We start from the raw sequence: 113,362 nt of genomic DNA, 5'->3' as shown, positions 1-113,362 counted from the left end.
AGCGGCGGAAGATCGGATCGTCGAGGAAAGGATTGCGGTTCTGCACCACCTTGGCGGCGTAGACGTTGACCACCGCGGGCTGCACGCGCTGCACGATCGGCGCATAGGACAGCCGCAGCTCGGCCGCGGATTGCGGCACGCGCCGGTCCTGCGCCGCGAGCGGTGTGGCGGCCAGCAGCGACAGCAGCAGGACCACGGTGGAGCGAATCAACGTCATGCGAAGAATCCTGGAAAATGAGGCCCTGGATATAGGCGGAACGGCCGGCGCGGCCAAGCTCAGGCGGTCTGATGCGGCGTTTTGATGGTCTCTGCAACGGGGGCGCAGGACAGCCGTTCCTGGTGCCGCTCGCCCCACGTCCTGAGCACCTCGATGACCGGCCGCAGGCTCTCACCGACCTCGGACAGGCTGTACTCCACGCGCGGCGGCACCTCGGCGTAGACCTTGCGGACCACCAGCCCGTCCTCCTCCAGCGCGCGCAACTGCTTGGTCAGCATGCGCTGCGTCACGCTCGGCATCAGCCGGCGCAGCTCGCCAAAGCGCTGGCTGCCGCTCTGCAGGTGGTAGAGGATCACCCCCTTCCACTTGCCATCGATCAGGTCGAGCGTGGCTTCGACCGCGCAGCCGGGGCGGCGGGCGAAATTCTTCCGTTTCATCGCGTTTGAGCCCAATAGTATCCAAACGGGGACTAGTTCCCTGTTTTTACAGTACTTGTCGAAACGACGCCAGCAGGACAAGTAAATCCCATGGAGAAGCCAGCCAGGAGATTGTGATGAAGGCCGTCGGTTACCAGCAGTCGCTCGCCATCACCGAGGAGCGCGCGCTGTTCGATTTCGAAACCGCCAAGCCCGAGCCGAAAGGGCGCGACATCCGCGTTGCGGTGAAGGCGATCTCGGTCAATCCCGTCGACACCAAGGTGCGCAAGCGTGCCGCGCCGCCGGCCGGCGAGACCAAGATCCTCGGCTATGACGCCGCCGGCGTGGTCGAGGCGGTCGGCCCTGAGGTGACGCTGTTCAAGGCTGGCGACGAGGTCTTCTACGCCGGCTCGATCCTGCGCCAGGGCACCAATGCCGAATTCCATCTGGTCGACGAGCGCATCGTCGGACGCAAACCCAAGAGCCTGTCCTACGCCGAGGCCGCCGCCCTGCCCCTGACCTCGATCACCGCCTGGGAGCTGCTGTTCGACCGGCTCGGCGCTATCACTGGCAAGAGCCTCGACGATCGCACCTTGCTGATCACCGGCGCGGCTGGCGGCGTCGGCTCGATCCTGATCCAGCTCGCGCGACGTCTCACCGGCCTGACCGTGCTCGCGACCGCGACGCGGCCGGAATCGCGCGATTGGTGCCTGTCGCTCGGCGCCCACGCCGTCGTCGACCATGCCAAGCCGATGAAGGAGCAGATCGACGCGCTCAAGCTGCCGCCGGTCGCGCTCGTCGCGAGCCTCACCCATAGCGACCAGCACTACAAGGCGATCGCCGAGTTCATGGCGCCGCAAGGCAAGTTCGGCCTGATCGACGACCCCGCCGAGTTTTCGATCGCGGCATTCAAGGGCAAGGCGATCTCGATCCATTGGGAATCGATGTTCACGCGCTCCTCGTTCACCACGCCCGACATCATCGCCCAGCACAACCTGCTGAACGACGTGTCAGATCTCATCGACAAGGGCGTGATCCGCACCACCCTCGGCGACAACTACGGCACGATCAATGCGGCGAACCTCAAGCGCGCGCATGCGCTGATCGAGAGCAACACCTCACGCGGCAAGATCGTGCTGGAGGGGTGGGGCTAGCTCACCGACGTAGCAACCTCGTAGGTGGGCAAAGCCGTCACCGCTAGGCGGCAGCGTGCCCACCGTTGGTGCGCACGCCAAGCAATTCAGGACCGCGTGAGGAGTCCGGATTGCTTCGTCGCTGCGCTCCTCGCAATGACGAGTGCGGGGATGAGCAGGTCTGGCGAAATCGCCCCTCCGCGAACTGTGACCGATTTGGACTGGCCCGCCACGCCGTTTCCTTTTACCGAAGCTCGACAAGCGCGACCTTCGCATCTGGAACAGCATCCGTGAGCAGCCTCGAGCAAGAGACCCAATCGTCTGCCGATCACGGCCTGCGCAGCGGATCGCCGCTGGAGGTTTTCAGCATCTTCCTCAAGCTCGGCCTGACCTGCTTCGGCGGACCGATCGCCCATATCGGCTACTTCCGCGACGAGTTCGTCGTCCGGCGGAAATGGATCGACGAGCATGCCTATGCGGACCTGGTCGGGCTGTGCCAGTTCCTGCCGGGGCCCGCCAGCAGCCAGGTGGGGTTCTCCATCGGACTGATGCGCGCCGGGTATCTCGGCGCGCTCACCGCCTGGATCGGCTTCACCCTGCCGTCGGCGGCTGCTCTCATCCTCTTCGCCTATGGGGCGGGTTGGTTGAGCGGGCCTTTCGGCGCCGGCCTGTTGCATGGACTGAAGCTAACGGCAGTCGCCATCGTGGCCCAGGCGGTCTGGGGCATGGTGCGCAGCCTCTGCCCCGATCGCGCGCGCGCCTCGATTGCGGTCGCGGCAGCGATCATCATCCTGTTGAGCGCGACCTCGGTCGCGCAGATCGCCGCGATCATGCTCGGCGCGCTCGCCGGTCTCTGGCTGTGCCGCAGCGAGGCAGCCGCGCCATCGGGACACGTCGCGATCCCGGTATCGCGCCGTGTCGGCCTGATGGCGCTCGCGCTGTTCGTCATGCTGCTGGCCGGACTTCCGCTGCTGCGGGGCCTGACGGGATCGACCGGCCTCGCCCTGTTCGATGCCTTTTACCGCTCGGGCGCGCTCGTGTTCGGCGGCGGTCATGTCGTGCTGCCGCTGCTGCGCGAAGCTTTCGTCGGACCTGGCTGGCTGAGCGACGACGCCTTCCTCGCCGGCTATGGCGCGGCGCAGGCCGTCCCCGGTCCGCTGTTCACCTTCGCCGCCTATCTCGGCACCATCGTCGCTCCGCAGCCGCATGGCATCATCGGCGCGATCCTGGGGCTGCTCGGCATCTTCCTGCCCGGCATGCTGGTTCTGCTCGCGGCCCTGCCGCTCTGGGACTCGTTCCGCAAGCGTGCCGGCGCACAGGCCATGATGCGCGGCATCAATGCCGCCGTCGTCGGCGTGCTCGGTGCGGCGCTGTACGACCCGGTCTGGACCAGCACCGTCCACGGCCCGAAGGATTTCGCCGTCGCGCTGGTCGGCTTCCTCCTGCTCGTTGCCTGGCGCGCGCCGCCGCTCGTCGTGGTCGCCTTCAGCGCAGGGGCCGGCGTGGTGATGACGCTGCCCTGAGGCGCAGCGCGTTCGCACTTCGATCGTGAGCAGGCTACAATGCGCGCAGCTACGCTGCCTGACATCACCCGTGACCGGAGGCCGACATCATGATCCACCATGGCGGATGTTTCTGCGGCGCAGTGCGCTTCGCATGCGCGGGCGCGCCGATCAACGTCCGCATCTGCCATTGCCGCAACTGCCAAAAGGCGATGGGCTCGCCCTATTTCGCCCGCGCGCTGTTCTCCCATGAGGCGCTGACGATCCACGGCGAAACCGCGCNATGAGGCGCTGACGATCCACGGCGAAACCGCGCGCTTCCCCTCCTCCGACGCGCTCGACCGGATGTTCTGCCCGCGCTGCGGCACGCGGCTGTTCTCCTGGCGCAACACCCGCCCCGTCGTCGGCGTGGCGCTGGCCTGCTTCGACGATCCCAATGCGTTCAGGCCGACCGAGCACATCTGGACGTCGGCCAGAATCGGCTGGGTGAGCCTGGACGACGGCCTGCCGCAATTTCCAGAAAATCCCGCGTAGCATCGCGGAACCATCGTGCCTATGTAAGGCGTCAACGCGTCCGGAACCTCGCTCCTTGAACATCTCGCTCTACGGCATCTCGATCTGGATCCTGCCGGTCATCATCGCCATCACCTTCCACGAGGCCGCCCACGCCTTCGTCGCCTGGCGGTTCGGCGACGACACCGCGAAGCAGCTCGGTCGCGTCAGCTTCAACCCGCTCAAGCACATCGATCCGTTCGGCACGATTCTGCTGCCGGGGATGCTGCTGCTGTCGGGCTCGCCGTTCCTGTTCGGCTATGCCAAGCCGGTCCCGGTCAACTTCCGCAACCTGCAGCCACTACGGGCCGGCATGATCATGGTCGCCCTGGCGGGGCCGGCGACCAATATCGTGCTGGCGTTGGCTGCCGGGCTGGCATTCCACATCCTGCCACTGGTGCCGGCCGAGGGGGCGCAATGGGTTGCCCACAATCTGCTCAATGCCTTCTCGTTCAACATCCTGCTCGCGGTGTTCAACATGCTCCCGATACCGCCGCTCGATGGCGGCCGGGTGGCGGTCGGGCTGCTGCCATCCGTGCTGGCGCGGCCTTTTGCCCGGCTCGAGCCCTATGGCATGCTGATTCTGATCGGATTTTTGATCCTGCTGCCACTCGCGGGTTCCCAGTTCGGTCTTAATCTTGATTTTGTGTCGGGGCTGCTCCGCGCCATGACCGATTCTCTCAAGCAACTGCTTCTGTTATTGACGGGTAACGCATAGGTCTCCGTATCAGGGACGTAAACGAGCTCCGAGGCACTCTTGGTCAAAGCCGCTGACATGATGATCGCGCGCCGCGCCGATACGCGCGCCCGCGCCGATTTCGCGACCTGGAAGATGATCGCCAAGCTGAACGGCGCCTCCGGCCTGCCGCCGGCCGCGCAGGAGTTCCTGGCGAGCTACAAGACGCGGCTGGGCGAGATGTCCGAGCACGAGGCGACCGAGGCCACCATCCGCGAGATGTACAAGGCCTATTACGCCGAGATGGGCGGCGGTGGTGCGCCGCCAGAGGTCAAGCCGGCCGCGGCCGAGCCGGTCAGCGACAACGTCACCGCCTTCCGCAAGCTGCCGCCGAAGCCCAAAGCGGCGCAGTCGGGCCCCGCTGCGCAGCGCAAGCTGCCGGTGGCCCTGATCTTCGTCACGCTCTGCGTCGCCTATGTCGGGATCAGGCTGTACTGGCAGTGAGCCGTGCCCGCGGCCATGACGAGCAGACCTTCACGCTGTGGCGTCAGGTCTTGGTCGCTGGGAATTTCACGACGATGTTGAAGGGAATCTCGTCGTCCGAGATCTGCGCCGGCGGCTTGGGGAACGGATCCGAGCGCCGCACCATCGCCACCGCTTCGTGATCGTAATCCGGGTCGCCGGATGACTGGATCACGTCGACGGAGACCACGTTGCCCCGGCGGTTGAGCTTGAAGGAGATCCGGACGCTTCCGCCTTGGGTCTTGCCGGCCGGGTATTTCTGATTCTTCTTCACGATCAGGCTGAGCTTGCGTTGCCAGTTCGTCGTCTGCGGATCCCGGTCCTTGCCCGTGCCGCTGGGATCGGGCGCCTTCACGCGATCGGCTTCGGGGACCTTGGCATCGAGCGTCTTCCGCGAGCTGTCCACGGCCGCCTCCCGCGCCTCGGACGCGTTGGTCTCGACTGCGGCGACCTTTTCCTCCTCCGTGGGCTTCTTGGCCTCGGTCGGCGACACCTGCTGGTCGGCCTCCTCGGTGGTGGTGGGAATGCCCTTCTGCAGATCCGTCTGCTCGGTCTCGGCCTTCTGCTCCGGCGTGGCGGCCGAGGCCGTATCGGCGACGGAATCCACCCCCATCGGCAGATCCGAATCCTCGACCTTCGGCGCTGCGATCTCCGCGTCGATCACGTCGGCGGCGGTGCCGAGGCCGCCGTCGTCGTCATCACCATGCGCCGTGGTCAAGGCCACGGCCACGCCGCCGATGTGGAGCGCGACGGCCACCAGCGCCGCCGCGAACCAGGCGGCGCGGGAGGTCGAGTGCGAGGTGAGGAGATCGCTCATCTCAGACGGACCGATCAGGGTTGCGGGGCCGGAGCGGCGACCGCTCCGCCGGCAGCCCCGGCCGGCCGCTCCAGCGCCACCAGCTTGAACTTGAAGTGCGCATCGCGCAGCAGCTCCAGAACGTCCATGACCTCGCCATAGGGAGCCCCGCGGTCGCCACGCAGGAAGACCGTCCGATCGGTCTGGTCGGCCATCACCCTGTTCAGCTCGGCGACCAGATCAGCCCGCTTCACCGGATTCTCGCCGATTGCCAGCGACAGGTCGGGCTTGACCGACACATAGGTCGGCTTCTCCGGCTTCTTCTGCGGCGTCGCGCTCGATGACGGCAGGTCGATCGGCAGGTCGACGGTCGACAGCGGCGCGGCCACCATGAAGATGATCAACAGCACCAGGATGACGTCGATGAACGGCGTCACGTTGATGTCGTGGGTCTCGTCGAAATCGTCGTCGAGATCGCCTTCGGAGAGCGAGACGGCCATCGCCTGCTACTCCGCCGCGCGCGCGTGCAGGCCGATCTGGCTGCGATCGAGATCGCGCGACAACAGCCGCCCAGTGGCGCCGGAGGCGCGGTTGACCAGCTCGAGATAGCCCTTCGTGACGCGCGAGAAGTGATTGTAGATGATGACAGCAGGGATCGCGGCGGCCAGGCCGATCGCAGTCGCCAGCAGCGCCTCGGCGATGCCCGGCGCGACCACCGCGAGATTGGTGGTCTGCGATTTGGAGATGCCAATGAAGCTGTTCATGATGCCCCAGACGGTGCCGAACAGCCCGACAAAGGGCGAGATGGCGCCGACGGTGGCGAGCAAGCCCATGCCGACGCGCACGCGCCGCGCCTCGGCGCGGACGATCTCGGTGAAGCTCGACGCCGCGCGCTCCTTGATGCCCTCGTCGCTGCCGAGCCCGGCCGAGAGCCGCGCCTCCGCGATGGCTGCCTGAAGCAGCACCGTCGCGACGTTCTTGCCATTGCCGAGCGCCAGATGCGCCTCGGCGAGCGACTTCGCACCGCCGAGCTTGCGCAGCGCTGCGACCAACCGGCGGCGCAGCACGGAGAATTCGATGCTCTTGGCAATCAGGATCGTCCAGCTCGCGACCGAGGCCAGCGCCAGCGCGATCATGACCGATTTGACGATCATGTCGGCCTTGAGGAACATGCCGAGCGGCGACAGCTCGTCGAGCCCGGTGGTCACCGACTTTCCACCGCGCGCGGCGCTCTCGGCGCTTGTCGCGGCCGGCTGTCCCGCGGCCGGCTGTCCCGCGGCCGGAGGCTGAGCCGACAGGTCCGTCGAGATCGCCGGAGCAGCCGGCGCCTGTGGCACGACCTGCTGCGCGCCCGCAGGCGCCACGGCCGAAACGATCAGAAATGACAGGACGATTGCAAACCTTGCGAGGAACGATGTCATCATATCTCGGCCCACTAAACCTCGGCCCATTGCCGGATCAGATTGTGATAGATGCCGGTCAGCTTGACCGCATCGGGATCGTCCCTCCCGAGGCGTTCCGCCAAGCTCTGGATCGCCGTGTCCAGATCGAAGATCATGCTCCGGACATGGGCATCCCGTATCATGCTCTGCATCCAGAAAAAAGAGGCGACCCGGGCGCCGCGGGTCACCGGCGTGACCATGTGAAGGCTCGATGACGGATACAGCACCGCATGGCCTGCGGGCAACTTGACTTCGTGCGAGCCGTAGGTGTCCTCGATCACAAGCTCGCCACCGTCATACGTGTCCGGCTCGGCCAGGAACAGCGTCATCGACAGGTCGGTACGGATGCGAAGCCCTGTCAGCGCATCGCCGCGCACGGCATTGTCGACATGAATGCCGAAATGATCGCCGCGCGCGGCGGTATAGCGGTTGAACAGGGGCGGAAATATCTGCAGCGGGATCGCCGCCGACAGGAAGCGCGGGTTCTTCGTCAGCGCCGTGATGATGCGCTGGCCCAGCACCCGCGCCGCCTCACCCTCCGGTGGCAGCTGCTCGTTGCGCTTGACCATGGCCGACTGCGCCCCGGCCGTCGAACGGCCGTCCTCCCACTCCGCCGCATCCATGATGCGGCGGAAGTCGGCCACCTCGTCTTTCGACAGAACGTCCGGGATGCAGATCAGCATGATCAGAACTTCGCAGTTGTCACGATGTACAAGGCGCGGCCCGGGGCGACGGCGACGAATGGCACCGCGCTCCGATACAGCGTGTCGTAGTACAGCTTGTTGGTCAGGTTCTGCGCATACAGCTTCATGGTCCAATGCGCATCGAGCTTCTTCTCGACAAAGGCGTCGAAGCGCCAGTACGCCGGCAGTTCGTTGCCGGTGTTGGCCGCGAAGGTGCCGCCATAGACCTTGGAGCGGTAGACCGCCTGGCCGCCGATCTCCCAGCCATTGTCGAGCTTGTATTTCGACAGCATGCTGAACGACTGGTGCGCGATGTTGGCGAGCTGCAGGCCGATATTGGAGGCGACGCCGCTCTGCGTGACCTTGGACTGCATCAGCACCAGGCCGCCGAAGATGCTCCAGCGGTCCGTCAGCTTGCCCTCCGCCTCGATATCGATGCCCTGGATGCGGTAGGCCGCGCCCGAGGTGAGGATGCTGTTCACCGTCTCGCGCGCATTGTCCTTGGTGGTCTGAAACAGCGCAGCCGAGACCAGGAGGTGGCGGTCGACCAGCTCCCATTTGGTGCCGAGCTCGGCCGCCTTGTTGCGCTCCGGCCCGAGCAGCACCGTGGTGTTGGCGGGCACGCCGCCATAATCGGTACCGGTGGCGTCGAGCTCCGAGCCGAACGGATTGGCCGAGGTCGCGTAGGCGGCGTAGATGCTGCCGATCGGCATCGGCTTATAGACCAGGCCGACATTGTAGTTGACCAGATCGGCGTTCATCTTGAGGTATCTGGTGTTGTTCGACGAACCCATGATGTAGCCGTCATAGCGCACGCCGCCGTTCAAGATGATGGTGTCCCGCCAGTTCGCCGTATCCATCACGTAGACGCTGTTGGTGTTGACGCCATAACGGGTGGGATTGCCGACCAGCGACGGCGTCGTACTGAACGGGATGTTGGTGTATTGCGGCGAGTACAGATTGACGCCGGTGACTGCGCCCGAGCTGGTCGAGCCGCCGCCGAACAGCTCCGACGACAGACCGGTGTAGCGGTCGATCGATATCGTCTCGTTGGAGAACTCGGTGCCCACCACGGCGGTGTGCTTGACGCCCCAGGTGTCGAGCTTGAACGTGGCGTCGTTCTGGTTGGCCCAGACGTCGACGGTCTGGTAGCGGCTCTGCGCGCTGGCCGTGGTCGTCCACAGCAGCGGGTTGGAGCTGGTCGTGTTCGGGTTCTGCGGCAGCGTGCCGATGTAGTTCAGCTCCGAATGCTCGCCACGGAACTTGCTGGTGAGCGTAATCGCCTCGTTGACCTTGTACTCCATGGTGCCGGTGCCGAAGTCCTGCCGCGCGGCCTGGAAGTCACGGTTGAGGAAGCCGTACCAAGTGTTGCGCGGGATGCCGGCCGAAGTCACCGGCACGTTGCCCTGCTTGTAGTAGGGCACGCCGAAATCCGGATAGCCTGAGAGATCGGTGTGAACGTAGTTGGTCGTGAATTTGAGGTCTTCGGTCGGCGTCCATTTGGTCGAGAGGAAGGCGCCCCAGCGGTCGTCAGTGACGTAGTTGCGTCCCGCGACGTTGGAGTCCTGAAACACGCCGCCGGTGCGCACCGAGACGGATGGCGAGACCACCTGGTTGACATCGAGCGTCACGCGCTTCTGCTGGTCGGTGCCGAACTCGGTGTCCATCCGCTTGAAGTTGGTGTCGCCGGCCTGCTTGGTGACGATGTTGATCGCGCCGCCGGCGGTGCCGCGCCCTGCATAGGACGAAGCCGGGCCGCGCAGGATCTCGATCTGCTCCGTGAAGAAGTTCTCGCGGATCGACACCGCGGGGTCGCGGATGCCGTCGATGAAGACGTCGTTGCGGGCATCGAAGCCGCGGATGAAGAAGCGGTCGCCGAAGGCGTTGCCGCCTTCGCCCGAACCCAAGGTGACGCCCGCGGTCGAGCGGCCGATCTCCTTGAGCGCGGTGACGTGCTTGTCCTGCAGCACCTCCTTGCTCATCACCGTGATCGTCTTCGGCGTGTTCAGAAGCGGCTCGGGAAACTTGGCCGACGCCTGCACGCGGTTGACCTTGTACGGCTCGGCCGCGTCGGCATAGGGATTGGCGTCGGGCGCGGCCAGCCCGCCCGCGTTGGGGAAGGCCACCGCCCCCTGCTGCCCGGCCTGCTGGCGGGCCGCGCGTCGCAGGGCATTGCGGGCGCGGACCTGCTCGGCGGTCGGCTTGGAGGACGTTGGCTTGGCGCGCGCGACCGGCGCATCAACGTTCACGGGTGGCAGGTCGGAAGCGGGTTGCGCTTCGGCCGACGACACCGATGCCACGGCCATCAGTCCGGCGACCGCCGAAACCTTGGTGACGAGAGGCCCCTCTCCTCGTCCCTCGAAAAACTTCATCGCTGCGCCTGCCCGCAGCGAACGCGGTGCTCTCACCTGTCCCATTTAATTTCACGCGCCCCAGATTTTTCATTGCACATCGCTTCCGCGGATCATTCGCAGTGCGACGATGTGTCGTTCGTATCGGGCGTGTTCCAGAGGGTCAATTTGAGGAGCCCTAATTTGGCCTTGAATAGTTCCAGATCAAAACAATTCTAAAAACGCACAACTAATAGAGACAGTCGGAACTTGAAATCGTTCTAAACAGCGCGATTTGACTCGCGCTGTTGTCGAATCGCCGCGTGTCTCAGTTCGACGACCCGGCGGTCTCGTCACTGCTCGGCGGCTTCATCAGCGAGAACAGCTCATCGACGGTCTGCACCGCGATCCGGCGCACGCGCTCGGAATCGTCGATGCCCGCGATCCGCACGCCGTTGACGACGGCCCTGATCTCGTCGCGGAAATCGGTCAGGAAGCGCAACGGATCGCGCTGCTCGTTGGCGACGCGCGCGATCAGGCCGGTGACCAGGATCTGGCAGGCGAGCATCTTTCCGTTCAATTCTTCCATCGAAGGCTCCACATCTCGTTGTCGTCGCATGGCGCATCGTCGCTTGCCGGACGATGCAGCCCCGCTCAGGTTGAAAACTTGCCGAATGTCCGGGGCACCGCGGCAACCGCCGAAGTCATCCGCTTCTAATCAGCTCTCAACGGGCGCGACAAGACGGCGACAATAGGTCGGAGGACGACTTTTGCGCGATCGACCGCCGCGCGTTCGGCGCAGCGAGGACGGGCGGAGGCCGCGCCGCCGCGGCCACGCCGTTCAGCTCGCTCGCCGTCCAGGCCTGGTCGATCTGCGCGAGCAGTGACGACAGAAGCCACCCCTGTGCGCATTTTCGCACTCAGGATGCTTTTGTTAAACATCACAACTCAAGATCGGATCGAGGCATATCGAGGCACGGTTTCGATTATTTGACCGCAACGCCTGACTTGGTTTCGGACAGCGTCTTGATCCGCTCCTTCAGTTCCCGGAGCGTGGCGAGGCTGGCAGCCACCGCATCGTCCGGGATGTCGTGCAGCACATCGGCGGCGATGGCGTCACGCAGCTCGTCCAGTTCGTCCACGAGCTGCCGGCCGGCGGCCGTGAGGTAGACTCGGTTCGCCCGCCGATCCCTGGGATCATGCCGGCGCTCCAGCAGCCCCTGCTCCACCAGCCGGTCCAGCAGTCGAACCAGCGAGATCGGCTGCAATTCCAGCACTTCGGCGAGATCGACCTGCGACAACCCTTCCTGCGCGCGCAGCCGAAACAGCACCACCCATTGCGCGCGCGTCGTGCCGCGCTGCTTGGCACGATGATCAATATAGTTGCGCAGAATGCGCGAGCTTTCGACAAGCTGCGTAACGAGCTGCCGTCTTGCGTCCAGCGACATGGCCGTGCGGTCCTCGGAGTCCCCTCGAAAGCTTTCGAATTGTTTAGGTTTGTCCACGCCCTCGTGTGTTTACACATTAATTGCGTGCGTACTATATCTGGGCTGCTGGGATTGGTTTTAAAGACCGGTTATCCTGTTCGTCTCAGCATACGGGCCAGCATGAAGACATCACGAACCATTACATGGATCCTGCTGGTCGCGGCTCTCGGCGGCGCCGGCTATTACGGCTGGCAGCGTTATCAGGACGCTGAGGCTGCGAAGAAGACCGCCGCACAAAAATCGGCCCGGCCGCAGGCAGTTCGGGTCTCGGCCGTCCCGGTCGAGAAAGCGGACTTCCCGGTCTTCCTCACCGGCCTCGGCACCGTCCAAGGCTTCAATACCGTCCAGGTTCGCACCCGCGTCGACGGCCAGATCAACAAGATCGCGTTTACCGAGGGTCAGCTCGTCAACCAGGGCGACCTGCTGGTCGAGATCGATCCGCGGCCGTTTCAGGCAGCGCTCGACCAGGCCAAGGCCAAGCGGGCGCAGGACGAGGCCAATCTCAACAACGCCAATCTCGACCTGCAGCGCACCACCAAGCTCGGCGAGTTCGCGACGCGGCAGCAGCAGGACACCCAGCGCGCCACGGTCGCACAGCTCACGGCACAAATCGCCGCCGACGACGCCGCGATCGCCAATGCCCAGACCCAGCTCAGCTACACCCAGATCAAGGCGCCGATCTCGGGCGTCGCCGGCTTGCGCCAGGTGGACGTCGGCAACATCGTCAATGCCTCGACCCAGACCGGCATCGTGTCGATCGCGCAGATCGAGCCGATCGCGGTGATCTTCACCGCGCCCGAGGAGCAATTGCCCTACATTAACGAGGCGCAGAAGGCCGCAGCCCTGAAGGTGATCGCCTTCACCACCGACGGCAAGAAGCAGCTCGCCGAGGGCAAGCTGATGGTCGTGAACAACCAGGTCGACACGTCGAGTGGAACGATCCGCCTGAAGGCGGTGTTCGACAACAAGGACCACGTGCTGTGGCCGGGCCAGTCGGTGTCGACGCGTCTGCTGGTGCGGACGCTGAAGGACGCCACGGTGGTTCCGGACGACGCGGTCCAGCATTCGACCAGCGGGCTGTATTCCTACACGGTGAGCCCGGAGAACAAGGCCGAGTTGCGCAAGGTCAAAGTGGGCGCCTCGATCGACGGCCGGACCGTGATCGAGGAGGGTCTCACCCCCGGCCAGCAGGTGATCACCGGCGGCCAGTTCAAAGTGCAGCCCGGCTCGATCGTGACCACTGCAGTGGCCAGCTCGGATCAGGCGCCAGCGAAGGTCCGGCAGGAATGAACGGCGGCATCTCGGCACCCTTCATCAAATATCCCATCGGCACCTCGCTGCTGATGGCGGGCATCCTGTTCATCGGTCTCGTTGCCTATCCCTTGCTGCCTGTCGCGCCGCTGCCGCAGGTCGACTTCCCGACCATCCAGGTCACCGCCAATCTGCCGGGCGCCAGCCCCGAGACCATGGCGACCTCGGTCGCCCAGCCGCTGGAGCGGCAGTTCGCCCAGATTCCCGGCATCGCCCAGATGACCTCGACCAGCTATCTGGGCACCGCATCAGTCACGATCCAGTTCGATCTCAACCGGAGCATCGACGGCGCGGCCAACGACGTCCAGGGCGCGATCAACGCGGCCTCGGGCCAGCTGCCGAAGAGCCTGCCGTCGCCGCCGACCTATCGCAAGGTCAATCCGGCCGACTCCCCGATCCTGCTGCTGTCGGCCACCTCCGAGACGCTGCCGCTGACCACCGTCAGCGATGCCGTTGACGCCGGTCTCGCCCAGCAGATCAGCCAGATCTCCGGCGTTGCCCAGGTGATCATCGGCGGTCAGCAGAAGCCGTCGATCCGCATCCAGATCGACCCGGCCAAGCTCGTGGCCAAGGGTCTTTCGATGGAGGACGTCCGCAGCCAGATCGCCATCACCACCGTCGATGCGCCCAAGGGCAACATCGACGGCGAGCGCCGCGCCTACACGATCTACGCCAACGACCAGCTGACCGATTCGAAGGACTGGAACGACGTCATCATCGCCTACCGCAATGGTGGCCCGCTTCGCATCCGCGACATCGGCAAGGCGGTCACGGCTGCGGAAGACGCCAAGCAGGCGGCCTGGGCGAACGGCAAGCGTGGCGTGTTCCTGGTGATCTTCAAGCAGCCGGGCGCCAACGTCATCGAGACCGTCGACCGCATCAAGGGGCTGCTGCCGCGGCTGGTCGCGGCGATCCCGCCGGCGATCAAGATCGACGTCATCTCCGACCGCACCACCACCATCCGCGCTGCCGTCGAGGACGTCCAGTTCACGCTGATCCTGACGATCTTCCTGGTCGTCATGGTGATCTTCATCTTCCTGCGCAGCTTCTGGGCCACGGTGATCCCGACCATCACGGTGCCGCTGGCGCTGCTGGGGGCCTGCGCCATGATGTGGGGCGTCGGCTATACGCTCGACAATCTGTCGCTGATGGCGCTGACGATCGCCGTCGGCTTCGTGGTCGACGATGCCATCGTCATGCTCGAGAACATCTCGCGCTATGTCGAGGAAGGCGAATCACCGATGGCCGCCGCCTACAAGGGCGCCAAGGAAATCGGCTTCACCATCGTCTCGATCTCGATCTCGCTGGTCGCGGTGCTGATCCCGCTGCTGCTGATGGGCGGCATCATCGGCCGGCTGTTCCGCGAGTTCGCGGTCGTGCTGGCGATGACCATCTTCGTCTCGATGTTCGTGTCGCTGACGCTCACGCCGATGATGGCCTCGCGTTTCCTGCGCAACGAGCACGCCGCCCAGCACGGCAAGTTCTATCAGTGGAGCGAGGCGGCATTCGACGCGATGCTGCGCGCTTACGAGAAGGGCCTGGACCTCGCGCTGCGCTGGCGCTTCGCCACCCTGATGGTGTTCTTCGCCACGCTGGGCCTGTCGGTCTACCTGTTCATCCTGATCCCCAAGGGGTTCTTCCCGCAGCAGGACGTCGGCCTGATCACCGCGACCTCGGAAGCCTCGCAGGACATCTCGTTCAAGGCGATGCAGTCGCGCCAGGAGGCGCTCGCCAAGATCGTGATGGACGATCATGACGTCGCCAGCGTGGCGATGGCGATCGGCGGCTCCGGCCGTGCCGGCAACAACGGCAACATGTTCATCACCCTCAAGCCGCGCGACGAGCGCAGCGCGACGGCGCAGCAGATCATCGGCCGCCTGCGGCCGCAACTCGAGAAGGTCGAGGGCGCCCGACTCTACATGCAGGCGGCGCAGGACATTCGTCTGGGTGGCCGTCCCTCGCGCACTCAGTTCGAGTTCACACTGCAGGATCCGAACCTCACCGAGCTGAACGACTGGGCGCCGAAAATCCTGGAGAAGATGCGCTCGCTGCCGCAACTGCGCGACGTCGCCACCGACCAGCAGGCCGACGGCACCACCGTTCAGCTGACGATCAACCGCGACACCGCCTCGCGCTACGGCATCTCGCCGCAGCTGATCGACGACACGCTGTACGATGCGTTCGGCCAGCGCCAGGTTGCGCAGTACTTCACCCAGCTCAACTCCTACCGCGTGATCCTGGAGATCCTGCCGGAGTTGCAGGGCAATCTCGACACGCTCAACAAGCTCTACGTGAAGTCGCCGACGACCGGCGACCAGGTGCCGCTGTCGACCTTCGCCAGCTGGACCACCGTTCCCGTCAAGCCGCTGTCGATCAGCCACCAGGGCCAGTTCCCGTCGATCACGATCAGCTTCAACCTCGCCCAGGGCGTGGCGCTCGGCCAGGCCACCGACGCCGTCCAGCGCGCCATGGTCGAGCTCGGCGCACCCGCGACCCTGAACTCGAGCTTCCAGGGCACGGCGCAGGCATTCCAGCAATCGCTCTCGACCGTACCGCTGCTGATCCTTGCGGCCCTCGTCGTGGTCTATCTGATCCTCGGCATTCTCTACGAGAGCTACATCCATCCGATCACGATTCTCTCGACGCTGCCCTCGGCCGGCGTCGGCGCGCTCGCGATCCTGATGGCGTTCGGCTACGATTTCAGCCTCATCGCGCTGATCGGCGTCATTCTGCTGATCGGCATCGTGAAGAAGAACGGCATCATGATGGTCGACTTCGCCATCGCCGCCGAGCGCGACCAGCACCTGCCGCCGGAGCAGTCGATCCGTCAGGCCGCCCTGCTCCGCTTCCGTCCGATCATGATGACGACGATGGCCGCGCTGCTCGGCGGCGTGCCCTTGATGCTCGGCAACGGTACCGGCTCGGAGATCCGCCAGCCGCTCGGCTACGCGATGGTCGGCGGCCTGATCGTCAGCCAGATGCTGACGCTTTTCACCACACCGGTGATCTATCTCTACCTCGACAAGGTCAACAACGCCTTCGCGCGCTGGGGTCGCACCCATATCGACCACGAGACGGAGACCGCCGCGGCAGGCCCGGTCAAGGAAGCGGCGGAGTAGTCCGCCTCCTCTCTTCGCGATCTATTGCCGCGCCATCTCGGCGTTACCGACGCCCTCGCCGTCCAGGCTCTGCTCGTCCTGCATCGTCACCGTCACGTGCGACAGCCGTCCGGTGAACGCGAACGGCGCTGCGTAGTCCGACACCGGGCTGCCGCGGTCGTGGCCGATGTCGAGCCCCGACCAGGAGATCAGCGTGTGGAAGGCGAGCTGCGTCGTCAGCGCGCCGGCCTCCTCGCCGTCGATCAGCAGCGTGTACCGGCTCATGCCGGTGCGCGCGCCTTTGGCGGGCTCGGTCTGCCGCCTGAGGCGCTCGACGCGAAGGCCGAGCCGATGCCCGCCGGCCGGTACCGGACGGCTCGACCTGACGACCTCGTGGCGGCCGCCGATGTTGAGATCGTGCACGAGATGGCCATCCTTGACGTAGAGGCTGTAGCCCGAGGTGGCATCGCCATGGGCGATCAGCACGCCGCTCGCGCCGTCATCGATCTCGACATGGGCCTCGATCAGATAGTCGCGGCTGCGCACGTCGGGCGCGACGTCGGTCGGCACGTGGCCCATGCCGGCATGGAAGGTGAAGCGCGTCCGCGCGCCATGGAAGCGCGCGGCGTTCTCGGCGAAGCGCGGACCGAAGCGGTCGTCGAGCGGCAGCACCTGATGCGCCTCCGCCTGCTCCCACCAGAGCTTGACCAGCGCCGCGAGCCGCTCCGGCTGCTCGGCCGCGAGATCATGCGTCTCGGAGAAATCCTGCGCGAGGTGGAACAGCTCCCATTTGTCGTTCTCGAACGGGGTGCCGGTGGGATGAAACGCCACCGCCTTCCAGCCATCGTGCCAGAGACCGCGATGGCCGAACATCTCGAAATATTGCGGCACAGGCTTCGACGGTGCGGTTGCGTTCGTGATCGACGCGGCGAAGCTGACGCCCTCCAGCGGCATCTGCGGCACGCCGGCGATCGTCGCCGGCGCCTCGATGCCGATCAGCTCCAGCAAGGTCGGCACGAGATCGCAGGCATGGACGAACTGATGCCGCAGCTCGCCGCGCGCCGCAATCCGCTTCGGCCATGACAGAATGAACGGATCGCGGATGCCGCCGCCATGGGTGTTCTGCTTGTAGCGCCGGAGCGGCGTGTTCGAGGTCATCGCCCAACCATGCGGGAAGTTCGAATGCGTGTCGGGCCCGCCGATGTCGTCGATGCGCGCGAGCTTCTCGGCGATCGGCTCCGGCTTGAAGTTGAACGGACCCATCGCGTTGACGAAGCCGAGCGGACCGCCCTCCTGGCTGGCGCCATTGTCGGACATCACGATGATCAGCGTGTCGTCGCGCTGGCCGGTCTTGTCGAGGAAAGCAAGCAGCCGCGCCAGATGCTGGTCGGCATGGTCGAGCATGCCGGCAAAGGCCGATTGCAGCCGGGTGAAGACGCGCCGCTCGTCGTCCGAATGCGCGTCCCAGGCCTTTACCCCGTCATTGCGCGGCGGCAGGTCCGTCGTCTCCGGCACCAGCCCCATCGCCTTTTGCCGCGACAGGCGTTGGGCACGTTCGATGTCCCAGCCATGCGCGAAGACGGCATCGTAGCTCTCGATGATGTCGCGCGGCGCCTGATGCGGGGCGTGGCAGGCGCCAAGCGCGAGCCAGGTCAGCCACGGCAGCTCCGGCCGGTCGGCGGTGTGATCGGCGATGAAACGGATCGCCTGATCGACCAGGTCGGCCGTCAGATGATAGCCGTCGGCGTGGCTGCCGGGCGGGCTGACATGGGTGTTGTCGAGCACGAGCTCCGGCGCATATTGGTCGGTCTCGGCGTCGAGGAAGCCGTAGAATCGGTCGAAGCCGCGGCCGAGCGGCCAGCCGTCGAACGGCCCGGTCGCGCCGCTCTCGGTCAGCGGCGTGACATGCCACTTGCCGACCATGTAGTTGCGATAGGCATGGGTGCGCAGCATCTCCGCCAGCGTCCCCGCCTCGCGCGCAATCTTGCCGCGATAGCCTGGATAGCCCGAGTCGAAATTGGCGAGGCAGCCGACGCCGACCGAATGGTGGTTGCGGCCGGTGAGCAGCGCCGCCCGCGTGGTCGAGCACATCGCCGTGGTGTGGAAGCCGCAATAGCGCAGCCCCTGCGCCGCGAGCGCGTCGATCGCAGGCGTGCGGATCGGCGAGCCGTAGCAGCCGAAGTCGGAGAAGCCGACGTCGTCGAACAGGACCACCAGAATGTTCGGCGCGCCCTTTGGTGGCTGCCGAGGCGCGGGCCACCACGGTGTGGAGCCAGCGATGGTCCTGCCGATCGTGCCGCCGAATGCGGGCTCGCTCATGACTGGTCCTCCCCTGTCGCTCGCGCCCCGGCCGCTGGCCGGCCGGCCGAGCTCGTTCTTGTTCTCATTGCATCCGATCCGCAGCACCCGTCCGGGGCGGCACGACCGCGCTTGCTCCAGATCATAATCATAATTATGGTTATTGTTCTAGATGGAGAAAGCGGCATGACTGCACGAATTGCGCAGGTCGACCTGCCCGGCGTCACGCCGTCGCGGCAGCAGCGCAGCCGCGAGACGACGTTTGCCTTGCTGACGGCCGGCGCGGAGCTGCTCTGCACGCGCAACCTCGCGGAGCTGTCGATCAGCGACCTCTGCGCGCAGATCGGCGCCACCGTGGGCGCCTTCTACAGCCGGTTCGACAGCAAGGAGGCCTATTTCAACGCCCTGCTCGCGCTCACCCTGGAAGGCGGCCGGCAGGAACTCCTGAAGCTGCCGCCGGCCGGTTCGGTCCACCCCGGGGACCTCGACGCGCAATGCCATCAGCTGGTCCGCGGGATCGTGCTCTGGATGCGCCGTCACAAGGGGGTGCTGCGCGCAGCCCTCGTCCGTGGGGAGCACGGAGCCAACAACTGGACCGGTTTCAAGGATCTGGCCCAGGCACTCTCACAGCGCGCGGCGCTGCTGCTGCGGCCGGCACCTCACGACAGCGGCGCGGTCCGACGCAAGCCGGCCGCGACGGCGGCGGAGCTGAAGACGGTCGCGTTCGGCGTCCAGGTCGTGCTCAGCACCCTGGTGAATGCCATCCTCAACGATCCCGGCCCGCTCTCGATCGACGACGACGAGATCGCCGAACGGCTGGGCGCATGCCTCGTCCTGCTGCTGCGCGCCGGGTCGGACGGCCCTGCGCCAAAGCCGCGTGGCCGCCCCAGCAAGCGCTAGCAGCTCCGGCCCGCCGGCTCCCCCCGGCCAAACACGTTGGAAATCCGTCATCCAGCGGCTTGCCAAAGCCTCGGACATGCGGGTAGAAGGACGCGTCGCCGCCGCCGGCCGTATTCGCGGGCCGGCTCGCAAAACGGTGCCAGACAGTCCGCCAATTGGTTGAAACTGCTCGGCATTCCGTTGGGGAATGGTGTAACGGTAGCACAACAGACTCTGACTCTGTTTGTCTTGGTTCGAATCCAGGTTCCCCAGCCAACTTCATCTCTGCCGCGACGTCCCTGCGACCTGAAACGATCTTGGTCGGTCCGCCGCGAACGCGTAAGCGCGTCCTGAATCGCTGCAGCGGCGGCCTCCTTTGGCGCGCGTGCCCGCGCGTTAACGTCTGCTCATTGCGAATCGGCGAGAACGGAACAACCATTGCGAGCAATGGACCGTTTTCGTGGAGGGCAGGCACTTGCAAAGCAGCGTCGGCGCGCGCGCCTTTCAAAATGCTCGGCTGCAGAAGCGAGCCAGGAAGCAGGCCGACGCGCTGCTGCCGGCCGCGGTCAAGGCCTATCGCGAGGGCCGGCATCAGCAGGCGCAGGCGTTGTGCCAGCAGATCCTGCAGGACCTGCCGCAGCATTTCGGCGCCCTGCATCTGCTCGGCGTGTCCGAACGGGATTGCGGCCGCTCCCACGAGGCCGTGCTCGCCCTCACCCGTGCGGTCGAGCTCGACCCGCGCTCGGCCGACGCCCAGTCGGATCTCGGCGTGACGCTGTCGCGGCTTGGTCGTCACGAGGACGCTCGCGCCCGCTTGGAGCGCGCCATCGCGCTCAAGCCGAACTTTCCGACCGCGCTGACGCATCTCGGCAATGCGCTGATGAGCCTCTTCCGTTTCGAGGAGGCGATCGCGGCGCATGACCGCGCCATTGCGCTGAAGCCCGACCATGCCGAAGCCTACGCCAATCGCGGCATGGCGCTGATGTTCACGAGCCGCCACGCCGAGGCCAGCGAGAACTTCGATCGCGCGCTCTCGCTGCAGCCGCGCTTGCTGACGGCCCTGTTCGGCAAGGGCGTGGCCAGCATGAACCTGCGCGAGTTCGATGCGGCACTGACCGCGCTGAATGCGGCGCTTGCGATCAATCCGAAGGCGGCCGCCGTGCTCGCCCAGCGCGGGCGGGCGTATCAGGAGCTGGGTAAATTCGCCGAGGCGGAAGCCGATTTCGACGCCGCGCTCGCCCTCGAACCGCTGCTGGAAGCCGCACTTTGCGGCAAGGCCGAGATGCTTCTGGTCAACGGCAATATCGCGCTGGCGATCTCGGTCAGCAACAAGGTGCTGGCCCAGAACCCGAACTCGGAGATCGCCTGGACCCTGCTCGGCGTCTGCGCCGCCGCGCAGGGCGACACCGCCGCGGCCATCGAGCATTACGACCGCGCGCTCGCGATCCGACCGAACCATGAGGACGCGATCACCAAGAAGATCTTCGCGCTGGATTTCCTCCCCGACACCGGGTTGGAACGTCTCCAGGCCGCGCGGAGAGACTGGTGGGCGGCGATCGGCTCGCGATTGGAACGCCGCGCGCTCGGCGTGCGCAACATCGATCCCGATCGGCGGCTCGTCGTGGGCTATGTCTCGTCCGATTTCCGCGACCATTCGGCGGCCTTCGCCTTCCTTCCGATCTTGCGCCACCACGACCGCGAGAAGTTTGAAATCCTCGCTTATTCCTGCTCGCCGATGCAGGACGCCAAGACCGAGCTGTGCCGCTCGCTGGTCGATCGCTTTGTCGACGCCTCGCTGTGGAGCGACGACAAGCTCGCCGATCAGATACAGGCCGACAAGGTCGACATCCTCGTCGACCTCGCCGGGCATTCCGCCGGCCACCGGCTCACGATGTTCGCGCGCAAGCCTGCGCCGATCCAGGTCTCGGCCGTCGGCAGCGTCACCGGGACGGGGCTGCCCGTCATGGATTATCTGCTGGCCGATCCGGTGACGATCCCGCCCGCGGTCCGGCATCTGTTTGCAGAAAAGATCCACGACCTGCCGTCGCTCATCACGATCGAACCCCCGCCTCCGATTCCGCCATCGCCGCTGCCGATGCTTCGCAACGGCCACGTCACCTTCGGCGCATTCAATCGCATCGACAAGCTGTCCGAGCCTTGCCTTGCGCTCTGGTCGCAACTGATGGCGGCAACGCCCGGCTCGATCATCGTCGTCAAGAACCATTCGATGGGCGATGCGCTGCTGCGCGACCGGTTGATTGCTCGCTTCGTCGCTCACGGCATTGCCGCGGACCGTGTGATCTGTGCAGGAAAGACGACGCGCCAGGAGCATCTCTCGATGTTCGCCGGGATCGACATCTCGCTCGATCCGTTCCCGCAAAATGGCGGCATCTCGACCTGGGAGTCGCTGCAGATGGGCGTGCCCGTGGTCACCAAGCTCGGCAGCGGCCCGGCCGCCCGCGCGGGCGGTGCGATCGTCAAGGCGATCGGTCTCGACGAATGGGTCGCCGATGACGACGAGGGCTATCTCGCGATCGCGCTGAAATTCAGCGCCCGGCCTGCCGAGCTTGCCGCGCTTCGCGCCAAGCTGCCGGCCATGGTGTTGAATTCAGCCGCCGGGAACGGCGCGGTGTACACGCGGCATGTGGAAGCCGGCTACCGGAAGTTCTGGCGCGATGACAGCCGGCAGGCGCTGATCCGCTAGCGCTGTACGGACCGCGAGCGCCGGGCGACGGGGAGCGGATCAGGCCCGGCACAGCCGTACGCCCGTGCGCCGTTCCACCCATGCGAGGTAGTCTTCCGATCGCGCCAACACCTGCCGCCGCGATAGTCCGAACTGCTCGAGCGTATAGACGTGCCTGAAGCGGCGGCTGATCGACCCCGCCTGCAGATGCCGTCGCATTCGGCTCTCGAACGCCGCCGTAAAGTCGTAGCCGAACCTGGCGTAGATCCCGCGGACGGTCGAGATCGGATCATTGGTCAGATCGTCGAACAGAATATCGACATGGCGCTCGGAGCTCGCCGCCTCGTCGGCCTGCATCATCGCGGCCATCGACTGTTCGAACAGCTCCAGCATCCGTTGGCCGAGGTCGGCAAAATCGATGCGCGGCGTATAGGCGATCTGCAGCTGCGCGATCAGGCTGGCGAGGGCCGGAATGATCTGGCAGGGATCGCGATGCAGCCGCGCGATCCGCGCGTCGGGAAAGCTCTCGAACAGCACCGGGAGAAAGTGGGCATGGGCCAGCGACTTGCTGAGCCAGTGCCCGCCGCGATGAAACAACTGCAGGTGCTGAACCTGCCGTCTGTAGCCGGCACAGAGCACACCAAGGTCCGACCGGCCCAAGGCTCGAAACCATTGCCAATAATCCGGTGACCGGAGTCCGAGGATCATGTGCTGCGGGCCATGCCACATCATGAGCTGGCACTCCTCGGGGGCGTCCGGAGCGAGCTCATGGATCTTGTGCAGATCCGGCATCACGGCCGCCCGGAACTCGGATTGCGCGCGCAGCCGGCCGATCCGGGGATCGCTCGCGGAGGTCTCGGGCCGCGGTGGCGGCGACGGCTCCTGCAGCTCCCAAAGAAGCGGCGCCCGCGCCTGCGGATCGAGCGCCAGCAGGTGATGCAGGAACGTGCTTCCGGTGCGGCCGAAGCCGACGAGAAACAGCGGTCTTGCGACCGGCACGTCGGCGATCTCGGGGAAATCAGTCAGGTCCCGCGCGAACTGGACGTATCGTTCGATCCAGCCATAGATGTAGTGGCCGGCCATGTAGCGGCCGAGGTCGTCATAGTGCGGGTCACGGCCGACGGCGTCCGCGAGGCGCCTGATCCCTTCGAGATGAAGTTCGCTGCCCGCGCCGAGCGGCACCGGACCGACGCGACCTTGCGCGAGGTCGAGCAACTGATCGACGTCCAACAGTTTCCTGGCGCCGAGCTCGCGATCCAGCGAGAGCATCCGGGTGAGGAGCTGTGCCGCCGTCGGCGAGCGCAGCCTGGGAGCGACGACGATGGCTTCGTCGGGCTCGCCCGTCCCGCGACGCATGGCATGCTTCCTCGTTTGTGGCCAAGGCGTTCATGCTAGCGAACGAGGTGTCCGATCACAACAAGGCCCGAACGCAAGGCGCCTGCAACCGGCCCAACGGCTACCGCGCGTGGTCACAACGGAAACTTGTAGAAACAAGACAAGGGCGCCACAGCGTTCAACTTAATCGACGGAACTATCAGCGGTTGCTGGCGAGGATCCGCCGACCATGCCACGCAGATCACCTTCGAAAGGAGCGAAGGGTGCTGGTTCTGCGTCGGTTGGCTGTCATCGGTGTCTCTGGCCTGCTCGTTCTCGCCGTCGTCGGCCTCGTCATGTTGGCGACGGACAGGGATGCGGATCTGCCGCCATCATGCAGCCGGGGCTCCGCCGATGCGATCATGACCGGCTGCGCACCGGGCCAGCGCTCGTTGTGGTTCGAGGAGGTCATGACGTTTCAGCGGCCGGGCTGGACACCGGCGCGGTCCGACGAGGGCTCGGTCCCGGCCAAAACGGCAGGCGGAGCGCCGCACCCGCCGGATTAACCCGCTGTTCACCACGATCCCGGCCCGGCCGGAACGATGCAATTTGCATCAAATTGTCTGGTCAGGGAGACGGGACATGACCAGGATGCAGGATCTCGAAGACCAGATCGCACGGGCCGAGCGGCTCGAGCGCAGCATCACCGATATGCTGACGATCGAACGGCTGCGCCATTTCGCGGCAGAGTGCCGCCGCGAGCGCGAACGGCTGTCGCAGCAGCGCTGCGCGGCCTGACGGAGCCGCCGCCCACTGCTGCAGGCATGTTTTCCGAAGTGGCGCCGATCGACCTGTGCCCTCAGGAGCAGGTCGTGACCATGTTGGTGCAGAGCTGCCGGGTCCAGCCGATCCCCTTCTTGACGCGGACCTTGGCGAACGTGCCGAAGCAGCCGAGCAGCTCGACGGCCTGATCGCCGCTCGCATGCGAATCGAGCGTCGCGCTCGCGGTGGCATGATCGCGGTAGATCACTGCACCGTTCTGCAGCCCGCCGACGCCGACGACGCTCCGGTGCACGAAGCCGCGACCCTGGAAGATGACCCGCTCCTTGTCCTGGTCGACATCGATCAGAACGGCCCGGTCGATCTCGAACCAGTCATCATGCTGCGCGGCGAGATGCACGACGATCCATCCTTCGCTGGTGGGGTTCTTCAGCGCCGTGACCACGCTGCCGCCGGGAGTGGCGCGCACATTGGCGCCGCTCGGATCGCGGTCGGTGATGTCGACGTCGACGTCGCATGCCTGGCGTCCCGGCCCTTGAGCCCAGGCGCCGGCGGGGACCGCGAGCAGCACGGCGAGCAGCCAAACAATCATGCGCATCATCAAAGCGTCCAATCGCGACCAGGATCCGAATTGGTCGCTGCCGCCGCGCCGAAGTTCAACGACGCCGCCTGCACGCGGGCCGCAAGCGCGTAGACGAAGGCAGTCACCGCTGCCTTTGCTCGTCCCGGCCGAAAACCTGTCGTGACTGACCGGTCGTTCGTTGCTATCATGGGTTGCTGACGTCCGATTGCCACCAATCTCATCCGCCGTGAGGCGAGCGTGTTGCGATCCATCTCATGGAGATTCATGGAGATCGCCGATGCTGCTGACCAGGTTCGTCGTCGCCGCCATTCTTGCGCTCATCGCCGTCTCCGCATGTCATGCGCAGGCCGCGGCCGAGGCGGAGGTTCCGGGAAGCGCGATCGTGAAGGACATCCCGCAACAGACGCGTGACGAATTCTATGCGAGGCGCCGCGACATCAGACGGCAGACCGCCCCGCGGGTTCTGTTCGTTCCGGGCATCCTCGGCTCCAAGATCGCCGAATGCCACGTGGACGGCACCCAGTGCCGCGACATCTGGGGAACGACCGGCGCGATTGCCCGAAACGATGTCGATTTGAGCATGAAGACGGATCGCCGCTATCGAACAGACGTGGTCGAGACCCTGCTGTTCAGCAACATCTATGGCGGCATCGTCGACCATCTGCGTCAGAAGGCCAGCGCGATCGGACCCGACGCCGCGGGCGATCCGCTCGTCAGCGTGTTCTCGTATGACTGGCGACTCTCCAACGCCTACAATGCCACGCTGCTGCGCGACCGCATCTGCGACCTCAGAGCCGGCGCGGCGAAATCGCCGATCGTGATCATCGCCCACAGCATGGGCGGACTGATGACCAAGATCTGGGCCGCGCGTTATGGCAAGCAGCCCTGCAGCCACGGCGGCCTCCCCGACGTATCGCAGATCGTGTTCGTTGCAACGCCGCATCTCGGATCACCGAAGGCCATCAAGGCCGTCGTCGACGGCTACAACATCCTGTTCGACGAGCTGACGGGCCTGAAGCGCTACCTCGGCTGGTGGGAACGCAACTATCTGCTCGATTCGATCAATGCAGCAGGCATCTCGTTCCCGAGCCTGTATGAGCTGCTGCCGATCCGCAGCAGCGAATACTGCCTGAAGCAAAAACCGGCACTGAGCAAGGCGGGAGTGCCGGTCGAGAGCGACGACCAGAAGCCGGTCAACCTGTTCGACGTCGAGACGTGGCGCAAATACGATCTGCTGCAGCGGATCGGCCTGCCCGCGGTTCGAAAGAGCTATTACGACAACGAGCTCGCACCGATGCTGAAGGGAGCCGAGCAAGTCTTGTGCGAGATCTCCGATTTCGACCCGTCCAGCATCGCCGACGTGTCCTATTTCTTTGGCCGGGAAAAGACGGATCGCACCTACGGCTGGTTCCACCTGCGCAGCGGCAAGACCGATCGGATCGACGACTCAAAGATCGTTCAGGGCGACGGCACCGTCCCGGTCTACAGCGCGCAGAGCATGTTGGTCAGCAGCACGCGCCAGACCATCGAGGTTCAGGAGGACCATACCAAGATCATCAGCAGCAAGCCGGTGCTCAGCATGATCGACGAGCTCTATATTTCGGCGGCGAAGCGCGCCGATCTTCAAACGGCGCGCGCGCAGACGGCCTATGCCTCGCTGCTGGCAGCGGAAACCGCCGCCACCCGATCCTGGATTCCGGTGTCCTCGGATCCCAGGAGCTGGTCGGGCAGCGACGACAAGCTCGCGATCGACATCAACAAGCGGGCTCTCGCTGCGGCGGGCAAGAAGCCATCGGACATCGCGGCGCTCGCCCGCACATCCCTGGATGCGGGAGAAAGGGCCCGGCTCTATTCGGTTGCCGCTGCCACGACGGCCGACAACAAGCAACAGCTGACCTGGATTGCCGACGCGGCCGGCTCATCCTACTCCGCCGGGCAATACCAGGACGCGATTCGCAGTTCGACATTCATCGCGGCCGCTGTGGAGACGACCGTCCCGCAAAACGACCCCTCCAGGCTCGCACTGCAGAAGTCGGCGGCGGAGATCAAGGGCTGGGCTTATCTGCGCAGCGGTGACATCGACGAATTCAACAAGCTCGCTTCGTCCTATGCGGAGAAGTTCGCCATGGCCAAGGACGACTTCAAGGAGCCGGTGCAGAGGCGGAATTTCCTGGTTCAGTTCGCGACGTCGCCGGAAGGCAGCCCTCTGCTGGTCTACAATCCGGAGAGCGGAGGTGCTTCCGTCGCTTATGATCCCTCCAAGGCCTTTCGGCTCCAGTGGGACGGAATCCAGCAATAGATGTTGAGCCGGAGGGCCAGACGCGCGAGGACATCCGCATCAGCAGCCGCTCGCCAGTCGGGCAGAAAGCGTTCCGATGCGCGCACGTCCCTCCTCCCGCCTGCTCGTTCTCGATCCACAGGATCGGCTGCTGCTGTTCAAGTTCGTGCATCTCGCCGGCACTCTGGCGGGACAGCAGTTCTGGGCCACGCCGGGCGGCGGGCTCGACCCGGGCGAGAGCTACGAGGCCGCCGCCTGCCGCGAGATGTTCGAGGAGACGGGCATTCGCATCGATCATCCTGGACCGCAGATCATGCAGCGAGCCGTCACCTTCACTTTGGTCGACGGCGAGCAGGTTAGCTCGGACGAACGCTACTTCCTCATCAGAGTCGCTCACGACGGCGTTTCGTCGACGCATTGGACCGAGTTGGAGCGCGCGGCCATCACTGCGCAGCGGTGGTGGCGGCGGGAGGAACTCGCGGCGACGTCCGACCGGGTCTTTCCCGAGGACATCACTGACATGCTGAGACGTGCGGGCGTCTGGTGAGGCAATCGCCCCGTCAGAGCCGTCCGCCCGTCAGCGCGGCGGCGCGGGGCCGGCCGATATCGTCGATCGCGCTGGGCATCGGCGCCACCGGAAATATCGCGTTGATCTGCCCCGTGCCGGACGACGGGAAAAACGGCGTCACCACCTCGACGCCGCGATCATAGTGATTCCAGCCGAGCGCGCCGAGCAGCATGGCCGTATCGTGCATGAAGCCCTCGCCGTGACCCTTGCTGGCATATTCCGGCAGCATGTCGCAGAAGTCGGGCCATTCGCCCTGCTCCCACATCTGGATTACCTCGTGATCGAGCCGCTCCAGGAACGGGCTGAACATCTTGTCGCGATATTCGTCGGCCGTGCCGTTCTGGGCGAAGCGATGGCTCAGCGAGCCCGAGGCGAAGAACGCCACCGTGCCATCATAGTGATCCTCGACGGCGCGACGAAAAGCCCAGCCGAGCTTGGCGCTGTCGGCGAGGTAGTGCGAGGTGCACAGCGCCGACACCGACACGACCTTGAAGTGGCGGTCGGGGTTCATGTAGCGCATCGGAACCAGCGTGCCGTATTCGAGCGCCAACGAGGTCGCGTCATGCGCCATGGTCGCGATGCCGTGCGCGTTGGCGCCCTTGGCCAGGACGTGGCCGAGCTCAGGGTTGCCATCATACGCATAGGTCATGTTGGCGATGAAGTGCGGCAGCTCGTTGGAGGTGTAGAGCCCCTCGAAATGCGGCGCGCAGTTGATGTGATAGCCGGCATTGACCAGCCAATGGGTATCGAACACGACGATGGTGTCGACGCCCGCCTCGCGGCAGCGCCGCCCGATCTCGAGATGGCCGTCGATCGCCGACTGGCGCTTGCCCTTGGCCGGACCATCGAGCTCGCTGAGATACATCGACGGCACATGCGTGATCTTGGCCGCCAGTGCGAGCTTGCCCATCGTTTCGTCTCCCTTCCGATCGTTCACGGTCCGGCGTCGCGAACCACTTGCTTGATGGACAGATTAGCCTTCCAGCCTCGCAAACAAAAGGGCCGCTGGCGCGGCCCTTCCCGGCATCATGCCCTGCTGTCCCATGATCATGGGACAGCAGGGCCAGGACATGCCGTCATGCCGCCTTGATGTCGATGGTCTTGGCGGCCTTCTGCACCTCCGGCTTCTTCGGCAGGGTCACCTTGAGCACACCCTGCTTGAACACCGCCTCGATCTTGTCGGTGTCGACGCCATCCGGGATCTGGAAAGACCGTTCGAACGAGCCGAAGCTGCGCTCGCGGACGTAATAGTCCTTCTTCTTCTCTTCCTTGTCTTCCTGCTTCTCGCCCTTGATCGAGAGTACGCCGCTCGCGACCTTCACCTCGACATTCTTCTCGTCGAGCCCGGGTAGCTCGGCCGTGACCTCGTAGGCATTGTCATGCTCGGCAACGTCGACCGCCGGCGCCACGGCGAAGGAGCGTGCCCGTGCCAGGGTCGGCAAGGAATCGAACAGCGAGGGGGTGCGCCAGACTCCGCCGTGGAAGTCCTCGAACACCCGATCGATCTCGCGGCGCAGGTTCTCGAACGGACGCCATCCCTGCAAGGACGGCGCATTTGCTTTCTCGGTGTTGACGGGCAGCTTGGTGGGTTCGGCCATGACTTCATCCTCCTGCTTCACGCGAGGATCGGCTCTTCAGCGGCACATGCGCAACCGGTGCGCTCGACGAGACCGGCCGGCATCCGCTCCCTCGCGCTTGACGGGAAAAATATACCGGGCACACCGCGGTTCCAGATTGATCGCGATCAAATCCTTGCGCAACCGCTTAGCCCGCCCGACCCGCCCGCGACCGGCGCTTCGTTGGACCCGCAGGCCCCGCAATCGTCCCATCGATCCAGGCGTGCGCAGAGCCGAAGAAGCCCTTTGAAATGGTAAATCGGGCGTTAAACAAAGCGGCTTGCGCGACGCTTTAGCACAGGCAACAGAAAGCGTTATACCACAATGCGTTACGCCACTTTGAGAAGGCATGCTCCCAACGTCGCGAGGCGTGTCCGGACCGCACGGACGGGGGCCGGTGCGCCGACAAATGTGAGCCGTTTAACAGATTCTCCAGTCCCTCCGGCGAAGGTGTCCGCTCAACAATTCACCACAGGTTTCATGACCGTGATATCCTTCGGACGTGTGATCTCGGTGCGAGGCTCCCAGGCCCGCGTCGGCATTCTGTCGACCGGGCAGATGACCGTCTCCGATATCCGCGCGACAGTCGGCCGTTTCATCAGCATTCGCTGCCCGAGCGCCACGATCATCGCGATCATCACCGAGGTCACCAGTGAGGACCTCTCGCAGGCCCACGACTACGTCGCGACCGCGTCGGTGGACCTGCTCGGCGAGATCCTCGGCCCCGCCGAGCGGCCCAAGTTCCAGCGCGGCGTAACCCACTACCCGACCATCGGCGACGCCGTCGAGATGATCACCAGCCAGGAGCTGCGCACCATCTACACGCCGACGGCCGGCGACCACATCGACATCGGGGCGCTGCAGCAGGACACCTCCGTGCGTGCCTGCGTCAATGTCGAGGAGATGCTGTCGAAGCACTTCGCGGTGCTCGGTTCGACCGGCGTCGGCAAATCGACCGGCGTGTCGCTGCTGCTCAACGAGATCCTGAAAGCGCGGCCGAACCTGCGCATCTTCCTGCTCGACGTCCACAACGAATATGGCCGCTGCTTCGGCGAGAAGGCGCTGGTGCTGAACCCGCGCAATCTGAAGCTGCCGTTCTGGCTGTTCAATTTCGAGGAAATCGTCGACGTCCTGTTCGGCGGCCGCCCCGGCGTGCCCGAAGAACTCGACATTCTCGCCGAGGTCATTCCGCTGGCGAAGGGCATCTACACCCAGTATCAAAATACGGACCGTATCGGCCTCAAGCGCATCGATCCCAAGACCGTCGGCTATACGGTCGACACCCCGGTGCCCTATCGCCTCGTCGACCTGATCAACCTGATCGACGAGCGCATGGGCAAGCTGGAAAACCGCTCCTCGCGCATCATCTACCACAAGCTGATTTCGCGCATCGAGACCGTGCGCAACGATCCGCGCTACGCCTTCATGTTCGACAACGCCAATGTCGGCGGCGACACCATGGCGGAGGTCATCAGCCACCTGTTCCGCCTGCCCGCCAACGGCCGCCCGATGACCGTGATGCAGCTCGCCGGTTTCCCGGCCGAGGTGGTCGATTCCGTCGTCTCGGTGGTCTGTCGCATGGCGTTCGATTTCGGCCTGTGGAGCGACGGCGTCTCGCCGCTCCTGTTCGTCTGCGAGGAAGCGCACCGCTACGCCTCCGCCGACCGCTCGATCGGCTTCGGCCCGACCCGCAAGGCGATCTCGCGCATCGCCAAGGAAGGCCGCAAATACGGCGTCTATCTCGGCCTGATCACCCAGCGGCCGGCCGAGCTCGACGCCACCATCATCTCCCAGTGCAACACGCTGTTCACGATGCGCCTCGCCAACGAGCGCGACCAGTCGCTGCTGCGCTCCGCCGTCTCGGATGCGGCCGCCAACCTGCTGTCGTTCGTGCCGTCGCTCGGCACCCGCGAGGTGCTGGCCTTCGGTGAAGGCGTCGCGCTGCCAACCCGGCTGCGCTTCAAGGAGGTGCCGCTGCATCAATTGCCGCGCAGCGAGGCGACGATCGCCACCGTCCGTTCGGTCAATGCCGGGCACGACATGCATTTCGTCAGCGCCGTGCTGGAGCGCTGGCGCGGCGCGACCTCGAGCCGGGATGCCGCGAACGGCGACGGCGGCATGAGCAGCACCGGCGATCGCGCCGGCCTGTCGGCCTCGCTGGATGCGCCGATGCTGCAGCCGTCCATGGGTCTCGACCCCGACCGCTTCTCGCTGTTGAAGAAGCCGCTGCGCTGAGCGGGCGGCGGATTGCAGGGTGATTGCGCGCTCGCCGTGATCGACTATGGTCCGGCATCTGACACGCAAGCCGGATCCCCTTGCCATGACCCAGCCCGCCATCAGCCGCTTCCCCGTCCCCGCAATCGATGCGCTGCCGGATGACATCCGCACGCGGCTGCTGGCAGTACAGGAGAAGAGCGGCTTCGTGCCAAACGTGTTCCTGACCCTGGCGCATCGGCCCGACGAGTTCCGTGCCTTCTTCGCCTATCACGACGCGCTGATGGAGAAGGATGGCGGGCTGACCAAGGCCGAGCGCGAGATGATCGTCGTGGCGACCTCGAGCGCCAACCAGTGCCAGTATTGCGTGATCGCGCACGGCGCGATCCTGCGCATCCGCGCCAAAAATCCCCTGATCGCCGACCAGATCGCGATCAACTACCGCAAGGCCGACATCACTCCGCGCCAGCGCGCCATGCTCGACTTTGCGATGAAGGTCGCGCTGGAGGCGCAGACCGTCGGCGACGTCGACTTCAGGATGCTGGCGGAGCACGGTTTTGGCGACGCCGACATCTGGGACATCACCGCGATCGCCGCCTTCTTCGCACTGTCGAACCGGATGGCCAACGTCACGGGCATGCGCCCCAATGACGAGTTCTATCTGATGGGCCGGCTGCCGAAGGCGAAGTGAGGCGATCAGTCGTCGGACGCTGGTCCGCACCAGCCGGGAAGATACACCGCGTCCTGGCTCTTGGCCAGCGCCAGCGCGTGCTCCATGGCGGCGGCAAACCGATCCTCGACCGTCTTGCGCTTGACCTTGCGGCGCAGGAAATCGGCCCACAGGAACTCGCTGAACGGCGTGGTGTCCTTGGCAAAGCCGCCGGCACGGCGCAGCTCGCCGGCCAGGCTGCGAAACGGATCGTCCTTCAGATCCGCCACCGTCTTCGGCAGATCCTTGAAGCTCCGCCGCTCGCCCCTCGCGTCGTACGGATAGACCCAGCGCTTGTTGTCCATCACGTTCCAGAAGCCGGCGGGATCGACCATCGAGAGATCGCCGATCACGGTCACCAGGACGTCCTTGACGCCCTCGTCATGGAGCGCACGCGCGAGGTGGTGGTGGTCCACCACGTAGTGCCGCTTGTCCGGACCGAGCACGACCGGGATCATGTGCTTGCCGAGCAGCTCGGCCTGCTTCTTCTTGGATTTGTGCTCGCGCCAGCGCTCGCGCTTGTCCTTCACCTCGCGCATCCCGACCGTCATCTGCGTCGGGCGCAGCGACAGGATCGGCACGGGGTGCAGCAGCGGCTCGCGGATATTGGCCATGCATGAGCTCCGATGGAATCTGCAGACACGTCCGGCGACATCAGCACCGCCGGTTTGCAGGTTCCATCGTTACCGCAAATGCCGCGGACACGACACACCCGCAGGGCGAGACGCTCCTCTGATGCAGCTCAACTCCTGCAAAGTTTCTTTGTGAGAGGCTGCGCCTGCGTGCTAAGAAAGCACATCGGAGTCGAGGCATGAAGACCCAGCGCCCCATCGCAGCGGAGGAAGAGCATCGCGTGGTGCCGTTCCGGCCCCGCAATGGTTCGGCGCGGCGCGTTACCGAGGCCGGCAGTGCGAACCCGAATCCGCCGGTGCCGCTGCCTCGCCGTGAGCCGGCCCAACTCGATCTGTCCCGTTATGAGCAGATGCGCGAGGAGCCGGATGACTTCCGCCACCGCATCCTGGCCAACATCGCCGCCATCGCCTTCACCGTCGCGCTGACCGCCATTGGCATCTGGCTGGCAATGAGCATCGCCGATCTTCGCAAAACCCAGGACTGCCTGTTGACCGGCCGGCGCGACTGCGCCCGCATCATCACCGAGACCTACACGCCCTGAGCCCCTCGCCAACGCGGCCGAGCCGCCGTCGCGACACATCACAATCCCGCCACAACCGCCGTCCCCGGCTCCATTGAACTCACCGCGGCGCTCCGATATACGGGCACACGACTCCTGGGCGACGGGGGTAAAAGGGCTTGCATCGGACGCCCCCCGGGGGCGCGCTGCCCCTCGTTGCCTTATCCGGATTAGCTCCAATATATCAAAGGCTTAGTGATGTCCTCAACATTCGATCAGGTCGCCACGATCATCGCTGAAACCTGCGACATCCCGCGCGACACGATCACGCCGGATAGCCACGCCATCGACGATCTGGGCATCGACAGCCTCGATTTCCTCGACATCGCGTTTGCGATCGACAAGGCCTTCGGGATCAAGCTGCCGCTCGAGAAGTGGACGCAGGAAGTCAACGACGGCAAGGCCAGCACCGAGCAGTATTTCGTGCTGAAGAATCTGTGCGCCCGCATCGACGAGCTGGTCGCCGCCAAGGGCGCCTGAGCGCCCGCCATGCAGATCGAATACTTCAAGCTCATCGACCGCATTCTCGACCTCAAGGTGGACGAGAAGACGATCACCGTCGAGGCGACGGTTCCCACGCAGAGCACGATCTTCGAGGGGCATTTTCCGGGGCATCCGATCATGCCCGGCGTGCTTCTGATCGAGTCGATGGCACAGACCTCGGGCTGGCTGCTGCTGGCTCTGATGAAGTTCGAGCGCATGCCGTTCCTGGCCGCGGTCAAGGAAGCCAAGATGCGCGGCTTCGTAACCCCCGGCGAGGTGCTGACGGTGGAAGCCAGTGTAATCCACGAAGGCTCCGGCTACGCCATGACGGAAGCGCGGGTGAAGGTGGGCGGCAAGCTGCGCTCCAATGCGAGCCTCACCTTCAGCCACGTCCCCTTCCCCAATCCGGAATTGCGCGGACACATGGACGCCGAAGCCAAGCGCATCGGCTTTCCGCAACAGGCGCTGCAGCGATGAGTGAGACGACAGCCGTGACCAACGAGCCCGTGGAAGTCTGGATCACCGGCATTGGTCTTGCGACCTCGCTCGGCGAAGGCCTGGATGCGAACTGGGAAGCGCTCAACTCCGGCCAGATGAACGTCGATGAGCAGGGCTTTGCGCCCTACATCGTGCATCCCTGGGCGAAGGTGAATCTGGAAGCGCAGATCCCCAAGAAGGAACAGCGCCAGATGGAGGCGTGGCAGCGCATCGGCACCTACGCCGCGGGCCTCGCGCTGGATTCGGCCGGCCTCAAGGGCAACAAGGACATCCTGTCCCGGATGGACATGATCGTGGCCGCCGGCGGCGGCGAGCGCGACATCTCCGTCGACACCGCCATTCTCAATGCCGAAGCGCAGGGCAATTGCACGCCCGGCTTCCTGAACGACCGGCTGATGAGCGATCTGCGCCCCACGCTGTTCCTGGCGCAGCTGTCGAACCTGCTCGCCGGCAACATCGCGATCTCGCACGGCGTCTGCGGCACCTCGCGCACCTTCATGGGCGAGGAGGTCGCGGGCGTCGACGCGTTCAAGATCGCGCTGGCGCGCATCGCCGGCGGCCAGAGCGACATCGCGCTGGTCGGAGGCTCGCACAATGGCGAGCGCAAGGACCTGCTCGTGCTCTACGAGTTCGGCGACTACAATCTGAAGAACGAGTTCAAGCCGGTCTGGGCCCGCAAGGACCATCCGGGGTTTGCGCTCGGATCCGCCGGCGCCTTCCTGGTGCTGGAATCCAAGCCGCATGCCGAAGCCCGCGGCGCCAAGCCGCTGGCGCGGCTGAGCAAGGTCGTGGCCGACCGCGCCCGTCGCAAGGAAGCTGGCGCCGTGACCGGAACGCTCGACCGGCTGTGGTCGGCGCTGGACGTTCAGGAAGCGCCGGGCGCCATCATCACCGGCGCCACCGGGGCCGAGCCCGTGACTTCGGAGGAACGCGCGTTCCTGGACCATCACAAATCATTCGCGGTCAGATCGAGCGGGACCCGCTTCGGTCATTCGATGGAAGCGCAATTCGCCCTCGGTCTGGCGCTCGCGGCGCTCTCGATCTCGCGGGGAGCCCTGTTCGCTCCGGGCGATTCGTCAGGCATCGAAACCGACATGAAGGAGGCTCCGACCCAAATCGTCGTGGTCGGCGCCGGCCATTACCGCGGCGAAGGCATGGCCTTGGTCGAAGCAGTCAAGTGAACGCGGCACGGCCGACCGAGACGCGACGGGGAACATCATGAGTGCACGCGACAAGTTTGGACGCCCCATCGTGGTCGTGACCGGGATGGGCATCGTCACCTCGCTCGGGGCGGGCAAGTCGGACAATTGGAAGAAGCTCGTTGCCGGCGAGTCCGGCATCCGCACCATCACGCGCTTCCCGATCGACGGCTTGAAGACGACGATGGCCGGCACGGTCGACTTCGTGCCCGTGGCTCCGTTTACCTCGACGGGCCTCTCCGAGCGGCTCGGCCACATGGCCGTCGAGGAAGCGATCGCGCAGGCCGGCATCGGCTCCAAGGGTGACTTCCCGGGCCCGCTGTTTCTTGCGGTTGCGCCGGTCGAAATCGAGTGGCCGCAGCGGCTGGAGCTCGCGCATGAGGTGGGCGGCACGCAGTTCACCTATGACGACCTTCTGAAGGTCTGCGGCGGCGGCAAGTTCGTCAACTATCATCATCGCTTCCTGTTCGGCTCGGTGGCGGATTCGCTGTCCGATACGTTCGGCACCAAGGGCTCGCCGATCTCGCTGTCGACCGCCTGCGCCTCCGGCGCCACCGCGATCCAGCTCGGCGTCGAGGCCATACGGCGCGGCGAGACCGACGTGGCGCTGTGCGCGGCCACCGAAGGCTCGGTCAATCCGGAAGGCCTCGTGCGCTTCTCGCTGCTGTCGGCGCTGTCGACGCAGAACGATCCGCCGCAGGCCGCGTCCAAGCCGTTCTCCAAGAATCGCGATGGCTTCGTGATGGCCGAAGGCGCCGGCGCGCTGGTGCTGGAGAGCTATGATGCGGCCGTGGCGCGTGGCGCGAAAATCCTCGGCGTCGTCGCCGGCTGCGGCGAGCTGACGGACTCGTTCCACCGCACCCGCTCCTCGCCGGACGGCAAGCCGATCATCGGCTGCATCCGCAAGGCGCTGGCCGATGCCGGCATGGCGCCGGAGCAGATCGACCACATCAACGCCCACGGCACCGCGACGCCCGAGAATGACAAGATGGAATATGTCGGCGTCTCCGCCGTGTTCGGCGAGCACACCGGCAAGATCCCGGTGTCCTCGAACAAGTCGATGGTCGGTCACACCATCTCGGCGGCCGGCGCGGTCGAGGCGATCATCTCGCTGCTCACGCTCGAGCATCAGCTGATCCCGCCGACCATCAACTACGACATTCCGGATCCCGCGATCCTGTTCGACGTCGTCGGCAACAAGGCGCGCGAGGCGCGCGTCACCACGGTGATGTCGAACTCGTTCGGCTTCGGCGGCCAGAACGCCTCGCTGATCCTGACCCGCGAACCGGCCTGATCCGCCTGTCGCATCGATGAGTCTCATTCCCCTCCGAACCAAGCTCGTCCTCCGCCAGAAGGCGAAGTCGTTCGGGTCGTCCGCCGTCGGCGCGCTGACGGTCGGCATGCTCAAGACGACGCGCTATTTCGATCCGCAGAAGACGGCCGACCGCTTCGCGCGCCTCGCGCAGTGGATCGGTCCGCGACTGCGCGAGCAGCGCATCGGCCGCGACAATCTCACCAAAGCCTTCCCGGAGAAATCGCCCGAGGAGATCGACCGGATCCTTGCCGGCGTCTGGGACAATCTCGGCCGGGTCGGCGCCGAGTTCGCCCATCTCGACAAGATCTGGGATTTCGACGAGGAGCATCCCGGGCGCAGCCGCATCGAGCTGTCGCCCCGGACCCATGAGCTGTTCCATCAGCTCCGTCTCGACGGCAAGCCCGCCCTGATCTTCGCCAGCCACCTCGCCAATTGGGAGATGCCGGCGCTCGCCGCCGTCGCCCACAAGCTCGATACCGCGATCCTCTACCGCCGCCCCAACATCGCCGCCGCCGACCGCATCATCCAGGAGATGCGGCAGGTCAAGATGGGCACGCTGATCCCGGCTGGCCGCGACGCACCGCTACGGCTAGCCGAGGCACTGAAGGCCGGCCAGCACGTCGCGATGCTGGTCGATCAGTACCTGACCGGCGGCGTCGAGGTGACGTTCTTCGGCCGCAAGACCCGCGCCAACCCGATGCTGGCGCGCCTGCTCCGCCAGGTCGAATGCCCCGTGCACGGCGTGCGCATCATCCGCCTCCCCGGCAACCGCTTCCGCGCCGAGCTGTCGGAGGAAGTGAAGCCGGTGCGCGATGCCAATGGCAAGATCGACATCCAGGGCACGACGCAGGCGGTGACGAACGTCGTCGAGAGCTGGGTGCGCGAATATCCGGAGCAATGGCTCTGGCTCCACCGCCGCTGGCGGTAATCGCTTTGCGTGGTCAAATTCCACCGCGAGGAAAGCAGCCGATGGCATCGCTTTTCGTCGACGGGGCCCTCCGAAGAAAACTCTTACTTCATGTAGCAACGCTCGCTACCTTGGAGCCCTAATCCGACAGCTGTTCGGAAGCTCCAGGGAGAACAACGCGAATGTTTTCGCACATCATGATCGGCACCAACGACCTCGACAAGGCGAAGGCCTTCTACGACAAGCTCTTGGGTACGCTCGGCGTGCGCCCGGCCAAGGTCGACGGCCACCGCATCTTCTACATTACTCCGACCGGCATCTTCTCGGTCTCCAAGCCGATCAACGGGCAGCCCGCGACGCCGGCCAATGGCGGCACCATCGGCTACGCCTGCAGTTCATCCGAACAAGTCGACGCCTGGCACGCGGCGGGCCTCGAAGCCGGCGGCACCACCTGCGAGGATCCACCCGGCGTGCGCCAGGGCTCGGCCGGCAAGCTGTATCTCGCCTATCTGCGCGATCTCGACGGCAACAAGCTGTGTGCGATGCACCGGCTGGCGTGATCTCGCCGGCGTCATTGCGAGGAGCAACGCGACGAAGCAATCCAGAGTCGCGGTCTCCGCCCTGGATTGCTTCGCTTCGCTCGCAATGACGATAGTGACGACTACCGCCCCGTCTTGACCTTGGTCCAGAGCCGGTTGATCACGCGCTGCGTCGCCGGCTCGCGGGCGGTGATGACGAACAGCTTCTTCAAGGTTGCGTCATCAGGATAGATGTTCTTGTCGCCAAGGATCTTCGGATCGATCAGCTTCTGGCTCGCTAGATTGCCATTGGCATAGGACAGGAAGTCCGAGTTCTTGGCGGCGACCTCGGGGCGGTAGAGGTAGTTGATCAGCTGATAGGCTTCCGTGACATGCTGGGCGTCGGCGGGAATCGCGAAATTATCGAAGAACATCTGCGCGCCCTCCTTCGGAATGGCGTAGCCGATCTCGATGCCGTTCTTCGCCTCCTCGGCGCGGCTCCTTGCCTGCATGATGTCGCCCGACCAGCCGACGACGAGGCAGATCTCGCCGGTGGCGAGCGCGCTTAAGTATTCCGATGAATGAAACTTGCGCACGGACGGCGCGACCTTGCCGACCACCTCGGCGGCCTTCTCCAGGTCCGCCTGCTTGGTCGAGTTCGGATCGAGGCCGAGATAGTTGAGCGCCGCCGGGAAGATGTCGTCGGCGGAGTCGAGCATGTGGACGCCGCAATCCTTGAACTTGGCGAGGTTCTCCGGCTTGAACACCAAGTCCCAGCTGTCGATCCGCGCGCCCGGCCCTAAGATCTTCTCGATCGTCTTGACGTTGTAGCCGATGCCCGTCGTGCCCCACATGTAGTTGGCGGCGAACTGATTGCCGGGATCGTAGATGGCGAGGCGGTCGGTGACCACAGGCCAGGCATTGGCGAGGTTGGGCAGCTTCGACTTGTCGAGCGGCTGGAAGATCTTGGCCTTGATCTGGCGTTGCAGGAAGTACGCGGTGGGCACCACGACGTCGTAGCCGGACTTGCCGGCAAGCAGCCGCGTCTCCAGGGTCTCGTTGGCGTCGAAGGTGTCGTAGACGACCTTGATGCCGGTCTCCTTGGTGAAATCGTCGAGCACACCGGGCGCCATGTAGTTCGACCAGTTGTAGAAATTGACGACGCGCTGCTCGGCCGGGGCGGCCGATACCGAAAGCATCAGCGCCGCAACCGCCAGCGCCGAACGAATGCAGCCGCGCGTCATCGATCTCGCCTCCTAGCGCCGGTGGATCGCGTCGGACAGCCGCTCCAGCGCCGTGTCCAGGGTTGCATCCCTCTTCGCGAAACAGAACCGCACCACCGAGGTGACCGCGTCCTTCTCGTAGAAGGCCGACACCGGGATTGCGGCCACCTTGTAGTCGTGGACGATACGCCGGCAGAACTGCTCGTCGGTCTCATTGAGGCCGAGCGGCGACAAATCGACGGTGAGAAAATAGGTCCCCTGCGCCTTCAGCACGGGAAAGCCGAGGCTTTCTAGCCCTGCCGTCAGGCGGTCACGGCTCCTGGACAGCTCGGCGCGCATGTTGACGAAATAGTCGTCGGATTTGCCGAGCCCATAGGCCACTGCGACCTGGAGATTCGGCGCGGTGGTGAAGGTCAGGAACTGATGCACCTTGGCGGCGACGCGCAGCAGATGCGGCGCGGCGCAGACGAAGCCGATCTTCCACCCGGTGAGCGAGAAGATCTTGCCGGCCGAGCCGACCTTGATGGTGCGATCGCGCATGCCGGGAATGGTGATCAGCGGGATGTGCTCGCGGCCGTCGAACACCACGTGCTCCCAGACCTCGTCGCAGATCGCGACCGCGTCGAACTCCTGGCAGAAGCGCGCCAGAAGCTCGAGGTCCTCGCGCGGATAGACCACCGCCGCGGGGTTGAGCGGGTTGTTGAACAGCACTGCCTTGGTCTTCGGCGAGAACGCGGCGCGCAGCATCTCCTCCGACAGCCGCCAATGCGGCGGCTCGAGCCGCACCAGCTTCGGAATGCCGCCGGCCTGGCGGATGATCGGCAGGTAGGAGTCGTAGACCGGCTGGAAGCAGATCACCTCGTCGCCGGGCTCGACCACCGACAGGATCGCCGAGGTCAGCGCCTCGGTGCCGCCCGAGGTGACCATGACCTCGCTCATCGGATCGAGATCGAGCTTGTGCCAGTGCTTGTAGTGCGCGGCAATCGCCTGGCGCAGCTCCGGCAGTCCCATCATCGAGGGATACTGATTGTAGCCGTTCAGCACGGCGTCGGCGGCGGCGCGGCGGATGTCCTCCGGCCCAGGGTCGTCGGGAAAGCCCTGCCCCAGATTGATGGCGTTGTTGTCACGCGCGAGCTGCGACATCTGCTCGAAAATGGTGACGGGCAGATCGGCGAAGACCTTGTTCTGCGAGATCATGATCGGGTGTCAGCCGCCGGTCTTGATCGGCAGGCCGGCCGCCTTCCAGCCGAGCATCCCGCCTTGCAGATGCTTGTCATACGGCAGGCCCGCCGCCTGCGCTGCCATCGACGCCGTCACCGAGCGCTTGCCGGAGCGGCAGGCGAACACGACGTCCTTGCCTTGGGGGTCCGGGATCAGCTTCGGGTCGAAGCTCGACAAGGGCACAACGATGCCGTCCGGATAGGCTTCCGCAGCAACTTCGTTCGGCTCGCGCACATCGACCAGAAGAATTCGCCCCTCGGCGATCCCCTTGGCCACGTCCTGCGGGGTCAAATCGTGCACAACAGCCACGCCCATCCTCCAAGCCTTCGAGGGGCCGTATCCGGCCCGAACCGACGCCAAACTCACCCTAGACGCAGCGAAAATCAAGCGCGTCGGCAGCATGCCCTGCTCGCACCCGGCCCCTCCAGCCAACCGACCTGCGCTCAGATCGTGACCTGCGTGCCGACCTCGACCACGCGTCCGCTTGGGATCTGGAAATAGTCAGTGGCGTCGTTGGCGGAGCGGCTCATGGAGATGAACAGGTGATCCTGCCAGCGCGGCATGCCGGAATGCGCCGCCGGCTTGAGCGCGCGCCGCGACAGGAAGAACGACGTCGACATGATGTCGAACTGCCAGCCGAGCTTGCGCGCGATCGCCAGCGCCCGCGGCACGTTGGGCGATTCCATGAAGCCGAAGCGCAGGGTGACTTTCGAGAAGGTAGGGCTGATCTGCTCCAGCCGCACGCGCTCGGAGGCATCGATGCGCGGCGTCGGCGCGGTCTCGATGGTCAGGATCACGTTCTTCTCGTGCAGCACCTTGTAGTGCTTGAGGCTGTGCATCAGCGCCGTCGGCGCGCTCAGGGGATCGGAGGTCAGGAACACCGCCGTGCCGGGCACGCGCTGCGGCGGCCGCTTCTCGAGCATGGCCACGAGGTCGTCGAGCGGGAACTCCAGCTTGCGCGACTTGTCGAACAGCAGACGGCTTCCCCGTCGCCACGTGTACATCAGCGTCATGACGAAGCCGCCCAGCGCCAGCGGCACCCAGCCGCCTTCGAGCAACTTCAGCAGGTTGGCCGACAGGAAGGTCAGGTCCAGAAACAGGAACGGCGCGATCAGCGCCCCCGCGGCGAGCGGTGACCACCTCCAGACTTTCCAGATCACGACGAAGCCCATCATGGCCGTCACGACCATGGTGCCGGTCACCGAGATGCCATAGGCCGAGGCCAGCGCGCTCGACGACTTGAAGAGCAGCACCAGCAGCACCACGGAGATCAGCAGCAGCTTGTTGATGCGCGGAATATAGATCTGGCCGGAATGCGCCTCGGAGGTGTGGCGGATCTCGAATCGCGGCAGCAGACCGAGCTGGATCGCCTGCCGGGTCAGCGAATAGGCGCCGGTGATGACAGCCTGGCTGGCGATCACCGTCGCCGCCGTGGCCAGCGCCACCATCGGGATCAGCGCCCATTCGGGAAACATCAGGAAGAACGGGTTCTCGATCGCCTTGGCGTCGGCGATGACCAGCGCCCCCTGCCCCAGATAATTCAGCGCCAGCGACGGCAGCACGATGAACAGCCAGGCAGTCTGAATCGGCCGTTTGCCGAAATGCCCGAGATCGGCATAGAGCGCTTCGGCGCCGGTGACGGCCAGGAACACCGCGCCTAGCGTGATGAAGCCGATGATGCCGTGATGCAGCATGAAGGTCACAGCGTTCAGCGGGTTGACCGCCCACAGCACCTCGGGATGACGCAGGATCGGCGGAATCGCCGCAGTCGCGATCACCAGGAACCAGATCAGCATGATCGGTCCGAAGAATGCAGCCACCTTGGCCGTGCCCCGCACCTGCACGGCGAACAGCGCGACCAGAATCACGATCGTGAGCGGCACCACATAGGGATCGAACGCCGCCGTGACGAGCTTGATGCCTTCGATCGCCGACAAGACAGATAAGGCTGGGGTGATCACCGCGTCGCCGTAGAACAGCGCGCCGCTGATGATGCCGAGCAGAACGATGACACTGGCGCCCCGCGTGACGCCGCGCTGGGCCAGCGCCATCAGCGCCAAGGTCCCACCCTCGCCATTGTTGTCAGCCCGCAGCAGGATCACGACGTATTTCAGCGTCACGACGACGACGAGAGCCCACAGGATCAGTGAGAGCACGCCCATCACGGCATGCGGCGCGGGATCGCCGCTGCTGCTGGCTGCCGCGACCGCCTCGCGGAGCGCGTAGAGCGGGCTGGTGCCGATGTCACCATAGACCACGCCGATGCTGCCCAGGGTGAGTGCAGTGAAGCTGGCCGTGGAGTGGGCCTCGCCATGTCCGTTGGCCGCCGGCGCTTCCGGGGGCGTGGCGACGACGTCAGCTGTCATTGGGGTAGCCCCCTTGAGGACTGGTTGAATGCTTCACTGCACAAACCGGCAGAGCGCGCGGCTTATAGCGACAAGGCTTGGCAGCGGACCGGACGAGATTGCGGGTCAGCCATGCAATGCAGCATACATCGGTGACTAGGAGCTCGAAAGGTTCTCAGATCGTTACCTGAGTACCGACCTCCACAACGCGGCCGGTCGGAATCTGGAAGTAGTCCGTCGCGTCATTGGCCGACCGGCTCAACCCGATAAACAGGTGATCCTGCCAGTTCGGCATGCCGGACTGCGACGACGGTTTCAGCGAGCGACGCGACACGAAGAACGACGTGGACATGATGTCGAACTGCCAACCGAGCTTGCGCGCCACGGCGAGGGCCCGAGGCACGTTCGGCGATTCCATGAAGCCGAAGCGCAGCCGCACCTTGGAGAACTTCTCGCTGATCTTCTCCATGCGCACGCGCTCCGCCACATCGACCCGGGGCGTCTGCGCGGTCTCGATGGTCAGGATCACGTTGTGCTCATGCAGCACCTTGTTGTGCTTGAGATTGTGCAAAAGAGCGGTCGGCACCGAGGTCGGATCGCTGGTCAGAAACACCGCGGTGCCCTTGACGATATGCGGCGGCCGCTTCTCCAGGCTGGCGATCAGATCGTCCAGCGGGACCTCGATCTTGCGAGTCTTGAGCATCAGGATCGCCGAGCCGCGCCGCCAGGTCCAGATCGTCACGACCATCGCCGCGCCGAACAGCAGCGGCACCCAGGCGCCCTCCAAGAGCTTCAACAGGTTGGCAGCGAAGAAGGTCATGTCGACGATGACAAACGGCGCAATGACCGCCGCGGCCACCGCGGCGCGCAGGTTCCAGAGCTTCCAGATCACCACGAAGCCCATGATGCCGTCGGCGACCATGGTGGTGGACACCGCGATGCCGTAGGCGGAGGCGAGGTTGCTGGAGGTGCGGAACAGCAGCACCAGCAGCATGACGCCGATCAGCAGCAGCCGGTTGACCCGCGGCAGATAGATCTGCCCGGCATGGCTCTCGGACGTGTAGCGCACTTCGAAACGCGGCAGCAGCCCGAGCTGCACCGCCTGGCTGACCAGCGAGTACGCGCCGGTGATGACGGCTTGGCTCGCGATCACGGTCGCTGCGGTGGCGAGCACCACGAGCGGCAACAGCAGGAGCTCGGGTACCATCCGATAGAACGAGTTCTCGATCGCGGCGGGATCGGACAGCACCAGGGCGCCCTGTCCGAAATAGTTGATCAGCAGCGCCGGGAGCACGAAGAACAGCCACGCCGACTGGATCGGCTTGCGGCCGAAATGTCCGAGATCGGCATAAAGCGCCTCACCGCCGGTAACGGCAAGAAACACCGCGCCGAGCGTGACCAGACCGACGGTGCCGTGCGACAGCAGGAACTGCACTGCGTAATAGGGATTGATGGCGGCGAGGACGGAGGGATCGTCACTGATGTGCACGAGTCCCATGACCGCGAGGCATGCGAACCACGTGACCATGACCGGGCCGAAGGCGGAGGCCACCCGTGCCGTCCCCTTGCTCTGCACCGCAAACAGCACGACCAGGATCATCACGGTCAGCGGCACGACGTAATGCTCGAGCGCGGGCGCTGCGAGCTTGAGGCCTTCGACCGCCGACAGCACCGAGATTGCCGGCGTGATCATCGAATCACCGATGAACATCGAGGCGCCGATCACGCCCAGCGACATCAGGAGCAGGCTGCGGCGTCCCAAGGCGCGCTGTCCGAGCGCCATCAGCGACAGCGTTCCGCCCTCGCCATTGTTGTCGGCCCGTAACAGCAGCAGCACGTATTTGGCTGTCACCACGATGAACAGCGACCACAGGATCAGCGAGAGCACGCCGAGCACGATCATCCGTGACACCGGCTGCCCCTGCGCAGCGCCATGCGCGGCCTCGCGGAAGGCGTACAGGGGTGAGGTGCCGATGTCGCCGAACACGACACCGATGCTGCCAAGCGTCAGCCCCCAGAACCCCGATGTGCTCTTGGTTTCCTGTCCTTCGGTCGATGTGGCGCTGGCCGTCATGTCGCTCGGAACACATTTTCCCTGTTTGGCCCGGCGCGTTTGGACGCAGTCCGGCCCCAGGTCAAGTCTCTACCGTACCAGAGCCTGCCCCTTCCACTGCAACCAAAGAAGCGCTGCCCTCACAGATATCACGCCCCGCCGGGGCCGCCGGTGTGGACGTCCCGCAGCGAATGTCGGGATCCCGCAGACCTGCCAAAGGTTTGCTGTCGGCTGCGGTGGCGTTCACGAGCGCCCATGCGGCAATATGATGCGGCGCAGGGAAGACGACTAGGGCTTCAGGTCCGGCGGCAATGGCGGATCTTCCCGCATCAGCGTGATCGTGACGCGGCGGTTCGCGGACAGCGAAGGGTCGTCCGGAAACAGCGGCTGAGTATCCGCTTTGCCGGACACCGCGAAGATGTGGCTCGCCGGCAGGCCTTCCCGCTCCAGGATCTGGCGCACGGCGTTGGCGCGATCCGCCGACAGGTCGAAACCACCGTAATCGCTGCGGGCCGGAACGAAGCCGGCGGCGGTATGCCCGGTGATCTGAACCCGGAGCGGCGTCGCCTTGAGGGGCGCCGCCAGCTTCTCGATGAGCCGCCGAGTGCGGTCATAGGGCACCTTCGAACCGTCGGCGAACATCGACCGTCCGTCCTGGTCGACGATCTCGAGGTTGAGCCCCTGCTTGGTCTCCTCGAACATGATGTGCTTGGAGATCTCGGTCATCTCCGGCATGTCCTGCAGCGCCTGGCGCAGCGAGGCTGAGGCCAGCGCGAATTGCCGGTCGGTCTTGAGCCTGGCGCCGTTGGTGTGCTGGCGCTCCTCCTGCTCCGGGCTCGGATCGCGCGCCGTCTCCTCCGGCGAGATGTGGGCGGCGTTCTTGAGCTTCGGCCGGGTCGGCAGACCATCGGACTCGACAATGCCCGAATAACGCGACTCCGACTGCACGCCGAACGCATCGCGCATCGAGCCGGCGACGACCTTGAGCTTGTTGTTGTCCATGGTCGAGAATGCGACCAGCATGACGAAGAAGGCGAGCAGCAGCCCCATCAGGTCGGCGAAGGTCACGAACCAGCCGTGACCGCCGCCATGCGCATCGCCCCGTTTCTTCTTGGCCATCTCTCAACCCGCCCCAGATCCCCTTGAGCCCCGCCGATCAGGCCGGCACGGGCTCGCCCTCGGCATGGCGGTGCTTCTCCGGCAGATAGGCCAGCAGCATTTCGCGCACCAAGGCCGGGCTCTTGGAATCGCGGATCATCAGGATGCCGTCGATGATCAGGGTCCGATTGGTCTCCTCGTCGAGCAGCTTGCCGTGCAGCTTGTCGGCGATCGGCAGACAGATGAGATTGGCGACGAGCGCGCCATACAGGGTCGCGAGCAGCGCGGTCGCCATGAACGGGCCGAGCTTCGAGGGGTCGGTCATGTTGGCGAACATCTGCACCATGCCGATCAGCGTGCCGATCATGCCGAAGGCCGGCGCGCAGTCGCCGATCGCGCGGTAGATCTTGCTGCCCTCGTCGAGATGCATCAGGAAGTTGTCGCGGTCGCGCTCGAGATTGTCGCGGATGAATTCGAGGTCGTAGCCGTCGGCCACGTAGCGAATGCCCTTGGCGAGGAACGGCTCGTCGGTCTCGACCTTCTCGAGGCCGACCGGTCCCTGCTTGCGAGCGATCTCGGCGATGCGGGCGAGCTCGTCGACCAACTCGCGGGCCGACAGGCGGCTCATCGTGAACGCGAACTTGATGCCGAGCGGCATGCCGTGCAGCATGGCCCCGAGCGGAAAGCGGATCATGGTGGCGGCGGTCGAGCCGCCGAAGATGATGATCGCAGCGTGGTCGCTGACGAACATCCCGAAGTCACCGCCCAGCAGCATCATGACGGCGATGACGATCATGCCAAACACGAGCCCTGCGCCCGTCATGATATCCATGAGCTTACTCCACCCGCGTACGCGAACCACCGGCCGTCCTGGACGGGCGCGGCGGCCCTGCCCCACGCGCGCTCCACACTAGATGCGCGCAATTAAGGACGAGTTACCGAATTTGGTAGGCATAATGAGACGTAAACGGAAGCCGATGAGCCGCGCATCGGAGACCGTCGGCCGCATTCATGCGGCCGCCGCGCCGGACTTCAGCAGGTTCGCCTCGGCGAACATGACGGCCTGCTCGAACGATTTTTCCATCTTGCGGACCATCTCCAGCATCTGCGCCGGCTCCATCGTCGCCGAGCCGAGCTCGAGCTCGCGCGACAGCCGCGACAGCGCCGCGAAGCCGAACGTCGCCGAGGAGCTCTTGATGGAATGCGCCTCACGCTTCAGCTCGAGGCGATCCTCGAACTTGCTGGCGAGCGTGCCGAACTTGCTGGAGGTGTCGTCCAGGAACGTTCTGAGCACTTCCAGCGCATCCTCCTCGCCGAGCTCGGAGATCAGGATCTGATAGACGGATTCATCGAATTGCACCAAGTCGGTCATGCAACAAGCCTTTCCTTGTTTGTAGCAGTGGCTGCGCGGAGCAGAGCGGCATTCAATCGATCGCGCGTGACCGGCTTGGTCACGAAGTCGTTCATGCCGGCGTCCGTGCACGCCAGGTGATCCTGGCTGGTGGCGTTGGCCGTCAGCGCGATGATGTAGATGTCCTGCGCCGGGGGCGGCAGCGAGCGGATCATCCGCGTCGCCGTCAGCCCGTCCATCTCCGGCATCATCATGTCCATCAGGATGAGGTCGTAGGTTTGCTTCTGCACGGCGGCGACCGCCTGAGTGCCGTTCTCGACCAGCTCATAGCTGTGACCCAGCTTGTCCAGGAGCTTCTTGATCACGAACTGGTTGGTGAGATTGTCCTCGGCCACGAGGATCTTCAGCGGCTCGACGCTGGCCGGGCGCTCCTCCGCCTTTGTCTCACCGACCGGGACGATGGTCGCCTCGGGCGCGCTGACCTGCTCGACGTCGGGCTGCGGCTGAGGCTGGACCTGGATGGAAAAGGTGAAGGTGCTGCCTTCGCCGACCTTGCTCTGCACCTTGATGTCACCGCCCATGCAGGTGACGAGGCGCTTGCAGATCGCGAGCCCAAGCCCGGTGCCGCCGAAGCGGCGCGAGATCGAGTTGTCGACCTGCGAGAACTGCTTGAACAGGCGGCCGACGGCTTCCGCCGGAATGCCGACGCCGGTGTCGGCGACGGAGAACACCAGGGTCAGGTTCGGCCCGGCGAGATCCTCGGCCCGCACGTCGATATGAACGCTGCCGGCTTCGGTGAATTTGAGCGCATTGCCGACGAGATTGAACAGCACCTGCCGTAGCCGGGCGGGATCGCCGACCACGTAGTTCGGCACCTCCGGCGCGATCGACGTCGTCAGCTGCAGTCCCTTCTCCCTTGCGCGCGACACCAGCAGTTCGGCGGTCGCGGTCACCGAACGGTGCAGGTCGAACTCGATGTGCTCGATCTCCAGCCGATCGGCGTCGAGCTTGGAGAAGTCGAGAACGTCGTTGAGCAATTGCAGCAGGTAATCCGCCGATTCACGCAAGGTGGTCGCGATCTTGCGCTGCTCCGGCGCGAGATCGGCCGACAGCAGGAGATCGGCCAAGCCGATGACGCCGTTCATGGGCGTGCGGATCTCGTGGCTCATCATCGCCAGGAATTCCGAACGCGCCCGGGTGCCGGCTTCCGCCGCATCGCGCGAGGCGGCAAGGCCCGCCTGGTAGCGCGCGATCAGGACCGTGATGATGCCGATCACGACGGTCAGCAGCGCTCCCACCAGCAGATCGCGATCGCGATTGACCTTGAAGGCGCTGAAGATCTCCTCGGACGCCTGGCCGACGATGACCACCAGCGGCTGCTCCTTGATGCGCTGGAAGGTGTAGATGCGGGATACGCCGTCGATCAGACTCTTGAACGTGTAGGAGCCGCTGTCCTTCTGCTGGATGGCGGTCATCACCGGACTGCCGGCGAGCGAGGATCCGACGCCGGCGGGACCCGCCGAGGCGCGCGCGCGCACGATGCCGTCGAGGCCGACGAGCGTGACGTTGCCCTTCTTGCCGAGATCAACCGTGTTGTAGAAGCTCGACAGATATTCCGGATCGAGCGAGACCACGACGACACCGCCGAACGAGCCGTCCGGCATGACGATCCGCCGCGTCAGCTGGATCGACCATCTGTTGGAGACGCGCCCGAAGATCGGCTTGCTGATGAAGAGGAAGTCATCCTTGCCGTCGGCGTGGACGCGGAAGTGCTCGCGATCGCGGAGGTCGAGCCCGCGCATTTTCGGATCGATGTTGCTGGACAGCATGATGCCGTCCTTGCCGATCACGACCACCTGGAACGAGAAGTCGGACAAGAACTGGCTGTTCTTCGACCAGAGCGACATGTCGAAGTTCTGCGGATCCTTGGCATAGGAATCACGGACATAGCGCAGGGTCTGGTCCGCGGCGCGGATCGAGCGGATGATCTGCTCCTCGAAGGCACGCGCCAGATTGGAGCCGTTCTTGAGCGCCGACTGTTCGGTGCGCGCGTATTCTTCCGAGATCGTATAAAAGATGCCGGACCACACCAGCGCGATCGCCGACAGGCCGATCACCGCGCTGCCGAAATGCCCGATCAGCCGCACCACCCTGTCGACGGCCCGGTCGAGCCGGCCGAACAACGGCATCGATTTCGATATCAGCCTGCGCATGTCTCTCGCCCTCGAAAGACATGCCTATCCGGACAGGCTAGCCATCAGGTAAAGCTTGATGGATAAAATCTTCTCAACGAGCGAGAGCCGCTTAACCCTCGGCCGATCGGGCGGACTGACGGGTAATCAGTCACCGAAATCGCGCGTTTGAGCTGGCGTCGACGCCTCGCCCCCGTAATCGTCCGGGTGCGCTCGTCGGCCGGGCCGAGGCCGGCATTGCCGGCGAATGCCGCACCGTCGCGCGGTGCGGCCCTTGAACGTGCTGCGAGCAGCCGTGCTCAGTGAATCTCGGCCGAGCGCTTCAGCGCGGCCTTCAGCTTCTCGAGCGAGAAATCCGCCGATCGCGCGATCTCCAGGATCGGCGTCTCGCGGCGGGCGCATAGCTCGGCCGCCTCGGGCAGCTTGGCGGCGATGTCATGGGGGATCACGATCGCGCCGTGACGATCGGAATGGATCAGATCGTCGGAGCGCACCGTCATCCCGGCAACGCGGACCTCGCCGCCGAAGCTTTCTGCATGAACCCACGCGTGCGAGGGTCCGATCGAGCCCGCCAGCGCCTGGAAGCCATCAGCCCATTGCGGAATGTCGCGGATCGATCCGTCGGTGATCACGCCGAGGCAGCCGAGCGCCTTGTGCACGCTGCTCTGCACCTCGCCCCAGAACGCGCCGTAGCCGATATCGGGGCCGTCGATGTCCTGGATCACCACAATGCGGGGGCCATGGCCGGTGCCGACATATTCATAGTAGTCGGTGCGCCGCCTCGCCTGCTCCTCGGCGGGCAGGCCGGACTTGACCACGGACCGGATCGTCGCGGTGCGGGCGTAGCCGACCATCGGCGGCAGATCTGGGAACGGACAGACCAGCGGCTTGGTGGTGTAGCCGATCAGGCGGCGCTCGGGCGCCACGATCTCCATGGCGTTGCAGATCGTCGGGGTGTCGTAGCGCGCGAGCGCCTCGAGGACGGAAGCAGCGAGGGGCGCGGCGGCAGAGCTTGTCACAGGCGTTTTCTCCGGATGCTGCGGACAGACGTGATCGCCGTCCTTGCATCCGGTATAACTGACGCGTCCTAAGCGGCAAAGCTTCGGGCCGAACTACGGCCCTGCGCTCAGTGCAGACGATCCGGTGCTCGCGGCTCCTGCTCGGCCGGCGCGCCTGCAGGCACAAAGGGCGCCGCCGACGTCGAGGGCGATTGCGCTGCCACGCCGGCGTCGCCAAGAGCTGCGGCATGCCGCGCCGCCTGCTGACGGTACAGCCGCCAGCCGAACGGCAGGCTGAGCATATAGAGGATCGAGCCTGCCGACAGGATGTGCCAGGGATAGACCACCAGCAGCGCGACGAAGAACACCACGGCGGCGAACACCGGCAGCACGAGCTCAGGCGAGACGCGCATCCGCGCGGTCTTGCCGGAGAACACGGGCAGCCGCGACACCATCAGGAAGGCGATCAGCAGCGTGTAGAACGCGGTCACCAGCGCGGGCGGCTTCGGCAGGTCCAGAAACGCGAGATAGACCGGCAGCAGCACCGTGATAGCGCCGAGCGGCGCCGGCACGCCGGTGAAGAAATTGGCGGCGAAGGGCGGCTTGTTGGGGTCGTCGATGCTGGCATTGAAGCGCGCCAGCCGCAGCCCGCCGCTGATGGCGTACATCATGGCGGCGATCCAGCCGCCGTCGCGCAGTTCGTGAAGCTGCCAGAAATACAGGATCAGGCCCGGTGCCACGCCGAAATTCACGAAATCGGCCAGGCTATCGAGCTCGGCACCGAACTTCGACTGCCCCTTGATCATGCGCGCGATGCGGCCGTCGATACCATCCAGGAAGGCGGCGAAGACGATGGCCCCGACCGCGAGCTCCATCCGGCCCTCGGTCGACAGCCGGATCGCGGTCAAGCCGGCGCAGATCGCCAGCAGGGTGATCATGTTCGGCACCAGCAGCCGCACCGGGATCGGGCGGAAGCGGCGACGGCGCAGTTCGGAAGAGTTCGGATCGAAGCTCATGATCACACCGCAGAGTGGCAGGTCTCGACCTTGTGCCGGATCGCGACCCAAGGTCCCGTTAATGAGTCACACCGGCCCGGCGACGGTTCACTGGCTCCGGAAGCTCAGTCCGGGCACCGCCACGTCGAAATCGGCCAGGATGGTTTCGCCGGCAATGGCGGTCTGGCCTTCCGAGACCAGAACCTCCGTGCCGTCGGGCAGATAGACGTCGAGGCGCGAGCCGAACCTGATCAGCCCGAAGCGCTCCCCGGCCCCGACGGTCTGGCCTTCACGGACGAACGACACGATCCGCCGCGCCACGAGACCGGCGATCTGGACCACGCCGATCTTGCCGTGCGGCGTCGAGATCGCCAGCGAGTTGCGCTCATTGTCCTCGCTGGCCTTGTCCAGCTCGGCATTGATGAAGGCGCCGGGACGGTAGGAGATCTTCTCGATCCGGCCGGCAATCGGGCTGCGGTTCACATGCACGTTGAACACGCTCATGAAGATCGAAACGCGCAACAGCGGCCGGTCGCCGAGGCCGAGCTCGGCCGGCGGCAGTGCCCGCGTGATCATGGAGATGCGCCCGTCGGCCGGCGCCACCACCAGCCCGTCCCGCTGCGGCGTCACCCGGATCGGATCGCGGAAGAACAGCGCGCACCAGACGGTGAGCAAGGTGCCGATCCAGCCGAGCGGCGTGAAGATCCAGAACAGGACCAGACTGGCCAGGGCGAAGCCCCCGATGAACGGATAGCCCTCGGGATGGATCGGCGGAATCTGTGCGCGGATGGAGTTGCTGATCGACATGGCCTGCTTCGTTGAGATGTCGTCCCTCTGACCTCAGAGCGGACCGCCGCCTTGACTAGGTCGATGCGCGGCGAAGGTCAAAATGATTCCTTAACTGTGGATCAAGGCGGTTCGCGGGCTTATTCGGCCGCTGTGGCGACCGGATCCGTCGCCGCGGGCGGATTGCGGTTCGGCGCAGCAGCGTCGTCGCCGATCTGCGCCAGCTTCTCGCGCGCCTCCTCGGCCTCGCGCTGCCGGTTCCACATGCCGGCATACAGCCCGCCTCTCGCCAGCAGATCGGCATGGGTGCCCCGCTCGGCGATCCGGCCGCGGTCCAGCACAATGATCTCGTCCGCCGCCACGATGGTCGAGAGCCGGTGCGCGATCACCAGCGATGTGCGGTTGCGCGACACGCCGTCGAGCGCCTCCTGGATCTCGTGCTCGGTATGGCTGTCGAGCGCCGAGGTGGCCTCGTCGAGCACCAGAATCGGCGGTCCCTTCAGAATCGTCCGGGCGATCGCCACCCGCTGCTTCTCGCCGCCGGACAGCTTGAGGCCACGTTCGCCGACCTGGGTCTCATAGCCCTTGGGCGCCATCCGGATCAGGCCGTCGATCTGGGCCAGCCGCGCCGCCGCCTCGACGGCGGCATCGTCGGCGTCCCAGCGGCCGTAGCGGATGTTGTAGCGGATGGTGTCGTTGAACAGCACCGTGTCCTGCGGCACCATGCCGATCTGGGCGCGCAGCGACACCTGGGTGACGTCGCGGATGTCCTGCCCGTCGATCAGGATGCGGCCGCCGGAGACGTCATAGAGGCGGAACAGCAGCCGCGAGATGGTCGACTTGCCGGCGCCGGAGGTACCGACGATGGCGACCGTCTTGCCGGCCGGCACCTCGAAGCTCAGCCCTTGCAGGATTGGCCGCTCCGGCTCGTAGGCGAAGCGGACGTCCTCGAAGCGGACATGGCCCGATGTCACGACCAGCGGCGTCGCCCCAGGCGCGTCCTTGACCTCCGCATCCCTGGTGAGCACGCCGAACATCATCTCGATGTCGATGATCGCCTGCTTGATCTCGCGATAGACCATGCCCATGAAGTTCAGCGGCTGGTACAGCTGGATCATCATGCTGTTGATCATGACGAAGTCGCCGACCGTGTTGCGCCCCTGGCGCACGCCCTGCGCGCACATCAGCATCGCGACCGTGAGCCCGATCGTGAAGATCACGGCCTGCCCGGCATTCAACACCGCCAGCGAGGTGTAGGTCTTCACGCTGGCGCGCTCATATCGCTCCATCGAGCGGTCGTAGCGCTCGGCCTCGCGCGCCTCAGCGCCGAAATACTTCACCGTCTCATAGTTGAGAAGCGAGTCGATCGCCTTGGTGTTGGCGTCGGTATCTGAGTCGTTCATGCGGCGACGGATCTCGATGCGCCACTCAGTCGCGATGTAGGTGTAGTAGAGATAGGCCGCGACCATGGTCAGCGTCACCAGCACGTAGCGCCAGTCGAACTGCCACAGCAGCACGGCGGTCAGCAGCGAGACCTCGACGATGGTCGGGATCAGCTGCAGGATCACCATCCGCACGATGGTCTCGATCGCATTGCGGCCGCGCTCGAGCACGCGCGTCAATCCGCCGGTCTTGCGCTCCAGATGAAAGCGCAGCGACAATTCGTGCATGTGGACGAAGGTGATGGTCGCGAGCTTTCGCACCGCATGCATCGCGACGCGGGCGAAAATACCGTCGCGCCATTGCGTCAGTACCGCCATCAGCACGCGCATCGCGCCGTAGCTCGCGGTCATCACGATCGGCGAGGCGACCAGCCAGAACGCCCAGTCGTCCGGCTTGATCGGCGCGGTGTTCGCGCCCGTCAGCGCGTCGGTGGCCCATTTGAAGGTGAAGGGCAGCACCAATGTCGCGACCTTGGCCGCGAGCAGCAGCACCACAGACCACAACACCCGCATCTTCAGATCGGCGCGATCGCTCGGCCAGATGAAGGGCCAGAGATGCCGCAGCGTGCCAGCCAGCGTTCCCTGCTCCAGGGACGCGGGCGGCTGAGCGGCGCCGTGATGGGGGGAGGAATCAGGAGGCATCAAGCGATCTGGAACAGCGAGGGTCTTGGCATGTTGGGATGCCGGGCGTTGCCTGCGTCATATAGAGTGTCCGTGCGCGGGATGCACCCGTGTACCCACGGAAACCGTTGCGGCGGCGCAGTATTTGCATATTTGTTTTCAGACAACTGGACCGAAACCGTCCGCATCACACGATGAAATCCCGGGAATTCACCCCGTCCGCCTCCGTCTTGACGCCTTTCAGCTGCAGTGTCACATCCATCACATGACTGAAATCCGCACCGTCTGTGTCTATTGCGGCTCCGGCCCGGGCACCAATCCAAGCTTCATCGAATCGGCGAAAGCACTTGGCAAGGCGCTCGCCGACAACGGCGTCAGGCTCGTCTATGGCGGCGGCTCCATCGGCATGATGGGCGCGGTCGCCAAGGCTGTACTCGATCACGGCGGCGACGTCACCGGCATCATCCCTGACTTCCTGGTGAAGAAGGAGGTCATGATGCCGCTGAAGGATCTCATCGTCACGCCCGACATGCATGAGCGCAAACGGCTGATGTTCGAGCACTCCGATGCGTTTGTGGCGCTGCCCGGCGGCATCGGCACCCTCGAGGAGCTGGTCGAGCAGCTCACCTGGAAGCAGCTCGGACGCCACGCCAAGCCTGTCCTGATGGCCAATATCGACGGCTTCTGGGAGCCGCTGTTCGCCCTGCTCGCCCACATGCGGGAAACCGAGTTCATCCGCCCCGGCTTCCAGATCGAGCTGCTCAAGGCCGACCGCACCGAGGACATCCTGCCGCGGCTGCGCGAGGCCGCCGCCCGCGTCGCCAAGGAAGAAACCGAGATGGCGCCGGAGATCGCCAAGCGACTGTGACGCCCTACTCGTTTGGAAACGTCACCGCCTCGATCCGGTTACCATCCGGATCGAGCACGAAGGCCGCATAATAGCGCACGCGGTCATGCGGGCGCAGACCTGGTGCGCCGTCCGAAATTCCGCCCGCCTCCAGCGCCGCCGCATGGAATGCATCGACCTCGGCAGCGCCCTTGGCGCGCAAGCAGAGATGCGAGCCGGTGTCGGCCGGCACGCGCGCCATCGCCGGGCGCAGGTTGATCCAGAGTTCCGGATAGGTTTTGCCGAAGCCGATGGTGGCAGGCCGCTCGATCAGCCGGGTCATGCCGAGCGGCGCCAGCGCAAGCTCGTAGAAGCGCGCGCTGCGGGCGAGGTCGCTGACGCCGACGGAAACGTGGTCGATCATGCGTTAACTCCCCGCTCTCTTCATTCGTCATTTCCAGCAGCGAAGCGACGAAGCAGATCCAGAACCGTGGGCGGGACTCTGGATTGCTTCGCTTCGCTCGCAACGACGGCTCCTCATTGTCACCCTGGCGCGCCTGATTTCACCAGCTTGTAGAACACCGAATCCATCAGCGCCTGGAACGAGGCATCGATGATGTTGGGCGACACGCCAACCGTGGTCCAGCGCTCGCCGGTCTCGTCAGCGCTCTCGATTAGCACCCGCGTCACCGCCTCGGTGCCGCCATTGAGGATGCGGACGCGGTAGTCGATCAGCTTGAGGCCGTCGATGAAGCCCTGGTACTTGCCGAGGTCCTTGCGCAGCGCGACATCGAGTGCGTTGACCGGCCCATTGCCTTCGGCCGCGGAGATCAGCCGTTCGCCGGCGACGTCGACCTTGACCACCGCAAGCGCCACCGTGACGCGATCGCCGAGCGCGTTGTAGCGCTGCTCGACATTGACGTCGAACTGCTCGACCCGGAAATACTCCGGCACGGAGCCGAGCGTACGCCGCGCCAGCAGCTCGAAGGAGGCGTTTGCGGACTCATAGGCATAGCCCAAGGCCTCGCGCTCCTTCAGCTCCTCCACCAGCCGCGTCAGCTTCGGATCGCTCTTGCTGAAGGGAATGCCGCCGCGCTCCAGCGCTGCGATCACGTTGGAACGGCCGGCCTGGTCCGACACCAGCACCTTGCGATGATTACCGACGCTCTCAGGCAGCACATGCTCGTAGGTGTGCGGATCCTTCAGCACCGCGGAGGCATGGATGCCGGTCTTGGTGACGAATGCGCTCTCGCCGACGTAAGGCGCATGCCGGTTCGGCGCGCGGTTGAGCATGTCGTCGAGCGTGCGTGACACCTTCATCAGTCCGCCGAGCTGCTGGTCGGAGACGCCGATCTCGAACTGGTCGGCGAACTCCGCCTTCAGCTTCAGCGTCGGGATCAGCGAGCACAGATTGGCATTGCCGCAGCGCTCACCGAGCCCATTCAACGTGCCCTGGATCTGCCGAACGCCGGCCCGCACCGCGGCCAGCGAGTTCGCCACGGCCTGTTCGGTGTCGTTATGGGCGTGAATGCCGAGATGATCGCCTGGCACATGCTTGGCGACCTCGCCGACGATGGCTTCGATCTCGTGCGGCATGGTGCCACCATTGGTGTCGCACAGCACGACCCAGCGCGCGCCGGCCTCATAGGCGGCTCGGGCGCAGGCCAGCGCGAACTCGGCGTTCTCCTTGTAGCCGTCGAAGAAATGCTCGCAGTCGAGCATCACCTCGCGCCCGGCCGCCTTGGCCGCTGTCACGCTGTCGCGGATCGAGGCGAGATTCTCCTCGTTGGTCGTCTCGAGCGCGACGCGAACCTGATAGGCCGAGGACTTGGCAACGAAGCAGATCGCATCCGCCTTGGCGTCGAGCAGCGCCGCGACGCCGGGATCGTTGGACACCGACCGCCCTGCACGCCGCGTCATGCCGAAGGCCGTGAAACGGGCATGTCCGAGCTTGGGCTTCGTCGCGAAGAACTCGCTGTCGAGCGGATTGGCGCCGGGATAGCCGCCCTCGACATAGTCGATGCCGAGATCGTCGAGCATGCGCGCAATGACCTGCTTGTCGGCCAGCGTGAAGTCGACCCCGTTGGTCTGCGCACCGTCGCGCAACGTCGTATCGAACAGATAAAGTCGCTCTCTGCTCATGACTGCGCTCCCGCGCCGAGGGCCTTTTTCATCGTGGTGTTGGCGAGCCACTCGCCGTTGATGGAGACGCTGTTGCGCTGCTGCGCGACGTAGCCGCGCTTCCTGAAAAACTCCACCGCAGTGTCGCTGGCATCCACCACCAGCCCCGTCGTGCCGCGAGCGCCGGCAAGCTTCTCCAGCGCATCGCACAGCAGCGCGCCGACGCCCTGCCCCGCGACGCTCGGATGCACGTAGAGCATGTCGATGTGATCGTTGCCCTTCAACGACGCGAAACCGACCGGCGCGCCTTTCAGGGTCGCGATCAAGGTCAGCGTCGACGCCAGCTTCTTGCCAAAACCCGCCTCGTCGTCGGCAGCGGCGGCCCAGGCCTCCTGCTGCTCCTCGCTGTAATCGTCCGAGGTCAACTGCTGGATGCTGGCGACGAAGATCGCCGCGAGCAGCGGCGTATCGGCAGCGAGAAACGGCCGGAGCGCCGCCTTCGGAAGAGCCTGTCCCATCGTCTCACCAGAGTCCATAAAGCTTCGTGACCAATGCAACCGCGCCTGCGATCACCGCGAGCTTGAGCAGGATGTAGTACAGCCAGTGCCGCGGGAACGGCGTATCGGGCCTCTTCATCGCGCGATCTCCCAGGTCGTGACCGGCTTGCCGTCGGCGCCCTTGCCATCCTTGAGCACGACGCCCATCGCCGCGAGCTCATCGCGAATGCGGTCGGACTCCTTGAAGTCCTTGCGCGCACGGGCGGCGGTGCGCTCGGCGATCAGGCCATCGACCTTGCCAGCGTCGACGCCACGCGCCTGCTGCTTGCGCGCCTCCCATTGCGCCGCTGTTTCGGACAGAAAGCCGAAATAGCGCAACGAGCCGGCAAATGCGGCGCGAGCGGCGTCATCCCCGGACGACGCCCGTCCGCGCAACGCGTGCAGCTCCGCGATCATCAGCGGCGTATTGACGTCGTCCAGCAGCGCGGCGATGACCGCGGGCTCAGGCTGCTCGCCGGACGCATCGGCCGCGACGCGATACCATTCGTCGAGCGTCTTCGCACTCTCCTCCAGGCCCTTGACCGTCCAATCAGCCGGCGAGCGGTAGTGCATCTTGAGCATGTTGAGGCGCAGCACCTCGCCCGGCCAGTCCGCCAGCAGGTCGCGGATGGTGACGAAGTTGCCGAGGCTCTTCGACATCTTCGCACCCTCGACCTGGACGAACTCGTTGTGCAGCCAGTAGTTCGCCATGACGGAAGTGCCATGGGCGCAGCGCGACTGCGCGATCTCATTCTCGTGATGCGGGAAAATCAGGTCGAGACCGCCGCCATGGATGTCGAAGACGTCACCGAGATAGGCCGCGCTCATCGCCGAGCATTCGATGTGCCAGCCGGGACGGCCGCGGCCCCACGGGCTGTCCCAGCCGGGCTCGTCATCGGACGACTGCTTCCATAGCACGAAATCGGCTGCATCCTTCTTGTGCGCATCGACCGCGACGCGGGCGCCGGCGAGCTGTTCGTCGAGCTTGCGGCCTGACAGCGCGCCATAGTCCGGCATCGATCGGGTATCGAACAGAACCTCGCCCGCAGCCTCATAGGCATGCCCGCGCGCGATGAGCTGCTGGATCAACGTCACCATGTCGGCCTTGCCGTCGGCGCGCGGCAATACGAAATCGGTCGCGCGCGGCTCGAAGGTCGGCGGCAGGCTGCCGAGCGCAGCGGTGTCGCTGCGAAACTGATTGGCTGTGACCTCGGTGACCTTCCGAATCGCCTCGTTCAGCGGCAGCCCCGGATAGTCACGGGCGGCCCGCGCATTGATCTTGTCGTCGACGTCCGTGATGTTGCGGACATAGGTGACGTGATCCTTGCCATAGAGATGCCGCAGCAGACGAAACAGCACGTCGAAGACGATCACGGGCCGCGCATTGCCGATATGGGCGAAGTCGTAGACCGTCGGTCCGCAGACATACATGCGGACATTGTTCGGATCGAGCGGCACGAAGGGGCGCTTCTCCCGCGACGCGGTGTCGTACAAACGCAAGTCCATGGTCAGTCCCCGAATGCCTCAGTCCCGAATGCCTGTGCCCGCGTCTCGCCAAGCGAGACGCAACGGGTGTCCTCCGCCAGATGACGGCCCGAAGACGGGCGGCCACGGCAAACAGCACGCTTCCGACCTGCCGGCCGGGCGTCCTGATCATCTCTGTTGAGAAAAGACGGCCTCAGCCAGCGAATCGCTAGCGCGTAATCTCGCGGCAAATGCAGCAGATGGCGAGGAAACCGTTCATGGGTTTCACCATGATGCAGCGGGATGTTGCCGTCAAGAGCCGCAAATCGGCCGCTTTCACCGCCCAAATCGTCCCGCCCTGCCTCATGGTTAATCATTTTTAACCTTTTTGGCCTAACCGTGAGTTGTAGCCATCATCGACCGGTGCACCATGCGCTTCTCCTCGGGCCTGCTCGCCTGCTGTGTCCTCCTCGCCGCCGCGACCACCGCCTCGGCAGAGAGCCGAATCTTCATCATCGCCAACGAAGCCGACGGCTATGGCGTCGACCAGTGCCTGGCCAAGGGCGACAAATGCGGCGCCCCGGCCGCCCGCTCCTACTGCCAATCACGGGATTTTGCACAGGCCTCCTCCTACCGCCGCGTCGACCCCGACGAGATCACCGGTTCGGTGCCGAAAGCCGGCGCGAACTGCGCTCATGGGGGCTGCAGCGAGTATGTCGCGATCACCTGCCAGCGCTGACGGCCCCGGGAACGACTGTTCCCGCCACGCCGGCGCCCCGGAATCGACGTGACGCTGCCCGACAAAGCGGCTATGGGATGCGCGCCGCTGCCGCGATTTTTCCGAATTCTGTGCTCGTCCCGCGGCAGCACCCATGGACCGGAATACCGCATCTTGATCGCATCCCTGTCTCCGCGCCTGTTGGCCTGCACCGCGCTGCTCGGACTGACCCTGACCGGCTCGCACGCCCTGGCGCAATCCAGCTCCGATTCCTACGCGCAGATGGCCCCGGGTCAGCCGCAGGCCGGCGTCAATCCGATCTGTCCGCGTCTCGAGGCTCAGCTCGCCTCGATCGACCGTGGCGGTGGCGGCGGCGATCCGGCACGCGAGGACCAGATTCGGCGCTATCAGGACGCTGCCGCCAAGCAGCAGGCCGAGCTCGACCGAGTCAGCATGCAGGCCAAGCGCATGGGCTGCGACAGCCCCGGTTTCTTCTCGATCTTCAACGGTCGCGCGGCCGAATGCCAACCGGTCAACAATCAGATCCAGCAGATGCGCTCCAATCTGGACCAGATCACCGGCAGCCTGGAGCGGCTGCGCGGCGGCGGGTTCGGCGGCGAACGCGACAACCAGCGTCGCTCGGTGCTGGCCGCGCTCGGACAGAACAATTGCGGGCCGCAGTACCAGCAATATGCGAATCGTGGTGGCGGCGGAAACGCCGGCGGCAATTTCCTGACCAGCTTGTTCGGTGGCGGCGCCGACAGCAACCCGGCGGCCTCGCTGCCGCCGCCGAGCGCCGATCTCGCCGCCCCGCAGGGCACCTACCGCACCGTCTGCGTGCGCACCTGCGACGGCGCCTATTTCCCGATCTCGTTTGCCACCGTTCCCGGCCGCTTCGCCGATGACGAGCGCGCCTGCAAGGCGCAATGCCCCGCCGCCGATGCGACCTTGTTCACCTATCGCAATCCCGGCGAGGACATGAACCAGGCGGTGTCGGTCAACGGCCAGTCGTACACCGCGCTGCCGAACGCGTTCAAATATCGCACCGAGTTCAACCCATCCTGCTCGTGCAAGGCGCCAGGCCAGACCTGGGCGGATGCGCTGAAGTCGATCGACGAGAGGGCCTCGGCCGCCGAGCAGGGTGACATCATCGTCACCGAGGAGAGCGCCAAGCGGATGCAGCAGCGCCAGACCGGCAAGCCTGTCGCCGGCAAGAAAGGCGCTGCGCCCGCAGATGCGGCTCCGGCAACCACGACCGCCGACACCACGACCGGCGCCGGCGGCGACAAGCAGATCCGCACGGTCGGCCCGACCTTCATCCCGGCGCGCTGAGCAGTCTCGCCGGGTCATCTGCATCATCCTTCGATCTCAGCGCGGGCGATGAGATCGGGCAAGATCACCTCACCCGACGGCCCGCGCGCGTCCGCAGGTGTCCAGCGATTGCGCAGCACGGCCAGGCGAACAGCCTGCGCCGAGGTGATGTTGCCGAGCGCAGCGAAGATGCCCCGCCGGCCGGCGATCTCGCCGCTGGCATCGACGGCAAGCGCGCCCGATTGATTCGCCAGTGCCGCAAGCAACGTGCCGCGGAGCCGCGCCAGCAGATCACGGTGGGCATCGTCCGGCAGCGGGCCAGTCAGGGTCTTTTCAACGCCTTCGATGGCCGCCGCGATCGGCATGATCTCGGCGGCCACGCCGAGCAGCGCCGCGGACGCGATCGCCTCGTCCCGCAGCCGCTGCGGCGTGTCCGGCCCGGACAGCAGCACGGCGCGAATCTTGTCCGCTCCGAGTGCATCGACGGCCAGGGCCAGTGACAGCGCGGATTCGGTGCCTGCCTCCAGGCCCATTATCGCACCCCTGAAGCCTGCCTTGCCGACGCGGTCGCGCAGGCGGAGCACAAGGGCCGCATAGTCCGCCTCGTCGCCCTCGATCAGCTCGGCGACCGGCCCGCTGCACTGCCAGCCGTCATCTCCCCTGCGCCATGTCAGCGTGGTCACATGCTCGACGAAGCCCGGCAACTGAGCGGCGATCGAGAGATCGGCGTTGAGCGCGAAGGACGCGCCGTCGAACACCTCGCCGTCGTAGCCGCCGGTCTGATTGAGCCAGAGCAGCGGCAGGTCGCTTTCGGTGACGCGCGCCACGGCCGCCGACAGCCGCCGGTCACCGTCGCCGCGGATATAGCGCGCAGCGGCCGCGACCATGATCAGTTCGGCGCCGGTCTCGGCCAGCGTCTCGACGACGTTGTCGTCGGAGGGCTGCTCGGGCCAGATGTCCTCGCCGATCGCGACGCCGATACGCACGCCGCGCACGCTGATCGGGCCGGCCGCGGGGCCACGCACGAACAGCCGCTTCTGATCACCCGGCAGATTGGTCTTGAAGCGCGTCGCAGTCACGCGGCCAGCATCAAGCAGCGCGCAGGCGTTGGAGAGCTTGCCGTCTTCGAGCCACGGCGTGCCGATCAGCACCACCGGTCCGCCATCAGCGGTCTCACGCGCCAGAGCTTCGACGGCGCCGCGGCAGTCGGCCTGGACGCTCGACGTCAGCTCCTGCGTAGAGCCGCCGGCGATGAACAGCTCCGGCAGAACCACCAGATCGGCGCCGTCGGCTGCGGCCTTGGCGCGCGCCTGGCGCGCCTTTGCCGCATTGCCCGCGACATCGCCCGCGGTCGGGTTCAGCTGGGCCAGCGTGATCCGGAAGCTATCAGCGGCCATCGCGCGACTCGTTCACAAAAGCCCGAGGCGCTCGGCGATCGCGAACAGCCAGAAGCCGCCGGACATCAGCAGCGCGACGCCGACGGCGGCCGAGCCGAGATCCTTGACCCGGCCGATCTGCAGGTCATGCTCGGTGGTCAGGCGATCGGCGAGCTTCTCGATCGCGGTGTTGAGCAATTCGACCACCAGCACCAGCATCACGGCGCAGACCAGCTCGACGCTGCGCATCGGCGTCGCGCCGACGACGTAGGCGAGCGGCAGCGACAGTACGAAGGCGATCACCTCCTCGCGCACCGCCTGCTCGGAGCGGAGCGCGAAGGAAAGACCATTGCGCGAGTTGAGCGTCGCGCGCCAGATTCGCAGCATCAGAAGCCCGCGACCGCCGGAATCGGCGACGACTTGCCGCCGCGCTGCTGCTTCAACAGCTCAGCGATCAGGAACGCCATGTCGATCGACTGCTCGGCGTTCAGCCGGGGATCGCACACCGTGTGATAGCGGTCGTTGAGATCCTCGTCAGTGATCGCGCGCGCGCCGCCGATGCATTCGGTGACGTCCTTGCCGGTCATCTCCAGATGAATGCCGCCGGCATGGGTGCCCTCGGCGGCATGCACCGCGAAGAAGGCGCGGACCTCCGATACGATGCGATCAAACGGCCGGGTCTTGTAGCCCGAGTTCGAGGTGATGGTGTTGCCGTGCATCGGATCGCACGACCACACCACCTTGCGCCCCTCCCGCTGCACCGCGCGGATCAGCCCCGGCAGATGATCGCCGACCTTGTCGGCACCGAAGCGGTTGATCAGGGTCAGCCGGCCCGGCTCGTTGTCGGGGTTGAGAATGTCGATCAGCTTGATCAGTTCGTCCGGCTTCAGCGACGGGCCGCATTTCAGGCCGATCGGGTTCTTGATGCCGCGGAAATACTCGACATGGCCGTGATCGAGCTGGCGGGTGCGGTCGCCGATCCAGATGAAATGCCCTGAGGTCGCGTACCAGTCGCCCGTCGTCGAATCGACGCGGGTGAAGGCCTGCTCATAGCCGAGCAGCAGCGCCTCGTGGCTGGTGTAGAAGTCGGTGGCGCGCAGCTCGGGATGGCTCTCGAGATCGAGGCCGCAGGCGCGCATGAAGTTGAGCGCCTCGGAGATGCGGTCGGCCAGCTCCTTGTAGCGGCGCGACTGCGGACTGTCCTTGACGAAGCCGAGCATCCACTGGTGCACGCTGCCGAGATTGGCGAAGCCGCCGGTGGCGAACGCGCGCAGCAGGTTCAAGGTCGCGGCCGACTGCCGATAGGCGTCGAGCTGGCGCTGCGGATTGGGGATGCGCGCCTCCGGCGTGAAAGCGGTGTCGTTGACGATGTCGCCGCGATAGCTCGGCAGCTCGACGCCGTTCAGCTTCTCGGTGGGCGACGAGCGCGGCTTGGCGAACTGGCCGGCGATGCGGCCGACCTTCACCACAGGCACCGCGCCGGCATAGGTCATGACCACCGCCATCTGCAGCAGCACGCGGAAGAAGTCGCGGATGTTGTTGGCGCCGTGCTCGGCAAAGCTCTCGGCGCAGTCGCCGCCCTGCAGCAGGAACGCCTCGCCGGCTGCGACCCGCGCCAGGGATTTCTTCAGGTTGCGCGCCTCGCCAGCGAACACCAGCGGCGGGAAGGTCGAAAGCTGCGCCTCGACCTCGGCCAGCGCCTTCTGGTCGGGATAGTCAGGCACCTGCTGCACCGGCTTGGACCGCCAGCTCTCCGGGCTCCAGCGCTCCGTCATGGCTCTCTACTCCCTCTCGGCAACCGCACGCTTATTCCCCCGCAGCGGCGCGCCGCCTTATACACAGCCTGCCCCCGCGCCGCCACTTGGAATTTAAGTCGCTGACACAAGGGCTTGCACCGCAAGCCGAATTTGACTTTGCTACGGCCCGGCCAACGACGGGAGAACGAGGCGTGGGCGAGACCGGAGCCGATGGCGTTCTGACTGAGGATCTGACCTTTCCCGCCGCCGACGGCTTCGCGCTGGCCGGCACCCTGTTCATGCCGCGCGGCACACCCGTCCATGCCGTGCTGATCAATTCCGGGGCGGCGATCCCGCGCCGGATCTATCGCGGCTTCGCGGCCCATCTCGCCGAGCAGGGCTGCGCGGTTCTGACCTATGATTATCGCGGCATCGGCGGCAGCCGCCCCCGCTCCCTCCGAGGCTTCGCGGCATCGATGACCGATTGGGCGGCGTTCGACATCACCGGCGCAGTGAACTGGATGCGCGAGTACTATGCCGCATTGCCGCTGCGCTATGTCGGACACTCCTTCGGCGGCCAGACGCTCGGCCTGCTCAGCAACAACACGGAGGTGTCGCGCGCACTCTTCATCGCGTCCCAGGCGGGCTATTGGAAGCTGATGGCGCCCGGCGAGCGCTGGCGCGTGGTGACGATGCTGAACGGCGTCGGCGTGCCGCTGACGCATGCCCTCGGCTACACGCCCGGCTGGAGCGGCGTCGGCGAGGACCTGCCGAAGGGCGTGTTCCTGCAATGGGTGCGCTGGATCATGAGCCCGCGCTATTTGTTCGACGACGCATCGCTGCCAGGCCTTGCGAACTACGCCAATTTCAAGAGCCCGGTGCGGGCGCTGTGCCTCGCCGACGATCCCTGGGCCACGCAGCCCGCGGTCGAGCTGTTGTGCGCCGGCTATACGGGCACGCGGCCGGAGCTGCTCAGCATCGCGCCGCAGGACGTCGGCGCGTCCGCGATCGGCCACATCGGTTTCTTCCGCCCGGCGCATCGCGACACGCTGTGGCGCAGCGCGACGAAGTGGCTGCTCGCAACGTGATGCGTCGGCCGGTTGGTCGTTGCCCATGAGCGCGCGCTCCCGCGGCAGGTCGTGCCCGAGCTGTGCTGCCGTCGTTCGCCCTCCGAGAGGTCGGAGGGCGCAGGGAATGCCGGGTGAAGGCCTCACCCATGGCCCGCCTGCGAAAAAAATGCAGGCGGCAGGTACCACAGGTGCAGCCGATCAACCGGCATTCCCTGCGCGACAGTCTTAACGCTTATACGCAGTCTGCCTGGTGCGCCGGGCTTTCTGGCCACCATGATCCGCGCGGCGCCTCAAGCGCCGTCGCGAACGTGACACCAGCGTCGGGGTGTCGGCACGCTGCGACTTCACGTCCGCGCCAAGCCGTTCGTCCGCGCATCACAAGGACACGCTGCGGCTCCCTCGCGGCCATCGCTCCCCGCCTCGCGTGTCGTGACGATCGCGCGCAACGCCCCTTCCGAGTGAGGCGGGATATCCGCAATAGAGCATGATTTCTGATATTCGTAAAGTAAAATTTCAGCCGCTCGGAGAGATCAGGTGCAGTGCTCGTTCATCAGCACCTCAGGCTTGACGTATGCGCGCTCCGGCAAGAGCACGTTGCATGGCTGGCGGCGCAGCCGGCGACCCTGCTGTATTGCGATGAGGTGTTCCTGTGCCACGCCGCGCCGGACGACGATGCAGCATTCTGGCTCGAACAGATCATGGAGGATGGAACATCGCGTCCAAGCAATCTTGTCAGCATCGAAGCGCGGGTCGCCGGCATCGACGCCTCGCTGATCCTGTGCGGGCACGGCCATCTTCCACGCATCGTCCGGCTCAGCGATGGCCGGCTGGTCGTCAATCCCGGCAGCGTCGGGCTGCTCGGCTACAGGATCTCCACGCCGAAGCGCTATCACGTGGAGACCGGCACGCCCGACGCCTGTTTATACGATCGCCGAGCGCCGGCTCGGGCGCTGGTCCGTGACCTTTCGCTACGTGCCTTATGATCCGACGCGAATGGCCGCGCTCTCACGCGACGGCGGACGGCCTGACTGGGCTAGCGCCATTGCGACGGGATGGGTGGATTGATCGGCTGTCATCGTTCGCGATGCCCGATAAGCAATGTCGCCTCCGCGTCAGACCACGAGCAACAGCCCCGACACCAGCAGAATGCCCAGGATGATCTTCCTGAACAGCGCATCATTGACCTTGCGGAAAGCGAGGATGCCGAGCGCCGTGCCGGCGAATAGCGCAGGAACGCTCAAGGCGAGATCGATGATTACCTTGGACGACAGATCCTGCCGGGCCAGCATCACTGCCAGCGAGGCGATCTGGATCGCGGCGATGAACGGCTGGACGAGGCCGCGCTGCTCGGTTTTTGGCAGGCCATGCAGTTCGCACCAGATCGTCGGCAACGCGCCCGGCATCGCCGTGAGCCCGCCGATGAGTCCGCCGCCGAAGCCGACGATGGCGGTGCGGCTTCGGTTCATCGGCTGGAGGCTGCCGAGCGCGGGCTTGAACAGCATGTATGCGGCATAGACCGCGATCGTGATGCCGAACACCTGCTGAAACACGCGCGCGTCGGCATTGTGCAGCAGCCACAGCGCCAGCGGCACGCCGAGCAGCCCGCCGATGATCAGGACGAAGCTCTCCCTCCAGCGGATGCTGGCGCGCAAGGCCCAGAGGTTCGTCGCCTGCACGCCGACGCTGCACGCCATCATCAGCGGCACCGCCTCCAAGGGCTGAAGCATGTGCAACAGGATCGCGCCGGCAACGGCCGAAAACGCAAAGCCGGCGAGGCCGGAGACGAAGGCGCCGAAGAACACGGCGACGCTGAGCAGCAAGAATGATCCGAAACCGGGCATGGAAATGCTCCCGCTGATGAGGCTGAAAATGGGTGGTGGTCAATCGATGGATTGAAGCGTCGCCATCGGCTTCGTCGACGCTCCGTCGGGCGTGTCAGCCCCTCGCAGAATCGCAATCGCGACGATGTGCAGGACCAGGAAGCCGACGAGGACGGCGGCGCCGAGCGCCGGCTTCAGCGTGATCGGCTTTCGCTGCGTTGACTCCTGATGGGCTTGCATGTCCGACGTCTCCGGCAAGTGGTATCGGATTGCTAGCAGCCCGCCGTCTCCTCAGCGTCCCCCGAGCTGGGGATGAGGTGTGCCGGGATTTCCCGCTGTGTGCTGAAGATCACCTTGAGCTCATTTCGCCGCAATCACGCGAGCCCCGTTTGACAAACCCATAACCAAGCGGTTATGAATTAACCCATAACCAACAGGCTATGGATTTCATGCCGCGCTCGCCCGACCTGCTGTTCCGCTCGCTCGCCGATCCCACCCGGCGCGCCATCTTCGAAGGGCTGTGCCGGCACGGCGAGCAGACGGTCGGCGCGTTGACGGCCAAGGCTGGCGTATCGCAGCCGGCGGTCTCGAAGCATCTCGGCGTGCTCAGGCAGGCGGGCCTGGTGCGCGAGCGTCACGAAGGCCGCCTGACGCATTACCGCGCGCAGCCGAAGGCGCTGGCGCCCCTGCTCGACTGGACCAGCCGCATGGCCACGTTCTGGGAAAGCCGGTTCGACGATCTGGAAAATCTGCTCAACAGGATGGATCAATGAGCTCAGCTGCGCCCGAAACCCGCACCGTCGTCGTCGAGCGCGAATTCGCACATCCGCCGGAAAAACTCTGGCACGCGTTGACGCAGCCGCATCTGATCGCGGAGTGGCTGATGGCGAATGATTTCGTGCCGCAGGTGGATCACCGCTTCAAGCTGAAGGCGGATTGGGGCGTCGTCGACTGCCAGGTCGTGACCATCGAGCCGCACAGGACGCTGGCCTACAGCTGGGAGGCGCTCGGCCTCGACAGCGTCGTGACCTGGACGCTGACGCCGACGGCAACCGGCACGCATCTTCGCATGGAGCAGACGGGCTTCGCCGCCGATCAGACCCGCGCCTATCAGGGCGCGCGCTTCGGCTGGCCGAGATTCTTCGATGGGTTGGAGCAGACATTGGTGCGGCTCGACTGAGCTGCTCGACCAAAAACGCCGCCGTCATTCCGGGGCGACGCGCGCAGCGCGGCGAGCCCGGAATCCATCGGGCCGCGTCAATGACGCTTGATGGATTCCGGGCTCGTGCTTCGCACGCCCCGGAATGACGGAGGAGAGATCTCGCGCATTCGTCAGCATTGTCATAATGAGGAGGAGCAGATGAATTGGTCCAATGCGATCCGGCAGGTGCATCGCTGGGTGTCGATCGCGTTCACCATCGGAGTCATCATCAACATCGCGGCGATGACGCAGACGCAGCCGGCCTTCTGGATCGGGCTGCTGGCGCTCGTCCCGCTGATCGTGCTGCTGGCAACCGGGCTCTATCTGTTTGCTCGGCCGTATTTGACGAGGACAGCAAAGGCTTAGCCCTGAGGATGTCGGCGGGCAAACGCGCGGCCATGCGCTGCCCTGCCTCGCGAGACCGCCTAATCCAGCCCGTTCGCCGACACCCAGCCGACGACGCCGTTCCACACCGCACGACACGACGGAAACCGGCTGACACCGTCGCCGGGCATCACGCAGCCGCCGACCATCGCAGTCTCGCCGGCGGGGATGCGCGTCAGGACGTCGGATTTCTGTCCGGGCTCGCGGCGCAGGTTGAGATAGCCCTGCGAGACGTTGCGCTTCACCATGCGCGGCACGAGATGCGGATTGGGCAGAACGGCCTGCGCACGCTCGGTCGGCGACTCGGCCGGACGCGTTGCGGTCTGCGTCTTCTTCAGCTCCTCGATCCGCGCCCGCGCCATCGAGCCATAGGGCGTAGCGCCGAACTGGCGCACGAAATCCTCGAGCACGGCGATGCTGGTGGTGTTCTGCGTCACCGCCCAGGCGCGCTCGGCCGGATCGGACGAGGCAGGCTGCGTGGCGGAAGCCGGCGCGAACGTCTGGCCGGCGAAGAAGAAGTCGCCATCGACCGGCGAGCTCGACACCCAGGGCTGCTGTGAGCCGGCAGTGGCGCGCTTCACCTCGAGGCCGACCTGGTTGAAGGTCTTGAAGATGTCGAGGCCGGGCCGCCGGATGGTCTCGGCCAAGGCTTTCGTGAACGGACTGTTGCCGTCGCGGCCATCGAGCGCGACGTTGCCGGGCTGGGTCGCGAACGAGATCAGCGTGCCCTCGGGCGCGCGCATCTGCGCGAGTCCGCTGCCGGCGTCGCGCAGCCCGCGGCCGCCGAACGGATTGTTGCGGCAGGCATCGAGGATGACGAGGTTGAGCTTGGTGCCCGCGCTCTCCATCTGCCGCAGCACGACGTTGACGTCGAGCATCTGGAAGTCGACATCGGCCTCCCGCGTCGGATTGGCGTCGACCGGCACCAGATAGTTGACGCCGCGCACCTGCACGCCGTGGCCCGCATAATAGACCAGCGCCACGTCGGCGCCCCGCGCCTTGCCGCCGAACTCCTGCACCGCGCGTCGCATCGCGGCCTCGTCGAGATCGAGCTGCGCGCTGCCGCCGACCAGCGTGAAGCTGAGACCCTGAAGGGTCTCGGCCATCAGCGCCGCATCATGCTTGGGATTGTCGAGTCGGCTGACCGTTCGATAGGCCGAGTTGCCGATGACCAGCGCGATGCGGGTATCGGCGAGCGCGGGGCTGCAAAGGATCAGCATGCTATATCCGGCCAGCACAAGCCTCATCCATCGCCGCATCAGTCCCCCTGGCGCCAACCTCGATGGCACGAGCTTATACGTCCGTCGCAGAGGGAGAAAAGCACGGCATCACCAAGGCCGGTCTCGCGAGGCCCGGCCGGCAATTCAAGGCCGCAGCAGCCAACGGAATGCCTCGCGCAGGATCTCGGTACCGTCAGCCTCGTGCCAGGCGCCATGGGCGATCACGATACGCTCGGGGTGCCACCCAAGCATGGTCTCCACGGCCGCCCGCAACTCGCGTCGGTGCCGCCAGGTAAATGTCAGCCGGAGATCGCGCGGCAGGCCGCCATGCGGCGGACCGACGCCCCCGATCCAGCTCAGGTAGCGCGCCAAGCCGGCGCCGATCTTGGCCGGCTCGAAATTCTCCATCAGATCGGTCAGGATCAGCGTGCGCGACGGGCGATGGAAGAACACGACCTCCGTCATGTAGCTGCCGACGACGGGCAAGGTCGCGATCTCATCGTCCCAGGGATAGCCGGTGCTGCGATCCAGCGGCCTGCTCTCGAAATCGATGCGGCCCTTCGCCTGCGCGCGAATGCCTGGCGCCAGATAGATCGCCGCGTCGGGAAAGTCCGCCTGCCAGTCGGGGATCCACCAATAGTGGATGCGATTCGGACCGATGATGTCGCGCACGCGGCCTTCCCGGTCGATCTCGGCCCGCAGCGCCGGCGTCAACGGCGTGGGCGAGTGGATGAACAGATCGCCGGAGGCGCAGCGCACCACGGTCATGCGGGTGGGAAACGGAAACTTGAGTCCGGGCACACCGAAGCGGATGACCGGCCCATCAACGATCCAGAGGTTGTCGGCGACAGGCTTCAGGGTGTTCAGCGGCGGATAGGTCGCAAAAGAATCGTCTCGGCACATGCTGGTCGCTCTCCGCGCCCAACCCTATCGTCGCCGATTGGTTCCAAACTTGAGACGAAACCGATCGGCCACGGATCGTTGCCAGACCTCGATCGCGTGGCGCATCAACACGACGCGCGATGCGCATGCACCGCGACGCGGATGCTGGGCCCTACTCCGCCGCCTGCCGCACATGCCGCTCGGTCACGGTGCGCATCGTCACCAGTTCCTCGGCGGCGGAGGGATGCAGCGCGACGGTCGAGTCGAAATCGGCCTTGGTCGCCTTCATCTTGATGGCGATGGCGACGGCCTGCGTGATCTCGGCAGCCGTGTCGCCGACGATGTGGCAGCCGAGCACGCGGTCGCTCGCGCCGTCGACCACGAGCTTCATCAGCACGCGGGTATCGCGGCCGGACATCGTCGCCTTGATCGGGCGGAAACTGGTCTTGTAGATGTCGACGCGGTCGTACATCTCGCGCGCCTGGGTCTCGGTCAGGCCGACGGTGCCCACTTCAGGCTGGCAGAACACGGCGGTCGGGATGTCGGCGTGATCGACGCGCACGCTCTTGCCGCCGAACACAGTGTCGGCGAAGGCATGGCCCTCGCGGATCGCGACCGGCGTCAGGTTGAAGCGATGAGTGACGTCGCCGATCGCATAGATGCTCGGCACCGAGCTCTGCGAAAACGCGTCGACCGCGATGCCGCCGTTGCGCGGATTGATGGCGACGCCGGCCTTCTCCAGGCCGAGATTGGCGACCGCCGGATGACGGCCGATCGCGAACATCACCTTGTCGGAGGCGATGCTGGAGCCGTTCGACAGATGCGTGGTGTAGTCCTTGCCGTGCTTGTCGACGCTCGACACCGTGCAGCCGGTCAGGATGGTGATGCCTTCCTTCTCCATCTCCGCGCGGACATGCTTGCGGACGTCCTCGTCGAAGCCGCGCAGGATGTTGTCGCCGCGATAGACGACCGTCACGTCCGAGCCGAAATTGGCGAAGATGCAGGCGAATTCGAGCGCGATGTAGCCGCCGCCCTGGATCACGATCCGGCGCGGCAGCTCGTCGAGATGGAACGCCTCGTTGGACGAGATGACGTGCTCGATGCCGGGGATCGGCGTGCCGTGGTTGGGCGCGCCGCCGGTAGCGATCAGGATATATTTCGCGCGCACCGTCTCGCCGGTGGCGAGCCGCACGGTGTGCGCATCCTCGATCGTTGCACGGGTCTTGACGATTCGGGCGCCCGACTTCTCGACATTGGCGGTGTAGGCCGCCTCGAGCCGCGCGATCTCCTTGTCCTTGTTCCTGATCAGCGTCGGCCAGTCGAAGGTCGCGGCCGGGATCGTCCAGCCGAAGCCGGCGGCATCGGCGATCTCCTGGCGGACATGCGAGCCGATCACGAACAGCTTCTTGGGCACGCAGCCGCGGATCACGCAGGTGCCGCCCATGCGGTATTCCTCGGCCACCATCACGCGGGCGCCATAGCCCGCCGCGATGCGGGCGGCGCGCACGCCACCCGAGCCGCCACCGATCACGAACAGGTCGACGTCGAATTCAGCCATCTCTCCCCCGACCTGTTCTCGCCGCGACAAACCTCAGATCGGCTTGTTGCGCTTGCGCATCTCGGCGCGGAACTGCGCGGTAACCGTGTCGGAGAACTCCGCCGCCCACAGGTTCATCGCCTGCATGCTCATCTGGATCGCCTTCGGCTCGGCCGCAAGCAGCTTCTGGCCGATCGGCGACTTGTAGAAGGTGACGAGGTTGGCGATCTCGGCGTCCGAGAACTCGTTGCAGTAGATCTGCGCCATCTTCTCGCCGATCTCCTTCTCCTTGCCGGCGTAGGTCTGCGCGACCATCACGGCGACCTCGTCGAGGTCCTTCTGGTAGTTCAGGTTGGACTGCAGCAGCGCCTGCTTGGTCTGCTGCACCATCCCGGGAACGGCATTGGCGTACATCGCACCCGCGTTCTTCATCGCCAGAATCTCACGCGCGCCCGCCATGCAGGCGGCCGAGGCCGGCTTCAGGGCCGGCGGCTGGCCCTGCGCGGCAGCGGGGCTCGCAGAGGCCAGAGCCAGCACGATTCCGGCGGCCGGCAAGATTCTGAACACGCTCTTCATTCCAAGTCTCCTGTGAGATTGCCGCCTTGAGCAGAAAGTCCTGCTGCACTCAAGGCCGCTGGATAACGCGAATTCCCTGTGCGCCCGCCAGGATCGCGGTGCTGCCGAGGCCAATGAACAGCCCGTGCTCGACCACGCCTGGAATTGCGCTCAAAAGGCCCGCCAGACGCGGGGGATCCTCGATCTCCCCCAGGCGAACGTCGACAATCCAGTGGCCGCCATCGGTGACGAAAACGTGGCCATCTGCGGACTTGCGCACGCTCATTGGCCCGGACACGCCAGCCTTGGCGAAGGCGTCGCCCATCTCGCGCTGGGTCGCGGCGAGACCGAACGGAACCACCTCGACCGGCAGCGGGAAGCGGCCGAGCCGCGCGACCCATTTGGTTTCGTCGGCGATCACGATCATGCGAGCCGAGGCGCTGGCGACGATCTTCTCGCGCAGGAGCGCGCCGCCGCCGCCCTTGATCAGGTCGAGCGCCGGATTGATCTCGTCGGCGCCGTCGACGGTGATGTCGAGGCGGTCGATCTCGTCGAGCGTGGTCAGCGGCACGCCGCAGGCTTCCGCCTGCGCCCGCGTCGCCTCCGAGGTCGGCACGCCCACGACCTTCAGCCCGGCACGCACCCTTTCACCAAGCAGATCGACGAAATGCTTGGCGGTCGAGCCGGTGCCGAGGCCGAGCCTCATGCCGCTCTCGACCTCCTCCAGCGCACGCGCCGCCGCCTGCCGTTTCAATGCGTCCATATCGACCAAGACACCCGCCCCTCGGATGGACCCCCACCGGGCGGGGGCCGAAAACCGGGGCATATCTAGCGGTGTTTTGCCGCAAGGCCTAGCTCTTGCTGGCTCCCGGCGGTCACGAAATCGGACAAAAAGCAGGCCTGGCCCTCTTGCAAGGGCGAGGGCTGCCCGGTAGCGGATACCGATGCCCATCTCCAGCACCATCGTCTTCGATCTCGACGGCACCCTGGTCGACACGGCGCCGGACCTCATCAACGCGCTGAATCATATCTTGCAGCGCGAAGGGCTGCGGCCGGTGCCACTGGCCTCGGCCCGCAAGATGATCGGGCACGGCGCGCGCAAGCTGCTCGAACGCGGGCTGGAGGCGGAGGGACGCTTCGCCAGCACGGAGGACATGGACCGGCTCACCGCCGATTTCATCGATTTCTATGCCGAGAACATCGCGATCGAATCGCGCCCCTTCGACGGGCTGGAAGCGGCGCTCGACGAGCTCGCCGGCCGCGGCTGCCAGTTCGCGGTCTGCACCAACAAGCTCGAATGGCTGTCCAAGCGCCTGCTCGACCAGCTCGGCCTGTCCTCCCGCTTCGCCGCCATCTGCGGCGCCGATACGTTCGGCGTCGCCAAGCCCGACCCGACGATCCTGCGCCAGACCATCGCGCAGGCCGGCGGCGCGATCGGCGCCGCGATCATGGTCGGCGATGCCGGCACCGACGTCGGAGCGGCGCGTCGGGCCGGCGTGCCTGTGATCGGCTGCACGTTCGGCTATACGGACGTCCCGATTGCCGAACTGAATCCGGACCACCTGATCGACCACATGCGCGAGCTGCCGGCCGCAGTCGCAGCGCTCGGTTCCTCGCTCAGAAACGGCTGACCAGACCGCGATTTGCATGAACGCACGCGCCGAGATCGGTCTCTCCCGCGCGGAGAAACGTGCTCTCGATGCAACTCCCGGCCGATGGCCCGGATCTCCGATCCGACTGCCACATCCACGCTTAACTCGTTGCTTTGTCGAAAGAAAGCTGCACGGCGCAGGACGTTAACGTTCTGTTGAGAATAGGGTTGACCACAGTTGCGCCGCTGTTCTGACGCTCCTATGGTCGCCTTGGGATTGCGGCCGATGGCCGCAGGGCTGTGGGGCGGACATCATGATGCGGCGTGTCATCGCAATTGCCGTTGCGGGAGCCGGCCTTGCCGGCTGCTCGTCCTTCTCCATGGACAGCTTCAAGTTGGCGGCGCCCGAGATTCCCGTGCAGCTCGAATCGGTGCCACCAGGCGCCGACGCCAAAACCTCGCTCGGACCGGGCTGCAGAACGCCGTGCACCGTCCAGGTCCCGGCGCCCGATGCGGGCTTCAGCGTCACCTTCACGATGGACAAATACCTGCCGGCAACCATCCCGGTGCAGGTGATCCGCAACACCGGCGATTTCAACTCGTCGCCGCCGGTCGTAATGGATCCGAGCCCGGTCGTGGCCGAGCTGCAGCCGGCGCCGGGAGCACCGCCGAAGGCGGTCAAGCACATGCGACCGAAGAAGCCGAAGCCGCAGAAGTCCGCCGCCGCGCCCGCGGCCGCCGCGCCGGCAACCACCGGCTCGGCCTTCCCCGCACCGGTTCCCGGCGCGGCGCGGCAGTAGCGGCCGCGCTCGCGTGCGGCGCAACATCGACGATGCGGCGTTGGCGATTGTGAGGCGCGCGGATCATGATTAGATTGGCTCGTAACTGACATCGGCCACGTGCCTCACGCGGCCGCCTCGTGGCATCGCCGCCACCCGCAAGGCCATCCATGACTGCTGAGACGTTGAGCGACACCGCCCTGACGCGCCCGATGACCGACCCGTTCGGCCGTCGCATCTCCTATCTGCGCGTCTCGGTCACCGACCGCTGCGATCTGCGCTGCTTCTACTGCATGTCGGAGGACATGACCTTCCTGCCGAAGGCCGATCTCCTGACGCTCGAGGAGCTCGACCGGCTCTGCTCGGCCTTCATCAACAAGGGCGTGAAGAAGCTCAGGCTCACCGGCGGCGAGCCGCTGGTCCGGCGCAACGTCATGGGCCTGGTGCGCTCGCTGTCGCGACATCTGAAGAGCGGCGCGCTCAACGAGCTGACGATGACGACCAACGCGACACAGCTTGCGAAATATGCCGCCGAGCTCGCCGATTGCGGCGTCCGCCGCATCAACGTCTCGCTGGATACGCTCGATCCCGACAAATTCCGCACCATCACCCGCTGGGGCGATCTCGACCGCGTCCTCGCCGGCATCGAGGCCGCGCAGACTGCCGGCATCGCGATCAAGATCAACGCGGTTGCGCTCAAGAACGTGAACGAGGACGAGATCCCCGGCCTTATCGACTGGGCGCACGGCAAGGGCATGGCGCTGACCTTGATCGAGGTGATGCCGATGGGCGAGATCGGCGAAGGCCGCATCGACCAGTATCTGCCGCTGTCGCTGCTGCGCAGCCGGCTCGCGCAGAAATACACGATGACCGATCTCGACGAGACCACCGGCGGCCCCGCGCGCTACGTCCGCGTCGCCGAGACCGGCGGCACGATCGGCTTCATCACGCCGATGACGCATAATTTCTGCGAGAGCTGCAACCGCGTGCGCGTCACCTGCACCGGCACCCTGCACACCTGCCTCGGCCACGAGGACGCCTCCGATTTGCGCAAGCCGCTGCGCGCCTCGGCCAGCGACGAGCAGCTGAGCGATGCGATCGACCGCGCCATCGGCCTGAAGCCGAAGGGCCACGACTTCATCATCGACCGCCGCCACAACCGTCCGAGCGTCAGCCGGCACATGAGCGTGACGGGCGGCTGACGACGTGCTGCCCTGGAAGCTGATCGACACCGCTGACGTGCCCGGCGGCGGCGAGCCGCTGCGGCTGATGCAGCGCGGCCGCGAGTTCGCCATCAAGCTCGGCCAGAACGAGCTGATGAGCAGCCGCCTTTACGGCTCCGAGGAAGCGCTGGCGACGTTGAGTTGCGCGCGGCTCAAGGACCGCCCTGCCCCGCATCTGCTGATCGGCGGCCTCGGTATGGGCTTCACCCTGCGCGCCGCGCTGAAGGTGCTGGGACCGCAGGCGCGTGTCACCGTGGCCGAATTGGTGCCGGCGGTGATCATGTGGGCACGCGGGCCGATGGCCGAACTGTCCGGCGACAGCCTCGCTGACCCGCGCGTCGACATCCGCGAAGGCGACGTCGCAAAGCTGATCGCGGCCGCGCGCGGCACCTACGATGCCATCCTGCTCGACGTCGACAATGGCCCGCAGGGCCTGACCCGGCAGTCCAACGACGCGCTCTACGACTCCTCTGGCTTGCGCGCCGCGTTCTCGGCGCTACGTCCCGGCGGCGTGCTCGCGGTGTGGTCGTCGCATCCGGCCGACCACTTCACCCCGCAGCTGCGCAAGGCCGGCTTTGCCGCCGAGGAGATCAAGATTCGCGCCACCGGCCGCGGCGGCCGCGGCGCTCGTCACGTGATCTGGATCGCGACACGGCCGGCGTGACCAGGCAGCGCCGCCGTCGCGCTTGCACCCGTCGCAGTTGAGTTCTCGCCGACGCCTGTTAAGCTCGCAAAGTTCCTTTTGAATTGCTTTTTCGACACGCCCTCTCCGCGAGGCTCATTGGCATGACCGTCGACCTTTTGCAGGACACCAAGACCTATCCGCGGATGACGCGCTGGTTCAATCCACTGCTGCTCATCAAGCTCCTCAACAACGTCGTCACCTCTGCGATGTTCGGCCAATATGCCGACCGGCGCCTGATGGTGGCCGCGCTGGATACGGTGACGCCCGACGAACACATGGCGCGCGCGACGGCGTTCGCGAGGAGCCTCAGCCCGACGACGCAGGGCCCCGTCTGGATCGACTTCGTCGCCGATCTCGGCGACGGCTTCGACAGCACCTATGCGGTGGCCTGCCTGCTTGCCCGCCAGACACTGGAGCTCGGCGGCGAAACTCTGCCGCGCGGAGAGATGCTCATCATGGGCGGTGACGAGGTCTATCCGCTCGCCAACGCCCAGACCTACCGGAATCAGTTGCGAAAGCCCTATCAATGGGCCTCTCCCGACCACGACAAGACGGACGACGACGGCGTTCCGCTGTTCGCCATCCCCGGCAATCACGACTGGTACGATGGGCTGGTGCAGTTCCTCGCCTACTTCACCCGGCCGACGCCGACCCATTTCGGCTCCTGGCGCACCCAGCAGAAGCGCAGCTATTTCGCGCTCCAGCTCACCGAGAGCTGGTGGCTGTGGGGCATGGACATCCAGCTCGCCGACAACATGGACCAGCCGCAGGCGGACTACTTCGATCTCATCGCGCGGTCGGACCGGCTCAAGCCGGGATCGAACATCATCCTGTGCACGGCGGAGCCGGGCTGGCTCTACACCGACACCAACATGCGATCATGGGAGATCGTCGACTACGCCTTGGGCATCGCCAAGAAGGCGGACAAGGCACTGACGATTCCACTGCTGCTGTCCGGCGACACCCATCACTACAGCCGCTATCACGCTGAAGACGGCACGCAGTTCGTCACATCGGGCGGCGGCGGCGCCTTCCTGCACCCGACCCACCAGCTCGAGAAGAACGTCAGCGTGCGCTGGACCGGCACGAAGGTGCCGCTGACCCTGGCCACCAAGGCTGGCAGCAAGGAGCCTACCGCCTACCCCTCCATGCCGACGAGCCGCCGCCTGCTCTGGCGCAATCTGTGGTTCGCCGTCACGAACTGGGATTTTTCGATTTTCATGGGGCTGGTGTATTTCGCCGTCGGCGTGCTGGTCGGGCTGCGCGACGAGATCGACATCTATATCCTGGTGACGCTGGCGCTTGGCGCCGGCATCATCGGCTACACGACGCGGCAGGAACATGTGTCGCTTGTCGACATCTTCCACAAATGGCGGCGCCGGCGCATCAAGCCGGACGATTTCGACGAGCTTGCCAATGAAAATCTCTGGCTTCAATTCCGCAAGGCGATGATCGTCACCGGCACGAGCTTGGTCCACGTCGCCGCCCATGTCGGCACGGCTCTCACAGCCGCCATTTTTTTCAACGCGTATAATGGCGATCTCTTCCCGCCCGGTCATCCGTGGTACAGCGTCTGGATCTGGCTCGGCTGGCTGGCGCTCGAGATGGGCAGCGTCGGCTTCGTGCTCGGCAGCAGCTATTTCGGCCTCAACATGCTCATCACCTGCCGCTGGCTGCGGATGAACCGCAACGATGCCTTCAGCGCGCTGCGCATCGGCCACTACAACAACTTCCTCCGGCTGCGCATCGAAGGCGAAGCCATCGAGGTCCACGCCATCGGCCTCGATCGCGTGCCGCGACGGCGCGACTGGAAGGCGAACCCCGGCGCCAGCGCCGGCAATTCGGCACAGCCGCAATGGATTCCAGCGATGCCCTTGCAGCCGCACCTGATCGAAAGGTTCGTGGTCTCCGGCCGGTCGGGACCGGCAAGTCGACCTGAGGCCTGATCACATGGATGGCGCGTCAGCTGAACCCGGCGTGACGGCCGGCCGGTTCTGCTCTATGCTATGGCCGCTGCCGGTCGTAGCCGCGAGTTGCGACTTATCTGTTCCGTGCTACGGCATGGGATACCGGCGCGCCGGCAGCACTCAACTTTGCCCTGCGAGGTCGCGCCCCGACGGGGCGAAGTCGGCCATGGGACGCCGGAGCGGCAGGCGGAGCGCGGTGCGCAGTTCCGCCACGGCGTCGGGTTCAAGGGATCGGTCTGTATAGCGGCAATGCGCGAAGCCCTTCGTCACCCGGAGCTTCACATCCCTGATCCACTCGCCGAAGCATGGCCGAAGCGGGCCGGCGATGGGGTCGCCGGCGATCAGCCCCGTGTAGGGAAAGTACAGGTTCGTCCACCGCGTCAGCGCGAACAGCCCGCCATGGTGCGGCACCTGAACTGACCGCGTCCGACGTGGACTTCGCTCGTCCTCATAGGCATGGGTGAAGGTGAAGACCTTTCGCAACATCCCGACCGCCGGGCTGGGGATCTGCTCCGTTTGCGGAGGACAGGTGGGAAAGGATCGCTCGCGAACGAGGTCCGCGAATTCGGTGGCTGCATCCAGGTTCAGAAGCCAGCGGGCATGCGCGAGCGGCGAGCCCGCCGTGACGAAATCGCTGACCCGCCAGAGAAAGCCGTTGCGCCGATATTCCAGCCACGCGGCATGCTGCATCGACTGCACCTGATCGACATCGACCGCCTTGTCGCGACCGGGGCGTGGGTTGAGCAGATTCTCCAGCGCCCGCAGCGCGCGGCTGCTGGTCTTCGGCACGGCCCCCCGGCTGCGGGCGTGCCTCGCCCATGCATGGCTGAGGATGTCGTAGGCGATCACGCTGCCGAGGCTATGACCATAGACGATGATGCGGGCATAGCGTCCGCCGTCGTGCAACGCTTCGAGCAGCTTGGTGCCGGCCTCGCGGATTTCCTGCCGGCGCGCGATGTTCTCCGCGCGGGGCTCGAGATAGCGCGCGGCGTCGCCGGCATAGCCGACGATGAACTCGTCGCGCAGCGCTTTGAGCACGAAGGAGGCGATGGCCGGCAGCGAAACCAGCGCGCCGCCGGCAATGCCCTTGAGCCAGCCGGACACGTCCAGCGTCATCAGCCACGCGAATGCGATGATCGCGGCGACCAGCACGATGCGGATCAGCCAAACGAGCCGGACCAGCGTCGGTGGAATCCGGTTGTCGCGCGACAAGATCAGTCGCAGCATCCATCCGTAGACCTGCGCAACGGTGGTGTCGCGGATCAGATGCGCCCAGTACAGCTCGTAGATGTCGGTGGTCGGTCGCGCTGCATCGCTGCGGGGCACGGTGGCGACCCGCATTTCGAACAACGGGGACACATAGTCGGGCTTCACGAAGTGAAGATCGCCGGCATCCGGGTCGAAGATGTTCGCGACGAACCCGCGCAGCAGCTGGCCGGGGCGCTGCTCGCCGATACCGTGAACGACGATCACCGCTTGCCGATCGCGACGGCGGCTCCGCTCGGCCTGAACCAGGATACGTCCTATTCTCGTCAACGCGCCCGACCAGGCCTTCAGGCTGGCGCGCCGCTCGGCTTCGCTTTCGATCCCACTGTGCTGGATGCGCAGCCGGGACGTGCCGTTCGGCCGTGGAGACAGCCGAAAGGCCACGCGCGCTTTGGCCGGCGCATCGTCCAATGCGACGACGATCTCGTAGCTGCGATGCTCGACCGTCAGTCCCGCAGCATCACCGTCGCCCGCTGATGCGGAGGGCCAAGTCAATGATGTGACTTGTCCACGTCCGGGCCCGCCAGAACCGATCCACTGCGAACGCCGGTGGACGGTCGCATCCGGCAGCAGGACGATCGCGCCCCGGGCGGGAAGAAGCGCGCATCCGTCACCAAGCCAATACGCGACGACATCAGGCTCGAACAGATATTCGGCGACTTCCGGCGTCGGATAAGGCAGTTCGAGCGCAACGCGGACCGACGATCGCGGCAGAGCTATGGTGGCTGTCACGGCCGATCTCCCCGATGACAACGTCGCAGACGGCAAGGCGGCGAGCCCCCGACCGAGACCCGCGTGCAGGAGCAGCGGAGGTTTGCAGCCCGACCGACACGTCGCCGTCAGGGCGAGTTGTCGCAAACATACACTCAATGCCGGCCTGCCGGGAGATCGTCGCCGAGCTTTTTTTGCTCAGGCTGCGCTCTCAAAGCGACAACCGATTGCGACGCCCAGGCAGATCAACGGGGATCCCTTCTCGGCCGGGCCATCCCTGGAACCGCGTCTGGCATGGTTCGGCTGTCTCGATCTCGAAATGGGCCTGGTCGGCGTTGTGCTCGGCAGCAGCTATTTCGGCCTCAACATGCTGATCACCTGTCGCCGGCTGCGCATGAACCAACGATGCCTTCAGCGCACCGCGCATCGGCCACTTAACAATTTCCTCCGGCTGACTGCGGCCGGAGCTAGGAGGCGGTTCTCGGCAGTCGAGACACGTCCACTCCGGCTGCCTCCAGTCGCTTCTGAGCCGCAGAGACGACCCTCGCGTCGAACTGATCAGCATGCCGCAGGACGATTGCCTCGCCCGTCAGCTCCGGCATTTTGCGCTCGAGCAGCATGTCGAACCCATCCGTGCTCCGGTCGGCGAGAGCCCAGTCCCTCAGCGTCGCGATCTCACCAACCCTGGACACCTTTTGCCTGGTACGCGCCAGCCGCGTTGTCCTGCCACGCTCCGCGGTCAGGATGAGTTCGAATGCATAGATCGTTCTCCAGAAATCGTGCTGCACCGTGCCCGGAGCTTCCTTGGGCAGGATTTCCACCAAACGACGAAAGGCAGCATCTTCAACGTCTTTCTGCTCAGCTTTCCGAGCATTGGCAATCCAGCTGCGCAGTTTCTCCTCATCATGACAGGCGGCGATCAGAGCAAGCATCCTGGTGGAATCCGGCATACGTTTCTCCCTCAGACAAGCACAACGGAGCGTACATGTCGCTCCTGATTAGTCGAGGGCTGCATCCATTCATCTCCGCCAAAGATGTGACGACCCCCCGCGCAGTTCATATTGCCGTATCGTCGACGCGGCATGCCGGCGCCATTGTCCCCTGACGCGCTCGAACGTTCACCGCACAGGACGCTGCGCCGCGGCGATTGTCCTGAGCATGCCCGGTCGGAACCACAGACGGCCCGGCGAGTTGCTCAGCCACGGAGAGGATCGAGCGATGCCCAGCTCGTCTGTTCATCGCCTCGGTGCTTCCTTTCGGCAAACAACTGGAAAGAGAGGCGACCATGAAAGCACCCCTTCTTCTCGCTGGCGCACTGATCATCGGATCGCTGGCCCCGGCGCTTGCTGATGAATACTACGTCGTGCAGGGACCGAGCCACCGCTGCACCATCACCACCACCCGTCCCGCCGACCGGGAGATCGTGACGCAGATCGGGCCGATGGCGTTCACCAGCCGCGTCGAGGCCGAGGACCGCATCAGGCAGACCAAGGTCTGCGAGGATTCGGGCACCGTCGGCAGCAGCACCACCACCACGATCATCAAGGAGAAGTAGTCGGCGCCGATCCCTGAACTCTGGCGATGCGAAAGGTCGTGCCCATCGCGACGGGCACCGCCTTTCCATTTCCGGGATCGTTGCGGTCGAGGCGGTATCGTGGCCCGGTGCCGCCTGCGCCGACCATGCGACGAAGCATCAACTCTCCTGCGATCCGGTCGCAGCAACAGACGTTGCGTTCCATCGCCGCCTTGAGTACCTCGCAGCTCTCGGCCGGATCAGGACATCATGCTTTCCCAATCGCTCAAGCTCGCCATCGGCAGTCTCGTGGTCGGGACGATCGTGCTCGGCCTGAAATTTCTCGCCTATTGGCTGACCGGCTCGGTCGCGCTCTACTCCGACGCCGTCGAGAGCATCGTCAACGTCGTCACCGCCGCGGTCGCGCTGCTCGCGGTGCGCATCGCCGCCAAGCCTCCCGACGCCAACCACCCGTTCGGCCACCACAAGGTCGAGTATTTCAGCGCAGTGATCGAAGGCGTCATGATCGTCGTCGCGGCGCTGCTCATCATCCACGAGGCCTACGGCAATTTCCGCAACCCGCAGCCGTTCGCGGCGCCGGTCGAGGGCCTCGCCGTGAATGGCTTCGCCAGCGTCATCAATGCCGCCTGGTGCTGGCTGTTGATCACACGTGGCAAGCGCCTGCGCTCGCCGGCGCTGGTCGCAGACGGCCGGCATCTCCTCACCGACGTCGTCTCCTCCGGCGGCGTGGTCATCGGGCTCGGCCTTGCGGTGGTGCTGAAGCTGCCCATTCTCGACCCCGCGCTGGCCTTGCTCGTCGCCGTCAACATCTTGTGGTCCGGATGGCAGGTCCTCAAGGAGTCGACCGGTGGCCTGATGGACGAAGCCGTCTCCGATGCCACGCTCGCGCGCATCCGGCAGATCATCAGCCAGCATGCCGACGGCGCGCTGGAGGCGCATGATGTCCGGACCCGGCATGCCGGCAAGCTGACCTTCATCGAGTTTCACCTCGTGGTCCCCGGCGAGATGTCGGTCAACCGGGCCCACGAGATCTGCGACCGGATTGAAGCCGCGCTGCGCGAGGACGACGAGCACAGCTGGATCACCATTCACGTCGAGCCGGAAAACAAGGCCAAGCATTCCGGCGTGGTCGTGCTGTAAAGCCGAAGCTTGCCGCGGCAGGGACCGGCGGCCCGCTGATGCGGCTCCCGCCGCCCCCGAAGATCCGGCCCGAGGATGTAGCCGCCTGGGATGGCGGGTGCGGCGTCGTGCCGGCCGGCTGCGACAGCTGTGGCGCGGCGTCGTCAGCGGTGCAACACATTGCGGCAGCGCCCCTTTTGCCCATTTTCCGATTGACGGCAACAACGGGCGCTGAAATGGTGCCCCGGTTTTCGGAGCCTGCCGGGCCGCAAAAGGCCGCTGCGTACGCGCAGCCAGACGCGGGCCGTGAGACAATCTTGGGACAAGGGGGAGGATTGCGTTGCAAGCGTTGCTGAAATTGAGCCGTGGGATCGATGCGTTCACGACCTGGACAGGCAAGCGACTGGCTTGGCTGATCCTGCTGGCGGTCATCATCTCGACCCTCAACGCCATCATCCGCAAGACGCTCGATACCTCGTCCAATTCCTGGCTCGAGTTGCAATGGGTGCTGTTCTCGGCCGTCTTCCTGCTGTGCTCGCCCTGGACCCTGCTCGACAACGAGCACATCCGCATCGACATCATCAATGCCCTGATGCCGAAATGGCTGCGTGACACCATCGACGTTGTCGGCCACGTGCTGTTCCTGATGCCGCTGTGCATCGTGATGATCATCACCAGCGTGCCGTTCTTCCTGCGCTCGATCGAGATCAACGAGCAGTCCAGCAACGCCGGCGGCCTGCCTCAGTGGCCGGCGAAATCCCTGATCATGCTTGGGTTCGTATTCCTGCTGGTGCAGGGCATCTCCGAGCTGATCAAGCGCATCGCCGTGATGCGCGGGCTCATTCCCGATCCCCACGCTTCGAAGCCTCACGGGATCGAGGCCGAGGTCGAGCACCTCGTCGAAGCGATCGAAAAGAAATAAGCGGGCGGGCTGGGGGATACTTCAATGACAGCGTTTCTGATCGCCAATATGGCGCCGATCATGTTCGGCTCGCTGGTCGTCATGCTGCTGCTCGGCTATCCGGCAGCGTTTTCGCTTGGCGCCGTCGGCCTGTTCTACGCCCTCGTCGGCATCGAGCTCGGTGAATTCCGGCCGGACTTCCTGCAGGCACTACCAGAACGCGTCTACGGCGTGATGAACAACGACACGCTGCTGGCGATTCCGTTCTTCACCTTCATGGGCCTGGTGCTCGAACGGTCCGGCATGGCGGAGGATCTGCTCGACACCATCGGTCAGCTGTTCGGCACCATCCGCGGCGGCCTCGCCTACGCGGTCATCTTCGTCGGCGCGCTGCTCGCGGCCACCACCGGCGTGGTTGCCGCGTCCGTGATCTCGATGGGCCTGATCTCGCTGCCGATCATGCTGCGCTACGGATATGACCGGCGCGTTGCTTCGGGCGTCATTGCTGCCTCGGGCACGCTGGCGCAGATTATTCCCCCGTCGCTGGTCCTGATCGTGATGGCCGACCAGCTCGGCAAGTCGGTCGGCGACATGTACGAAGGCGCCTTCATCCCCGGCTTGGTGCTGTCCGCGCTCTACGCAGGCTATGCCTTTCTCGTCAGCATGATCTTCCCGAAATCAGCCCCTGGGCTGCCGGCGGAGGCGATCGGCTTCCGCGAGGAGTCGGGCGACCGCGGGCTGAAATCGCTCGGCGTGCTGTTCCTGGCCTCCTGCGCATTCGGCTGGTTCATGATGCGCGGCTCCGAATATCATGGCGCCGATTTCGTCGTGCTCAGCATGTTCTACGGCATCGTGTTCGCCTTCGCGGTCGCCGTGGTGAACTGGGCCCTGGAGCGCACCACCGGCTATCGGTTCCTGTCGCGCATGGCACAGCAGACCACTTTCGTGATGGTGCCGCCGCTGTTCCTGATTTTTCTCGTGCTCGGCACGATCTTCATCGGGTTGGCGACGCCCACCGAAGGCGGTGCGATGGGCGCGACCGGCGCGATCATCCTCGGCGCGATCAAGCGCCGGCTCAGCTTCGACCTGGTTCGGCAGGCCGTCGAATCCACGGCGAAGCTGTCGGCCTTCGTGGTCTTCATCCTGGTCGGCGCGCGCGTGTTCTCGCTGACCTTCTACGGCGTCAACGGCCACGTCTGGGTCGAGCACCTCTTGACCTCCCTGCCCGGCGGCCAGGTCGGCTTCCTGATCTTCGTCAACGTCTTCGTGTTCGTGCTGGCGTTCTTCCTCGATTTCTTCGAGCTCGCCTTCATCATCATCCCGCTGCTCGGACCCGCGGCCGAAAAGCTCGGCATCGACCTGATCTGGTTCGGCGTCATCCTCGGCGTGAACATGCAGACGTCGTTCATGCATCCGCCGTTCGGCTTCGCGCTGTTCTATCTGCGCTCGGTGGCGCCGAAGGATTCATATCTCGACCGCGTCACCGGAAAGCGGATGGAGCCGGTGACCACGGGACAGATCTATTGGGGTGCCGTGCCGTTCGTGGTGATCCAGATGATCATGGTGCTGCTGGTGATCCTGTTCCCCTCGATGGTGATGCACTACAAGGGCGCCGTCTCCACCGTCGATCCAAACTCGATCAAGATCGACATCCCGCAGATCGACGCGCCGCCGCTCGATTTCGGTCCGCCGAAATTCGACACCGATCCGCCGAAGCAGTGAAGACCGCGGCATTCCGTCGCTCAGACAACGAAAAACCCCGGCGCATTGCGCCGGGGTTTTGTCTTGCGTGTGCACGAGCAGAGAGGCGGCGCGTGCTCAGGCGAGCGGATTGCGCGCCATGAAGGCGTCGTAGCCGATCTCGGCGACCTGGAACCAGGAGTAGCCGTTGCCGGCGAAGGCCGACAGCGATTCGTAGGTCTTCTTGAAGTCGGGATTGGTGGCCGACACCTCGTTGTGCAGCTCGCGCGCCGCCTTCAGGCAAGCCTGCATGATCTCCGGCGAGAACGCGTGCAGCTTGGCGCCGGCGGCGAGCAGCCGGCGCAGCGCCGGCGGGTTGCCCTGGTCGTATTTCGCCATCATCCAGTTGTTGGCGTAGTGGCCGGCGTGCTCCAGGATCTTCTGGTAGTGCTTGGGCAGCGCATTCCACTTATCCTGGTTGACGAAGGCGAGCAGCATCGGCCCGCCTTCCCACCAGCCCGGATAGTAGTAGTGCGGCGCGACCTTGACGAAGCCGAGCTTCTCGTCGTCATAGGGACCGACCCATTCGGCCGCATCGATGGTGCCCTTCTCCAGCGCCGGGTAGATGTCGCCGCCGGCAATCTGCTGCGGCACCGCGCCGAGCTTCTGCAGCACGCGGCCGGCAAAGCCGCCGACGCGGAATTTGAGTCCCTTCAGGTCGTTGACGCCGGTGAGCTCCTTGCGGAACCAGCCGCCCATCTGACAGCCGGTATTGCCGGCCAGCAGCGAGACCACATTGTATTTCTTGTAGAACTCGTTGAGGATCTCGCGGCCCCCGCCCAGCATGTACCAGGCCTGGTTGATGCGCATGTTCGGGCCGAACGGCACCGACGAGCCGAAGGTGAAGGTCGGGTCCTTGCCGAAGTAGTAATAGGACGCGGTGTGGCCGATCTCGACCGTGCCGTTCTGCACGGCGTCGACGACCTGCAGGCCGGGCACGATCTCGCCGGCCGCGAACGGCTGGATCTGGAATTTGTTGTCGGTGGCCTCGGCGACTACCTTGGCCATGATCTCGGCGCCGCCATACAGCGTGTCGAGCGATTTCGGCCAGCTGGTCGGCATGCGCCATTTCAGCTCGGGCATCGATTGCGCGATGGCCGGCGCCGCAATGGCCACCGCACCAGCAGCGCCGAGTCCCGTGACCTTGATGAAGTCTCTCCGCTTCATAGTCTTCCCTCCCTTGGGTGTGTGCGCGTTTCCTGGGCAGCCTTCTTGTGAGGCTTGTGTTCCAGTGTGGATCAAAGCGCGGCGGAGTGCCATTGCGAAAAGTTGCCGCAACGCAAAAGCCCGGCCTCTTGCGAGGCCGGGCTCCATCTCGATCCGCCGATCTTGGATGCTTGCGATCAGCCGCGGGTGCGCGAGCGGATCATGAAGCTGTCGTAGGTATACTCGGCAACCTGCCACCACAGATATTCATCCGAGCGGTAGGCCTGCATCGCGTCGATCACCTTCTTGAAGTCGGCGTTCTTGGCCGAGATCTCGGCCCACAGCTCGTTGGTCGCCTTGAGGCAGGCTTCGAGCACCTCGTTGGTGAACGGACGCAGCTGCGTGCCGCCGGCCACCAGCCGCTTCAGCGCTGCCGGGTTCACCTGGTCGTAGCGCGCAGCCATCCAGGTGTTGGCGTTGACCGTCGCGTTGGCGAGGATCGACTGATAGTGCTTCGGCAACTCGTTGTACTTGTCGAGGTTGGCAAAGGCGTGGACGGTCGGACCGCCCTCCCAGAAGCCCGGATAGTAGTAGTACTTGGCCACCTTCTGGAAGCCGAGCTTTTCGTCGTCATAGGGACCGACCCACTCGGCCGCGTCGATAGTGCCCTTCTCCAGCGACGGATAGATGTCGCCGCCCGCGAGCTGCTGCGGCACGACGCCGAGCTTCTGCAGCACCTGTCCGGCGATGCCGCCGATGCGGAATTTCAGGCCCGAGAGATCGGCGACGGTCTTGATCTCCTTGCGGAACCAGCCACCCATCTGAGTGCCGGTGTTGCCGCAGGGGAAGCCAATGACGTTGGCGGCCTTCTTGTAGAACTCGTTGGCGAGCTCGTTGCCGCCGCCCTGGTACAGCCAGGAGTTCTGCTGCCGGGCATTGAGGCCGAACGGGACCGAAGCGAAGATCGCGAAGGTCGGGTCCTTGCCGACGTAATAATACGACACCGTATGGCACATCTCGACGGTGTTCTTGGAGGTGGCGTCGAGCGCCTGCAGACCCGGAACCAGCTCACCGGCCTGGAAGACCTGGATCTGGAACTTGTTGTCGGTCATCTCGGCGACCTGCTTCGCCATGTACTCGGCGCCGCCATAGATCGTGTCGAGCGACTTCGGGAAGCTCGAGGTCAACCGCCACTTGATTTCCGGCATCGACTGCGCGATCGCCGGCGAGGCCACCGCAGCCGTCGCCGCGGCACCCGCGGCCGAAACCTTCAGAAAATCACGACGCTTCATATTAAGGCATCTCCTTGTTGGGGGCGTTTCCCGTTGAAAACTTTATCCGCCGACACGATTGGCCGCGTACGGTCGAAGGCGATCCGGGCCGGGCTTTAGCACGGAACCGGTTAAGCGAAAACGCGACGTTGGGATGACAAACAGTCCAATGGTCGCACGCACTTCGCTGCAGTGCATCAAGCCGCGGCGATGGCGCCCTTGAGCTGATCCCGCACCGAGGACGCGATAGTCCGGTAGATCGCCGCGTGCGGGCCGTTCGGCTCACTCTCCACCACCGGGTTGCCAGCGTCCGACGTCGATCGGATGTCCATATGCAGCGGGATCTCGCCGAGGAACGGCACGCCGAGACGCTCGGCCTCGTGGCGCGCGCCGCCATGGCCGAAGATGTCCGAACGCGTCCCGCATTGCGGACACTGGAAATAGCTCATGTTCTCGATGATGCCGAGCACGGGCACGTTGACCTTGCGGAACATCGCAAGCCCCCGGCGGGCGTCGATCAGGGACAGGTCCTGAGGCGTCGAGACGATCACCGCACCCTTCAGCGGCACGTTCTGCGCCAGCGTGAGCTGGGCGTCACCGGTGCCGGGCGGCATGTCAACCACCAGGACATCGAGCGTCCCCCAGGCGACGTCGCGCAGCATCTGGTTGATGGCCGACATCACCATCGGCCCGCGCCACACCAGCGCCGAGTCCTCGTCGACCAGGAAGCCGATCGACATGATCGCAAGGCCGAAGCGGGACAGCGGGATCATCTTCTTCTCGGGCGTCAGCTGCGGCTTCTCCTGCAGCCCGGTGAGCCGCGGCACCGACGGGCCGTAGATGTCGGCGTCGAGCAGCCCGACCTTGAGGCCGAGATCGCGCAGGCCCAGCGCGAGATTGATCGCGGTGGTCGACTTGCCGACGCCGCCCTTGCCGGAGGCCACCGCGATGACCGCAGCGATGCCGGGAATCGCCGCCTGCTTCGACATCGGCGAATCGGCCGGATGCTGGTGCTGATGCGGCCGATGCGCCGCGACCGGCTGCACGCCGCCCTGCCTTTGCGGTGGGGCCGCAGCACCCGCCTTGCGCTCGGCGGTCAGCGCGATCATCGCCATGGTGACGCCGGGAATGGCGCGCACGGCGGCTTCGGCCTTTGCCCGGGTATCCTCCCAGGCGCGCGCCTCGCTGGCCTCGACGTTGATCGAGAAGAACACCTTGCCGTCGTTCGCCGTGATCGGCGACAGCACGCCGGCGTCGGGAAGCGCCACGCCGCGCGGCGAGCGGACCCGCTTGAGTGCCTCGATGACCTGCTGCTGCGTCACGCTCACGGCGCGTCTCCTGAAAAAGTTCAGAACGCGCCACATCGTCGCGTCCTATCATATTGGCCGGACGCGATCTTCCGCCGTTGCCGGAAGGATCGCGTCAGCCCTCTGTTGCGCTGCTTCATAATGAAGCCGGGCTCAAAACGCCACCATGGTTCCGACGTCGCCGGAGTTCTCGTCAGGCGCATCCTCGGCCTGCTCCTTCGCTGCCTCGTAATTGAGCTCGATCATCACGCCGTTGGGGTCGCGGACGAAGATCTGCCACAGCTCGCCGCCCGGCACCTGCCGCGCATCGAACGGCATGCCCTTGGCTGCGAGCCGCGCCTTCATGCCGGCAAAGCCACGGCTGACGAAGGCCACGTGGTGGACGACGCCGGAGTCCGGCTTCTGCGCCTCGGAGGTCGGCGAGATGTCGACCAGATGCACGACGGGACGGCCTTCGCTGTACATCCACGCGCCGGGAAACGCGAAGTTCGGCCGGTCGCCATTCTCGAGCCCGAGCACGTCCTCATAGAAGCGCACGGTCTCCTGCAGGTTGCGGGTCCGGATATTGAAATGATCGAGCACGCCGACGCTGACGCCCATGCGAGACACTCCCTGGCTGGTTCGTTGCTTGTCTGGATTTCGTCGTGGAATGACGGCTTTGCAAGCCATCCTGACCATGCCTCTTTAGCACGCCGGCGCCCTTTCGCATCCGTCACGAAGCCGTTGCCCCCGCCTCGCAAGCCGTTATGGTGCGGCGTCCAGCGCGCCGCCGGAACCCGGCCGGCTGCTGATGTTTTCCTCTCCAAGAACCGCCCGGCCATCCCAAGGCCGCCGGCAGAACCCCAAGGGCAAGGTCACTCATATGGCTAAAGTCGCTTTCATCGGTCTCGGCGTCATGGGGTTCCCCATGGCGGGACATCTCGTGAAGAAGGGTGGTCACGAGGTCACCGTCTACAACCGCACGGCAGCCAAGGCGAAGGAATGGGCCGACAAGTTCGGCGGCAAGACCGCGGCGACGCCGAAGCAGGCCGCCGAAGGCCAGGACTTCGTGATGTGCTGCGTCGGCAATGACAACGATCTGCGCTCGGTCACGATCGGCCCCGACGGCGCCTTCGCCGGCATGACCAAGGGTGCGACCTTCGTCGACCACACCACGGCATCAGCTGAAGTGGCACGTGAGCTCGACGCCGCAGCCACCAAGTCCGGCTTCAAATTCATCGACGCGCCGGTCTCGGGCGGCCAGGCGGGCGCCGAGAATGGCGTGCTGACCGTGATGTGCGGCGGCACCCAGGATGCTTTCGCGGGCGCCGAGCCGGTGATCGCGGCCTATGCCCGGATGTGCAAGCTGCTTGGACCGGCCGGCTCCGGCCAGCTGACCAAGATGGTCAACCAGATCTGCATCGCGGGTCTCGTGCAGGGCCTCGCCGAGGGCATCCATTTCGCGAAGAAGTCGGGCCTCGACGTGCCGGCAGTCATCGACACCATCTCCAAGGGCGCCGCGCAGTCCTGGCAGATGGAGAACCGCTACAAGGCCATGAACGAAGGCAAATATGACTTTGGCTTTGCAGTGGAATGGATGCGCAAGGACCTGTCGATCTGCATCAGCGAGGCGCGCCGCAACGGCGCCCATCTGCCGGTGACCGCGCTGGTCGATCAGTTCTATTCCGAGGTCGAGAAGCTCGGCGGCAAGCGCTGGGACACGTGCAGCCTGCTCGCGCGTCTGGAGAAGTGACGCGGTCGCGTCCCATCTGATCCCCTGCCGCCGCTTCCGCGCGGCGGCAGGCTTCGCCCGCGCTGGCGCTTCCTCGTCCCCGCCCTGTGCGCGGCGCGACGGAACGTGACGCGCCCGCCCAGAGCAGCGCCCGTTGCGCGCCAAGCGACTCGCTGTTACCGATTGCAATCGCTAATCGTTCGCAGATGTTGCTCGATCGAGACACATACGAGGAGAAGGAAGTAAATGTAATGTTATAACATTACATTTGCTCCCACCTACGCTAACTCTCGTCCCCGCTACGACGAACTTTGGCTTGGAAGCGGAGCGCCGGGCAGCCGGACATCCGCGGTGGGGAATTCGGAATGAGCACGCGAAACGTCTGGGCTTCGATATCGCTGGCGGGGGTGATGCTGGCAGGCTGGTCCGCCATGCCGGCGGCCCATGCGCAGCAGGCCACGAGCGGGAGGCGGACGACGGCGGATACGCCGCTGCCGGACGTCACGGTCGATGCGCCGCGCCAGCGGCAGGTGGCCGGCCGGACGTCATCGGCGGGGCAAGCCGCCAAGCGGATGCTGCGGCCTGCGGCGCGGCGCGCGGCTGCGCCGGCACAGGCAGCGGCGCAGCCCACTCCCTCCTCCGCCGGCTCGGCCGCGACGCCCCTCAACGGCAATGCGACGCCTGCTATCGGCAGCCGCCTCGGCCTGACGGCGCGCGAGGTGCCTGCGGCGGTCGAAGTGATCGGCGCCGAGACGCTGCGCGAGCAGGGCTACCATACGACGGTCGACGCGGTGAAAGGCGCGACCGGCGTCAGCGCCGGCGATGCGCCGAACGATGTCGGCTTTGCGATGCGCGGCTTCCAGGGCAACCAGGTCAACGTGCTCTACAACGGCATCAACATCGGCCCGACCGGCTTCACGGCGCTGACGATGGAGACCTTCAATCTCGACCGCATCGAGTTTCTCAAGGGTCCCTCCTCGCTGAGTTCAGGCCAGGGCGCCGTCGGCGGCACCATCAATTTCGTAACGAAGGTACCTCACACGGGCCCGGTTCAGAACGACGCCTTCATCGGCTTCGACCAGCGCGGCACGTTCCGGAGCGGCTTCGGCTCGGGCGGCAGCACCACCGTGCAGGGGCTCGACTACCGCTTCGATGTCAGCCGGACGAAAGAAGTCGGCTTCATCGACGACACCGAGTTCAAGAACGTCCACGTCTCGGGTCAATTGAACTACCGCTTATCCGACAGCTTCAAGACCTTCGTTGCCGCCGAATTCAAGGACTACAAGGCCAAGCCCTATGAGGGCACGCCGCTGGTGCCGGCGAGCGACAGCGGCATCAATGCGACCGCCGGCATCGTCTCGGGCAGCAAGATATCCGCCTACAACGGCAGCACTCTCGATGCCGTGACCATCGACCGCCGCACGCTGTCGACCAACTACAACGTGATCGACGGCCACAAGACCATCAAGGAGTCCTGGGTCCGCAGCGGCTTCGAATGGGATCTCAACAACGCCGTCAAGCTGCGGAGCCAGATCTACAATTACAATGCCAGCCGCGATTGGTACAACAACGAGGTCTCGGCCTACAACGCCAACGCAACGAACGGAAGGCCGGTCGATCGCGAGCGGTTCTTCGTCCACCACAACCACAACATCGTCGGCAATGTCACCGACGTGACGTGGAACGGCAGCATCTTCGGTCTGGCCAACCGCCTGGTCGGCTCGGTCGAGAGCTCGCATACCGACTTCACGCGGCCCGGCGCGGCGAACTTTCCCGGTGAATCGGTCCCGCTGGTCGGGTTCGACCGCGGCACCTATGGCGACTTGAGAACGCAGCTGCAGACCGCCACCATCGACAGCGTCGCGCTGAACCTCGAGGACCGGCTGAAGCTCACCGACACCTTCGCCCTGATCGGCGGCCTGCGCTACAATCCCTTCACGCTCGATCGCAATTGGATCAGGAACGGCGCTGAGCGGTCCGGCTTCCCCTATTCAAAGAGCTGGCAGCCGCTCACCGGCCGCATCGGCTATACCTGGGAGGCGCTGCCGGGCACCACCTTCTACAGCCAATATGCAACCGCGACCGACATCTCGGCCGACAGCATTTTCATCCTGACTCCGACGCAGAACCTGACGCTGTCGGACTCCCGCAGCTACGAGACCGGCGTCAAGCAACTGCTGTGGAACGGCCGCGCCGAGTGGACCTTCTCGGCCTTCGACATTGAACGCAACAACGTCTACAGCGCCCAGGCCGGCCAGCAGCTCAATCTTGCCGGCAAGGTGAAGTCGCAGGGCATCGAGGTCGCAGCCGCGGTGCGGCCGACGCCGGAGAGCAAGCTCTGGGGCAATGTCGCCTATGTCCGCGCGCGCTACGCCGACTACGATCTCGCCGACGGCAGCGGCTCGTTCTCGGGCAACACGCCGCCGAACATTCCCGCCGTCATCATCAATGGGGGCGCCTCCTATCGCTTCCCCAATCCGGGCTGGTGGCCGGTCGAACTCGGATTCTCGGTCCGTCACGTCGGCGACCGCTGGAGCACCGATGCCAACACGGTGAAGCTGCTGGCCTACACGACCGCCGACCTGTTTGCCTTTGTCGATCTGCCGAAGGTGCCGCTGTTTGCGACCGCGACCAGCACGCGCCTCGCCTTCCGCGTCCGCAACGTCACCGACAAACGCTATGCGGCCTGGAGCGACCCGTTCTATCCCGACCAGATCTTCTTAGGCGCGCCCCGCACCTACGAGGTCGAAGCCTCGTTCAAGTTCTGAGGCGGCATGATCCGGGCGCTGATCCTCACGCATCGCTGGCTCAGCATTCCCCTTGGCCCGCTGTTCGTGCTGTGGTTCGCCACCGGCATCGTGATGCACTTCGTGCCGTTCCCGACACAGACGGAGAGCGAACGCTTCGCGGGACTGGCGTCGCTTGACCTCACCGCCGGCCTGCGCAGCCCCGCGGAGGCGCTCGCCGCTGGTGGCATCGACCGTCCCATCCGCATCCGGCTGATGCAGCGCGCGGACGGACCGGTCTATGTAATCACTTCGCACGGTCGCAGCACGGCCATCCATGCCGACACGTTGGCGGCGGCCGATGTGACAGACCCCAACCTCGCTCTGTCGATTGCCCGCACCACCGCGCAACGGCGCGGACTTGACGCCAGCGGCGCTGCCATCGCCGCACGCGACGACTACGATCAATGGACGGTGCCGAACCGTTTCGATTCCCATCGCCCGCTGTACCGGATCGCGCTCAACGATTCGCAGGGCAGCGAGATCTATGTCTCGTCGCGGACGGGAGAGGTGGTGCTCGACACCACGCACTTCGAGCGCGCCTGGAATTATGTCGGCAGCGTCGTGCACTGGATCTATCCGACGGTGCTGCGCAAGGACTGGGCGGCCTGGAACATCGTAGTCTGGTGGCTGTCGCTCGCGGCGGTCATGGCGGCCGTAACCGGCGCCCTCCTCGGGCCCATCAGGCTGCGACGGCGCAAGGCGCGGCTCAGCTCGCGCTACCGCGGCTGGCACCTGTGGCATCATTGGGCCGGCCTCGTCTGCATGCAGTTCCTGCTCACCTGGATCGTCAGCGGCTGGCTGTCGATGGACCACGGCCGGCTGTTTGCGACCGGCCATCTCACGGCATCCGAGGACGCCTTCCTCACCGGCGCGCCGGATTGGACACGGCTCGCCGCCGCCCCTCTGACCGCCGTGCCTGGCGAGGCCCGCGAGATCGAATGGTTCGCGTTCGGCGGCCGCCTGCATCAGCGCGCGCGGCGTGCGCTGATGCAGCAGCAGATCTCGGTACTCGACGGCTCCGCCCGGCACATCGTCGGCCGCTTCCTGCAGCCGGCGGAAATCAACGCGGTCACCGCGCACCTGCGCGCCGACTGTGCGCGATCGATCGAGGTCGAGCCGGGCGACGACCATCCCTTCACGTCAGAGGTGCCGGGCGCCCCGGTCCATCGCGTGGTCTGCGGCGACACTTGGTATCATGTCGACTCCGCGTCGGGCGCTGTCCTCGAGAAGCTCGATCCATCGCGGCGCGCCTATCGCTGGCTTTATCAGGCGCTGCATACGCTCGACTTTCCGACCTTGCTGGCTCATGCGACGCTGCGCACGCTGCTCATCGTCGGCCTGTGCGGGCTCGGCGCGGCCTTCAGCATCACGGGCATGGTGATCGGATGGCGGCGGCTGCGTCTGCTCGGCGGCGCATCCCGCCACATTGGTTAATTTTAACGCGCGGTTAACGCAAATTTTTCGTTGTCTATAATCCGTCTTAAGGATTTCGAGCCAGTTATAGACGATGCAGAAAGCAGCCCGTGGGGCCCCGGGCAGGATTTGTGTTGTTGATGAGTAAACCCGCGGAAAAGCCCGAGATCGTCGAGCTTCCGGCCGATGCGCCGGCGCTCGGACCGGCAAGCCAGCGTCGGGCCGCGCAGCAGCGGGTGCGCGAGGCGCGCGACCGGTTAACGTCGACATCGGGAACGCGGCCGGCCTTCGATCGCGAGCTGCTGCGGCAATACGCCCAGACCCGCATCTCCGCCTCCTACATCGTGATGCTGCTGGTCGTGGCGACCGGCCTGATGCTCAGCGTCTGGCTGCATGCGGTTGCCGCCGGCGCCTGGACGCTCGGCGTGCTCTGCATTCACGCCGCGATCGTCCGCAATTGCACGAACTTCCTCGCCGAACAGCCGTCGATGGCGGCGACGCGGCGCTGGCGCACGCGCTTCGTGCTGCTCGACCTGCTCTACGGCGTGTGCTGGATGGCGATCCTCATCCACCCCGCGCTCGCCGAGGTGTCGGGCACACTGATGATGTTCCTGATGCTGCTGGTGATCGCCGTCTCCAGCATGCTCGCCGCCAATCTGCCCGTCGCGGCCGTTGCGGTCACCGCGCCGGTAACCGTGGCGATCACGCTCAGCCTTGCGCTCTCCGGCACGTTCGACAACTATCTGCTGGCCGGATTTGCTGTCGCAGCCGAAGGCTATTTCGTGCTGCTGGCGCATCAGCTGCACTCGACCACGCTCGCGACGTTGGAGGCTCGCGCCGAGAAGGACGCGCTGATCGGCGAGCTCGAACAGGCCAAGGCGATCTCCGACGAGGCGCGTTACCGCGCCGAGGCCGCCAACGTGGCGAAGTCGCGCTTCCTCGCGCAGATGAGCCACGAACTGCGCACGCCCCTGAACGCCATCCTCGGCTTCTCCGAGGTGATGAAGAGCGAGATCTTCGGCAGCCACGCCGTGCCGGTCTACAAGGAATATTCCGCCGACATCCACAATTCCGGCGTCCACCTGCTCAACCTGATCAACGAGATCCTCGACCTGTCGCGGATCGAGGCCGGCCGTTACGAGCTGAACGAGGAGGCCGTCGCGCTGGTGCATGTCATCGCCGACTGCCACCATCTCCTGAAGCTGCGCGCATCGAGCCGTGGCATCACCATCCACGAAGTGTTCGAGCAGAGCATGCCGCGGCTGTGGGCAGATGAACGTGCGATCCGCCAGGTCGTGCTCAATCTGCTGTCCAACGCGATCAAGTTCACCCCGCAGGGCGGCGAGATCTGGCTGAAGGCGGGTTGGACCGCATCCGGCGGCCAATATCTCAGCGTCAAGGACACCGGCTCAGGCATCCCCGAGAACGAGATCCCGATCGTGCTCGCCTCGTTCGGCCAGGGCTCGAACTCGATCAAATCGGCCGAACAGGGCGCAGGCCTGGGCTTGCCGATCGCCAAGAACCTGATCGAGATGCATGGCGGCACGTTCACGCTGAAATCGAAGGTCCGCATCGGCACCGAGGTGATCGTCACCTTCCCGCCGGAGCGGGTGATGTCGGCGCTGGCCCCGCTGTCCGACGAGGCGCCGCCGCTGCAACCCGATCACGCCGCCGCACCCGCTCAGGAGAAGCGGCGGCTGCTGCGCAAACCGATCATGAATGCCGGAACGGGACTGTGAGATGATGGCACTTGCAAAGCCGGACCAGAACCTTTTTGACTTGCCTCATGAGCCAGGACACGCCCTGCATCGCCGTCTGCATGATCGACCCGAAGACCAAGCTGTGCTTCGGCTGCGGCCGCACGCTGCCGGAGATCGCGCGCTGGGGCAGCATGTCGCGCGACGAGCGGCTCGCCTTGATGGACGGGCTTCGCGCGCGCATGCACGACGCCGGCCTGCCCGCGATGGCGCCCCGGCGCGGCTGAACGCGGCCGGCCGCAGCGGAGGCGCGGCATGAACAAAGTCGTGCTCGTTCTCGTCACCATGGTGCTCACCGCGGGCGCCGTCATCGTCTACAAGGACCCCGAGCAGGCCGCGCTCGCCAGCGACACCGTGTCAGAGGTGCTGCGCAGCCGCGCGCTCAGGGCGAAGGCGACACCCAAGACAAATGCCGTCGAGATCGAACGCACCCGAGGCGGCGAGTTCGCGCTGCGCGCCAAGATCAACGGCGTCACGGCGCCGATGGTGGTCGACACCGGCGCCACCTCCGTCGTGCTGACCTATGAGACGGCCAAGGCCGCGGGCCTGCCGCTCGAACTGCTCGACTATGATGTCGACGTCGAGACCGCCGGCGGCCACACCAAGGCTGCGCGGCTGACCTTGGACCGGCTGGCGATCGGCAAGCTGGTCGAGCGTTCGGTGCCGGCACTGGTGGTGCGCAATGGCCAGATGAAGACCAACCTGCTCGGCATGAGCTTTCTCGACCGGCTCGAACGCATCGAGATGCACTCCGACCGGTTGATGCTGCACGGCTATCCCGATCGCAGCTGACGCGCGTCGCGGCGTGCGTCGTCGCCTTGCGGGAGCGTCAGGTCCCGGCCGACGCTCTCCGCCACGGCCGACACCCTGCCCCAGCGCCGCACGTCAGGCTGTGGCTGAGCTGCCGACCACGAACGGGCCAGGTCAGGCCAGCGCGGCCGCCAGGGCACGCTCCTCGACCATCGCCACCGCCTCGCGCAGCACCTCGATGCCGGCATCGGGCTTGACGCCGCGCTCGGCAAGATGGCGGCGAAAGGCGCGCGCGCCGGGCACCGCGTGATAGGCACCGACGAGGTGCCGCGTGATGGCATGCAGCCGCGCGCCCTGCCCGATCTGGCGTTCGATGTACGGTTCGAGTGCCGCCAGCGCGTCCTTCATCGTCTGGTGTGGCGCGGCCTCGCCGAACAGCACGGGGTCCACATCGAGCAGCCGCCACGGCTCCTGATAGGCGGCGCGCCCGAGCATCACGCCATCGACATGCGCGAGATGACCTCGCGCCGCCGCGATGCTGGTGATGCCGCCATTGATGATGACGGGCACGTGCGGCAGCCGCGCCTTGAGCCGGTACACCCGGTCATAGTCGAGCGGCGGGATGTCGCGGTTCTCCTTCGGCGACAGACCGTTCAACCACGCCTTGCGGGCATGCACGATGAGCGCGTCGGCGCCGCTATCGACGACCGCATCCGCCAGCGCATCGAGCGCGACTTCGGGATCCTGATCATCGATGCCGATACGGCACTTCACAGTGACCGGAATCCTCACCACGCGCTTCATCGCGGCAACGCAGGCTGCGACCAAGGCGGGCTCGGCCATCAGGCACGCGCCGAAGCGGCCGTCCTTCACGCGATCCGACGGGCAGCCGACATTGAGATTGATTTCGTCGTAACCGAACTCCTCGCCGATCTCGGCCGAGGTCGCGAGATCGGCCGGATCGGAACCGCCGAGCTGCAGCGCCACCGGATGCTCGCTCGCATCGAAGCCGAGCAGCCGTGCGCGATCGCCGTGGATGACGGCGCCGGTGGTCACCATCTCGGTATAGAGCAGCGCACGGCGCGACAGCAGCCGATGGAACATGCGGCAATGCCGGTCCGTCCAATCCATCATCGGCGCCACGGAGAAGCGCCAAGGCATTGGCGCTTCTCTTCCTGTAGTTTCAATCATTTAGGTGCCACACCAAAGGTATCCGATCACCGCCTATGTTCGTCGATTTCCATCCACCGCACGTACCACAAAGTCGTACCGCGGGGATTGCTTGTCGCGGAAACCGGCAACCCTGGAGGCACCTAGTGGGAATGATCTCCGCTCGCAAGCGCAAAGTCGGCACCATGCCCCTCCGGCCCAGTCCGCCCTCATCAAGCGCGGCGCGGAGATCCGATCAAGGCCGGCCTTGCAATGCCCTCACGCCAATGGCTTCCGATCATACGCCAGTCTGCGAGATGAACTTGGTATTGAAGTAACCTTCCATCGCCTCGGTGCCGCCTTCCGAGCCGTAGCCGGAATCCTTGATCCCGCCGAACGGGACTTCAGGCAGCGCGAGACCGAAGCTGTTGATCGACATCATGCCGGCCTCGACCGCCGCGCCGATCGCGGTTGCAGTCTTCGTCGAGCTGGTGAAGGCATAGGAGGCGAGGCCAAACGGCAGACGGTTGGCCTCCTCGACCACTTGGTCGAAGGTGGAGAAGCGCGAGATCAGCGCCAGGGGAGCGAACGGTTCCTCGTTCATGGCGCGCGCCTCCTTCGGCACGTCGCTGACCACGGTGGGGGCGTAGAAATAGCCCTTGTTGCCGATCCGGTGGCCGCCGGTCTCCAGCCTGGCCCCCTTGCCGACCGCGTCCTGCACCATGCCCTCGATCGCGGTGACGCGGCGTGGATTGGCGAGCGGGCCCATCCTGGATTCCGGATCGAGACCGTTGCCGACCTTGAAGGCCTTGGCGCCGTCCACGAACCTGTCGACGAACTCGTGGAACACCTCGTCCTGCACCAGCATGCGCGTCGGCGAGATGCAGACCTGGCCGGCATTGCGATACTTTGCCGCCGCCAGGATCTTTGCGGCCGAGGCGACATCGGCATCCTTGAACACGATCGCTGGCGCGTGGCCGCCGAGCTCCATCGTGGCACGCTTCATGTGCAGGCCGGCGAGCGCGTTGAGCTGCTTGCCGACATGGGTGGAGCCGGTGAAGGAGATCTTGCGGATCACGGGATGCGGGATCAGATATTCGGAGATTTCAGACGGCACGCCGTAGACGAGATTGACGACGCCATCGGGGACGCCCGCGTCCGCGAACGCACGAATGAGCTGCGCTGGCGAGGCCGGCGTCTCCTCCGGCGCCTTGACGATGATCGAGCAGCCGGCGGCGAGTGCGGCTGAGAGCTTACGCACGACCTGGTTGATCGGGAAATTCCAGGGGGTGAACGCCGCGACTGGGCCGACCGGCTCCTTGATCGCGATCTGGTAGATGCCCGGACCGCGCGCCGGGATCAGGCGGCCATAGGCGCGCTTGGCTTCTTCGGCAAACCATTCGATGACGTCCGCTGCGGCCATCGCCTCCATCTTGGCCTCGGTCAACGTCTTGCCCTGCTCCATCGTCAGCAGCGGCGCGATCTCGTCATTGCGCTCGCGCATGATCGCGGCGGCCTTGCGCATGATGCGGCAGCGCTCGAACGGCGCGACGCTGCGCCAGAGCTTGAAGCCCGCGGCGGCGGCGGCCAGCGCCTCGTCGAGGTCGGCCTTGCCAGCGTGGGCGACGGTGCCGATGATCTCTTCGGTCGCTGGATTTCTGATGTCGAGGACGTTGCCCGATTGGGCGGACCGCCATCGGCCGCCGATGAAGAGCTGCGTGTTCGAATAGGCCAATGGACCCTCCCTCTCGTTCCGTGTTGCCTGCTTCAAGCGGCGCCGTGACCAATCGTATCCGCCGCCTGCGTCATCTCCGGTCCGAGGTAGAGGCGGAAGCGCGGTTCGGCGACGAGCGAGCGGAAGTCCGCCACCGGGGTGACACCACCGCCGGCCACGAACAGAAAACGGCCGGCGATCTCGGCGAGAATGTCGAGATGCCAGGAGGCCGTCGGATGCATGCAGAGGATCACCAGCCGGCCCTCGCTCACGAGCTTGCGGAAGAAGTCGAGCATGAAGCCGATATAGCCGTCCTGGAGGTTGAACTGCGGCTCGTCAAACAGATGCACGAGCGGCGTCGCCGTGGGCGACGGCGCCAGGAGCACCGACGGAACCCGCTTGCGAAAGCGCCTGACTTGATAGGACTGGTGATAATGAATCGCGAGCCGGTCGCGCTCGCGATATTTGACGGCATGGATATCGGTGCCCCCGACCAGCACGCGGCCCGAGGTCGGCGCGTTCGAGCCCGTCATCATCTCGAACAGGGTGGTCTTGCCCGCACCGTTCGGCCCGACGACGCCGACGATGCCCGGCTCGGCCAGCGACAGATCGGCTTCGAGCGTGAAGGTCGGGCGGCGGACAATGCGTCCCCTGGTGTAGACCTTGCGGACACGGTCGAGAACGAGCAGCGGTGCGGTCACTTAGTGGACTCCCAGCAGGCGCTGACGAAGCAAGCGGTCATCACGCAGCGCTGTGGCCTCGCCGGTCCAGACGATCCTGCCGCGGTCGAGCACGGCGGCATGGTCGGCAACCGACAGCGCAATCTCCGCGTTCTGCTCGACCACCAGCGAGGCGATGCCTTCCTGTTTCATGCGGGTGATGGTCGCGAGCACATCACCAACGATCTTTGGCGCAAGCCCCTGACTCGGCTCGTCGAACAGCACCAGCCCGGGCGAGCCGACCAGCGCACGCGCGATCGCCACCATCTGCATCTCGCCGCCCGACAGGTTTTCGCAGTCGCGCTCCATCAGATAGGCGAGCGGCGAGAAGATCTCGCTCGCTTCCTTGACGGTCCAGCGCCGGAAGCGCGTGCGCTTCTGCGCAATCGCGAGGTTGCGCGCCACCGAGAGAGTTGGACATAGCCGCCGGTCGTCGGGCACCCAGCCGATGCCCGCGCGAGCGATCTCATGGGTCGGCTCGCGCGTCACCTCACGGCCGTCGAACCGGACCGCGCCGCGCCGCGGTCGCGTCAGCCCGAGGATCGAGCGGAGCATGGTGGTCTTGCCGGCGCCGTTCGGCCCGAGCAGCGCAAAGACCTTTGCGTGCGCGATCGCAAGCGAGGCGCCGAACAGCGCCTGGGTCTCGCCATAGTAGGTATCGATCGCGTCCACCTCGAGGATCATGCGAATTTTCCCAGGTTCGAACGGCGGACCCATTCGTTCCGCTGCAACTCCTGCGGCGTACCGCGCGCCACCACCTGCCCCCAATGGATGACCGAGATGCGGTCGGCGAGCGAGAACAGGAATTCCATGTCATGCTCGATGGCGACGATCGTGAGCTTGCCCTTCAGCTGCGCGACCAGGGTGGCGAGCCGTTGCACGCCGTCGGAGCCGAGGCCGGAGGTCGGCTCGTCCAGGCAGAGCACCCGCGGCGCCTGGGCCAGCGCGACCGCAATCTCCAGCGCGCGACGATCGCCATAGGAGAGATCCTTGGCGCGAACATCCGCTTTGTCGGCAAGCCCGACCGCTGCAAGCGCTCCGGACGCCTGGTCGAGGAGGCTGCGGTCGCCGGCCGCCGCGCGGATCATGTCGAGGCCGCGCGCGCGAAACGCGGGCAAGCCCATCATGACGTTGTCGCGGGCGGAGAACTCGTCGAACAGCGTCATGATCTGGAACGAGCGGGCAATGCCCTTGGCGGCGATGCGATGCGGGCTCAGGCCGGTGACGTCCTCGCCGCCGAGCCGGATCGATCCGCGGTCAGGCTTCACGCGTCCCGTCAGGACGTTGAAGAAGGTGGTCTTGCCGGCGCCGTTCGGTCCCATCACGCCGTGGAATTCGCCTTCGGCAACGGCAAGGTCGACGCTTTCCAGCACCACGCGATCGCCGAAGCGGACATGCACGCCAGCGGCCTCGATCATGCTCATCGGCCGCCTCCGAACAACAGCCGCATCGCGGAGCTGCCACGTCGGCGCAGCGCATTCAACGAATGCTGCTGCATGGCGGCTGCGATCGCCCCCGCGATGCCCTCGGGGCGGAACAGCACGATCGCCATGAACAGCAGCCCGAAATAGAGCATCCAGGCATTGGTGAACGCGCCGATCACGTCGCGTGCGGTGAGAAACAGCAGCACGCCGATCACCGGGCCCCAGAAACTAACGAGGCCGCCGCCGACCAGCGTCATCATCACGACGTAGCCGGACTGGTGGAGGCTCATGACATCCGGGAATGCGGCAAGCTGCGCCATCGCGAACAGGCCGCCGGCAAAGCCGGACAGCGCGGCCGACAGCGTGAAGACCGAGGCCTTGTAGAGCCAGACGTTGTATCCGAGATGGGCGGCGCGGACCTCGCTCTGCTTGATCGCCGCGATCACACGACCGTAGGGCGAGTGCACCAGGCGCCACAGCACGACGATGCCGACCGCGAAGACGGCGAGCACGAAATAGTAGAACGCGACATTGTCGGTGAGATCGAACGACACCACGCCGAAATCGGCCGGCAGCCGCCTGATCTTGAGCAGGCCGTCCTCGCCGCCGGTGACGCGGTGCGATTTGATCGACAGCGTCCAGAAGATCTGACCGAAGGCGATCGTCATGAAGGCGTAGTAAATGCCGCGGCGATGGGAAATGAACAGCGCGACGATCGCTCCGGCGACCCCTGCGGCGAGCGCGGCGGCGGCGAGGCAGATCCAGAGATTGGCGACGATATCGAACTGGCACAGTCCGAACGCGTAGGCGCCGATGCCGAAATACGCGCCGTGCCCGAACGACGGCAATCCGGCTGTGCCCAGCACCAGATTGAAGGCCAGCGCATAGAGCGCCCAGATCAGGATTTCGATCCCGAGATAGGGATACAACCCGATCCGCGCAATCCAGAGCGGCACCGTTGCAAGCACGAGCCAGAGCAGCAGCATCGTCGGCGTGACGAGGCGCACCGCATCGGACGAGGTGGTCGAACCCACGATCATGTCCTACACCTCGAGCACGCTTTTCTTGCCCCAGAGGCCGCGCGCACGGAACGTCACGACGGCAACGAGCAGAATGTACATTGACAGCAGCGACCATTCGGACGCGTAGGCCCCGGCAAGGCCGACGCACAGCCCGACCAGCAGGCCGGCCACGACGGCGCCCCAGAAGCTTCCGACGCCGCCGAGCACGATCACGAGGAACGCCGGGATGACGGCATCAACGCCCATATGCGGGCGGATGCCCCAGATCGGCGCGACGATGATGCCCGCCACCGCAGCGAGCATGGTTCCGAACACGAAGACCAGCAACCTGAGCCGCGCCAGATTGATGCCGAGCGCGCGTACGATCTCGCTGTCATGGGCGCCGGCCTTCACGGTTGCACCGAACGAGGTCTTCTCGATCAGCAGCCAGACCAGACCGATGATCCCCGCCGCAATGCCGGCCGCGTAGAACCGATAGCTCGACCAGATCAGGTCGCCGAACAGGAAGCCGCCGTTGACGGCGGACGGCACCTGCAGGACATAGTCGCGCGTGCCCCAGACGAGGCGGATGAGCTCCTCGATCACCATCGCCGCGCCGAACGTCAACAGCAGGCCATAGAGCGGGTCCTTGCCGTAGGTGCGCCGCATGCAGACTTCGATGACCATACCAACGAGGCTGACGACGAGCGGCGCGACGAGCAGCGCCGCCGCGTAGCGCCAGCCGAGCGGCAGCGCGAGCCACACTTTGGCGACATCCGCCGGCAGCGGCGGACGCGGCCCGGTGAGCTGCATGGCGACATACGCTCCCAGGGCAAACAGCGAGCCGTGCGCCAGATTGATCTGCTCCATCAGCCCGACGATGAGCATGAATCCGAGCGCGATCAGCGCGAACAACAGGCCCAGCGTGAGCCCGTTGACGAGATGCGGAAGAAGGTCGAACACGGGTTGTGGTCTCGCAACTTGGCATGGTCCCCGCCCGGTGCGCTTGGCCCCGGGCCGGCGGCGCGAGCGGCGCGCCGCCTTCTGCGACTTGACGAACCGCCGTCAGGAGTCGACCGTCGGCACCTGCTCATAGGGCGTCAGCTTGCATTTGGCAGGCGCCGCATCGTCGGCCGCCGATTTCGGCTCCGTCCAGCTGATGATCTCGTACAGATCGGTGGCGTCGGCAGGCTTGGCATTGCGCCGTGCCAGATAGATCGTCTGCTGCATCTGGTGGGTCGCCGGGTCCATGTAGGCGTCGAAATGCTGCATGCGGTCGGTCGCGGAGACCTTGAGGGTCTCCAGCTCCTTGATGATCTTGACGTTGTTGGTCGAACCGGCGCGCTCGATGGCGCGCAGCAATTCGCGCGTCGCCATGTAGCCGTTGTAGGACACATTGCCGGGCACCGGAATCGGACCATCCTTGTTGACGGCCTGCCACTTCTTGACGAACTCGGTGACACCCGGCAGCGGAAGCTTGTGATACCAAGTCGTCCCGAACACGCCGAACAGGCTGTCCGGCGCGCCCCAGACGTCCGGCCAGTCCTGCTGATTGTTGATCCAGGCGGGCTTGCCGTCGAGCTTGAGCTGCGCCACCTGCTCGCGCAGTGCCTTGATGTCGTCGCCGCCGATCGCCGTCGCGACGACGTCCGGCTTGGCCTGCTGGATCTTCAGGAGATAGGCCGTGAAGTCGCGCGTATTCTGAGGCACCAGCAGATTATCGATGATCTTTCCGCCGGCCCCCTCGACCTGCGCCTTGGTGGCGGCCGACGTCGTATGGCCCCAGACATAGTCGTTGGTCAGCAGCATCCAGTTCTTGCCGATGGACTCGACCGCGTTCTTGACCGACGCCTTGGAAAAGTTGGTGCCGTTGCCGTCCCAGACGAACTTGACGCGCGAACAGTTCTCGCCGGCCTCGCTCGGCGCCGAGGAGTTGGTGTTGAGGTAGATCACGCCGTATTTGCTGGCGACCTGGGTGATGGCGTTGGCAACACCGGAATGCAGCGCGCCAATCAGGATCGTGCAGTCCTCGCGGGTGATGAAGCGCTCGGCAACACGGCTGCCCGTCGCCGGTGTGGTCTCGGTATCGGCGGTGATGAAGGTGACCGGACGACCGAGCACGCCGCCTTTGGCGTTGAACTCGTCGATGGCCATCTTGATGCCGCGGAAATCATCCTGCCCGCTATTGCCGTACTGGCCGCTGGCATCGCAGGTCAGGCCGAGCTTGATCGGCTTCGCGCCCTGCGCCCAGGCATGGTTCGCCTGCCATGGGCCAAAGAAACTGCCGGTGCCGCCAATGACGGCCGTCATCAGGCTGCCCTTCAGAACGCCTCGACGTGAAATCTGACGCCTCTTCATCGTTCCCTCCCGACCGTGAAGTGTCTTGTTGTTGGCGGTCAGAATATTCGTTTCATTTTATGTGTAAAGTGGAATATTTGATCCACGCGACAAAATGTCGTTAGAGAGCGGACCGACCTGGAGATTCGATTGATGAACAAGGCATCCGGCCCCACGAACTATGACGAGTTGCGCGGCGCGATCGCGCAGCGTCATAGAACTCTCTCCGGCCGCCTCCAGCAGATCGCCGAGTTCGTGCTCGACCACCCGACGGATGTCGCACTCGGGACCGTCGCAGAGGTGGCTCAGCGCTCGGGCGTGCCGCCGTCTGCCATCGTGCGCTTTGCGCACGCCCTGGGCTTTGGCGGCTTCACCGAGATGCAGCAGGTGTTCCGCTCGCGCCTCGTCGCCGGGGTGGCGCCAAGCTACAAGGCGCGGCTTGCGCGGATGAAGAGCGAGGAGAAATCAGTGCTCGGCCGACAGCCGGCCGCGGTGCTGTCGCGCTTCGTCTCGGAAGCGCAATCGGCGCTGGCGGCGCTGAGCCAGTCCGTGCACGCGCGCGAGCTCGACGCCGCGACCGCGATCCTCGCCAAAGCGCGCGACATCTACCTGGTCGGCCTCGGCGGCTCGTTTCCGGTCGCAACCCACCTCGCCTACGTGCTGCGCAAGCTGGGACGGCGCGTGGTCCTGCTCGACGGCACCGGCGGCAGCATTCACGAGCAGTCGCACGCTGCGACGCGCGACGATGCACTGGTCGCGATCAGCTTCCGCAACTACTATACCGATACGGCCCGGCTGTTTGCTGAGCTCGTCGGGCGCGGCGTGCCGACCATTTCCATCACCGACAGCCTGCTGAGCCCCATCGCCGAAGGCGCGAGCGTCGTGTTCGAGATCCAGGATATGCCCGAACCGGCGCTGCGCACGCTGGTGGCGCCGATGTGCCTGGTACAGGCCCTGGCGATCGGCCTCGATCTCGCGGTCGACTGACATTCGTGAATGGAGAAGATCATGGCATCGCATGAGGCGACGAAGATTCTGGCTGGCCGGGTTGCGCTGGTGACGGGCGCGGGACGTGGACTGGGCCGCGCCTTTGCGGAGAAGCTGGCCGCACTCGGCGCCGACGTCGCCATCCATGGCATGCGCGAGAACGGCCCGGCGGAATACGGCGAGGGCACCACGCTGACCGCCGTCGCCGCGGAGATTGGCCACAGCTTCGGCGCCCGCACCGCGCGCGCGCTGGGCGACCTCACCCAGGCCGACGACATTGCAAGAGTGGTCGCGGAAACCGAGGCGGCCCTCGGCCCGATCGACATTCTCGTCCACAATGCCGGGGGCGACATCGCGGCCAGCGGCGGCAAACCCGACCCGAACGACGCCGTCAACATCAAGGAGGCCGACGTGCGCGCGGTGCTGGACCGCAACCTGCTCTCGACGATCCTGACCTGCCAGGCCGTCGCGCGCGGCATGATGGAGCGCCGGCGCGGCCGCATCGTCACGCTGGGCTCGGTCGCCGCGTTCAAGGGCCGCACCAACAGCGCGATCTATGCGGTGGCGAAGGCGGGCGTGACGCACTACACGCGCTGCCTCGCCGATCAGCTCCGCCCCTACGACATCACGGTCAACTGCATCGCGCCCGGCGATACCCGCACCGGCCGCTTCCTCGGCACCCGCGCCGTCGACGCGAACCGTCTGGTCGAGAACGGCACGCTCGACCGCATCGCCACTGTCGACGAGGTCGCGCGCGTCGTCGAATTCTTCGCCGGTCCGATGGGAGCATTCGTTTCGGGTCAAGTGCTGCGCATCGATGGCGGCACTCAGTGCTGGCCGGCCTGATAGGACCGAGGCACGCCTACCCCAACCTACGATGGCGTCCCGTCGGATTCGACATCCGCGGGCAATGTCGATGTCGACTACGACAAATCGTGAGGCTTCTCGGATTTCTTAAGCCCGGCCAACGAATGAGCCAGGCGTTGCTCGAGGCCAACCGCCACGGAACTCCGTGGCGGCCCTTGCCTGCCTACGCAGGATGGGACCGCGGAAAGGCTAGGACCCCGCCCGAGCCTTGCTCGCGGCGATCTGGTGCAGTGCCCATCGCGCGTTCTTGCGCACGTCGGGATCGAGATCGTTGGCGACCAGCGCAAGGAACGGCTCGCCGTCGGGCGCGGCGATCTCGCCGAGCGCGGCCGCTGCCTCCTTGCGCAGATTGGCCTGCTCGTGGGTAATGCAATGACCGATCGGACGCACGGCCTGCACGATCTTCATGCGCCCGAGGCTGCGGATCGCCTTCAGGCGCACTTGCCAGAATTCATCCGCCAGGCATGCCATCAACGGATCGGCCGCGACCGCGCCATTGGCGTTGAGGCCGAGCGTCTCGGCTGCCATCTCGCGCACCATCCAGTCGGAATCCGCGAGCGCCCTGGTGATGGTCTCGGCCGCGATCTTCATGTGCGAGAACGCGAGCGCACTGACCGCAGCGCGCCGGACATGCGCATCGGGATCGCCGATCAGCGCCGTCAGCGCCGGAATCGACTCTTCCAGCTTGAGAAAGCCGATGACGCCGATCGCCTGCACGCGGACCGCGGCATCCGGATCCTGCAATGCCTCCAGCGCCGGCTTGAGCGTGTCCCTGCGCCGCAGTTCCTTCAGCGCGCGCAGCGCGCCGGTGCGAACGAAGGCATGGGCATGCTTCACGAGCGGCAGGATGGCATCGGCCGAGGCGGGATCCTTGAACTCGGCCAGGCTGTCGGCAGCCGCCGCGGCGACGATCCGCTCGGGATCGACGAGCAGTTGAACCAGCGCCTCCGCCGCCTCGGGTCCATCGAACTCGCCGAGCGCCATCGCGACCTGCTGGCGCACGCCGGCATCGGGATCGGCCACCATCTTCGCCAGATGCGCCACGGCGGCCGGATCGCCGGAATGTCCCAACGCGATGATCGCAACCCGCCGCTCCGCCGGATCGGCGGCGCCGAGCCGCTCGTCGGCGTCGTCGAGATCGTCATAGGATTCGAACGGGCTCGACATGATCACCTCAGCAGATAGGGAATGTTGACGGTGACGGCGCCGGTCGGGCAATCCGCCTCGCAGGGCATGCAGTACCAGCACTCGTCATAGGCCATGAAGGCCTTGCCGGTCATGTCGCTGATCCTGAGCACGTCGAGCGGGCAGACGTCGACGCACACCGTGCAGCCCTTGTCGGCGATGCATTTGGCGTCGTCGACGACGACCGGAACCGACGTCTGATAGGTGGCAAGAGGCATGTCTCGTTCTCCGTCTGATCGTCAGGCGCTGGCGCGGATGCGCTGCTTGTCGTAGAGGTCCTTCTCGTCGTCCGCGATCGGCACGACATAGGGCTGCACCGCCCGCTTTTCGCTGGTCATGCGGCCATCCTGCTTGCTGAGCAGCGTGTGACAGAACCAGTTCTCGTTGTCCTTCTCCGGAAAATCGGTGCGCCAATGATAGAGCCCCCAGCGGCTCTCCTCGCGGAACAGCGAGGCATGGGCGGCCATGTCCGCGCAATCCATGATCGACTGGACCTCCAGCGCGCGCAGCAACTCGTGCGCGTTGCGCGCGATCATGCGCTCCTGCATGTCCTCGCGGACCTCGGCCAGCCGGCGCATGCCGAGCTCGTACTTCCGCGTCACCTTCGGCGGCTGCAGATAGTCGTTGACCAGCCTCCGTGTCTTGTACTCGATCTGGTTCGGCGGAATGCCGTCCTCGCGCTTCGTCGGCGCCATCACGCGCTCGCGCTCCAGCGCGATCTCGCCGGCATCGATCGCGCCGAAATCATGATTGTCGGCGAACTCCATCGCGTCCAGCCCGGCGAACGACCCGTTGGTGAATGCGCCCAGCATGTAGTTGTGCGGAACGCTGGCCATGTCGCCGGCCGCATAGAGCCCGGGTACGGTCGTGCGGGCGTTGTCGTCGACGAACACGCCCGACGCGCTGTGGCCGGAGCAGAAGCCGATCTCGGAGATGTGCATCTCGATCGATTCCTTGCGGTAGTCGACGCCCCTTCCCTCCTGGAACAGTCCGCGCGTGGGACGCTCGACCTTGTGCAGGGTGTGCTCGATCTCCTCGATGGTCTTGTCGTGCAGGTGCTTGAGCTGCAGGAACACCGGCCCCTTGCCCGACAGCAGCTCGTTGTAGAACTCCAGCATCATCTGGCCCGACCAATAGTCGCATTCGATGAAGCGGCGATCCTCGTTGTTGGCGGTATAGGCGCCGAACGGACCGGCGACATAGGCGCAGGCCGGGCCGTTGTAATCCTTGATCAGCGGATTGATCTGGAAGCATTCGAGATTGGCAAGCGCCGCGCCTGCGTGATAGGCCATCGCGTAGCCGTCACCCGAATTGGCGGCGTTCTCATAGGTGCCGAACATGTAGCCCGAGGTCGGCAGCCCGAGCCGTCCCGCCGCGCCCATGCACAGGATCACCGCCTTGGCCTTGATCACCAGCATCTCGGCGGTGCGGGTGTTGACGCTGACCGCGCCGGCGATGCGGCCATCGCTCGACTTCAAGAGCCGCGTCGCCATGTAGCGGTTGGAGATCAGGATGCGCGCCCGGCGCAACTGACGGTACAGCGCCTTCTTGACGGTCTCGCCGTTCGGCATCGGCAGCACATAGGTGCCGATGTGGTGCACCTTCTTGACGGCATAGTCGCCGTTCTCGTTCTTGAGGAAGCGGATGCCGAAGCTGTCCAGCTCCTCGATGATGCCGTAGCAGCTCTGGGCGTATTTATAGACGGCCTTCTGGTCGACGATGCCGTCATTGGCGATCGTGATTTCCTTGGTGTACTGCTCCGGGGTCGCATAGCCGGGGATGACGGCGTTGTTCAGGCCGTCCATGCCCATCGAGATCGCGCCGGACCGCTTGACGTTCGCCTTCTCCAGCAGAACGACGTTCGCCTTGGGATTCTTCATCTTGGCTTTCAGGGCAGCCATCGGGCCGGCCGTGCCGCCGCCGATCACCAGCACGTCGCAGGACACCTCCGAGAGGCCGTCGACGATCTCATCCATTGCCATTCTAAGCTCCTGCTTGGCCGGGGTCACACCGGTCCGGATCAGACTTGTTCAGCGGGGGCACCCGGCGATAGCAATTAGTTGTCGCCTGAGCGCGTTTCTTCACGCCAGCCGGTCAGCGCTCGACGAACGCCTTCTCGATTACAAAATGACCGGGCGTGCTGTGGTTGCCCTCGGTGAAGCCGCGCTCCTCCAGCATCGCCTGAAGTTCGGCCAGCATCGCCGGGCTGCCGCACAGCATGACGCGATCGGTCCCGAGATCGAGATCGGGCCCGTCGATGTCGGCGAACATCTGCCCCGATGCGATCAGGTCGGTGATGCGGCCGCGGTTGCGGAACGGCTCACGCGTGACGGTCGGATAATAAAGCAGCCGGTCCCGGACCAGCGGGCCGAAGAATTCATGGCCGCGCAGGCCCTCGACGAGCTGCTCGCCATAGGCGAGCTCCGAGACCTGGCGGCAGCCATGAGCGAGCACGATGGTCTCATAGGTGTCGTAGATGTCGGGATCCTTGATCAGGCTGGCGAACGGCGCCAGCCCCGTCCCGGTCGACAGCAGCAGCAGCCGCCTGCCGGGAATGAGGTTGCCCGCGATCAGAGTTCCCGTCGCCTTGCGCCCGACCAGGATACGGTCACCTTCCTTGATCTTCTGCAGCCGCGATGTCAGCGGTCCATCCGCCACCTTGATGCTGAAGAACTCCAACGCTTCCTCATGATTGGCGCTCGCCATGCTGTAGGCGCGCATCAGCGGCCGGCCGTCGACCTCGAGCCCGATCATCGCGAACTGCCCGTTCTGGAAGCGGAAGCCGGGATCCCGCGTGGCGGTGAAGCTGAACAGCGACTCGGTCCAATGCCGGACCGACAACACCGTCTCGCTCTGAAAGGCGCTCATCCTCGTCTCCTGCGGCGCGACACGCGCCTTGTCTCCGGTTGCTGAGCACGATCTCGCGGAAACGGCGCGGTCCGGCAATTTCGAACGCGCTACGCCGGTGGATTAGGATCTGTACTCATAAATGGATTCCGTTAGCTGACGAACGGTGATTCACTCCCCTTAGGTGATTT

Annotated in this window: 106 protein-coding genes, 1 tRNA gene and 1 pseudogene (1 of these 108 cut by a window edge); 48 read left to right on the top strand and 60 right to left on the bottom strand. The window is 65.4% G+C overall.

The annotated features are described in order from the left end of the window. Both HL666_RS31760 and HL666_RS31755 read right to left on the bottom strand, forming a co-directional pair. On the bottom strand, window positions 1–217 hold the 5' portion of the coding sequence (locus HL666_RS31760) for a DegQ family serine endoprotease (RefSeq protein ID WP_172134314.1). 1,178 nt of this gene lie to the left of the window's left edge; 217 of the gene's 1,395 nt are visible here — the first part of the coding sequence; it begins with the start codon at window positions 215–217; its stop codon lies beyond the left edge, outside the window. 59 nt (window positions 218–276) lie between these two features. Next, window positions 277–654, bottom strand: coding sequence for a winged helix-turn-helix transcriptional regulator (locus HL666_RS31755; RefSeq protein WP_172113484.1), 378 nt, complete (start codon window positions 652–654; stop codon window positions 277–279). Window positions 655–770: 116 nt separating this feature from the next. On the opposite strand from HL666_RS31755, the gene HL666_RS31750 reads away from it, so the two are divergent. The 5 genes and pseudogenes from HL666_RS31750 to HL666_RS31730 all read left to right on the top strand — a co-directional run bounded on the left by HL666_RS31750 (window position 771) and on the right by HL666_RS31730 (window position 5,000). Further along, a complete protein-coding gene (locus tag HL666_RS31750; protein ID WP_172113483.1) occupies window positions 771–1,787 on the top strand; it encodes a zinc-binding alcohol dehydrogenase family protein in 1,017 nt (338 codons plus the stop codon). Between the two features lie 269 nt (window positions 1,788–2,056). Beyond that, on the top strand, window positions 2,057–3,289 hold the full coding sequence (gene chrA, locus HL666_RS31745) for a chromate efflux transporter (RefSeq protein ID WP_311976768.1): 1,233 nt from the start codon (window positions 2,057–2,059) through the stop codon (window positions 3,287–3,289). 89 nt (window positions 3,290–3,378) lie between these two features. Further along, window positions 3,379–3,802, top strand: a pseudogene (locus HL666_RS34725) (GFA family protein). 55 nt (window positions 3,803–3,857) lie between these two features. Then, window positions 3,858–4,538, top strand: coding sequence for a site-2 protease family protein (locus HL666_RS31735; RefSeq protein WP_172113481.1), 681 nt, complete (start codon window positions 3,858–3,860; stop codon window positions 4,536–4,538). Window positions 4,539–4,595: 57 nt separating this feature from the next. Further along, window positions 4,596–5,000 carry a hypothetical protein gene (locus HL666_RS31730; RefSeq protein WP_172113503.1) on the top strand — a complete coding sequence of 135 codons (405 nt, stop codon included), beginning with the start codon at window positions 4,596–4,598 and terminating at the stop codon, window positions 4,998–5,000. A gap of 43 nt (window positions 5,001–5,043) precedes the next feature. Here HL666_RS31730 and HL666_RS31725 read toward each other — a convergent pair whose 3' ends face one another. From HL666_RS31725 to HL666_RS31695, 7 genes are all read right to left on the bottom strand, one after another. Next, window positions 5,044–5,835, bottom strand: coding sequence for an energy transducer TonB (locus HL666_RS31725; protein ID WP_172113480.1), 792 nt, complete (start codon window positions 5,833–5,835; stop codon window positions 5,044–5,046). Between the two features lie 14 nt (window positions 5,836–5,849). Next, window positions 5,850–6,314 carry a biopolymer transporter ExbD gene (locus HL666_RS31720; protein ID WP_172113479.1) on the bottom strand — a complete coding sequence of 155 codons (465 nt, stop codon included), beginning with the start codon at window positions 6,312–6,314 and terminating at the stop codon, window positions 5,850–5,852. A gap of 6 nt (window positions 6,315–6,320) precedes the next feature. After that, entirely contained in the window at window positions 6,321–7,238 is a 918-nt protein-coding gene (gene exbB, locus HL666_RS31715) for a tonB-system energizer ExbB (RefSeq protein WP_172185459.1), read from the bottom strand. Window positions 7,239–7,249: 11 nt separating this feature from the next. Beyond that, the gene (locus HL666_RS31710; RefSeq protein ID WP_172113477.1) at window positions 7,250–7,939 is read right to left on the bottom strand and encodes a Fe2+-dependent dioxygenase; all 690 of its coding nucleotides are present in this window, start codon (window positions 7,937–7,939) and stop codon (window positions 7,250–7,252) included. Window positions 7,940–7,941: 2 nt separating this feature from the next. After that, window positions 7,942–10,356: a TonB-dependent receptor gene (locus HL666_RS31705; protein WP_172185457.1), complete on the bottom strand. Its 2,415-nt coding sequence runs from the start codon at window positions 10,354–10,356 to the stop codon at window positions 7,942–7,944. 241 nt (window positions 10,357–10,597) lie between these two features. Beyond that, entirely contained in the window at window positions 10,598–10,858 is a 261-nt protein-coding gene (locus HL666_RS31700; RefSeq protein ID WP_172113475.1) for a hypothetical protein, read from the bottom strand. A 397-nt stretch (window positions 10,859–11,255) separates the two neighbouring features. Continuing rightward, window positions 11,256–11,717, bottom strand: coding sequence for a MarR family winged helix-turn-helix transcriptional regulator (locus HL666_RS31695; protein ID WP_172113474.1), 462 nt, complete (start codon window positions 11,715–11,717; stop codon window positions 11,256–11,258). 159 nt (window positions 11,718–11,876) lie between these two features. On the opposite strand from HL666_RS31695, the gene HL666_RS31690 reads away from it, so the two are divergent. Then, a complete protein-coding gene (locus HL666_RS31690) occupies window positions 11,877–13,046 on the top strand; it encodes an efflux RND transporter periplasmic adaptor subunit (RefSeq protein WP_172134320.1) in 1,170 nt (389 codons plus the stop codon). Further along, window positions 13,043–16,186 carry a multidrug efflux RND transporter permease subunit gene (locus HL666_RS31685; protein ID WP_172113472.1) on the top strand — a complete coding sequence of 1,048 codons (3,144 nt, stop codon included), beginning with the start codon at window positions 13,043–13,045 and terminating at the stop codon, window positions 16,184–16,186. Before HL666_RS31690 ends, HL666_RS31685 begins: the two co-directional genes overlap by 4 nt. 21 nt (window positions 16,187–16,207) lie before the next feature. Here HL666_RS31685 and HL666_RS31680 read toward each other — a convergent pair whose 3' ends face one another. Then, window positions 16,208–18,484, bottom strand: a complete 2,277-nt coding sequence (locus tag HL666_RS31680) for an arylsulfatase (protein ID WP_172185455.1) — start codon at window positions 18,482–18,484, stop codon at window positions 16,208–16,210. Window positions 18,485–18,649: 165 nt separating this feature from the next. Between HL666_RS31680 and HL666_RS31675 the strand changes: the two genes are divergently transcribed. The 3 genes from HL666_RS31675 to HL666_RS31665 all read left to right on the top strand — a co-directional run bounded on the left by HL666_RS31675 (window position 18,650) and on the right by HL666_RS31665 (window position 22,046). Further along, complete coding sequence (locus tag HL666_RS31675) at window positions 18,650–19,363, top strand: TetR/AcrR family transcriptional regulator (protein ID WP_172185453.1); 714 nt, start codon at window positions 18,650–18,652, stop codon at window positions 19,361–19,363. 181 nt (window positions 19,364–19,544) lie between these two features. Then, window positions 19,545–19,618 (top strand) — tRNA-Gln (locus tag HL666_RS31670). Between the two features lie 199 nt (window positions 19,619–19,817). Continuing rightward, window positions 19,818–22,046: an O-linked N-acetylglucosamine transferase, SPINDLY family protein gene (locus HL666_RS31665; protein ID WP_172185452.1), complete on the top strand. Its 2,229-nt coding sequence runs from the start codon at window positions 19,818–19,820 to the stop codon at window positions 22,044–22,046. A 39-nt stretch (window positions 22,047–22,085) separates the two neighbouring features. On the opposite strand, the gene HL666_RS31660 is transcribed toward HL666_RS31665, so the two are convergent. Then, complete coding sequence (locus HL666_RS31660; protein WP_246741675.1) at window positions 22,086–23,381, bottom strand: sulfotransferase family protein; 1,296 nt, start codon at window positions 23,379–23,381, stop codon at window positions 22,086–22,088. Window positions 23,382–23,623: 242 nt separating this feature from the next. On the opposite strand from HL666_RS31660, the gene HL666_RS31655 reads away from it, so the two are divergent. Both HL666_RS31655 and HL666_RS31650 read left to right on the top strand, forming a co-directional pair. Next, complete coding sequence (locus HL666_RS31655; protein ID WP_172185450.1) at window positions 23,624–23,905, top strand: hypothetical protein; 282 nt, start codon at window positions 23,624–23,626, stop codon at window positions 23,903–23,905. Window positions 23,906–23,981: 76 nt separating this feature from the next. After that, on the top strand, window positions 23,982–24,137 hold the full coding sequence (locus HL666_RS31650) for a hypothetical protein (protein ID WP_172134324.1): 156 nt from the start codon (window positions 23,982–23,984) through the stop codon (window positions 24,135–24,137). A gap of 61 nt (window positions 24,138–24,198) precedes the next feature. Here HL666_RS31650 and HL666_RS31645 read toward each other — a convergent pair whose 3' ends face one another. Further along, window positions 24,199–24,717: a hypothetical protein gene (locus HL666_RS31645; RefSeq protein ID WP_246741674.1), complete on the bottom strand. Its 519-nt coding sequence runs from the start codon at window positions 24,715–24,717 to the stop codon at window positions 24,199–24,201. Between the two features lie 262 nt (window positions 24,718–24,979). Between HL666_RS31645 and HL666_RS31640 the strand changes: the two genes are divergently transcribed. Together HL666_RS31640 and HL666_RS31635 are read left to right on the top strand one after the other, a co-directional pair. Continuing rightward, window positions 24,980–27,001, top strand: coding sequence for a lipase family alpha/beta hydrolase (locus HL666_RS31640; protein ID WP_172113466.1), 2,022 nt, complete (start codon window positions 24,980–24,982; stop codon window positions 26,999–27,001). A 76-nt stretch (window positions 27,002–27,077) separates the two neighbouring features. After that, on the top strand, window positions 27,078–27,527 hold the full coding sequence (locus HL666_RS31635) for an NUDIX hydrolase (protein WP_172185448.1): 450 nt from the start codon (window positions 27,078–27,080) through the stop codon (window positions 27,525–27,527). Between the two features lie 13 nt (window positions 27,528–27,540). Here the strand turns inward: HL666_RS31635 and hpaD are convergent, their stop codons facing one another. Continuing rightward, on the bottom strand, window positions 27,541–28,458 hold the full coding sequence (gene hpaD, locus HL666_RS31630; protein ID WP_172113464.1) for a 3,4-dihydroxyphenylacetate 2,3-dioxygenase: 918 nt from the start codon (window positions 28,456–28,458) through the stop codon (window positions 27,541–27,543). Between the two features lie 166 nt (window positions 28,459–28,624). Continuing rightward, window positions 28,625–29,146: an Hsp20/alpha crystallin family protein gene (locus tag HL666_RS31625; protein WP_172113463.1), complete on the bottom strand. Its 522-nt coding sequence runs from the start codon at window positions 29,144–29,146 to the stop codon at window positions 28,625–28,627. Between the two features lie 498 nt (window positions 29,147–29,644). On the opposite strand from HL666_RS31625, the gene HL666_RS31620 reads away from it, so the two are divergent. After that, on the top strand, window positions 29,645–31,399 hold the full coding sequence (locus HL666_RS31620) for an ATP-binding protein (RefSeq protein WP_172113462.1): 1,755 nt from the start codon (window positions 29,645–29,647) through the stop codon (window positions 31,397–31,399). 85 nt (window positions 31,400–31,484) lie between these two features. Then, the gene (locus HL666_RS31615) at window positions 31,485–32,069 is read left to right on the top strand and encodes a peroxidase-related enzyme (protein WP_172113461.1); all 585 of its coding nucleotides are present in this window, start codon (window positions 31,485–31,487) and stop codon (window positions 32,067–32,069) included. A gap of 5 nt (window positions 32,070–32,074) precedes the next feature. On the opposite strand, the gene HL666_RS31610 is transcribed toward HL666_RS31615, so the two are convergent. After that, the gene (locus HL666_RS31610; RefSeq protein ID WP_172113460.1) at window positions 32,075–32,701 is read right to left on the bottom strand and encodes a ParB-like protein; all 627 of its coding nucleotides are present in this window, start codon (window positions 32,699–32,701) and stop codon (window positions 32,075–32,077) included. 197 nt (window positions 32,702–32,898) lie between these two features. Between HL666_RS31610 and HL666_RS31605 the strand changes: the two genes are divergently transcribed. From HL666_RS31605 to HL666_RS31575, 7 genes are all read left to right on the top strand, one after another. Then, the gene (locus tag HL666_RS31605; RefSeq protein WP_172134327.1) at window positions 32,899–33,261 is read left to right on the top strand and encodes a hypothetical protein; all 363 of its coding nucleotides are present in this window, start codon (window positions 32,899–32,901) and stop codon (window positions 33,259–33,261) included. A gap of 216 nt (window positions 33,262–33,477) precedes the next feature. Beyond that, window positions 33,478–33,759, top strand: a complete 282-nt coding sequence (locus tag HL666_RS31600; protein ID WP_006609130.1) for an acyl carrier protein — start codon at window positions 33,478–33,480, stop codon at window positions 33,757–33,759. 9 nt (window positions 33,760–33,768) lie between these two features. Continuing rightward, entirely contained in the window at window positions 33,769–34,239 is a 471-nt protein-coding gene (locus HL666_RS31595) for a 3-hydroxyacyl-ACP dehydratase FabZ family protein (protein WP_172134328.1), read from the top strand. Further along, the gene (locus tag HL666_RS31590) at window positions 34,236–35,441 is read left to right on the top strand and encodes a beta-ketoacyl-ACP synthase (RefSeq protein ID WP_172113457.1); all 1,206 of its coding nucleotides are present in this window, start codon (window positions 34,236–34,238) and stop codon (window positions 35,439–35,441) included. Before HL666_RS31595 ends, HL666_RS31590 begins: the two co-directional genes overlap by 4 nt. 37 nt (window positions 35,442–35,478) lie before the next feature. After that, window positions 35,479–36,753 carry a beta-ketoacyl-ACP synthase gene (locus tag HL666_RS31585; protein WP_210262380.1) on the top strand — a complete coding sequence of 425 codons (1,275 nt, stop codon included), beginning with the start codon at window positions 35,479–35,481 and terminating at the stop codon, window positions 36,751–36,753. A gap of 16 nt (window positions 36,754–36,769) precedes the next feature. Next, window positions 36,770–37,702 carry a lipid A biosynthesis lauroyl acyltransferase gene (locus tag HL666_RS31580; RefSeq protein WP_172185446.1) on the top strand — a complete coding sequence of 311 codons (933 nt, stop codon included), beginning with the start codon at window positions 36,770–36,772 and terminating at the stop codon, window positions 37,700–37,702. A gap of 161 nt (window positions 37,703–37,863) precedes the next feature. Further along, the gene (locus HL666_RS31575; protein ID WP_172185444.1) at window positions 37,864–38,241 is read left to right on the top strand and encodes a VOC family protein; all 378 of its coding nucleotides are present in this window, start codon (window positions 37,864–37,866) and stop codon (window positions 38,239–38,241) included. 101 nt (window positions 38,242–38,342) lie between these two features. Here the strand turns inward: HL666_RS31575 and HL666_RS31570 are convergent, their stop codons facing one another. From HL666_RS31570 to HL666_RS31510, 13 genes are all read right to left on the bottom strand, one after another. Beyond that, window positions 38,343–39,443, bottom strand: a complete 1,101-nt coding sequence (locus tag HL666_RS31570; protein ID WP_172185442.1) for a polyamine ABC transporter substrate-binding protein — start codon at window positions 39,441–39,443, stop codon at window positions 38,343–38,345. Between the two features lie 12 nt (window positions 39,444–39,455). Continuing rightward, window positions 39,456–40,619 carry an aminotransferase gene (locus tag HL666_RS31565; RefSeq protein ID WP_172113453.1) on the bottom strand — a complete coding sequence of 388 codons (1,164 nt, stop codon included), beginning with the start codon at window positions 40,617–40,619 and terminating at the stop codon, window positions 39,456–39,458. A gap of 9 nt (window positions 40,620–40,628) precedes the next feature. After that, window positions 40,629–40,958, bottom strand: coding sequence for a rhodanese-like domain-containing protein (locus tag HL666_RS31560; RefSeq protein ID WP_172113499.1), 330 nt, complete (start codon window positions 40,956–40,958; stop codon window positions 40,629–40,631). A 128-nt stretch (window positions 40,959–41,086) separates the two neighbouring features. Beyond that, window positions 41,087–43,009, bottom strand: a complete 1,923-nt coding sequence (locus tag HL666_RS31555; protein ID WP_172185440.1) for a potassium transporter Kup — start codon at window positions 43,007–43,009, stop codon at window positions 41,087–41,089. 154 nt (window positions 43,010–43,163) lie between these two features. After that, window positions 43,164–45,062 carry a potassium transporter Kup gene (locus tag HL666_RS31550; protein WP_172113451.1) on the bottom strand — a complete coding sequence of 633 codons (1,899 nt, stop codon included), beginning with the start codon at window positions 45,060–45,062 and terminating at the stop codon, window positions 43,164–43,166. A gap of 267 nt (window positions 45,063–45,329) precedes the next feature. Further along, a complete protein-coding gene (locus HL666_RS31545) occupies window positions 45,330–46,160 on the bottom strand; it encodes an OmpA/MotB family protein (RefSeq protein WP_172113450.1) in 831 nt (276 codons plus the stop codon). A 37-nt stretch (window positions 46,161–46,197) separates the two neighbouring features. After that, window positions 46,198–46,971 carry a motility protein A gene (locus HL666_RS31540; RefSeq protein ID WP_172113449.1) on the bottom strand — a complete coding sequence of 258 codons (774 nt, stop codon included), beginning with the start codon at window positions 46,969–46,971 and terminating at the stop codon, window positions 46,198–46,200. 177 nt (window positions 46,972–47,148) lie between these two features. Then, window positions 47,149–47,511: an Hpt domain-containing protein gene (locus tag HL666_RS31535; RefSeq protein ID WP_172113448.1), complete on the bottom strand. Its 363-nt coding sequence runs from the start codon at window positions 47,509–47,511 to the stop codon at window positions 47,149–47,151. Beyond that, complete coding sequence (locus HL666_RS31530) at window positions 47,508–49,703, bottom strand: hybrid sensor histidine kinase/response regulator (protein ID WP_172113447.1); 2,196 nt, start codon at window positions 49,701–49,703, stop codon at window positions 47,508–47,510. The genes HL666_RS31535 and HL666_RS31530 overlap by 4 nt, the downstream gene beginning before the upstream one ends. A gap of 278 nt (window positions 49,704–49,981) precedes the next feature. Continuing rightward, window positions 49,982–50,701, bottom strand: a complete 720-nt coding sequence (locus HL666_RS31525) for an RraA family protein (RefSeq protein ID WP_172185438.1) — start codon at window positions 50,699–50,701, stop codon at window positions 49,982–49,984. A 107-nt stretch (window positions 50,702–50,808) separates the two neighbouring features. Then, window positions 50,809–51,696: a CDP-alcohol phosphatidyltransferase family protein gene (locus HL666_RS31520; protein WP_172134332.1), complete on the bottom strand. Its 888-nt coding sequence runs from the start codon at window positions 51,694–51,696 to the stop codon at window positions 50,809–50,811. 87 nt (window positions 51,697–51,783) lie between these two features. Next, window positions 51,784–52,500, bottom strand: a complete 717-nt coding sequence (locus HL666_RS31515) for a phosphatidylserine decarboxylase (RefSeq protein ID WP_311976770.1) — start codon at window positions 52,498–52,500, stop codon at window positions 51,784–51,786. A 101-nt stretch (window positions 52,501–52,601) separates the two neighbouring features. After that, window positions 52,602–54,545: an ABCB family ABC transporter ATP-binding protein/permease gene (locus tag HL666_RS31510; RefSeq protein WP_172185436.1), complete on the bottom strand. Its 1,944-nt coding sequence runs from the start codon at window positions 54,543–54,545 to the stop codon at window positions 52,602–52,604. A 244-nt stretch (window positions 54,546–54,789) separates the two neighbouring features. On the opposite strand from HL666_RS31510, the gene HL666_RS31505 reads away from it, so the two are divergent. Further along, window positions 54,790–55,392, top strand: a complete 603-nt coding sequence (locus HL666_RS31505) for an LOG family protein (protein WP_172113442.1) — start codon at window positions 54,790–54,792, stop codon at window positions 55,390–55,392. A gap of 4 nt (window positions 55,393–55,396) precedes the next feature. On the opposite strand, the gene HL666_RS31500 is transcribed toward HL666_RS31505, so the two are convergent. The 4 genes from HL666_RS31500 to cysS form a co-directional block, all read right to left on the bottom strand. Continuing rightward, entirely contained in the window at window positions 55,397–55,774 is a 378-nt protein-coding gene (locus tag HL666_RS31500) for a VOC family protein (protein WP_172134335.1), read from the bottom strand. A 119-nt stretch (window positions 55,775–55,893) separates the two neighbouring features. Then, window positions 55,894–57,492 carry a citramalate synthase gene (cimA, locus tag HL666_RS31495; RefSeq protein ID WP_172185434.1) on the bottom strand — a complete coding sequence of 533 codons (1,599 nt, stop codon included), beginning with the start codon at window positions 57,490–57,492 and terminating at the stop codon, window positions 55,894–55,896. Continuing rightward, window positions 57,489–57,989 carry a GNAT family N-acetyltransferase gene (locus tag HL666_RS31490; protein WP_172113439.1) on the bottom strand — a complete coding sequence of 167 codons (501 nt, stop codon included), beginning with the start codon at window positions 57,987–57,989 and terminating at the stop codon, window positions 57,489–57,491. Before HL666_RS31490 ends, cimA begins: the two co-directional genes overlap by 4 nt. A gap of 114 nt (window positions 57,990–58,103) precedes the next feature. Continuing rightward, on the bottom strand, window positions 58,104–59,513 hold the full coding sequence (gene cysS / locus HL666_RS31485; protein ID WP_172185432.1) for a cysteine--tRNA ligase: 1,410 nt from the start codon (window positions 59,511–59,513) through the stop codon (window positions 58,104–58,106). A 388-nt stretch (window positions 59,514–59,901) separates the two neighbouring features. On the opposite strand from cysS, the gene HL666_RS31480 reads away from it, so the two are divergent. Then, window positions 59,902–60,210: a hypothetical protein gene (locus tag HL666_RS31480; RefSeq protein ID WP_172134337.1), complete on the top strand. Its 309-nt coding sequence runs from the start codon at window positions 59,902–59,904 to the stop codon at window positions 60,208–60,210. A gap of 153 nt (window positions 60,211–60,363) precedes the next feature. Continuing rightward, window positions 60,364–61,521 (top strand): DUF2865 domain-containing protein, encoded by a 1,158-nt coding sequence (locus HL666_RS31475; protein WP_172185430.1) that lies wholly within the window; start codon window positions 60,364–60,366, stop codon window positions 61,519–61,521. A 23-nt stretch (window positions 61,522–61,544) separates the two neighbouring features. Here the strand turns inward: HL666_RS31475 and HL666_RS31470 are convergent, their stop codons facing one another. The 3 genes from HL666_RS31470 to HL666_RS31460 are packed head-to-tail and all read right to left on the bottom strand — an operon-like array spanning window position 61,545 to window position 64,651. Next, window positions 61,545–62,897, bottom strand: coding sequence for a nitrilase-related carbon-nitrogen hydrolase (locus HL666_RS31470; RefSeq protein ID WP_172185428.1), 1,353 nt, complete (start codon window positions 62,895–62,897; stop codon window positions 61,545–61,547). Window positions 62,898–62,909: 12 nt separating this feature from the next. Next, window positions 62,910–63,263: a diacylglycerol kinase gene (locus HL666_RS31465; RefSeq protein ID WP_172113434.1), complete on the bottom strand. Its 354-nt coding sequence runs from the start codon at window positions 63,261–63,263 to the stop codon at window positions 62,910–62,912. Further along, window positions 63,263–64,651: a class II 3-deoxy-7-phosphoheptulonate synthase gene (locus tag HL666_RS31460; protein ID WP_172185426.1), complete on the bottom strand. Its 1,389-nt coding sequence runs from the start codon at window positions 64,649–64,651 to the stop codon at window positions 63,263–63,265. The genes HL666_RS31465 and HL666_RS31460 overlap by 1 nt, the downstream gene beginning before the upstream one ends. 173 nt (window positions 64,652–64,824) lie before the next feature. On the opposite strand from HL666_RS31460, the gene HL666_RS31455 reads away from it, so the two are divergent. After that, window positions 64,825–65,700: an alpha/beta hydrolase family protein gene (locus HL666_RS31455; protein WP_311976751.1), complete on the top strand. Its 876-nt coding sequence runs from the start codon at window positions 64,825–64,827 to the stop codon at window positions 65,698–65,700. A gap of 521 nt (window positions 65,701–66,221) precedes the next feature. Next, window positions 66,222–66,665 (top strand): metallophosphoesterase family protein, encoded by a 444-nt coding sequence (locus tag HL666_RS31450; protein ID WP_246740054.1) that lies wholly within the window; start codon window positions 66,222–66,224, stop codon window positions 66,663–66,665. A gap of 129 nt (window positions 66,666–66,794) precedes the next feature. On the opposite strand, the gene HL666_RS31445 is transcribed toward HL666_RS31450, so the two are convergent. After that, window positions 66,795–67,523: a sulfite exporter TauE/SafE family protein gene (locus HL666_RS31445; RefSeq protein WP_172134341.1), complete on the bottom strand. Its 729-nt coding sequence runs from the start codon at window positions 67,521–67,523 to the stop codon at window positions 66,795–66,797. A 39-nt stretch (window positions 67,524–67,562) separates the two neighbouring features. Further along, window positions 67,563–67,742, bottom strand: coding sequence for a hypothetical protein (locus HL666_RS31440; protein ID WP_172185424.1), 180 nt, complete (start codon window positions 67,740–67,742; stop codon window positions 67,563–67,565). 209 nt (window positions 67,743–67,951) lie between these two features. Between HL666_RS31440 and HL666_RS31435 the strand changes: the two genes are divergently transcribed. The 3 genes from HL666_RS31435 (at window position 67,952) to HL666_RS31425 (ending at window position 69,069) form a co-directional block, all read left to right on the top strand. Beyond that, window positions 67,952–68,275, top strand: a complete 324-nt coding sequence (locus HL666_RS31435) for an ArsR/SmtB family transcription factor (RefSeq protein WP_172113429.1) — start codon at window positions 67,952–67,954, stop codon at window positions 68,273–68,275. Next, a complete protein-coding gene (locus HL666_RS31430) occupies window positions 68,272–68,682 on the top strand; it encodes an SRPBCC family protein (RefSeq protein WP_172185422.1) in 411 nt (136 codons plus the stop codon). The genes HL666_RS31435 and HL666_RS31430 overlap by 4 nt, the downstream gene beginning before the upstream one ends. Window positions 68,683–68,862: 180 nt before the next feature. Next, window positions 68,863–69,069: a hypothetical protein gene (locus HL666_RS31425; protein ID WP_172134343.1), complete on the top strand. Its 207-nt coding sequence runs from the start codon at window positions 68,863–68,865 to the stop codon at window positions 69,067–69,069. A gap of 59 nt (window positions 69,070–69,128) precedes the next feature. Here the strand turns inward: HL666_RS31425 and HL666_RS31420 are convergent, their stop codons facing one another. From HL666_RS31420 to rpiA, 5 genes are all read right to left on the bottom strand, one after another. Further along, window positions 69,129–70,346, bottom strand: a complete 1,218-nt coding sequence (locus HL666_RS31420) for a caspase family protein (RefSeq protein ID WP_172185420.1) — start codon at window positions 70,344–70,346, stop codon at window positions 69,129–69,131. A 105-nt stretch (window positions 70,347–70,451) separates the two neighbouring features. Next, complete coding sequence (locus tag HL666_RS31415; protein WP_172185418.1) at window positions 70,452–71,210, bottom strand: DUF4336 domain-containing protein; 759 nt, start codon at window positions 71,208–71,210, stop codon at window positions 70,452–70,454. A 151-nt stretch (window positions 71,211–71,361) separates the two neighbouring features. Then, window positions 71,362–72,747 (bottom strand): glutathione-disulfide reductase, encoded by a 1,386-nt coding sequence (gor, locus tag HL666_RS31410; protein WP_172185416.1) that lies wholly within the window; start codon window positions 72,745–72,747, stop codon window positions 71,362–71,364. 33 nt (window positions 72,748–72,780) lie between these two features. Then, window positions 72,781–73,302 (bottom strand): DUF2059 domain-containing protein, encoded by a 522-nt coding sequence (locus HL666_RS31405; protein ID WP_172113423.1) that lies wholly within the window; start codon window positions 73,300–73,302, stop codon window positions 72,781–72,783. Window positions 73,303–73,351: 49 nt separating this feature from the next. Beyond that, window positions 73,352–74,044 carry a ribose-5-phosphate isomerase RpiA gene (gene rpiA / locus HL666_RS31400; RefSeq protein WP_172113422.1) on the bottom strand — a complete coding sequence of 231 codons (693 nt, stop codon included), beginning with the start codon at window positions 74,042–74,044 and terminating at the stop codon, window positions 73,352–73,354. Window positions 74,045–74,225: 181 nt separating this feature from the next. Between rpiA and HL666_RS31395 the strand changes: the two genes are divergently transcribed. The 5 genes from HL666_RS31395 (at window position 74,226) to HL666_RS31375 (ending at window position 79,505) form a co-directional block, all read left to right on the top strand. Beyond that, window positions 74,226–74,912, top strand: a complete 687-nt coding sequence (locus tag HL666_RS31395; protein WP_172185414.1) for an HAD-IA family hydrolase — start codon at window positions 74,226–74,228, stop codon at window positions 74,910–74,912. Window positions 74,913–75,189: 277 nt separating this feature from the next. After that, window positions 75,190–75,672 (top strand): hypothetical protein, encoded by a 483-nt coding sequence (locus tag HL666_RS31390; protein WP_172134396.1) that lies wholly within the window; start codon window positions 75,190–75,192, stop codon window positions 75,670–75,672. A 149-nt stretch (window positions 75,673–75,821) separates the two neighbouring features. Beyond that, on the top strand, window positions 75,822–76,853 hold the full coding sequence (gene moaA, locus HL666_RS31385; protein ID WP_172185412.1) for a GTP 3',8-cyclase MoaA: 1,032 nt from the start codon (window positions 75,822–75,824) through the stop codon (window positions 76,851–76,853). A gap of 4 nt (window positions 76,854–76,857) precedes the next feature. Beyond that, window positions 76,858–77,538 carry a spermidine synthase gene (locus HL666_RS31380; protein WP_172185410.1) on the top strand — a complete coding sequence of 227 codons (681 nt, stop codon included), beginning with the start codon at window positions 76,858–76,860 and terminating at the stop codon, window positions 77,536–77,538. Between the two features lie 122 nt (window positions 77,539–77,660). Beyond that, window positions 77,661–79,505, top strand: a complete 1,845-nt coding sequence (locus tag HL666_RS31375) for a metallophosphoesterase (protein WP_172134350.1) — start codon at window positions 77,661–77,663, stop codon at window positions 79,503–79,505. Between the two features lie 141 nt (window positions 79,506–79,646). Here HL666_RS31375 and HL666_RS31370 read toward each other — a convergent pair whose 3' ends face one another. Then, window positions 79,647–81,650: an SRPBCC family protein gene (locus HL666_RS31370; RefSeq protein ID WP_172185408.1), complete on the bottom strand. Its 2,004-nt coding sequence runs from the start codon at window positions 81,648–81,650 to the stop codon at window positions 79,647–79,649. A 320-nt stretch (window positions 81,651–81,970) separates the two neighbouring features. Then, window positions 81,971–82,453 (bottom strand): hypothetical protein, encoded by a 483-nt coding sequence (locus tag HL666_RS31365; protein ID WP_172134352.1) that lies wholly within the window; start codon window positions 82,451–82,453, stop codon window positions 81,971–81,973. A 335-nt stretch (window positions 82,454–82,788) separates the two neighbouring features. Between HL666_RS31365 and HL666_RS31360 the strand changes: the two genes are divergently transcribed. From HL666_RS31360 to HL666_RS31345, 4 genes are all read left to right on the top strand, one after another. Beyond that, complete coding sequence (locus HL666_RS31360) at window positions 82,789–83,058, top strand: hypothetical protein (RefSeq protein ID WP_172113415.1); 270 nt, start codon at window positions 82,789–82,791, stop codon at window positions 83,056–83,058. 228 nt (window positions 83,059–83,286) lie between these two features. Further along, complete coding sequence (locus HL666_RS31355; RefSeq protein ID WP_172113414.1) at window positions 83,287–84,177, top strand: cation diffusion facilitator family transporter; 891 nt, start codon at window positions 83,287–83,289, stop codon at window positions 84,175–84,177. A 319-nt stretch (window positions 84,178–84,496) separates the two neighbouring features. Beyond that, on the top strand, window positions 84,497–85,078 hold the full coding sequence (locus HL666_RS31350; RefSeq protein ID WP_172113413.1) for a TRAP transporter small permease subunit: 582 nt from the start codon (window positions 84,497–84,499) through the stop codon (window positions 85,076–85,078). 24 nt (window positions 85,079–85,102) lie between these two features. After that, window positions 85,103–86,779 carry a TRAP transporter large permease gene (locus HL666_RS31345; protein ID WP_172113412.1) on the top strand — a complete coding sequence of 559 codons (1,677 nt, stop codon included), beginning with the start codon at window positions 85,103–85,105 and terminating at the stop codon, window positions 86,777–86,779. A 96-nt stretch (window positions 86,780–86,875) separates the two neighbouring features. Here HL666_RS31345 and HL666_RS31340 read toward each other — a convergent pair whose 3' ends face one another. From HL666_RS31340 to HL666_RS31325, 4 genes are all read right to left on the bottom strand, one after another. After that, complete coding sequence (locus HL666_RS31340) at window positions 86,876–87,964, bottom strand: TRAP transporter substrate-binding protein (protein WP_172185406.1); 1,089 nt, start codon at window positions 87,962–87,964, stop codon at window positions 86,876–86,878. Window positions 87,965–88,140: 176 nt separating this feature from the next. Continuing rightward, window positions 88,141–89,235, bottom strand: a complete 1,095-nt coding sequence (locus HL666_RS31335) for a TRAP transporter substrate-binding protein (protein WP_172113410.1) — start codon at window positions 89,233–89,235, stop codon at window positions 88,141–88,143. A 176-nt stretch (window positions 89,236–89,411) separates the two neighbouring features. Further along, window positions 89,412–90,542: an Mrp/NBP35 family ATP-binding protein gene (locus HL666_RS31330; protein WP_172113409.1), complete on the bottom strand. Its 1,131-nt coding sequence runs from the start codon at window positions 90,540–90,542 to the stop codon at window positions 89,412–89,414. A 132-nt stretch (window positions 90,543–90,674) separates the two neighbouring features. Beyond that, complete coding sequence (locus tag HL666_RS31325; protein WP_172113408.1) at window positions 90,675–91,121, bottom strand: VOC family protein; 447 nt, start codon at window positions 91,119–91,121, stop codon at window positions 90,675–90,677. 262 nt (window positions 91,122–91,383) lie between these two features. Here HL666_RS31325 and HL666_RS31320 point away from each other — a divergent pair, with 262 nt between their 5' ends. From HL666_RS31320 to HL666_RS31295, 6 genes are all read left to right on the top strand, one after another. After that, window positions 91,384–92,253 (top strand): NAD(P)-dependent oxidoreductase, encoded by an 870-nt coding sequence (locus tag HL666_RS31320; RefSeq protein ID WP_172113407.1) that lies wholly within the window; start codon window positions 91,384–91,386, stop codon window positions 92,251–92,253. Between the two features lie 344 nt (window positions 92,254–92,597). Further along, window positions 92,598–95,000 (top strand): TonB-dependent receptor, encoded by a 2,403-nt coding sequence (locus HL666_RS31315; protein ID WP_172134354.1) that lies wholly within the window; start codon window positions 92,598–92,600, stop codon window positions 94,998–95,000. A gap of 6 nt (window positions 95,001–95,006) precedes the next feature. Further along, the gene (locus HL666_RS31310; RefSeq protein WP_172185404.1) at window positions 95,007–96,455 is read left to right on the top strand and encodes a PepSY domain-containing protein; all 1,449 of its coding nucleotides are present in this window, start codon (window positions 95,007–95,009) and stop codon (window positions 96,453–96,455) included. A gap of 119 nt (window positions 96,456–96,574) precedes the next feature. Next, window positions 96,575–98,173, top strand: coding sequence for a sensor histidine kinase (locus HL666_RS31305; protein ID WP_172113404.1), 1,599 nt, complete (start codon window positions 96,575–96,577; stop codon window positions 98,171–98,173). Between the two features lie 47 nt (window positions 98,174–98,220). Continuing rightward, window positions 98,221–98,418: a DUF1289 domain-containing protein gene (locus HL666_RS31300; protein WP_172113403.1), complete on the top strand. Its 198-nt coding sequence runs from the start codon at window positions 98,221–98,223 to the stop codon at window positions 98,416–98,418. Window positions 98,419–98,446: 28 nt separating this feature from the next. After that, window positions 98,447–98,983, top strand: a complete 537-nt coding sequence (locus tag HL666_RS31295) for a TIGR02281 family clan AA aspartic protease (RefSeq protein ID WP_172185402.1) — start codon at window positions 98,447–98,449, stop codon at window positions 98,981–98,983. A 132-nt stretch (window positions 98,984–99,115) separates the two neighbouring features. Here HL666_RS31295 and dusA read toward each other — a convergent pair whose 3' ends face one another. The 8 genes from dusA to HL666_RS31255 form a co-directional block, all read right to left on the bottom strand. Next, window positions 99,116–100,102, bottom strand: coding sequence for a tRNA dihydrouridine(20/20a) synthase DusA (gene dusA / locus HL666_RS31290; protein ID WP_172185400.1), 987 nt, complete (start codon window positions 100,100–100,102; stop codon window positions 99,116–99,118). 286 nt (window positions 100,103–100,388) lie between these two features. Next, window positions 100,389–101,825 carry an NAD-dependent succinate-semialdehyde dehydrogenase gene (locus HL666_RS31285; protein WP_172185398.1) on the bottom strand — a complete coding sequence of 479 codons (1,437 nt, stop codon included), beginning with the start codon at window positions 101,823–101,825 and terminating at the stop codon, window positions 100,389–100,391. A gap of 32 nt (window positions 101,826–101,857) precedes the next feature. Continuing rightward, window positions 101,858–102,505, bottom strand: a complete 648-nt coding sequence (locus tag HL666_RS31280) for an ATP-binding cassette domain-containing protein (protein WP_172185396.1) — start codon at window positions 102,503–102,505, stop codon at window positions 101,858–101,860. Continuing rightward, on the bottom strand, window positions 102,506–103,207 hold the full coding sequence (locus HL666_RS31275) for an ABC transporter ATP-binding protein (RefSeq protein ID WP_172185394.1): 702 nt from the start codon (window positions 103,205–103,207) through the stop codon (window positions 102,506–102,508). It abuts the gene before it with no gap. Then, complete coding sequence (locus tag HL666_RS31270; protein WP_172185392.1) at window positions 103,204–103,947, bottom strand: ABC transporter ATP-binding protein; 744 nt, start codon at window positions 103,945–103,947, stop codon at window positions 103,204–103,206. Before HL666_RS31270 ends, HL666_RS31275 begins: the two co-directional genes overlap by 4 nt. After that, a complete protein-coding gene (locus tag HL666_RS31265; RefSeq protein ID WP_172185390.1) occupies window positions 103,944–104,987 on the bottom strand; it encodes a branched-chain amino acid ABC transporter permease in 1,044 nt (347 codons plus the stop codon). Before HL666_RS31265 ends, HL666_RS31270 begins: the two co-directional genes overlap by 4 nt. Before the next feature lie 3 nt (window positions 104,988–104,990). Then, a complete protein-coding gene (locus HL666_RS31260; protein WP_172134360.1) occupies window positions 104,991–105,911 on the bottom strand; it encodes a branched-chain amino acid ABC transporter permease in 921 nt (306 codons plus the stop codon). Window positions 105,912–106,013: 102 nt separating this feature from the next. Next, window positions 106,014–107,306, bottom strand: coding sequence for an ABC transporter substrate-binding protein (locus tag HL666_RS31255; protein WP_246741673.1), 1,293 nt, complete (start codon window positions 107,304–107,306; stop codon window positions 106,014–106,016). Window positions 107,307–107,438: 132 nt separating this feature from the next. On the opposite strand from HL666_RS31255, the gene HL666_RS31250 reads away from it, so the two are divergent. Beyond that, on the top strand, window positions 107,439–108,272 hold the full coding sequence (locus tag HL666_RS31250; protein ID WP_172113393.1) for a MurR/RpiR family transcriptional regulator: 834 nt from the start codon (window positions 107,439–107,441) through the stop codon (window positions 108,270–108,272). 21 nt (window positions 108,273–108,293) lie between these two features. Beyond that, window positions 108,294–109,118 (top strand): SDR family NAD(P)-dependent oxidoreductase, encoded by an 825-nt coding sequence (locus HL666_RS31245; RefSeq protein ID WP_172185388.1) that lies wholly within the window; start codon window positions 108,294–108,296, stop codon window positions 109,116–109,118. A 210-nt stretch (window positions 109,119–109,328) separates the two neighbouring features. On the opposite strand, the gene HL666_RS31240 is transcribed toward HL666_RS31245, so the two are convergent. The 4 genes from HL666_RS31240 to HL666_RS31225 all read right to left on the bottom strand — a co-directional run bounded on the left by HL666_RS31240 (window position 109,329) and on the right by HL666_RS31225 (window position 113,192). Continuing rightward, window positions 109,329–110,306, bottom strand: a complete 978-nt coding sequence (locus HL666_RS31240; RefSeq protein WP_172134363.1) for a HEAT repeat domain-containing protein — start codon at window positions 110,304–110,306, stop codon at window positions 109,329–109,331. Between the two features lie 2 nt (window positions 110,307–110,308). Next, entirely contained in the window at window positions 110,309–110,542 is a 234-nt protein-coding gene (locus HL666_RS31235) for a 4Fe-4S dicluster domain-containing protein (protein WP_006609939.1), read from the bottom strand. 21 nt (window positions 110,543–110,563) lie between these two features. Continuing rightward, entirely contained in the window at window positions 110,564–112,306 is a 1,743-nt protein-coding gene (locus tag HL666_RS31230) for a fumarate reductase/succinate dehydrogenase flavoprotein subunit (RefSeq protein ID WP_172185386.1), read from the bottom strand. A gap of 112 nt (window positions 112,307–112,418) precedes the next feature. Next, window positions 112,419–113,192, bottom strand: a complete 774-nt coding sequence (locus tag HL666_RS31225) for a ferredoxin--NADP reductase (protein ID WP_172113389.1) — start codon at window positions 113,190–113,192, stop codon at window positions 112,419–112,421. Window positions 113,193–113,362: the final 170 nt, after the last annotated feature.

This window comes from Bradyrhizobium aeschynomenes, from assembly GCF_013178945.1.
Taxonomy (GTDB): domain Bacteria; phylum Pseudomonadota; class Alphaproteobacteria; order Rhizobiales; family Xanthobacteraceae; genus Bradyrhizobium; species Bradyrhizobium aeschynomenes.
The sequence above is the reverse complement of the archived record's forward strand: the minus strand, read 5'-3'. Positions and strand labels throughout refer to the sequence as shown.

What these genes read in the sequence shown, in the direction of transcription:
- HL666_RS31320 (WP_172113407.1), top strand. Translation starts at nt 91,384, where the DNA reads ATGGCTAAAGTCGCTTTCATCGGTCTCGGCGTCATGGGGTTCCCCATG.
- HL666_RS31225 (WP_172113389.1), bottom strand. Translation starts at nt 113,192, where the DNA reads ATGAGCGCCTTTCAGAGCGAGACGGTGTTGTCGGTCCGGCATTGGACC.
- HL666_RS31710 (WP_172113477.1), bottom strand. Translation starts at nt 7,939, where the DNA reads ATGCTGATCTGCATCCCGGACGTTCTGTCGAAAGACGAGGTGGCCGAC.
- HL666_RS31605 (WP_172134327.1), top strand. Translation starts at nt 32,899, where the DNA reads ATGAAGACCCAGCGCCCCATCGCAGCGGAGGAAGAGCATCGCGTGGTG.
- HL666_RS31600 (WP_006609130.1), top strand. Translation starts at nt 33,478, where the DNA reads ATGTCCTCAACATTCGATCAGGTCGCCACGATCATCGCTGAAACCTGC.
- HL666_RS31360 (WP_172113415.1), top strand. Translation starts at nt 82,789, where the DNA reads ATGAAAGCACCCCTTCTTCTCGCTGGCGCACTGATCATCGGATCGCTG.
- HL666_RS31435 (WP_172113429.1), top strand. Translation starts at nt 67,952, where the DNA reads ATGCCGCGCTCGCCCGACCTGCTGTTCCGCTCGCTCGCCGATCCCACC.
- HL666_RS31535 (WP_172113448.1), bottom strand. Translation starts at nt 47,511, where the DNA reads ATGACCGACTTGGTGCAATTCGATGAATCCGTCTATCAGATCCTGATC.
- HL666_RS31730 (WP_172113503.1), top strand. Translation starts at nt 4,596, where the DNA reads ATGATGATCGCGCGCCGCGCCGATACGCGCGCCCGCGCCGATTTCGCG.
- HL666_RS31690 (WP_172134320.1), top strand. Translation starts at nt 11,877, where the DNA reads ATGAAGACATCACGAACCATTACATGGATCCTGCTGGTCGCGGCTCTC.
- HL666_RS31650 (WP_172134324.1), top strand. Translation starts at nt 23,982, where the DNA reads ATGACCAGGATGCAGGATCTCGAAGACCAGATCGCACGGGCCGAGCGG.
- moaA (WP_172185412.1), top strand. Translation starts at nt 75,822, where the DNA reads ATGACTGCTGAGACGTTGAGCGACACCGCCCTGACGCGCCCGATGACC.
- HL666_RS31550 (WP_172113451.1), bottom strand. Translation starts at nt 45,062, where the DNA reads ATGACGGCCAGCGCCACATCGACCGAAGGACAGGAAACCAAGAGCACA.
- HL666_RS31750 (WP_172113483.1), top strand. Translation starts at nt 771, where the DNA reads ATGAAGGCCGTCGGTTACCAGCAGTCGCTCGCCATCACCGAGGAGCGC.
- HL666_RS31295 (WP_172185402.1), top strand. Translation starts at nt 98,447, where the DNA reads ATGAACAAAGTCGTGCTCGTTCTCGTCACCATGGTGCTCACCGCGGGC.
- HL666_RS31575 (WP_172185444.1), top strand. Translation starts at nt 37,864, where the DNA reads ATGTTTTCGCACATCATGATCGGCACCAACGACCTCGACAAGGCGAAG.
- HL666_RS31420 (WP_172185420.1), bottom strand. Translation starts at nt 70,346, where the DNA reads ATGCGGCGATGGATGAGGCTTGTGCTGGCCGGATATAGCATGCTGATC.
- HL666_RS31265 (WP_172185390.1), bottom strand. Translation starts at nt 104,987, where the DNA reads ATGATCGTGGGTTCGACCACCTCGTCCGATGCGGTGCGCCTCGTCACG.
- HL666_RS31540 (WP_172113449.1), bottom strand. Translation starts at nt 46,971, where the DNA reads ATGGATATCATGACGGGCGCAGGGCTCGTGTTTGGCATGATCGTCATC.
- HL666_RS31675 (WP_172185453.1), top strand. Translation starts at nt 18,650, where the DNA reads ATGACTGCACGAATTGCGCAGGTCGACCTGCCCGGCGTCACGCCGTCG.
- HL666_RS31405 (WP_172113423.1), bottom strand. Translation starts at nt 73,302, where the DNA reads ATGAAGAGCGTGTTCAGAATCTTGCCGGCCGCCGGAATCGTGCTGGCT.
- HL666_RS31695 (WP_172113474.1), bottom strand. Translation starts at nt 11,717, where the DNA reads ATGTCGCTGGACGCAAGACGGCAGCTCGTTACGCAGCTTGTCGAAAGC.
- HL666_RS31445 (WP_172134341.1), bottom strand. Translation starts at nt 67,523, where the DNA reads ATGCCCGGTTTCGGATCATTCTTGCTGCTCAGCGTCGCCGTGTTCTTC.
- HL666_RS31240 (WP_172134363.1), bottom strand. Translation starts at nt 110,306, where the DNA reads ATGTCGAGCCCGTTCGAATCCTATGACGATCTCGACGACGCCGACGAG.
- HL666_RS31725 (WP_172113480.1), bottom strand. Translation starts at nt 5,835, where the DNA reads ATGAGCGATCTCCTCACCTCGCACTCGACCTCCCGCGCCGCCTGGTTC.
- HL666_RS31390 (WP_172134396.1), top strand. Translation starts at nt 75,190, where the DNA reads ATGCGGCGTGTCATCGCAATTGCCGTTGCGGGAGCCGGCCTTGCCGGC.
- HL666_RS31395 (WP_172185414.1), top strand. Translation starts at nt 74,226, where the DNA reads ATGCCCATCTCCAGCACCATCGTCTTCGATCTCGACGGCACCCTGGTC.
- HL666_RS31645 (WP_246741674.1), bottom strand. Translation starts at nt 24,717, where the DNA reads ATGCGCATGATTGTTTGGCTGCTCGCCGTGCTGCTCGCGGTCCCCGCC.
- HL666_RS31430 (WP_172185422.1), top strand. Translation starts at nt 68,272, where the DNA reads ATGAGCTCAGCTGCGCCCGAAACCCGCACCGTCGTCGTCGAGCGCGAA.
- HL666_RS31720 (WP_172113479.1), bottom strand. Translation starts at nt 6,314, where the DNA reads ATGGCCGTCTCGCTCTCCGAAGGCGATCTCGACGACGATTTCGACGAG.
- HL666_RS31625 (WP_172113463.1), bottom strand. Translation starts at nt 29,146, where the DNA reads ATGGCCGAACCCACCAAGCTGCCCGTCAACACCGAGAAAGCAAATGCG.
- HL666_RS31315 (WP_172134354.1), top strand. Translation starts at nt 92,598, where the DNA reads ATGAGCACGCGAAACGTCTGGGCTTCGATATCGCTGGCGGGGGTGATG.
- HL666_RS31640 (WP_172113466.1), top strand. Translation starts at nt 24,980, where the DNA reads ATGCTGCTGACCAGGTTCGTCGTCGCCGCCATTCTTGCGCTCATCGCC.
- HL666_RS31275 (WP_172185394.1), bottom strand. Translation starts at nt 103,207, where the DNA reads ATGATCCTCGAGGTGGACGCGATCGATACCTACTATGGCGAGACCCAG.
- HL666_RS31465 (WP_172113434.1), bottom strand. Translation starts at nt 63,263, where the DNA reads ATGCTGCGAATCTGGCGCGCGACGCTCAACTCGCGCAATGGTCTTTCC.
- HL666_RS31510 (WP_172185436.1), bottom strand. Translation starts at nt 54,545, where the DNA reads ATGCCTCCTGATTCCTCCCCCCATCACGGCGCCGCTCAGCCGCCCGCG.
- HL666_RS31250 (WP_172113393.1), top strand. Translation starts at nt 107,439, where the DNA reads ATGAACAAGGCATCCGGCCCCACGAACTATGACGAGTTGCGCGGCGCG.
- hpaD (WP_172113464.1), bottom strand. Translation starts at nt 28,458, where the DNA reads ATGGGCAAGCTCGCACTGGCGGCCAAGATCACGCATGTGCCGTCGATG.
- HL666_RS31425 (WP_172134343.1), top strand. Translation starts at nt 68,863, where the DNA reads ATGAATTGGTCCAATGCGATCCGGCAGGTGCATCGCTGGGTGTCGATC.
- HL666_RS31505 (WP_172113442.1), top strand. Translation starts at nt 54,790, where the DNA reads ATGACTGAAATCCGCACCGTCTGTGTCTATTGCGGCTCCGGCCCGGGC.
- HL666_RS31230 (WP_172185386.1), bottom strand. Translation starts at nt 112,306, where the DNA reads ATGGCAATGGATGAGATCGTCGACGGCCTCTCGGAGGTGTCCTGCGAC.
- HL666_RS31500 (WP_172134335.1), bottom strand. Translation starts at nt 55,774, where the DNA reads ATGATCGACCACGTTTCCGTCGGCGTCAGCGACCTCGCCCGCAGCGCG.
- HL666_RS31635 (WP_172185448.1), top strand. Translation starts at nt 27,078, where the DNA reads ATGCGCGCACGTCCCTCCTCCCGCCTGCTCGTTCTCGATCCACAGGAT.
- HL666_RS31415 (WP_172185418.1), bottom strand. Translation starts at nt 71,210, where the DNA reads ATGTGCCGAGACGATTCTTTTGCGACCTATCCGCCGCTGAACACCCTG.
- HL666_RS31560 (WP_172113499.1), bottom strand. Translation starts at nt 40,958, where the DNA reads ATGGGCGTGGCTGTTGTGCACGATTTGACCCCGCAGGACGTGGCCAAG.
- HL666_RS31460 (WP_172185426.1), bottom strand. Translation starts at nt 64,651, where the DNA reads ATGACGGAGCGCTGGAGCCCGGAGAGCTGGCGGTCCAAGCCGGTGCAG.
- rpiA (WP_172113422.1), bottom strand. Translation starts at nt 74,044, where the DNA reads ATGGACGCATTGAAACGGCAGGCGGCGGCGCGTGCGCTGGAGGAGGTC.
- HL666_RS31355 (WP_172113414.1), top strand. Translation starts at nt 83,287, where the DNA reads ATGCTTTCCCAATCGCTCAAGCTCGCCATCGGCAGTCTCGTGGTCGGG.
- HL666_RS31310 (WP_172185404.1), top strand. Translation starts at nt 95,007, where the DNA reads ATGATCCGGGCGCTGATCCTCACGCATCGCTGGCTCAGCATTCCCCTT.
- HL666_RS31555 (WP_172185440.1), bottom strand. Translation starts at nt 43,009, where the DNA reads ATGACAGCTGACGTCGTCGCCACGCCCCCGGAAGCGCCGGCGGCCAAC.
- HL666_RS31570 (WP_172185442.1), bottom strand. Translation starts at nt 39,443, where the DNA reads ATGACGCGCGGCTGCATTCGTTCGGCGCTGGCGGTTGCGGCGCTGATG.
- HL666_RS31325 (WP_172113408.1), bottom strand. Translation starts at nt 91,121, where the DNA reads ATGGGCGTCAGCGTCGGCGTGCTCGATCATTTCAATATCCGGACCCGC.
- dusA (WP_172185400.1), bottom strand. Translation starts at nt 100,102, where the DNA reads ATGCCTTGGCGCTTCTCCGTGGCGCCGATGATGGATTGGACGGACCGG.
- HL666_RS31245 (WP_172185388.1), top strand. Translation starts at nt 108,294, where the DNA reads ATGGCATCGCATGAGGCGACGAAGATTCTGGCTGGCCGGGTTGCGCTG.
- HL666_RS31590 (WP_172113457.1), top strand. Translation starts at nt 34,236, where the DNA reads ATGAGTGAGACGACAGCCGTGACCAACGAGCCCGTGGAAGTCTGGATC.
- HL666_RS31305 (WP_172113404.1), top strand. Translation starts at nt 96,575, where the DNA reads ATGAGTAAACCCGCGGAAAAGCCCGAGATCGTCGAGCTTCCGGCCGAT.
- HL666_RS31490 (WP_172113439.1), bottom strand. Translation starts at nt 57,989, where the DNA reads ATGGGACAGGCTCTTCCGAAGGCGGCGCTCCGGCCGTTTCTCGCTGCC.
- HL666_RS31565 (WP_172113453.1), bottom strand. Translation starts at nt 40,619, where the DNA reads ATGATCTCGCAGAACAAGGTCTTCGCCGATCTGCCCGTCACCATTTTC.
- exbB (WP_172185459.1), bottom strand. Translation starts at nt 7,238, where the DNA reads ATGATGACATCGTTCCTCGCAAGGTTTGCAATCGTCCTGTCATTTCTG.
- HL666_RS31705 (WP_172185457.1), bottom strand. Translation starts at nt 10,356, where the DNA reads ATGGGACAGGTGAGAGCACCGCGTTCGCTGCGGGCAGGCGCAGCGATG.
- gor (WP_172185416.1), bottom strand. Translation starts at nt 72,747, where the DNA reads ATGGCTGAATTCGACGTCGACCTGTTCGTGATCGGTGGCGGCTCGGGT.
- HL666_RS31615 (WP_172113461.1), top strand. Translation starts at nt 31,485, where the DNA reads ATGACCCAGCCCGCCATCAGCCGCTTCCCCGTCCCCGCAATCGATGCG.
- HL666_RS31375 (WP_172134350.1), top strand. Translation starts at nt 77,661, where the DNA reads ATGACCGTCGACCTTTTGCAGGACACCAAGACCTATCCGCGGATGACG.
- HL666_RS31335 (WP_172113410.1), bottom strand. Translation starts at nt 89,235, where the DNA reads ATGAAGCGTCGTGATTTTCTGAAGGTTTCGGCCGCGGGTGCCGCGGCG.
- HL666_RS31470 (WP_172185428.1), bottom strand. Translation starts at nt 62,897, where the DNA reads ATGGCCGCTGATAGCTTCCGGATCACGCTGGCCCAGCTGAACCCGACC.
- HL666_RS31480 (WP_172134337.1), top strand. Translation starts at nt 59,902, where the DNA reads ATGCGCTTCTCCTCGGGCCTGCTCGCCTGCTGTGTCCTCCTCGCCGCC.
- HL666_RS31530 (WP_172113447.1), bottom strand. Translation starts at nt 49,703, where the DNA reads ATGCGCAGGCTGATATCGAAATCGATGCCGTTGTTCGGCCGGCTCGAC.
- HL666_RS31580 (WP_172185446.1), top strand. Translation starts at nt 36,770, where the DNA reads ATGAGTCTCATTCCCCTCCGAACCAAGCTCGTCCTCCGCCAGAAGGCG.
- HL666_RS31300 (WP_172113403.1), top strand. Translation starts at nt 98,221, where the DNA reads ATGAGCCAGGACACGCCCTGCATCGCCGTCTGCATGATCGACCCGAAG.
- HL666_RS31365 (WP_172134352.1), bottom strand. Translation starts at nt 82,453, where the DNA reads ATGCCGGATTCCACCAGGATGCTTGCTCTGATCGCCGCCTGTCATGAT.
- HL666_RS31545 (WP_172113450.1), bottom strand. Translation starts at nt 46,160, where the DNA reads ATGGCCAAGAAGAAACGGGGCGATGCGCATGGCGGCGGTCACGGCTGG.
- HL666_RS31520 (WP_172134332.1), bottom strand. Translation starts at nt 51,696, where the DNA reads ATGAGCTTCGATCCGAACTCTTCCGAACTGCGCCGTCGCCGCTTCCGC.
- HL666_RS31440 (WP_172185424.1), bottom strand. Translation starts at nt 67,742, where the DNA reads ATGCAAGCCCATCAGGAGTCAACGCAGCGAAAGCCGATCACGCTGAAG.
- cysS (WP_172185432.1), bottom strand. Translation starts at nt 59,513, where the DNA reads ATGGACTTGCGTTTGTACGACACCGCGTCGCGGGAGAAGCGCCCCTTC.
- HL666_RS31680 (WP_172185455.1), bottom strand. Translation starts at nt 18,484, where the DNA reads ATGAGCGAGCCCGCATTCGGCGGCACGATCGGCAGGACCATCGCTGGC.
- cimA (WP_172185434.1), bottom strand. Translation starts at nt 57,492, where the DNA reads ATGAGCAGAGAGCGACTTTATCTGTTCGATACGACGTTGCGCGACGGT.
- HL666_RS31660 (WP_246741675.1), bottom strand. Translation starts at nt 23,381, where the DNA reads ATGCGTCGCGGGACGGGCGAGCCCGACGAAGCCATCGTCGTCGCTCCC.
- HL666_RS31270 (WP_172185392.1), bottom strand. Translation starts at nt 103,947, where the DNA reads ATGAGCATGATCGAGGCCGCTGGCGTGCATGTCCGCTTCGGCGATCGC.
- HL666_RS31620 (WP_172113462.1), top strand. Translation starts at nt 29,645, where the DNA reads ATGACCGTGATATCCTTCGGACGTGTGATCTCGGTGCGAGGCTCCCAG.
- HL666_RS31700 (WP_172113475.1), bottom strand. Translation starts at nt 10,858, where the DNA reads ATGGAAGAATTGAACGGAAAGATGCTCGCCTGCCAGATCCTGGTCACC.
- HL666_RS31610 (WP_172113460.1), bottom strand. Translation starts at nt 32,701, where the DNA reads ATGGCCAATATCCGCGAGCCGCTGCTGCACCCCGTGCCGATCCTGTCG.
- HL666_RS31585 (WP_210262380.1), top strand. Translation starts at nt 35,479, where the DNA reads ATGAGTGCACGCGACAAGTTTGGACGCCCCATCGTGGTCGTGACCGGG.
- HL666_RS31755 (WP_172113484.1), bottom strand. Translation starts at nt 654, where the DNA reads ATGAAACGGAAGAATTTCGCCCGCCGCCCCGGCTGCGCGGTCGAAGCC.
- HL666_RS31595 (WP_172134328.1), top strand. Translation starts at nt 33,769, where the DNA reads ATGCAGATCGAATACTTCAAGCTCATCGACCGCATTCTCGACCTCAAG.
- HL666_RS31235 (WP_006609939.1), bottom strand. Translation starts at nt 110,542, where the DNA reads ATGCCTCTTGCCACCTATCAGACGTCGGTTCCGGTCGTCGTCGACGAC.
- HL666_RS31340 (WP_172185406.1), bottom strand. Translation starts at nt 87,964, where the DNA reads ATGAAGCGGAGAGACTTCATCAAGGTCACGGGACTCGGCGCTGCTGGT.
- HL666_RS31685 (WP_172113472.1), top strand. Translation starts at nt 13,043, where the DNA reads ATGAACGGCGGCATCTCGGCACCCTTCATCAAATATCCCATCGGCACC.
- HL666_RS31345 (WP_172113412.1), top strand. Translation starts at nt 85,103, where the DNA reads ATGACAGCGTTTCTGATCGCCAATATGGCGCCGATCATGTTCGGCTCG.
- HL666_RS31255 (WP_246741673.1), bottom strand. Translation starts at nt 107,306, where the DNA reads ATGAAGAGGCGTCAGATTTCACGTCGAGGCGTTCTGAAGGGCAGCCTG.